Origin of the sequence: Rhodococcus gordoniae (genome assembly GCF_001646655.1) — a bacterium.
In the GTDB taxonomy this organism is placed as follows: domain Bacteria; phylum Actinomycetota; class Actinomycetes; order Mycobacteriales; family Mycobacteriaceae; genus Rhodococcus; species Rhodococcus gordoniae.
The window spans coordinates 1-85509 of record NZ_LPZN01000051.1 but is presented as its reverse complement, the minus strand read 5'-3'; the positions used below and the strand labels follow the sequence as shown (position 1 = coordinate 85509).

At 68.4% G+C, this 85509-nt stretch carries 73 protein-coding genes, 2 tRNA genes and 1 pseudogene; 46 read left to right on the top strand and 30 right to left on the bottom strand.

Annotated features, from left to right (window positions below; genetic code table 11):
- Nucleotides 1-667: 667 nt before the first annotated feature.
- Together A8G18_RS18860 and A8G18_RS23460 are read right to left on the bottom strand one after the other, a co-directional pair.
- On the bottom strand, nucleotides 668-1192 hold the full coding sequence (locus A8G18_RS18860) for an MmpS family transport accessory protein (protein WP_064065068.1): 525 nt from the start codon (nucleotides 1190-1192) through the stop codon (nucleotides 668-670).
- Between the two features lie 397 nt (nucleotides 1193-1589).
- Nucleotides 1590-1898 (bottom strand): annotated as a pseudogene (locus A8G18_RS23460) (DUF2637 domain-containing protein); the annotation flags it as partial.
- Nucleotides 1899-2577: 679 nt separating this feature from the next.
- On the opposite strand from A8G18_RS23460, the gene pgm reads away from it, so the two are divergent.
- From pgm to A8G18_RS18825, 6 genes are all read left to right on the top strand, one after another.
- Nucleotides 2578-4206 (top strand): phosphoglucomutase (alpha-D-glucose-1,6-bisphosphate-dependent), encoded by a 1629-nt coding sequence (gene pgm, locus A8G18_RS18850; RefSeq protein WP_064065066.1) that lies wholly within the window; start codon nucleotides 2578-2580, stop codon nucleotides 4204-4206.
- A 57-nt stretch (nucleotides 4207-4263) separates the two neighbouring features.
- Entirely contained in the window at nucleotides 4264-5481 is a 1218-nt protein-coding gene (locus A8G18_RS18845; protein WP_064065072.1) for an MFS transporter, read from the top strand.
- 26 nt (nucleotides 5482-5507) lie between these two features.
- On the top strand, nucleotides 5508-5999 hold the full coding sequence (locus A8G18_RS18840; protein WP_064065065.1) for a MauE/DoxX family redox-associated membrane protein: 492 nt from the start codon (nucleotides 5508-5510) through the stop codon (nucleotides 5997-5999).
- Nucleotides 6000-6040: 41 nt separating this feature from the next.
- Nucleotides 6041-6790: a DsbA family protein gene (locus tag A8G18_RS18835; RefSeq protein WP_064065064.1), complete on the top strand. Its 750-nt coding sequence runs from the start codon at nucleotides 6041-6043 to the stop codon at nucleotides 6788-6790.
- 144 nt (nucleotides 6791-6934) lie between these two features.
- Nucleotides 6935-7007, top strand: a tRNA-Ala gene (locus A8G18_RS18830).
- Nucleotides 7008-7080: 73 nt separating this feature from the next.
- Nucleotides 7081-7153 (top strand) — tRNA-Ala (locus tag A8G18_RS18825).
- A 99-nt stretch (nucleotides 7154-7252) separates the two neighbouring features.
- Here A8G18_RS18825 and A8G18_RS18820 read toward each other — a convergent pair.
- Together A8G18_RS18820 and A8G18_RS18815 are read right to left on the bottom strand one after the other, a co-directional pair.
- Entirely contained in the window at nucleotides 7253-9097 is a 1845-nt protein-coding gene (locus A8G18_RS18820; RefSeq protein ID WP_064065063.1) for a siderophore-interacting protein, read from the bottom strand.
- Between the two features lie 88 nt (nucleotides 9098-9185).
- Nucleotides 9186-10763 (bottom strand): AMP-dependent synthetase/ligase, encoded by a 1578-nt coding sequence (locus A8G18_RS18815; RefSeq protein ID WP_064065062.1) that lies wholly within the window; start codon nucleotides 10761-10763, stop codon nucleotides 9186-9188.
- 139 nt (nucleotides 10764-10902) lie between these two features.
- On the opposite strand from A8G18_RS18815, the gene A8G18_RS18810 reads away from it, so the two are divergent.
- The gene (locus A8G18_RS18810) at nucleotides 10903-12180 is read left to right on the top strand and encodes a LuxR C-terminal-related transcriptional regulator (protein ID WP_064065061.1); all 1278 of its coding nucleotides are present in this window, start codon (nucleotides 10903-10905) and stop codon (nucleotides 12178-12180) included.
- A gap of 38 nt (nucleotides 12181-12218) precedes the next feature.
- Here A8G18_RS18810 and A8G18_RS18805 read toward each other — a convergent pair whose 3' ends face one another.
- Nucleotides 12219-13994, bottom strand: a complete 1776-nt coding sequence (locus A8G18_RS18805) for a cutinase family protein (RefSeq protein ID WP_064065060.1) — start codon at nucleotides 13992-13994, stop codon at nucleotides 12219-12221.
- 330 nt (nucleotides 13995-14324) lie between these two features.
- Here A8G18_RS18805 and A8G18_RS18800 point away from each other — a divergent pair, with 330 nt between their 5' ends.
- The 3 genes from A8G18_RS18800 to A8G18_RS18790 all read left to right on the top strand — a co-directional run bounded on the left by A8G18_RS18800 (nucleotide 14325) and on the right by A8G18_RS18790 (nucleotide 17137).
- A complete protein-coding gene (locus A8G18_RS18800) occupies nucleotides 14325-15410 on the top strand; it encodes an S-(hydroxymethyl)mycothiol dehydrogenase (RefSeq protein WP_064065059.1) in 1086 nt (361 codons plus the stop codon).
- A complete protein-coding gene (locus A8G18_RS18795) occupies nucleotides 15407-16042 on the top strand; it encodes an MBL fold metallo-hydrolase (protein WP_064065058.1) in 636 nt (211 codons plus the stop codon). The genes A8G18_RS18800 and A8G18_RS18795 overlap by 4 nt, the downstream gene beginning before the upstream one ends.
- A gap of 72 nt (nucleotides 16043-16114) precedes the next feature.
- Nucleotides 16115-17137, top strand: a complete 1023-nt coding sequence (locus A8G18_RS18790; RefSeq protein ID WP_064065057.1) for a CobW family GTP-binding protein — start codon at nucleotides 16115-16117, stop codon at nucleotides 17135-17137.
- 15 nt (nucleotides 17138-17152) lie between these two features.
- Here A8G18_RS18790 and A8G18_RS18785 read toward each other — a convergent pair whose 3' ends face one another.
- From A8G18_RS18785 to A8G18_RS18770, 4 genes are all read right to left on the bottom strand, one after another.
- Nucleotides 17153-18586, bottom strand: coding sequence for a DEAD/DEAH box helicase (locus A8G18_RS18785; protein WP_064065056.1), 1434 nt, complete (start codon nucleotides 18584-18586; stop codon nucleotides 17153-17155).
- Nucleotides 18587-18809: 223 nt separating this feature from the next.
- A complete protein-coding gene (locus A8G18_RS18780; protein ID WP_064065055.1) occupies nucleotides 18810-19223 on the bottom strand; it encodes a molybdenum cofactor biosynthesis protein MoaE in 414 nt (137 codons plus the stop codon).
- The gene (gene moaCB, locus A8G18_RS18775; protein WP_064065054.1) at nucleotides 19216-20214 is read right to left on the bottom strand and encodes a bifunctional molybdenum cofactor biosynthesis protein MoaC/MoaB; all 999 of its coding nucleotides are present in this window, start codon (nucleotides 20212-20214) and stop codon (nucleotides 19216-19218) included. Before moaCB ends, A8G18_RS18780 begins: the two co-directional genes overlap by 8 nt.
- The gene (locus A8G18_RS18770) at nucleotides 20211-21401 is read right to left on the bottom strand and encodes a molybdopterin molybdotransferase MoeA (RefSeq protein WP_064065053.1); all 1191 of its coding nucleotides are present in this window, start codon (nucleotides 21399-21401) and stop codon (nucleotides 20211-20213) included. The genes moaCB and A8G18_RS18770 overlap by 4 nt, the downstream gene beginning before the upstream one ends.
- A 129-nt stretch (nucleotides 21402-21530) precedes the next feature.
- Here A8G18_RS18770 and moaA point away from each other — a divergent pair, with 129 nt between their 5' ends.
- Nucleotides 21531-22589 (top strand): GTP 3',8-cyclase MoaA, encoded by a 1059-nt coding sequence (gene moaA / locus A8G18_RS18765; RefSeq protein WP_064065052.1) that lies wholly within the window; start codon nucleotides 21531-21533, stop codon nucleotides 22587-22589.
- Entirely contained in the window at nucleotides 22582-22860 is a 279-nt protein-coding gene (locus A8G18_RS18760; protein WP_064065051.1) for a MoaD/ThiS family protein, read from the top strand. The genes moaA and A8G18_RS18760 overlap by 8 nt, the downstream gene beginning before the upstream one ends.
- Here the strand turns inward: A8G18_RS18760 and nadE are convergent.
- On the bottom strand, nucleotides 22857-23693 hold the full coding sequence (gene nadE / locus A8G18_RS18755; RefSeq protein WP_064065050.1) for an ammonia-dependent NAD(+) synthetase: 837 nt from the start codon (nucleotides 23691-23693) through the stop codon (nucleotides 22857-22859). The two genes, A8G18_RS18760 and nadE, sit on opposite strands and share 4 nt — an antisense overlap.
- A gap of 65 nt (nucleotides 23694-23758) precedes the next feature.
- Between nadE and A8G18_RS18750 the strand changes: the two genes are divergently transcribed.
- On the top strand, nucleotides 23759-24559 hold the full coding sequence (locus A8G18_RS18750; protein ID WP_064065049.1) for a fructosamine kinase family protein: 801 nt from the start codon (nucleotides 23759-23761) through the stop codon (nucleotides 24557-24559).
- On the top strand, nucleotides 24556-25104 hold the full coding sequence (locus A8G18_RS18745) for a nucleosidase (protein WP_064065048.1): 549 nt from the start codon (nucleotides 24556-24558) through the stop codon (nucleotides 25102-25104). The genes A8G18_RS18750 and A8G18_RS18745 overlap by 4 nt, the downstream gene beginning before the upstream one ends.
- Nucleotides 25105-25125: 21 nt before the next feature.
- Here A8G18_RS18745 and A8G18_RS18740 read toward each other — a convergent pair whose 3' ends face one another.
- From A8G18_RS18740 to A8G18_RS18730, 3 genes are read right to left on the bottom strand one after another with little or no spacing between them, the layout of a single operon-like run.
- A complete protein-coding gene (locus A8G18_RS18740; protein ID WP_245207913.1) occupies nucleotides 25126-25542 on the bottom strand; it encodes an META domain-containing protein in 417 nt (138 codons plus the stop codon).
- 24 nt (nucleotides 25543-25566) lie between these two features.
- Entirely contained in the window at nucleotides 25567-26355 is a 789-nt protein-coding gene (locus A8G18_RS18735; RefSeq protein WP_064065047.1) for an META domain-containing protein, read from the bottom strand.
- Nucleotides 26356-26359: 4 nt separating this feature from the next.
- Entirely contained in the window at nucleotides 26360-27043 is a 684-nt protein-coding gene (locus tag A8G18_RS18730) for a TetR/AcrR family transcriptional regulator (RefSeq protein WP_064065046.1), read from the bottom strand.
- An 89-nt stretch (nucleotides 27044-27132) separates the two neighbouring features.
- Here A8G18_RS18730 and A8G18_RS18725 point away from each other — a divergent pair, with 89 nt between their 5' ends.
- The 4 genes from A8G18_RS18725 (at nucleotide 27133) to A8G18_RS18710 (ending at nucleotide 31582) form a co-directional block, all read left to right on the top strand.
- Nucleotides 27133-27690: an NAD(P)H-dependent oxidoreductase gene (locus A8G18_RS18725; protein ID WP_064065045.1), complete on the top strand. Its 558-nt coding sequence runs from the start codon at nucleotides 27133-27135 to the stop codon at nucleotides 27688-27690.
- Between the two features lie 201 nt (nucleotides 27691-27891).
- Complete coding sequence (locus A8G18_RS18720; RefSeq protein ID WP_064065044.1) at nucleotides 27892-28464, top strand: 2Fe-2S iron-sulfur cluster-binding protein; 573 nt, start codon at nucleotides 27892-27894, stop codon at nucleotides 28462-28464.
- On the top strand, nucleotides 28461-29462 hold the full coding sequence (locus tag A8G18_RS18715; RefSeq protein WP_064065043.1) for an FAD binding domain-containing protein: 1002 nt from the start codon (nucleotides 28461-28463) through the stop codon (nucleotides 29460-29462). The genes A8G18_RS18720 and A8G18_RS18715 overlap by 4 nt, the downstream gene beginning before the upstream one ends.
- Nucleotides 29459-31582 (top strand): xanthine dehydrogenase family protein molybdopterin-binding subunit, encoded by a 2124-nt coding sequence (locus A8G18_RS18710; RefSeq protein WP_064065042.1) that lies wholly within the window; start codon nucleotides 29459-29461, stop codon nucleotides 31580-31582. The genes A8G18_RS18715 and A8G18_RS18710 overlap by 4 nt, the downstream gene beginning before the upstream one ends.
- Here A8G18_RS18710 and A8G18_RS18705 read toward each other — a convergent pair.
- Genes A8G18_RS18705 through A8G18_RS18685 form a run of 5 tightly spaced genes read right to left on the bottom strand, consistent with a single transcriptional unit; the run spans nucleotide 31562 to nucleotide 36497 of the window.
- Nucleotides 31562-32029, bottom strand: coding sequence for an ATP-binding protein (locus A8G18_RS18705; protein ID WP_084421957.1), 468 nt, complete (start codon nucleotides 32027-32029; stop codon nucleotides 31562-31564). The two genes, A8G18_RS18710 and A8G18_RS18705, sit on opposite strands and share 21 nt — an antisense overlap.
- Nucleotides 32019-32354 (bottom strand): STAS domain-containing protein, encoded by a 336-nt coding sequence (locus tag A8G18_RS18700; protein WP_026003014.1) that lies wholly within the window; start codon nucleotides 32352-32354, stop codon nucleotides 32019-32021. Before A8G18_RS18700 ends, A8G18_RS18705 begins: the two co-directional genes overlap by 11 nt.
- Nucleotides 32351-34306 (bottom strand): glycosyltransferase, encoded by a 1956-nt coding sequence (locus A8G18_RS18695; RefSeq protein ID WP_064065041.1) that lies wholly within the window; start codon nucleotides 34304-34306, stop codon nucleotides 32351-32353. The genes A8G18_RS18700 and A8G18_RS18695 overlap by 4 nt, the downstream gene beginning before the upstream one ends.
- Nucleotides 34303-35544 (bottom strand): PP2C family protein-serine/threonine phosphatase, encoded by a 1242-nt coding sequence (locus tag A8G18_RS18690; protein ID WP_064065040.1) that lies wholly within the window; start codon nucleotides 35542-35544, stop codon nucleotides 34303-34305. Before A8G18_RS18690 ends, A8G18_RS18695 begins: the two co-directional genes overlap by 4 nt.
- Nucleotides 35541-36497, bottom strand: coding sequence for a glycoside hydrolase family 26 protein (locus A8G18_RS18685; RefSeq protein ID WP_084421955.1), 957 nt, complete (start codon nucleotides 36495-36497; stop codon nucleotides 35541-35543). The genes A8G18_RS18690 and A8G18_RS18685 overlap by 4 nt, the downstream gene beginning before the upstream one ends.
- Before the next feature lie 393 nt (nucleotides 36498-36890).
- Here A8G18_RS18685 and A8G18_RS18680 point away from each other — a divergent pair, with 393 nt between their 5' ends.
- The 5 genes from A8G18_RS18680 (at nucleotide 36891) to A8G18_RS18660 (ending at nucleotide 44361) form a co-directional block, all read left to right on the top strand.
- Nucleotides 36891-37121 (top strand): redoxin NrdH, encoded by a 231-nt coding sequence (locus tag A8G18_RS18680; protein WP_016933773.1) that lies wholly within the window; start codon nucleotides 36891-36893, stop codon nucleotides 37119-37121.
- Between the two features lie 106 nt (nucleotides 37122-37227).
- Nucleotides 37228-37680 (top strand): class Ib ribonucleoside-diphosphate reductase assembly flavoprotein NrdI, encoded by a 453-nt coding sequence (gene nrdI / locus A8G18_RS18675; RefSeq protein ID WP_064065039.1) that lies wholly within the window; start codon nucleotides 37228-37230, stop codon nucleotides 37678-37680.
- A gap of 167 nt (nucleotides 37681-37847) precedes the next feature.
- Nucleotides 37848-39929 carry a class 1b ribonucleoside-diphosphate reductase subunit alpha gene (gene nrdE / locus A8G18_RS18670; protein WP_242496690.1) on the top strand — a complete coding sequence of 694 codons (2082 nt, stop codon included), beginning with the start codon at nucleotides 37848-37850 and terminating at the stop codon, nucleotides 39927-39929.
- Between the two features lie 52 nt (nucleotides 39930-39981).
- Nucleotides 39982-40983, top strand: a complete 1002-nt coding sequence (nrdF, locus tag A8G18_RS18665; RefSeq protein WP_064065037.1) for a class 1b ribonucleoside-diphosphate reductase subunit beta — start codon at nucleotides 39982-39984, stop codon at nucleotides 40981-40983.
- 144 nt (nucleotides 40984-41127) lie between these two features.
- The gene (locus A8G18_RS18660; RefSeq protein WP_084421953.1) at nucleotides 41128-44361 is read left to right on the top strand and encodes an arabinosyltransferase domain-containing protein; all 3234 of its coding nucleotides are present in this window, start codon (nucleotides 41128-41130) and stop codon (nucleotides 44359-44361) included.
- On the opposite strand, the gene A8G18_RS18655 is transcribed toward A8G18_RS18660, so the two are convergent.
- From A8G18_RS18655 to A8G18_RS18645, 3 genes are read right to left on the bottom strand one after another with little or no spacing between them, the layout of a single operon-like run.
- On the bottom strand, nucleotides 44355-44828 hold the full coding sequence (locus A8G18_RS18655) for an NUDIX hydrolase (protein ID WP_064065035.1): 474 nt from the start codon (nucleotides 44826-44828) through the stop codon (nucleotides 44355-44357). The two genes, A8G18_RS18660 and A8G18_RS18655, sit on opposite strands and share 7 nt — an antisense overlap.
- 49 nt (nucleotides 44829-44877) lie before the next feature.
- On the bottom strand, nucleotides 44878-45936 hold the full coding sequence (locus A8G18_RS18650) for an iron-siderophore ABC transporter substrate-binding protein (protein ID WP_064065034.1): 1059 nt from the start codon (nucleotides 45934-45936) through the stop codon (nucleotides 44878-44880).
- 40 nt (nucleotides 45937-45976) lie between these two features.
- The gene (locus tag A8G18_RS18645; RefSeq protein ID WP_064065033.1) at nucleotides 45977-46984 is read right to left on the bottom strand and encodes an ABC transporter substrate-binding protein; all 1008 of its coding nucleotides are present in this window, start codon (nucleotides 46982-46984) and stop codon (nucleotides 45977-45979) included.
- A gap of 271 nt (nucleotides 46985-47255) precedes the next feature.
- Between A8G18_RS18645 and ctaD the strand changes: the two genes are divergently transcribed.
- From ctaD to A8G18_RS18630, 3 genes are all read left to right on the top strand, one after another.
- Nucleotides 47256-49016, top strand: coding sequence for an aa3-type cytochrome oxidase subunit I (gene ctaD, locus A8G18_RS18640; protein WP_084421951.1), 1761 nt, complete (start codon nucleotides 47256-47258; stop codon nucleotides 49014-49016).
- Between the two features lie 171 nt (nucleotides 49017-49187).
- Nucleotides 49188-50417, top strand: a complete 1230-nt coding sequence (gene serB / locus A8G18_RS18635) for a phosphoserine phosphatase SerB (RefSeq protein ID WP_026003575.1) — start codon at nucleotides 49188-49190, stop codon at nucleotides 50415-50417.
- 31 nt (nucleotides 50418-50448) lie between these two features.
- Nucleotides 50449-51243: a peptidyl-tRNA hydrolase gene (locus A8G18_RS18630; protein WP_425337708.1), complete on the top strand. Its 795-nt coding sequence runs from the start codon at nucleotides 50449-50451 to the stop codon at nucleotides 51241-51243.
- Nucleotides 51244-51270: 27 nt separating this feature from the next.
- Here A8G18_RS18630 and glgX read toward each other — a convergent pair whose 3' ends face one another.
- Entirely contained in the window at nucleotides 51271-53403 is a 2133-nt protein-coding gene (glgX, locus tag A8G18_RS18625; RefSeq protein ID WP_115311582.1) for a glycogen debranching protein GlgX, read from the bottom strand.
- A 73-nt stretch (nucleotides 53404-53476) separates the two neighbouring features.
- Between glgX and A8G18_RS18620 the strand changes: the two genes are divergently transcribed.
- The 5 genes from A8G18_RS18620 to A8G18_RS18600 are packed head-to-tail and all read left to right on the top strand — an operon-like array spanning nucleotide 53477 to nucleotide 58163.
- Entirely contained in the window at nucleotides 53477-54307 is an 831-nt protein-coding gene (locus tag A8G18_RS18620; RefSeq protein WP_016934626.1) for an ABC transporter ATP-binding protein, read from the top strand.
- Nucleotides 54308-54351: 44 nt separating this feature from the next.
- Entirely contained in the window at nucleotides 54352-55185 is an 834-nt protein-coding gene (locus A8G18_RS18615) for an NUDIX hydrolase (protein ID WP_064065030.1), read from the top strand.
- Between the two features lie 10 nt (nucleotides 55186-55195).
- Nucleotides 55196-55975, top strand: coding sequence for an enoyl-CoA hydratase-related protein (locus A8G18_RS18610; protein WP_064065029.1), 780 nt, complete (start codon nucleotides 55196-55198; stop codon nucleotides 55973-55975).
- A gap of 52 nt (nucleotides 55976-56027) precedes the next feature.
- Nucleotides 56028-57005, top strand: coding sequence for a class I SAM-dependent methyltransferase (locus tag A8G18_RS18605; RefSeq protein ID WP_064065028.1), 978 nt, complete (start codon nucleotides 56028-56030; stop codon nucleotides 57003-57005).
- Nucleotides 57006-58163: a THUMP-like domain-containing protein gene (locus A8G18_RS18600; protein WP_064065027.1), complete on the top strand. Its 1158-nt coding sequence runs from the start codon at nucleotides 57006-57008 to the stop codon at nucleotides 58161-58163.
- A gap of 15 nt (nucleotides 58164-58178) precedes the next feature.
- Here A8G18_RS18600 and A8G18_RS18595 read toward each other — a convergent pair whose 3' ends face one another.
- Entirely contained in the window at nucleotides 58179-59492 is a 1314-nt protein-coding gene (locus tag A8G18_RS18595) for an outer membrane protein assembly factor BamB (protein ID WP_064065026.1), read from the bottom strand.
- Nucleotides 59493-59585: 93 nt separating this feature from the next.
- Here A8G18_RS18595 and A8G18_RS18590 point away from each other — a divergent pair, with 93 nt between their 5' ends.
- Together A8G18_RS18590 and A8G18_RS18585 are read left to right on the top strand one after the other, a co-directional pair.
- Nucleotides 59586-60344, top strand: a complete 759-nt coding sequence (locus A8G18_RS18590) for an acyltransferase (protein WP_064065025.1) — start codon at nucleotides 59586-59588, stop codon at nucleotides 60342-60344.
- 33 nt (nucleotides 60345-60377) lie between these two features.
- Entirely contained in the window at nucleotides 60378-61880 is a 1503-nt protein-coding gene (locus A8G18_RS18585; protein ID WP_064065024.1) for an amidase, read from the top strand.
- Between the two features lie 13 nt (nucleotides 61881-61893).
- Here A8G18_RS18585 and A8G18_RS18580 read toward each other — a convergent pair whose 3' ends face one another.
- From A8G18_RS18580 to A8G18_RS18565, 4 genes are read right to left on the bottom strand one after another with little or no spacing between them, the layout of a single operon-like run.
- Nucleotides 61894-62433 carry a GNAT family N-acetyltransferase gene (locus A8G18_RS18580; RefSeq protein WP_064065023.1) on the bottom strand — a complete coding sequence of 180 codons (540 nt, stop codon included), beginning with the start codon at nucleotides 62431-62433 and terminating at the stop codon, nucleotides 61894-61896.
- Entirely contained in the window at nucleotides 62430-63677 is a 1248-nt protein-coding gene (locus A8G18_RS18575; protein WP_064065022.1) for a glycosyltransferase family 4 protein, read from the bottom strand. Before A8G18_RS18575 ends, A8G18_RS18580 begins: the two co-directional genes overlap by 4 nt.
- Complete coding sequence (locus tag A8G18_RS18570) at nucleotides 63674-65194, bottom strand: 1,4-alpha-glucan branching protein domain-containing protein (protein WP_064065021.1); 1521 nt, start codon at nucleotides 65192-65194, stop codon at nucleotides 63674-63676. The genes A8G18_RS18575 and A8G18_RS18570 overlap by 4 nt, the downstream gene beginning before the upstream one ends.
- A gap of 26 nt (nucleotides 65195-65220) precedes the next feature.
- Nucleotides 65221-66021 (bottom strand): class I SAM-dependent methyltransferase, encoded by an 801-nt coding sequence (locus A8G18_RS18565; RefSeq protein WP_064065020.1) that lies wholly within the window; start codon nucleotides 66019-66021, stop codon nucleotides 65221-65223.
- A gap of 223 nt (nucleotides 66022-66244) precedes the next feature.
- Between A8G18_RS18565 and A8G18_RS18560 the strand changes: the two genes are divergently transcribed.
- The 8 genes from A8G18_RS18560 (at nucleotide 66245) to ligA (ending at nucleotide 75418) form a co-directional block, all read left to right on the top strand.
- Nucleotides 66245-67030, top strand: a complete 786-nt coding sequence (locus A8G18_RS18560) for an electron transfer flavoprotein subunit beta/FixA family protein (RefSeq protein WP_016935711.1) — start codon at nucleotides 66245-66247, stop codon at nucleotides 67028-67030.
- 46 nt (nucleotides 67031-67076) lie between these two features.
- Nucleotides 67077-68033, top strand: a complete 957-nt coding sequence (locus tag A8G18_RS18555) for an electron transfer flavoprotein subunit alpha/FixB family protein (RefSeq protein ID WP_064065019.1) — start codon at nucleotides 67077-67079, stop codon at nucleotides 68031-68033.
- Nucleotides 68034-68178: 145 nt separating this feature from the next.
- Nucleotides 68179-69009: a GNAT family N-acetyltransferase gene (locus tag A8G18_RS18550; protein WP_064065018.1), complete on the top strand. Its 831-nt coding sequence runs from the start codon at nucleotides 68179-68181 to the stop codon at nucleotides 69007-69009.
- Nucleotides 69006-69896 (top strand): lysophospholipid acyltransferase family protein, encoded by an 891-nt coding sequence (locus tag A8G18_RS18545; protein ID WP_064065017.1) that lies wholly within the window; start codon nucleotides 69006-69008, stop codon nucleotides 69894-69896. The genes A8G18_RS18550 and A8G18_RS18545 overlap by 4 nt, the downstream gene beginning before the upstream one ends.
- 42 nt (nucleotides 69897-69938) lie before the next feature.
- Nucleotides 69939-71174, top strand: a complete 1236-nt coding sequence (locus A8G18_RS18540; RefSeq protein ID WP_064065016.1) for a cysteine desulfurase family protein — start codon at nucleotides 69939-69941, stop codon at nucleotides 71172-71174.
- Nucleotides 71171-72250, top strand: coding sequence for a tRNA 2-thiouridine(34) synthase MnmA (gene mnmA, locus A8G18_RS18535; protein ID WP_064065015.1), 1080 nt, complete (start codon nucleotides 71171-71173; stop codon nucleotides 72248-72250). The genes A8G18_RS18540 and mnmA overlap by 4 nt, the downstream gene beginning before the upstream one ends.
- Nucleotides 72247-73272 carry a uroporphyrinogen decarboxylase/cobalamine-independent methonine synthase family protein gene (locus A8G18_RS18530; protein ID WP_064065014.1) on the top strand — a complete coding sequence of 342 codons (1026 nt, stop codon included), beginning with the start codon at nucleotides 72247-72249 and terminating at the stop codon, nucleotides 73270-73272. Before mnmA ends, A8G18_RS18530 begins: the two co-directional genes overlap by 4 nt.
- Nucleotides 73273-73309: 37 nt before the next feature.
- Entirely contained in the window at nucleotides 73310-75418 is a 2109-nt protein-coding gene (ligA, locus tag A8G18_RS18525) for an NAD-dependent DNA ligase LigA (RefSeq protein WP_064065013.1), read from the top strand.
- A 37-nt stretch (nucleotides 75419-75455) separates the two neighbouring features.
- On the opposite strand, the gene A8G18_RS18520 is transcribed toward ligA, so the two are convergent.
- Nucleotides 75456-76097 (bottom strand): hypothetical protein, encoded by a 642-nt coding sequence (locus tag A8G18_RS18520; protein WP_064065012.1) that lies wholly within the window; start codon nucleotides 76095-76097, stop codon nucleotides 75456-75458.
- A 174-nt stretch (nucleotides 76098-76271) separates the two neighbouring features.
- Here A8G18_RS18520 and A8G18_RS18515 point away from each other — a divergent pair, with 174 nt between their 5' ends.
- From A8G18_RS18515 to A8G18_RS18495, 5 genes are all read left to right on the top strand, one after another.
- Nucleotides 76272-77552, top strand: coding sequence for a metal-dependent hydrolase family protein (locus tag A8G18_RS18515; RefSeq protein ID WP_064065011.1), 1281 nt, complete (start codon nucleotides 76272-76274; stop codon nucleotides 77550-77552).
- Between the two features lie 58 nt (nucleotides 77553-77610).
- Nucleotides 77611-78486, top strand: a complete 876-nt coding sequence (locus A8G18_RS18510; RefSeq protein ID WP_064065010.1) for a hypothetical protein — start codon at nucleotides 77611-77613, stop codon at nucleotides 78484-78486.
- A 3-nt stretch (nucleotides 78487-78489) separates the two neighbouring features.
- Complete coding sequence (locus A8G18_RS18505) at nucleotides 78490-80475, top strand: YhgE/Pip domain-containing protein (RefSeq protein WP_064065009.1); 1986 nt, start codon at nucleotides 78490-78492, stop codon at nucleotides 80473-80475.
- Nucleotides 80476-80545: 70 nt separating this feature from the next.
- Nucleotides 80546-81925, top strand: a complete 1380-nt coding sequence (gad, locus tag A8G18_RS18500; protein ID WP_026003165.1) for a glutamate decarboxylase — start codon at nucleotides 80546-80548, stop codon at nucleotides 81923-81925.
- 238 nt (nucleotides 81926-82163) lie between these two features.
- Nucleotides 82164-84635: a LuxR C-terminal-related transcriptional regulator gene (locus A8G18_RS18495; protein ID WP_064065008.1), complete on the top strand. Its 2472-nt coding sequence runs from the start codon at nucleotides 82164-82166 to the stop codon at nucleotides 84633-84635.
- 24 nt (nucleotides 84636-84659) lie between these two features.
- On the opposite strand, the gene A8G18_RS18490 is transcribed toward A8G18_RS18495, so the two are convergent.
- Together A8G18_RS18490 and A8G18_RS23235 are read right to left on the bottom strand one after the other, a co-directional pair.
- The gene (locus tag A8G18_RS18490) at nucleotides 84660-85310 is read right to left on the bottom strand and encodes an ACT domain-containing protein (RefSeq protein ID WP_064065007.1); all 651 of its coding nucleotides are present in this window, start codon (nucleotides 85308-85310) and stop codon (nucleotides 84660-84662) included.
- Between the two features lie 12 nt (nucleotides 85311-85322).
- On the bottom strand, nucleotides 85323-85509 hold a 187-nt coding region (locus A8G18_RS23235), incomplete at its 5' end, for a hypothetical protein (protein ID WP_209447049.1).

Genomic DNA, 85509 nt, shown 5'->3' with positions numbered 1-85509 from the left:
GGTTTCATATGTCTTCACCCCCCGTCTTCCGCCTGAGATAGTGACCGCACTGTCAGCTGCCAGTGCGACTGCCGACTTGTTCATAACCACCGCTTCTGCGGTCACCGCCACCCACTTCCCGCCGTCATTTCATGGCAAATTTAAGGCCCTACCTTCTGCACAATCGGGAGAGCGAGACTGAACGTTACGAATGGGACGGCGCAGCGCTGAGTGGTGTGGCAACGCCAGTCGCATGACTGTCGCGACTCGACCGGGGATGCTCCCACGCCAAAGATAATTCCTCATTGCGAGCTGGCGATCTCGTCATTCCTGGGGAAGGAATGCGGGTAGTGCTTCCCGGGCCGAAACCCCACCACCCGCACTCCGAACTTTAACTTGAGTCGAACATACGTGCGAAGCTTTCCGCGTGGCCTCCTACAAGCGCGCCCCGAAAACCTGCCCGAACGGGCACCGCCTCGGACCGAACTGCGTCGTCGTCGGATGGACCCCCTGCACCTGCGCTCCCGGCGTCACCGGCCACCGCACGTACAGGTGCCGCGAATGCGACGAGGTGATCGAAAGCCCCCCGCATGTAGGGGATGTCTGGTTCGGGGTGCAATGGTCGTGACACGAAAACGCCCCACTCCACGCATGGGAGTGGGGCGTTTGGCCGTATCGCAGTAACAGGTCAGAAGACCGGTGCGGTGCAGTTCACGACGGCGTACTGGCCGGTCGCGGTCTCTTCTGCTTCGACCTCGCCGTCGACGATCACTCGGCACGTCACCGAGGTGCCGTCGGTTTGCGCGGTGACGCCGGCGGTGACGAAACTCGACCGGTTGTTCACTGTCAAGGACCACGGGGCCGGGACGCTGGTGTCCTGCTGCATCGCAGAGTTCTCGTCGAACCACGTGACACTGTTCAGGGTGCCACTGTCGCTGATGACCTCGTAGACGATGGTCTTGCCCTCGCCGGTCTGCGGTGCAGCAGTGAGCGGCGGGATCGTTGAGGTGTCGCCATTCTCAGCCGGTGCCGCTGCCGGTGCCCCTGCGGGGGCGCTGGACGGCGTCGTCGCGGTGTTCTCGGTTTCGTCCCCGCCTCCGCCTGCAACCGCAGCGATGATGATGACGAGAATGATCGCACCGAGAATCCAGGGCCACTTCTTGCGCTTCTTCTGCGCAGGGACGGGATTCGGCTGATCGTAAGGGTTGGTCATGAGCGGGTCCGTTCCAAGTGTCTACTGTCGAGGCGCCAGACATGGCGGCGGTCACGCCGCATGTCTCCAGTCGACTATCCGGTCGGTTGGTTTTTTTGTTACATGCCCTTGGTATTGAGGCCTTCAGCCATCGACGGACCGATGTGTCGGTGACTGCGACTTCTTTGGCGACAGCGCGTAGGGACATGTCTGTCGTGGCGAGGAGTTCGAGTGCCCGAGCTCTGCGATCTTGAGCTTCGTCGACCGTGCGCTCGGGTGCGACGGGAGGGGTAACTATCTCTGCGGTCTCGACCTCGACGGGTGCGACCTCCTCGTCTTCGGGTTGCACCTGGACGTTCCGCGACAGTTGCACTGCGAGGTGCGGTGCGACGAGGAGGCACAGGGGTGGCACCACCGAGACTGCTGCGGCCGCGAGCGGGGGGAGTGGGCCCGGCGGAAAGAGTTGGCTTCCGACGGCGGCGATCATCGACACTCCGGTGCCAGCCCCGAGGAGGGTCCAGGCGTAGCGACGTGGCCCGCTCAGTTGGAGAACGCCGCGAGTGGCAACGATCATGAGCCCGTCGACGTCGAGTGGCCACATGTGGGCGGCGTACTCGCCGTAGCCGGCACGCAACGCGAGGTCGACGAGCTTGGTGTACGAGAGAAGGAACGCGAGTGCGGCGATGCCGATGGTGAGGTATGCGTCGGTGCTGTGGACGCGTTTCATTGGTAAGGATTCCTCCGGGGAAGAGCGAATGGAATCGGCGACAGCGGTCGTCAGGTCATTTCGAGTGGAGGCGCTGAGGGGGGTGTGAATCGGTGGCGCTGCCCGTGGCGTGCCCACAAATTGCCCACAATCCGCCTAGATCTAGGCTGTTCTCATCGACTCTGGTCGACTCTGAAAACTGGCGTGAGCTGCGAATATCTGCCTACCGCCTGGTAGGAGAAACACCCGAAACGGGTTCGATTCCCGGCAGCTCCACCAACGGCCCGGGTAGGAGATCGACACTCGATCACCTACCCGGGTTTCGTCGTTTCGGGATCCCGGACTGGAGGTCAACGGATCGGCGCGGAGAACGGCAATGCCCGCCGCCGAGACTCGGGTGTGAGTTTCTCGGCGACGGGCACGGTCGCGCTGTCGGCCCGGAGGACATCGGAGACGATGCCGGGACAGCGGAGCGAAACGAAGGATGTCCTCCCCGGCATGGCCTTCATTCCACTCGGTGAAAGTAGTCGATTATATCGTGAGCTAACAATATGACTCTGGGGTCGGAAACTTTGGTCTCTACGGAGTAGTGACCTTTGCGGCGACCAGCCGTGTCGACGCCCGGATCCGGGTACTCATCCCGCACATACCGCTGGACCGGCGGGCAAGATGAGGGCACCACCATCGACGAGGAGAACACATGGCGCACGAACGAGCGGGACAGCCGGCCACGGCAGCGGATCTCGAGGACCTCGCACATCTGGTCACCGCCTACTACACCGTGCAGCCCGATCCCGAGAACGTCTCCCAGCAGGTGGCATTCGGCACCTCCGGTCACCGCGGCTCGAGCCTCGACGGTGCCTTCAACGAACACCACATCCTCGCGACCACCCAGGCCATCGTCGAGTACCGCGCGCAGCAGGGCACCTCGGGCCCGCTGTTCCTCGGCCGCGACACACACGCGCTGTCCGAACCGGCCTGGGCGAGCGCACTCGAAGTGCTCGTCGCGAACGGTGTCGAGGTGGTGGTCGACTCCCGCGACCGCTACACCCCGACTCCCGCGGTCAGTCACGCGATCCTGCAGCACAACGCCGGATCCGGGGCCCGTGCCGACGGCATCGTGGTCACCCCCTCGCACAATCCGCCGCGCGACGGCGGCTTCAAGTACAACCCGCCGTCCGGTGGACCCGCCGACAGCGATGCGACCTCGACCATCGCCGCCCGCGCCAACGAACTGCTCGCCGCCGGACTCGACGGGGTGAAGCGGGTGCCGCTCGCCTCCGCCCTCGCCTCCGCCGGACGGCACGACTTCCTCGCCGCCTACATCGACGACCTGCCGAACATCGTCGACCTCGACGTCGTCCGTGCCGCAGGGATACGGATCGGTGCGGACCCGATGGGCGGTGCGAGCGTCGACTACTGGGGCGAGATCGCCGAACGGCACGCGCTCGACCTCACCGTCGTCAATCCGCTCGTCGACGCCACCTGGCGGTTCATGACACTCGACACCGACGGCAAGATCCGGATGGACTGCTCGTCCCCGAATGCGATGGCGTCGCTGATCGGCAACCGGGAGGCCTTCGACCTCGCGACCGGCAACGACGCCGACGCCGACCGGCACGGCATCGTGACCCCCGACGCTGGTCTGCTCAACCCGAACCACTACCTCGCCGTCGCGATCGACTACCTGTTCCGCAACCGGCCGGGCTGGGCGGAGTCGAGCAAGGTGGGCAAGACGCTGGTGAGTTCGTCGATGATCGACCGGGTCGCCGCCGGAGTGGGCCGCGACCTGCTCGAGGTGCCCGTGGGCTTCAAATGGTTCGTGCCCGGCCTGAGCGACGGTTCGCTGGGCTTCGGTGGGGAGGAGAGTGCCGGTGCCTCCTTCCTCCGGCGAGACGGCTCGGTGTGGACCACCGACAAGGACGGCATCGTGCTCGCGCTGCTCGCGGCGGAGATCACCGCGGTGACGGAGAAGAGCCCGTCCCGGTACTACGCCGAACTCGTCGACCGGTACGGCGACCCCGCTTACGCGCGCGTGGACGCCCCTGCGACGCGGGAGCAGAAGGCGGTGCTGTCGAAGTTGTCGCCCGAGCAGGTCGGTGCCACCGAACTCGCCGGCGAACCGATCACCGCGACGCTCACCGCGGCACCCGGCAACGGCGCCGCGCTCGGTGGCCTGAAGGTGACCACCGAGAACGCGTGGTTCGCCGCCCGTCCCTCCGGCACCGAGGACGTGTACAAGATCTACGCCGAATCGTTCCGGGGCCCCGACCATCTCGCCGAGGTCCAGCAGGCGGCGCGCGAACTCGTCTCGTCCGTCCTGTCCTGAGCGCGGCCGCCACCGCGCCCCGGCGAGGTCGTGCGCCTCGCTAACATCGTGGGCATCATGCGGACACGTGACGCGGCGTTGCCGCGTGAAATCTGGGTTCTGGTCGTCGCGAGTTTCGTCATCGCGCTCGGCTTCGGTCTCGTGGCTCCCGCGCTGCCGCAATTCGCGCGCAGCTTCGACGTCGGTGTCACGGCGGCGACCGTCGTCGTGTCGTCGTTCGCGGCGATGCGACTGCTGTTCGCACCCGCGAGCGGTTCGCTGGTGCAGAAGCTGGGGGAGCGGCCCGTCTACATCACGGGCCTGCTCATCGTCGCCCTGTCGACGGGGGCGTGCGCGTTCGCCGCGAGTTACTGGCAGCTGCTCGTCTTCCGGGCCCTCGGCGGTATCGGGTCGACGATGTTCACCGTGTCGGCGCTCGGGCTGCTCGTGCGGATCGCGCCCGCCGACGCCCGCGGCCGTGTCTCGGGCCTGTACGCGACGAGCTTCCTCATGGGCAACATTCTCGGCCCGCTCGTCGGTGGTGCGCTGATCGGGCTGGGTCTGCGCGCACCCTTCCTGATCTACGCCGTGGCGCTGCTCGTGGCGGCCTCGGTCGTGGGGATCAGCCTGCGCTCGTCGGATCTCGCCCGTCCCGACAAGGGGGACGGCGTGCCCGTCATGCGCCTGCGCGACGCGCTGCGCTCGCCCGTCTACCGCGCGGCCCTCGGATCGAACTTCGCCAACGGCTGGGTGGTGTTCGGGGTCCGCGTCGCGATGGTGCCGCTGTTCGTCGTCGAGGCCCTCGACGAAGGGGAGGCCTTCGCGGGTGTCGCGCTGACGGCGTTCGCAGTGGGCAACGCACTCGTCCTCATCAAGTCCGGCAAGCTGTCCGACCGGTTCGGGCGGCGCCCCTTCGTCCTGGCCGGTCTGCTGGTGTGCGGGGTCAGCACGATCGCGATGGGATTCACCGAGAGCGTCGTGTGGTTCCTCATCACCTCGTTCGTGGCGGGCATGGGCTCGGGACTGTCGAACCCCTCGCAGCAGGCGGCGGTCGCCGACGTCGTGGGCAGCAAGGCCCGGGGCGGGCCTGTGCTCGCCGCATTCCAGATGGTCGCCGACGTCGGCGCGGTGATCGGTCCGATCGCGGCCGGTTTCCTCGCGGACCGGGTGTCGTACTCGACGGCCTTCGCGGTCACGGGTGTGATCATGCTCGCGGCAACCCTGCCGTGGTTCCTGGCCGGGCGCACCCGCGTCGCCGAGCAGGCGGCACCGGTGACCGGCGACACAGCGCGGTGAGTCGACTGCCGGGTACTGTCGCCGGCATGTGGGTCGGTCTCGTCTCCACGCTCGCCCGATTCGGTCTGGCAGCGGTGTGGCTCGTCTCCGGTTGGGTGAAGTTCTCGGACCCGACACAAACCGTCGTCGCGGTTCGGGCGTACCACATTCTGCCCACCGACTGGGTGCGGCCGTTCGCCGCGGTCTTTCCCGTGCTCGAACTGGTCCTCGGGCTGGTCCTGCTGGTGGGATCGGCGACCCGCCCCGCAGCGCTCCTCAGCGCACTCGGGTTGGTCGCGCTCGTCGCCGCGATCGCCTCGGCGTGGGCGCGTGGTCTGTCGATCGACTGTGGCTGTTTCGGGGGAGGGGGCGTGGTCGAGGGTGTCGACGGCCGCGACTACGCCATCGAGATTGCCCGGGATGTCGGCTTTCTGGCGATGTCGATGTGGCTGATCGTCCGACCGCGCACCTGGTTCGCGCTCGGTCCGGGTTCGCGGATGTCCCTCTCAGCGGCCACTCAGCCGTCGATGGCAGAGTGAGATCGTCCTTCCCCACCGACGAGCAGTAGAGGGCAGAATCCGTGAGCGCGAAGAAGGTCCCATCCGGCAAGTACACACCGGAGCAGACATCGAACAGGTTCACCTACATTCTCGGCGGCATCGCCATCCTGGTGATCGGTGTGCTCGTCGTCGGCGGTGTGCTGTGGTCCTCGGGTGGCAGCGGTCCCCGCAACGACGACTACGGCTCCGTGCAGAACGCCGCGGTGGAGGTGTCGATCGAGGACGACGGTGCGATCCTGCTGGGCCGCCCCGACGCCCCGCGGACCGTCGACCTGTTCGAGGACCCGATGTGCCCGTACTGCGCCGAACTCGAACACAAGCATTCGCAGGAGCTCGCCCAGGCGATCGACGACGGGCAGCTGGCGGTCCGGTACCGGATGCTCGCCTTCCTCGACCGGGCGTCGAGCAGCGGCGACTACTCGACCCGGGTGGTGGCTGCGGCGCAGTGTGTCGCCGAGAGCGGGGATGCCCGCGCGTTCTCCGCATTCCACAACGCCGTGCTGTCGCCCGACAACCAACCGGCCGAGGGTGGCAAGGGCGACATCGACAACGCGGGTCTCGCGCAGATGGCCCGCGACGCCGGTGCCTCCGAGGACGTCGCACAGTGCATCACCGACGGCACCCGGGTCGAGGAGGCCTCGGCCGACGCGGAGGCGGGACGTCAGCTGCTCGCGACGACCGGAGCGGCCGGGACCCCGGCCGTCGTGTACGAGGGAACCGTCGTCGACGCCCTCGGCAACGAGAACTGGGTGACCGAACTCGTCGGATAGATCGCACGGTGACGGGAGCGCGTCGGGCACGTGCTCCCGTCACCATCGCGCCGTCTACCAGGCGATTTGTTGGCGTCGAGCGCGATGGTGTAGTTTTCTGTCAGCGCGAAGGAGTCACCGGAGCGCAACGGTACAACCGAATACGGGGCTATGGCGCAGCTGGTAGCGCACCACACTGGCAGTGTGGGGGTCAGGGGTTCGAGTCCCCTTAGCTCCACAAGATCGCTACAGGCGAGAGTTCACGCTCTCGCCTGTAGTCTTCGGTGGCGGTCCCCGTCAGGGCCGTGCAAGGGGCTATGGCGCAGCTGGTAGCGCACCACACTGGCAGTGTGGGGGTCAGGGGTTCGAGTCCCCTTAGCTCCACCCCTCGGACATTATCCTCCCCGCGGCTCTCCTCGCAGCGGCTCTTCTTGCAGCTCTGCGGCGGCCCCGTCGATCGCGAGGCCACCGCGAAGCACGATCTCAGTGCGTCGAGCCGGCGGACGTGTACAACGTCATTCCCCATCCCACCGTCGTGCGCTCGGGTTCCGCGAGGCCGGCCGCCTCGAACAGCGCCACGTGGTCCTCGTGCGTACGACCCCCACCACCGCTGAGCGCGAAGTCGACGAGGTCGTCCTCGTAGTCGTGTTCACCGGCGTTCTCGTCGAGCACGTTGCCGAAGACGAGGATCCGGCCGCCCGGGTTCAGTCCGGCCGCCGCCTGCTGCAGCACGTGCCCGGCATCGGCGTCGGGCAGTTCGTTCAGCCGCCCGGTCAGCAGCACCGCGTCGACCGGTTCGGGTCGGGCCTCGAGCATGCTGCCCGGCGCGTACGCGACCCGCTCGTGCTCGCCGTGGACGCGGCGCAGCACCTCGATCTCCGACGGCGCGGCCACCACGGTCGCTCGTGCCGACGGGTTCGCCGTGACGAAGGCGTGGGCGTAGGAACCCGCCGCCTCACCGGCGATCACCATGGTCGAGACGTCGGTGGGCACCTTCGCGACGAGGGCGCCGGCGAAGTACGCCGCCATCTCCGCTTCCTGCTCGTACCGGTCCGCCGACAGAGCGATGTCGTCCGCGACGCGCTGCGCGAAGCTCTTCCCGAACCGCTCAGCGTCGTCCCCGTGGCCCGTACGGACGGCGGCGAGCAGCGCGAGCATGCCCGCCAGTTCCCGCTGCGCGTGCACGCCGTCGAGGCGGAGTTCCTCGATGTGGTGGTCGTCCTCGAGTTCGCGGCCGACGCCGGTGAGCCGGAACCGGCCCTCGCCGAGGTCCTCGGCCACCCCGAGGGCGACGAGATAGCGCAGCAGCCTGCCCAGGCCGGTGCGGTCCGCCCCCGTCTTGACGGCGAGTTCGTCGACGGTGCGCGGCGAGGCGTCGAAGGCTGCCGCCAGGCCGAGGGTCGCCGCGACCCGCAGTGCGAAACCCGGTGCGATCTCGGCCAATTCGTCGAAGCGGTCGCGCTCGTCCTCGGTCGCCTCGAAATCGGGCAGGGAGGCGTCGGCCTCCGATACCGCGACCTCCTGGCGCCGCCAGTATCCGGTGACCTCCACCTGTTCCTTGGGAAGGCCCTTCTCGTTGCGCAGCCACCGCCGGATCGGGGTGAGCGTGAGAGCCTCACCGGCCACCCACGCGAAGACCTTCCCGTCCCACCACTCGGCGTTCGTGACGGCATCGAACAACAGCGTCGTCGTGCCCGGTTCGGCGCCGTCGCGGCCGAGCCAGGTCAGCTCCACCCCGTCGGGGACGGGCAGATCCTGACGGTGGGTGTCGTCGGCGATCTCGACGAAGACCTGACCACGTGCTCCGGCCGGCCAGTTCTCGAGCCAGCGCCCGATGGCCGGCAGCGCCGTCTCGTCGCCCGCCACGAGCGTCCAGTCCACGCCCTGCGGGTGTCCTGCCGACGACTTCGGTCCGGCGATCTGGATCGTCTCACCGGGCTCCGCGCGGTACGACCAGCTCGACGCGGGACCCACGCCGTGGCGCACGAAGTCCACGTCGATCTCGCCGGCGACCGGATCCCAGCGCCGGACGGTGTAGGTGCGCATGAGCAGCTTCGGATCGCGCGGCCAGTTCACCACGCCGTCGGCCTGGGTAGGGCCGAGGGCCTCGTCGAGGTCGGGATGCTTGAACATCAACTTGAACTCGTCGTCCACACCGTCCGACCGGAACGCCTCGACCGGATATCCGTTCGGTGCGACGTGGGCCTGCAACTGTTCGCCTCCGAGGGTCACCCGCCGCATCCCGGGGCTCACGTCCGTCACGCGGAGCACCGTCAGGTACCGCGTGGTGATCGGGAAGACCTCGATGGGGCGAAGGCTACGAGCCATGTGTGCGTTCTCCTGGACCGGGGATCGTGGACGGCGGGACGACCGGGCCTTCCGGCATGCGGCGACCAGCTCTTAGGCGAACCTTACTTCAGACGGCCTTCGGTTGCCTCGACCCGTCCTGACCCGCACGGCGACCGTTCGCGTACAGCTCGTCGACGAGACGGGCGTACCGGGCGAGCACGCGATCGCGGATCGGGCGCCCGGCCGGGTCGAGATCGTCCGCGTCCGGAGGTGTGCTCACCGTAGTGAACCGGCGGATGCGTTCCCACGGGTCCGATCGGGCGTTGAGCTGCTCCAGCGCGGCCGCGACGACCGACTCCGGTGCCGTGGTGAACACGAGGCCGACACAGTAGGGGCGCATCTCCCCGGCCACGACGAGTTCGCTGCCGGGGCAGACCCGCCGCCAGCGGACGGCGAGCGCGGTCGGCCCGACGTACTTGCCGGTGCTGGTCTTGAACGTGTCCTTGCGGTGGCCGGTGACGGTGACGAAGCCGTCGGCGTCGATCTCGGCGAGGTCGCCCGTGTGGAACCAGCCGTCGGCGTCGAGTGCGGCAGCGGTCTCCGTCGGATCGTCGTGGTACCCGGTCATCACCCCGGGACTACGGATGAGGAGTTCGCCGGTGTCTGCGACCCGAACCTCGGTGCCACGCAGTGGCCGGCCGACGGTGCCGGGACGGTGCGAGCCCAGCAGGTTCACACACGAGGGCCCGGACGTCTCCGTGATCCCGTACCCCTCGAGCACCGGCACACCGAGCCGTTCGAGCCGCTCGGCGATCGCATCGGACAGCCGCGCGGAACCGGAGATGACGAAGCGCAACCGGCCTCCGAGCTCGTCCCGCTCGAGCCGGGCGATCTTCTCGAGGACGTGCGGGACCGAGCCGAGGAAGGTCGGACGGACCGTTCGCAGATTCGCGGTGACCCGGTCGGCGCGGCCGTCGACGGCGGTGCTCACGCCCGCGTGCATCGCCATGAGCAGGAGCGACCGGCCGAACACGTGCGCGAGCGGAAGCCACAGCAGTTGGCGGTCGGAGGACGAGATCATCCCGGTCTGCGCGACGGCTCGGGCACCGTAGGTCGTGCTCCGATGGGTCAGGCACGCGCCTTTGGTGCGGCCGTCCTCGCACGCGGTGTAGATCAGCGCGGCCGGATCGTCCGGTGACAGCGCCGCGATCCGTCGCCCGACGGCGTCGGGCGTGGTGTGCAACAGACTGCGCCCTTCGGCGGCGAGCTCGTCGAGACGGTCGAGTCGCTGCAGGGAGGTCTCGAGCACCGGTCGATCGGCGATCGCCAGCACGGCATGTGCGCGGCGGATCTGGTCCCGCGCCTCGTCGTCGCGTGTCGCCGGATAGATCGGCACGGAGACACCGGCCGCGCACGCCACGGCGAGGTCGGCGACGACGGACCGGTAACAGGTGGTCGCGCAGATCGCGACGCGCATCCCGGGTTCGACACCGCGAGCGATCAAGCCCGCCGCGAGCTCGACGACCTCCCGTCGTACCTCCGACCATGTGGACGGGCGCCACCGTTCCCCGTCGGGACGCAGGTAGGCGACGGAATCGGGGGAGCGGGACACCCGGTCGAGCAGCAGACCCGGCACGGTCGCCGGGAACCCGTCGCGGCCGCCGACCGCGGTCGCGCTTCCCGTTGCCGCTCGGCGGTCCGCCACTGTTCGCAGCACCTCCCGCGGACGAGGATCGACGCCGCCCGGTGCCGACGGGCGCGTTGCCGGGTGTCGCACATCTTACCGCCGCTCGAACCCCGAGGGGCGCAAGTGCGCAGTACACGGGCGCCGATATCGTGGGCACGTGAGTCCCACCGCCCGTCGTCCCGAGGTCCTGATCGCCGAGTTGCGCGACGTCCTCACCGGTCCGCTCGCGGAGATCGCACAGCGCTTCTCCACCTACGTCGCCGACCTCGCTCCGCACAGCGCCATGGTGATCTTCACGAGGGAATGCACGGGCAGACCACGGAAGGTGGCCGGTGACCCGTCGATCGTCGACCGGGTGACCATCGCCGAACTCGACCGGGTGCGGAGCGAACTCACCGTGGGGGAGATCCGTCGCGGCAGCTTCCGCGTCGCGGGGCGCGATCGCGAGGTGTGCGCGATCCTCGACAGTACGGACACGCTGTTGCTGTTCGTGCCGCGTGGCGCGCGGGCGACCGCCTCGGCGCTCGAACTCGTGCGAGCGGCGTTCGGCGTGGTCGCCACCGGGATCCGGCTCCAGGTGCACACCGCGAGCCCGGCATATCTTGCGGAATCGAGGGCCGCTTCGGCCGAGCGGGCCCGCACCGTCGCCGAACTCACCGAGTCGCACGCCGTGACCCTCGAGACGATCCTCGCGACCCTGCGGTCGAAGGATCTCGACGACACCCGCGCCCGGACCACGGCGCGGGAGACGGCGACCGAGGCGCTGATCGGTCTGCGGTCGGCGGTGGACCTGCACCGCGAACTCGCGGAGGAGGCGCTGACCACCGCGTTCGCCCGACTGCACGGCGAACTGCGCGAGCTGGTGCGCCACCGTCGGCTCGACCTGCAGATGGTCGCCCCGCAGGTGGGTGGACGGGGACTGCCGGGCGAGGTGGCGCATGCGGCCCGCGCGATCGCCCGGGGTGCGGTGCTGGCGATGTCGGGGCAGACCGACGTGACACGGGTCCGGGTCGCGTGGAGTTGCGACAACTCGACTCTGCTGGTGGACGTGCGCGACGACGGCACCGGCGAGATCGAGGTCGCCGAACTCGAACGTCAGCTCCGTGATCGCGTCGAAACCCTGGGCGGAAGTATCGAATCCGAATCGACTCCCGGCTGGGGGACGCGGCTCGCGGTGAGCTTCCCGCTCGACCTGCCGGTCGCTGCGACGGACGGGCAGACGCTCGATGCGCTCGCCGCCCTCGCGCCGCGCGAGATCGAGGTGCTCGAGCATCTGGTGGCGGGACGCCGCAACCGCGTCATCGCCGAACGTCTCGGCGTGAGCGAGTCGACGGTGAAATTCCACGTGGCGGGGGTACTACGAAAGCTCGGCGTCAGCACTCGCGGTGAGGCCGCGGCTCTCGGTGCAGAGGCCGGGGTCCGCGCCGCGGGCTGACGCCGAGTGCTCGGTCGTCGTCGACTACCCGAGGTGGGTCAGGCAGCCGGCCGGATCGACGTCGTCGTCGGAGCGACGGTCGTCGTCGGCGTTCCGGAGGAGGTGGTCTCCCCGGCTCCCGTGGTGGTCTCACCCGTCGCCGGGGTCGTGCTCTCCGACGGTGCCGGTGCCGGGGCCGGGGCCGTGGTGGTCACCGGGGTGGGCGTGGCTGCCGGCGCACCGGCTTCGGGTGCGAGCGGGGCCACCGGCGCGGCGGGATCGCCTGCGGGTGCCGGTACGCCGTCGACGGAGGCGGGCACGCTGCTGTCGACGACCGCCGCACCGTCGGTCTCGGTCGCGGACGGCGAGATTTCCGGTGTCGTGGACGCCTCGGCCGTCTCGGCCTTCGCCGTCTCCTCGGCGATCAGGAGGACTGCGGCCTGGTCGACCTTCTTCGGGTCGACCTTCTTGCCGTCCTTGGCCTCCTTGGCCAGGTGCTCGAGCCATGCGGCGGCGTACTCGACGGTGGACGTGCCCTTACCGTCGATGTCGTCGTCCCAGTAGTCGAAGTGGTGACCGTAGTGGTCCCGGGTCTCCTCGTTGTAGCCGAAGGTCTGGTCGTAGGGGTCGGCGAGCACCACCGCGAGGGTGTTCTGGTTGCTCCTGATGAACCCGACGACCTCCTTGACGATCTTCTCCGGCAGGTACGCGAGGTTCGACAGACGCTCCGCGGGGATCGGGGCCTCGGCACCGCTCTCGCCGGTGGCGTCGGAGGCCACAGGCGTGGTGGGGCGTGCGGTGGCGGGGTCGTAGCTGGGGTCGGAGACCTTGATCAGCACCTCGAGGAAGGTCTCGTCCGAACGCATCCAGTCCGGGTTCGCCGAGATGTCGGCGAGGGCGAGCAGCGCGACCCTGCCCATGACCTGGGCCAGGTCGGCGCCCGTCGCGGGGGTGAGACCCTCGCGCTCGAGCGCATCACCGTTGACCTGACGGCCCACGTTCGCGAGCAGTTCGATCAGCGCGATGTTCTCGGGTGCCGAACAGGTGAAGTCGCCCTCGGAGCAGAACGACGCAACCTTGCCGGCGAGCTTGCCGAAGTCGCCGCTGGTACCGGGAAGCACTCCGCGGCCGGGGACGGGATCTGCACCCGGCTGGTACGGACGGTCGAAGCCGTCGGGGTTCGTGCCGTTCTGCGAACCCGGGAAGAATCCTTCGCCTTCCTTGCGGCCGGCGTCGGAGAGGATGACGACGCCGCTGACGGCGTCGGGATCGATGATGTCCCAGGAACCGTCCTCGCCCTTCTCCTGCGCACCGATCTGCATCGCGGCGCGGCGCGCGACGTCGGCGCCCTCACTGAAGCCGACGATGGCGAACTGGGTGTCGGGGCAGGACCGCCGGATGGCCTTCATGACCTCGATGGTGTTCTCGGCGCCCTTGTCCACCGCGTTCTCGTAGCTGGCGAGGTCGGCCGGGTACTCGATGTAGATGGCCGCGTAGCCCTCGCCGTTCGCGTGCTCTCCCATCGGGGCGTTGATCACCGGATCCACCCACATACTGTTGTAGGCGCCCTGCTGGCCGGCAGGAAGCCTTTTGCCGTTCTCGTCGACGAGCATCTTCGACTCGTCGCGAGGGATGTCGCCGCGACCGCCGATGCCCAGGCTGACCATGTCGTGACATTCGGTGGTCTTCGCGAGGCCGGCGAGATACGGGTCGGCCACGGTGGGGGTGTCCTGCTGGGGTAGCACGATCGCGGCCGCTGCCACGACTCCGAGTGCGGTGGGAGCGAAGACGCCGGCGAGAATTCTCCGACGCGACAGCGACTTTCGAAGTGCCATGGGCCTCTACCAATCCGTTTCTCACCGAGGAATTGCCGGTCCGCCGAAGTGCGACGGGTCGTAACGGATTTCGTGAAGGCCGGTCGGAGCGTTACATGGAGACGGCTTTTCCGAGGTGGCGGCGGTGAACACTTCTGTGAGCACCGGACGCGGAATCCGAGGGAAATACGCCAATCGGGCAATGGGGAAGTCGGATGGCCTCCTGGCCGTTCGGCGGGGTCGGACCCGTCGAACGATCAGGAGCAGAGCGTCGCGGGAGTGGCTAGGGTCGGAATCACCGGAAGTCGGAATCACCGGACACAGCCGGTCGCATCACGAAACGGAGACACCATGTCGCAAACAGTCCGCGGAGTCGTCGCTCGCTCGAAGGGAGCGCCTGTGGAGGTCGTGCCCATCGTGATCCCCGATCCCGGACCCGGTGAGGTCGTCGTCGCGATCGCCGCGTGCGGGGTGTGCCACACGGATCTGCACTACCGCGAGGGTGGCATCAACGACGAGTTCCCGTTCCTGCTCGGCCACGAGGCCGCCGGTGTCGTCGAGTCCATCGGTGAGGGTGTCGACTCCGTCGCCGTGGGCGACTTCGTCGTCCTGAACTGGCGCGCGGTGTGCGGACAGTGTCGCGCGTGCAAGCGCGGTCAGCCGCAGTACTGCTTCGACACCTTCAACGCCACGCAGAAGATGACGCTCGAGGACGGCACCGAGCTCACCCCGGCGCTGGGCATCGGCGCGTTCGCCGACAAGACCCTCGTGCACGCCGGCCAGTGCACCAAGGTCGACCCGAGTGCCGATCCGGCCGTCGTGGGCCTGCTCGGTTGCGGTGTCATGGCCGGTCTCGGCGCCGCCGTCAACACCGGCGGAGTGTCGCGTGGCCAGTCCGTCGCGGTCATCGGCTGTGGCGGTGTCGGCGACGCCGCGATCATGGGGGCGCGTCTGGCGGGCGCAGGCACGATCATCGCCGTCGACCGCGACGACAAGAAGCTCGAGTGGGCCACCGATCTCGGCGCCACCCACACCGTCAACTCCACCTCGGTCGACGCGGTCGAGGCGATCAAGGAACTGACGGGCGGTTTCGGTGCCGACGTCGTCATCGAGGCCGTGGGCCGTCCGGAGACCTACAAGCAGGCCTTCTATGCCCGCGATCTCGCCGGCACCGTCGTCCTCGTGGGTGTGCCCACCCCGGACATGACCCTCGAGATGCCGCTGATCGACTTCTTCTCGCACGGCGGCTCGCTCAAGAGCTCGTGGTACGGCGACTGCCTGCCCGAGCGCGACTTCCCGACCTACGTCGACCTCTACCAGCAGGGGCGTCTGCCGCTCGAGAAGTTCGTCACCGAGCGCATCGGCATCGACGACGTCGAGAAGGCCTTCGAGACGATGCACCGCGGTGAGGTGCTGCGTTCGGTGGTGGTCCTGTGAGCACCTCTCCGATCCGCGTCGACCGCGTCGTCACCTCGGGCACCTTCGAGCTCGACGGCGGCGAATGGGAGGTCGACAACAACATCTGGCTCGTCGGCGACGACTCCGAGGTGGTCGTCATCGATGCCGCGCACACCGCGCAGCCGATCATCGACGCCGTCGGTGGGCGGAAGGTCGTGGCGATCGTATGCACGCACGCCCACAACGACCACATCACGGTGGCGCCCGAACTGTCGGAGAAGCTCGACGCGCCGATCCTGCTCAGCCCGGCCGACGACATGCTGTGGGAGATGACCCATCCGGGTGTCGCACACGGCACGCTCGAGGACGGGGAGCGGATCCGGGTTGCCGGCACCGACATCCAGGCGATCGCCACACCGGGTCACTCACCGGGCTCGACCTGCCTGTACCTGCCGGAGGCGGGTGAGCTGTTCAGCGGCGACACCCTGTTCTCCGGCGGGCCGGGCGCGACGGGCCGCTCGTTCTCGGACTTCCCGACCATCATCGGGTCGATCCGCGACAAGCTCTTCGTCCTGCCCGCGGAGACCACGGTCCACACCGGTCACGGCGACGGCACCACCATCGGTACCGAGTCGCCGCATCTCGAGGAGTGGATCAAGCGCGGCAGCTGATGCCGCCGGTGCGCGGTTCCGGTAGCGGCGGCTACCGGAACCGCGCACGCGCACACCGCTAGTCTCACCTTCATGGCGAAGAAGCAGATCCCGGTGATCGTGGTGGCCGGATTTCTCGGCGCGGGGAAGACGACGCTGCTCAACCACCTTCTGCGTAATACCCGCGGTGCGCGGATCGGCGTGATCGTCAACGACTTCGGCTCGGTCAACATCGATTCCATGATGGTCGCCGGGCAGGTCGACTCGATGGTTTCGCTCAGCAACGGATGCCTGTGCTGCGCAGTCGATGTCAGCGACATGGACGCGATGCTCGACAAGCTCGCCCACCGCTCGTCCGATCTCGACGTCATCGTCGTCGAGGCCAGCGGACTCGCCGAGCCCCGCAACATGATCCGGCTCGTCGCCGGCTCGGAGAACGAATACGTCACCTACGGCGGCCTCGTGCTCGTCGTCGACGCGGTGGAGTTCGCCGCGACCGCAGCGCAGCATCCCGAACTCGAACAACACGTCGCTCTCGCAGATCTGGTGCTGGTCAACAAGACCGACCGCATCGACGGTGACGCTCACGACGATCTGCTGACCCGCCTGTGCCGGCTCAATTCCCGCGCGGCGGTCGTCTCCACCGACCACGGCCGCATCGACCCGGCGCTGTTGTTCGACATCCCGGAGCGTCCGGATCCCCGGCCCGGGGAACAGCTCACCCTCGACGAACTGCTCTACGAGCAGGACGAGCACGACCACACCCATCTGCACGAGGGCTACGACGCGATCACCTTCGAGGCCGCAGATGCACTGCACCCCCGCGTGCTGGTCGATTTCCTCGAGAACCAGCCCGCAGGGGTGTTCCGTATCAAGGGATATGTGCGTGTCACCGCCGGATTGCACACCGCCGACTATCTGGTGCACACCGTGGGCGACCACATCCGGTTCGACACGGTGGGCCGACGGGACGATGTGCCCGACGGGACGCAACTCGTCGTCATCGGCGCCGATCTCGACGCCGACGACGTACGGGAGCGATTACGGCGCTGTGTGCCGACCGAACCGGTGTCCGCGGACGCGATGTACGCGATACACCGGTTCACACCCCGCTGACGCGGGCGGTCGGACTCAGCGTGCAGCGGAGGTGCGGCGCTGGGGGCGGCGGCGGCCACCGGTTGCGGCTGCGGCGCCCTGACCGGCCGAACGCTGACCGCCGGTCGCACGCTGTCCTCCCGAGGAGCGCTGTCCATCCGCGGAACGCTGTCCGCTCGAGGAGGAGCGCTGCCCCGAACCGGAGCGCTGGGTGGAACCCTGACGGGGAGCCGACGTCCGCCGACCGCCGCCGTTGCGCTGCGGACGCGACGGCGCGGCAGCCTGCTTCGGAGCCGGCGGAACATGCGGCGCGATCTCGCCGACGAGCTCGAGCACGTGCTCGGAGTCCGCTGTCACCTTCACCGGGGTGACGTCGATCGCGGCCTTGCGCATGATGGCCGCGAGATCCTTGCGCTGGTCGGGCAGCACGACGGTCACGACGTCGCCCGTGCTGCCGGCGCGGGCGGTACGGCCCGAGCGGTGCAGGTATGCCTTGTGCTCGGCCGGAGGATCGACGTGCACGACGAGTTCGACGTCGTCGACGTGGACACCGCGCGCCGCGACATCCGTCGCGACGAGCACTCGGGCCTCACCCGACGAGAACGCGGCGAGATTGCGGTCGCGGGCGTTCTGCGAGAGGTTGCCGTGCAGGTCCACCGCCGGGATACCGGAGTCGGTGAGCTGCTTGGCGAGCTTGCGGGCCTGATGCTTGGTGCGCATGAACAGGATTCGGCGACCGGTACCCGACGCGAGGGTGCGGACGAGGTCCTTCTTCGCCTCCATGCCCGCGACATCGAAGACGTGGTGGGTCATCGCGGCGACGGGGGAGGTGGCCTCGTCGACCGAGTGCATGACCGGGTTCTTCAGGAACCGCTTGACGAGCTTGTCGACGCCGTTGTCCAGGGTGGCCGAGAACAGCAGCCGCTGACCGTCTTTCGGTGTCGCCGTCAGGATGCGGGTGACGCCCGGCAAGAATCCGAGGTCGGCCATGTGGTCGGCCTCGTCGAGCACCGTGACCTCGACGTCGTCGAGCGCGACGAACTTCTGGCGCATGAGATCTTCGAGGCGGCCCGGGCAGGCGATGACGATGTCGACACCGCGACGCAGGGCTTCGACCTGGCGCTTCTGCGACACGCCACCGAAGATCGTGGTGACCTTCAGTCCGGACGAATGCGCGAGCGGTTCGATCGCCGCGGCGATCTGGGTCGCCAATTCGCGGGTGGGTGCCAGGATCAGGCCGCGCGGCCGGCCGGCCGCCCGGGTGCTCCTGCCGGCGAGACGAGCGGCGAGCGGGATCGAGAAGGCCAGGGTCTTACCGCTGCCCGTGCGTCCGCGGCCGAGCACGTCGCGACCGGCGAGGGTGTCGGGGAGAGTGTCCACCTGGATGGGGAAGGGGCTGGTGATCCCGGCGTCGTTCAGCGTGGCGACGAGCGGGCGGGGTACCCCGAGATCGGAGAAGGATGTGGTCATGGAACAGCGCTGCCTTTCGATGCGGCGTGTGTGCACTCGACGGGCCGTGCCCGTGGTGCTGTGCGATCGCCGCAAGGAAAGCCGGTGCATCTGTGCGTACTGCATCTGTGCGTGCGGGCCGGGCACGATCCCGGGCCGCCGGTATCCCACGACGGTGGGTGTCGTCGTGACACCCGAACCATGTCACCCTACCGCATGTGCCGAGTGCCGCCCGCCGTCGTGGCTACAGGCCCACCCACTCCGACAGTCCCGCGGTGAAGTGCTGACGTTTCCAGATGGGCACCTCGGATTTGATGCGTTCCACCAGTTCGGCGCAGGTGGCGAAGGCTTCCGCGCGGTGTGGGGCGGCCACGGCCGCGACCAGCGCGAGATCGCCGATGGTGAGATCGCCCACTCGGTGCACCGCCGCGACCGGCAGTCCCGATGTCGCTGCGACGTCCTCGCAGCACCGCCGCAGGAAGGCTTCGGCATCGGGATGTGCCTGGTACTGCAGCGCGGTCACCGACTGCCCGCCGTCGTGGTTGCGGACGACGCCGGTGAAGACCACCACGGCACCGTGTTCGGCACCGGCCACCGCGGCGTCCACCGCCGCGGGATCCAGTGGCTCCGACGAGATCCGGGCCAGTAGTTCACTCATGAGCGCCGCCTCCTGCGACTTGGGCCAACAGATGGTCGAGGATCGGGTCGAGAGCGGCGAGACCGTCCTTCACCCCGCCGGGCGAGCCGGGCAGGTTCACGACGACCGTGCGGCCCACGAGACCGGCGACCCCCCGTGAGAGGACCGCGTGCGGGGTGGCCGCGAGTCCGCGCTGCCGGATCGACTCCGCGATACCGGGCAGTTCGCGATCGAGCAGCGCGAGAGTCGCTTCGGGGGTGGCGTCGGTGGGCGAAGCTCCGGTACCGCCGGTCGTGACGACGAGGGCCGGGCCCGGACGGACCGCGTCGGCGAGACCGGCGGCGATGTCGGCGTCCGCGTGGACGAGGGGGCCGCGGACAGCGAATCCCTTGTCCACGAGCCACGATCGGATGAGTGGTCCGGTGCGATCCTCGCGGGTGCCCGCGGCGACACCGGTCGATGCGACGACCACCGTGGCGGAGCGCCCCGACTGTTCCGGCAGTTGCTCTTCCGGCACCGGCTGCCCGTCCCGGTCGGCAGCGTCGTCGCGGGTCCAGTGGCCGCGCTTGCCGCCCTCCTTGGAGATCAATCGCACGCCGTCGAGAACGGCGGCCGGATCGACGGCTTTGACCATGTCGTGCAGGGTCAGGCCCGCGACGGCGACCGCGGTGAGTGCCTCCATCTCGACTCCGGTCGGACCCTTGGTCTTCGCGGTGCCCTCGATCGTGATCGAGGTGTCGGTGAAACCGAACATCACCTTCACCGACGACAGCGCCAGCTGATGACACAGGGGGATGAGTTCCCAGGTGCGTTTCGCCGCGGCGATACCCGCGATGCGCGCCGTCGCCAGGACGTCGGCCTTGGGCATGTCGTCGGCCCGGACGAGCGCGATCACCTCCGGGGTGGTGACGAGTTCGCCTGCCGCCACGGCGATCCGGGTGGTATCGGTCTTCGAGGAGACGTCCACCATGCGGGCACGTCCCTGGTTGTCCAGGTGGCTGAGATCGGTCACAGGATCCGTACTTTCACGAGGTCTCCGGCTTCGAGGGAGGTGGTGTCGGCGGGGATGTCGAGAAGCACGTCGGCGGCGGCGAGTCCGGCGACGAGATGCGACCCGTGCCCGCGGAAGGGGGTCACCCCGTTCTCGTCGAGCCGTCCCCGCAGGAACTGCCGGCGACCCGGGATCGACGTGAGATCGGTGGTGAGCGGTAGTTTCTCGCACACGACGGGCGGATAACCGGCGGCGGCCCGCAGTGCCGGTCGCGCGAACACCTCGAACGAGACGAGGGCGCTGACGGGATTGCCGGGGAAGGTCAGGATCGGGACACCGTCGACCACCGCGGTGCCCTGGGGTCCGCCCGGCTGCATCGCCACCGACACGAACTGCCCGCCCCGAGGCCCGAGCGTGTCCTTCACGACCTCGAAGTCGCCCTTCGACACCCCACCCGAGGTGAACACGACGTCGGCGACACCCACGGCGTGTCGGAGCATCGTCACGAACTCCTCGGGATCGTCGTGGCAATGGTCGATGGTCACGACGTCTGCGCCGTTGGCCGTCGCGCTCGCGGCCAGCGCAGGCCCGTTGGAATTGAAGATCTGGCCGGGGCCGAGTTCGCTCCCGGCCGTGACGAGTTCGCTGCCGGTCGAGATGATCGCGACCCGCGGCCGTGCACGGACAGGGATCGAGGTGAGACCGACGGCGGCGAGCGCGGCGATGTGACGGGCGGCGAGGACCGTGCCCGCGGGGAGCAGCAGATCGCCCTTGCGGACGTCGGTGCCCGCCTCACGCACGTAGGTTCCGGGCGTCACGCTGCGCTCGACGGTGACGGTGTCCGGGTCGGGGGAGAGGGTGTCCTCGACCGGGACGACGGCGTCGGCGCCGTCCGGGACGGGTGCGCCCGTCATGATCTTCAGCGCGTGACCCGGTTCGAGCACCGCGACGGTGTCGCCCGCGGCTACTACTCCCTGCACGGGCAGATCCGTGGGGATGGACGCGAGGTCGTGCGCGCGTACGGCGTAACCGTCCATCTGGGAGTTGCGGAAGGGCGGCAGGTCCAGCGGGGACTCGATGTCCTCCGCGAGTGTGCGGTGCAGTGCGTGGGCGAGCGGCACCCGCAGCGGGCTCTTCTCCCGCAACGGGCCGAGCAACTCCGCCACGTGCTGTTCGTGTTCCTCCACGGACCGCCTGCCGCTCGTCATGCCGCCATCCTAGGCACACGAGTGGCGTGCCCCACCGTCGACGATGCGCCGCGTGTGCCCCGTCTGTCCCGATGCGGTGTCACGACCATAGGTTGTAGGCATACTGGGCTGTATGAAAGCGATGGTCGTATGACAGCGGTGGACATGGGCATCCCGGTCGTGCGCGATCGCGCAGACGACGTGTCCGATCGGCCCGACGTGCCCGAGCTTCTCGACCGTTTCGGTCGCATCGCCCGCGACCTGCGGGTATCCCTCACCGAGAAGTGCTCGCTGCGCTGCACCTACTGCATGCCCGCCGAGGGACTTCCAGAGATCCCCCGCGACAAACTGCTCACGAGCGCCGAGATCGTGCGTCTGGTAGGCATCGCCACCGGTCGGCTCGGTGTCCACGAGGTGCGCTTCACCGGCGGGGAACCGCTCATGCGCCGCGATCTCGAGGACATCGTCGCCGGATGCGCGGAGCAGACGCCGGGCCTGCCGATCGCACTGACCACCAACGCGGTCGGTCTCCGGCATCGTGCACGGGCGCTGGCGGACGCCGGACTGACCCGGGTGAACATCTCCCTCGACACCATCGACCGCGAGCACTTCGCGCGGCTCACGCGCCGCGACCGGCTCGATTCGGTGCTCGACGGTATCCGGGCTGCGGTGGCCGCCGGGTTCGGACGGGTGAAGGTCAACGCCGTCCTGATGCCGGAGACGCTCGAAGGCGCGGCAGACCTCTTGGCGTGGTGCCTGGACGAGGGCGTCGAGCTGCGGTTCATCGAGCAGATGCCCCTCGACGCCGATCACACCTGGGCGCGTTCGCGGATGGTGCCGGCCCAGCAGTTGCTCGACGTGCTCGGCCGACGGTTCACGCTCACCGAGACCGAACGGGAGGATCCGTCCGCGCCGGCCGAACGCTGGCTCGTCGACGGCGGCCCGGCGACCGTCGGGATCATCGCGTCGGTCACCCGTTCGTTCTGCGGCGACTGCGACCGTACGCGCCTCACGGCCGAGGGAACGGTCCGGTCCTGCCTGTTCAGCGACCGGGAGACCGACCTGCGCGCGGCCCTGCGGGGCGGCGCCACCGACGACGAACTCGCCGCGGTGTGGCGTGGGGCGATGTGGAACAAGTGGGCCGGACACGGCATGGACGCGGCGGACTTCGCGCCGCCGCAGCGGAGCATGGGAGCTATCGGTGGCTGAGGCGACGACCGGGATCGAGGTGCGGTACTTCGCCGCGGCGGCGGACGCGGCCGGACGGGAGAAGGACACGATCGACCTGCCGGTGGACGCCGATCTCGGCGCGCTGCGCGCCGTCCTCGTCGACCGCTACGGACCCGGCATGGAGCGCGTCCTGTCGGTGGCCGCCTTCCTGCTCGAGCCCGGCGACGGCGGTACGGGCGAACTCACCCGGGACCTCGGCCGCCCGGCCGGGTCCCGAGTGGACGTCCTGCCGCCCTTCGCGGGTGGTTAACCGTTGCGCCACCAGGTATCGGAGGGCGCCACGGGCATCGTGCGCTTGTGCCGCGTGTCGAGGAACTTCGCCTCGAGCCGCTCGGCGAGGTCGTCGGTGACGTCCTTGCCTTCGAGGTAGTCGTCGATCTCGCTGTAGGTCATGCCGAGCGCTTCCTCGTCGGGCAGCGCGGGGCGGTCGTCCTCGAGGTCGGCGGTGGGGATCTTGACCCAGGTGCTCTCGGGCGCCCGGAGCTCGCGCAGCAGCGCCGCCCCCTGCCGCTTCGTCAGACCGGACAGGGGAGTGATGTCGACGCCGCCGTCGCCGTACTTGGTGTAGAAGCCGGTCACCGCCTCGGCGGCGTGATCGGTGCCGACGACGATGTGGCCGAGTTCGCCGGCGATCGCGTACTGGATCATCATGCGCTCGCGCGCCTTGATGTTGCCGCGCACGAAGTCGCGCAGACGCGTCTCGGTGCCGTACAGCGCGCGGGCCGCCTCCGAGGCCGTCGCGTCGGCGCCGGGCTTGACATCGACGCCCAGCGTGCGGTCGGCGCCGATGAATTCCAGTGCGACGAGGGCGTCGTGCTCGTCGGCCTGCTTGCCGTAGGGCAGACGGACCGCGACGAACTCCGCCGTGTGGCCCTCGGCGCGGAGTTTCTCCGCCGCGAGCTGGGAGAGCTTGCCGGCGAGCGTGCTGTCCTGCCCGCCGCTGATGCCGAGCACGAATCCCTTCGCGGGAGTGCTTCGGAGGTAGTCGGCGAGAAACTGCACCCGCGCGTCGATCTCGGCGCGTGGGTCGATGGAGGGCTTCACCCCGAGTTCTTCGATGATCCGATCGCGAAGGTTCGTCATCTGCACGACACTAGCGTTCCCGCGTTACTGCTGCGATACAACAGCGAAGAGGGCGGAGGCGAAGAATGCGGTCGGGCAGACTCTTCGGCGTGAGCACCGGAGAGCTCTTCCGCAAACACGATCCGCACGCGCACCCGGATTTCTTCCGTGCCGAGGCGGCCGGTCTGGCGTGGCTCGCCGAGACCGGTATTCCGGTGGCGGCCGTGCGGTCGGTGGGCGAGCACCACATCGAACTGGACCGGGTCGCCGAGGCGGCTCCCTCCGCCGAGGCCGCCCGGAACTTCGGTGCGGCACTCGCCCGGATGCACGACGCCGGTGCAGCCGGCTTCGGCGCGGCACCCGACGGTTACGACGGGCAGCTGTTCATCGGGCGCCGTCCCATGAGCCGCATCGTGCACGACACCTGGGGCTCGTTCTACGTCACCGAACGGGTGCTGCCCTTCCTGCGCATCGCGGTCGACGCCGGGAGCGTCACCGGCCGGCAGTGCCGCGACATCGACGCCGCCTGCGATCTCGTCGCGGCGGGAGCCTTCGACGACGACGATCCACCCGCGCGGCTGCACGGAGACCTGTGGAACGGCAACGTGCTGTGGTCCCCACAGGGAGTGGTCCTGATCGATCCCGCCGCGCACGGCGGCCACCGCGAAACGGATCCGGCGATGCTCGCGCTCTTCGGCTGCCCGCATCTGGGCCGGGTCGTCGAAGGCTACGACTCGGCGCATCCGCTGCGCGTCGGGTGGGAGCGGCGGGTGCCCGTGCACCAGCTGCATCCACTGGCGGTCCATGCCGCGGGATACGGTGCCGGGTACGGGCGGGAGCTGCACCGGGCGGCACTCGCGACCCTCGAACTCGGAGGCAGTACGTGAACGGAATCCTCGTCGTGTCCGCAACCCGCGCCGAGGCGGCGCACGTGCCCGAGCGCTACGAGACGGTGATCACCGGGATCGGCAAGGTGGACGCGGCGGTCGCCGTCACGGCGGCGCTCGCGGCGTATCCGGCGGACGCACGTCCGCTCGTCGTGAACATCGGGACTGCCGGCGCGTTGCGCACCCACCACTCGGGACTGTTCCTCCCGTCCGCCGTGCTCAACCACGACATCAGCAGCGAGATCCTGAAGAGCCTCGGTCATCCCGTGCAGGACGTCGTGCAGATCGACGACGGTGACGGCAGCGTGCTCGCCACCGGTGATTCGTTCGTCTCGGACGCCCAGATCCGCGACGCGCTGTCCGCGCGCGCCGATCTCGTCGACATGGAGGGCTTCGCGGTTGCCTATGCCGCCCGCCGCATGGGCGCGCGGTGCCGGCTCGTCAAGCACGTGAGCGACCGGGCCGACGATTCGGCGCTCGACTGGCCGAAGCAGGTCGACCGCAGCGCGCAGGAACTCGCCCGCTGGCTCGTCGAGCGTTACTGAACGATTCGCTGACGAACGATCTCAGCGCCCGTCCGTACGTTCGGTGAGGGTGACGGTCACCGCGCCGGTGGTCAGGGTGAGCACCTCCCCGTCGAGAGCCCACCGGGGTGTGCCCGCGAACAGCGTCCGTACCCAGTCGTCGGCGCCGTCGCGTGGGGATGGGCACGCCATCCTCGTGGACGCCAGGGTTCCGGCTCGGATCCGTCCTCCGGACAGGTCGGCGGTGCCCGTGAACCGGTTGCATCCGGCGGATGCGGCGAGCCGCTCCCGGGCGGGGAACGACAATTCCAGCGGGCCGCCCCCGGGGATCGGCCGACCCGTGACCTCGGTGGAGACGTAGCGGCGGCCGATCGGATCGGACGGCGATCCTCCGATTCCGCATCCGGACAGTACCGCCCCCAGAGCGAGGACGGCGACGATGCGGACTGCTCCCGGCATGCGTCTCACGGTACCGAGAACGGATCAGCGGGCCGTGAACTCCAGTCCGTCGGTGCCGTTCGGCGCGGTGAGCGTCATCGACGAACCCTCGATGCTGTAGGTGGTCTCACCTGCGAGCACCTCGAGGATATGTGTCTCGATGGTGGTGACCTCGGGGTCGGCACAGGCGGCGCGGGTCATGGTGAGCGGTTCGAACAGGACGACGTCGTCACCGACTTCCGCGGTGCCGCCGAACTCGTTGCAGCCCGTGTTGCCGGTGACGGTGCCGTCCTCGGAGAACACGAGCGTCGGCGCAGCGTTCTCCAGTGCCGTCGAGGTGGTCACGGCGTCGGCGGTGCGCAGCGACGTCACGACCCATTCGGTGCCGGCGATCGGACGGTCGGGGTCGACGACCTTCTCGTCCTCGAGGGAGACGGTGATGTCGTCGCCGGTCAGGGTGACGGAGTTCCCGTCGAGCGACCAGCGGGGTTCCGCTCCGAACAGGGCGGTGAGCCAGGCGTCGGCGCTCTCTCGCTCGGGTGGGCAGGCCATCATCGTGCTCGCGAGGTCCGATGTCTTCACCGTGCCGTCGGACAGGTCCACGCCGCCGACGAAGCGATTGCATCCGGCGGTCGCCGAGATGCGTCCGTCCTCCGGGAACGCGACCACCAGCGGTCCGTCGCCGGGGATCTGGGTGCCCGTCACGTTCGTCGACACGAAGGTGCGACCGGTGAGGTCGTCTGCGGAGTTGCCGGCCGGATCCGGCTCGGTGCTGCACGCGGCGGCCACGGCAGCCAGGCAGACCAGCGCGCATACCCGGAATGTACGAGACATGCCGTTACGGTACGGCGCTCGACCCGGATTTGCGGCTACCTCGGCCCGTGACGACGCGGTGTGCCAGTTCGGCCCAGTTGTCGGCGAGTCGGCGCAGCGGGTAGCCGAGTTCGCGCCACTGGTGGAGTACGAGCGTCGCCTCGAGCGACGCCACCAGCGAGGTCGCCAGCAATCGGGTGTCGCCGCCGACGTCGGCGGCGCGCAGCAGGGCGTCGACGTGGGCGAGCGAGACCAGGTGGGCGGGGGCGGAGTAGTGGGAATCCCCGGCGGCCTCGGCTGCGCGGAGAAGTTCGCCCTGTACCTCGACGAGTTCGATGCGGGCACGGCCGAAGGCGATCAGCCGGTCGAGGGGTTCGGCGTCCGGGCCGAGCGGCGGCGGGCCGAACAGGAAACCGTGCTGGAACTCGCGCTCGCTGTGGTCGAGCAGTGCGCGGACGAGGCCGGCGCGGGAACCGAACCTGCGGAAGACGGTGCCCTTACCGACCCCGGCACGCGCTGCGACGGCATCCATCGTCACGGCGTCGACGCCGCGTTCGGCGACGAGCAGGGTGGCGGCGTCGAGGAGGCGGGACCGGTTACGCGCAGCGTCACCCCGTTCGGAGAGTTGCTCCTCCGCCAGGGGCAGCACCCGATCGTTCGCCAGGGGCAGTGCTCGACCGTCCGCGTGCGGGAGGGGGCGGGTGTTCACAAGGTCACACACTAGCGGGGCGGGGAATAAAGCGGACCGCGGTCCGTTTAACATTGCGTAGTCAACCACTTCGACCCGAGGATGTTCCCATGACCCGAGTTCTCGCCCTCGTCGGCAGCCTGCGCGACGGCTCCGTCTCCCGACAGCTCGCCGAGACCGCCGCCGAGACCGCCGCCGAGAACGTCGAGGTGACCCTCTACGAGGGCCTCGCCGACGTTCCCTTCTACAACGAGGACCTCGACGGCGATGCGGCTCCCGCTGCTGCCGTGGCCCTGCGTGACGCTGCCGCCGACGCCGATGCGCTGCTGATCGTCACGCCCGAGTACAACGGCACCGTCTCCGCGGTGCTCAAGAACGCCGTCGACTGGCTGTCCCGTCCCTACGGGGCCGGCGCGCTGAGCGGCAAGCCCGTCGCCGTCGTCAGTCAGTCGCCCAGCCGGAACGCCGCGAAGTGGGCCCTCGAGGACACGGTCAAGACCGTCGGAATCGCCGGCGGCACGATCGTCGACGGCGGTTCGCTGTCCGTCGGTGAGACCTTCGGTAAGTTCTCCGGCGTCCACGCCAAGGAGCACGCCGAGACCGCGCAGCAGGTCGCTGCGGTCGTCGCTGCACTCGCCGACGCCACCAAGGTGCTCGCGAACGCCTGATCGGAACGTCCGCCCTCCGGCGGGCCGACCGACCCCGACACCCGCGGTGCCGGAGACTCCCGAGGTCTCCGGCACCGCGGGTGTCCGCGTCTCTGCGGGTCCGTCGCACCGCCGGAAGTTCGGCGCGTCGTGTTCTCGACGGTTCGATGCGGCCTGCAGCGGGAATGCCCCGAACACAGCCCACCGTTCGGAGGTTTGCCCATGACAACCGGGGACACGAGAACCGATACCGGCCACCGACCCGATCTCGACATCGTTCTTCACGTCGACGGGGTGGAGCGTCGCGTCCCGATCGACGTCCGCACCACCGTGCTCGACGCGCTGCGCGACCGACTCGGGATCACCTCCCCGAAGAAGGGCTGCGATCTCGGTCAGTGCGGAGCATGCACCGTGCTGATCGACGGCCGTCGTGCCCTCTCGTGCCTTGCCCTCGCCGTCTCGCACGACGGCGCCGAGATCGTCACCGCCGCCGGACTCGCCGACGGGGAACTGCACCCCCTCCAGGCACAGTTCATCGAGGACGACGCCTTCCAGTGCGGCTACTGCACTCCCGGCCAGATCTGCTCCGCTGTGGGGATGCTCGACGAATTCGCCGACGGGGCACCGAGCCACGTCACGGCGGACCTCGAGCACGCGCCGGACCTCGACGACGACGAGATCCGCGAACGCATGAGCGGCAATCTGTGCCGCTGCGCCGCCTATCCCAACATCGTCGCGGCGATCCGCACCGTCGCGAGCGGAGACAGTCGAGTCGGTAGGGAGGACACACGGTGAGCTCCCTCCGGTACGAGCGACCGGCCGATCCCGCCGCTGCGGTCGCCGTCGTGCACGAGAACCCGGGCGCGGTCTTCCTCGCGGGCGGAACGAATCTGGTCGACCATCTCAAACTCGGCGTCGCGACCCCCGAGCTCCTCGTCGACGTCTCGCATCTGCCTCTCGACACCGTCGCGGAGTCGGCGGACGGAGGAATCCGGGTGGGTGCCAACGTCCGCAACAGCGACCTCGCCGCCCATCCGTTCGTGCGGCGCAACTATCCGATGCTGTCGCGCGCACTGCTGTCCGGTGCCTCGCCCCAACTCCGGAACACCGCGACCACCGGCGGCAACCTGCTCCAGCGCACGCGCTGCTCGTACTTCCGGGATGTGACCACCCCCTGCAACAAGCGCGAACCCGGCACCGGTTGCTCCGCCATCGGCGGATATACCCGCTACCACGCGATACTCGGTGCGTCGGAGCACTGTGTGGCCACCCACCCGTCCGACATGGCGGTCGCCTTGCTCGCGCTCGACGCCGAAGTCCTCGTTCTCGGCCCGGACGGTGAACGTGCGATCGCGGTGGAGGACTTCTACCGGCTTCCCGGCGGCACTCCCGAGCGCGACACCGTGCTCGAACGCGACGACCTCGTCGTCGGCGTGCGGATCCCGGCATCGCAGAGTTCGCTGTCCACCTACCGCAAGGTGCGCGACCGTGCGTCCTACGCCTTCGCGCTGGTCTCGGTGGCGGCCGAGATGACCGTGGCGGACGGGACGATCACCGGTTGCCGCCTCGCGTTCGGAGGGGTGGCGCACCGTCCGTGGCGGGCGCATCGAGCGGAAGCCGCACTTCTCGGGCAGCAGCCCTCCGGCGAGGTCTTCGCCGCCGCGGCCGAGGCCGAACTCGCCGGCGCGAGCCCCCTCGACGGCAACGCCTACAAGATCCCGTTGCTGCGCCGAACCGTGGTGGCGACCCTGCGCGAACTCGACGAACGACGGGAACGAGGTGAATCCGCATGAGCCCCGAGCCGATCCGAGCGGGCGGACGCTCCACCGCGCGAATCGACGGACCGGCGAAGGTCGCCGGGACGGCGCCGTACGCCTACGAGCACCCGGTCGACGATCCGGTCTTCCTCGTGCCGCTCACCTCCACCGTCGCCCGGGGTCGGGTCGACCGGATCGACACGGCCGCCGCCGAAGCGGTACCCGGGGTGCTGAAGGTGCTCACGCCCTGGAACGCTCCGAGGCTCACCGACGAGGCCGAAGGCGAGTATTCCGTCCTGCAGACACCCGACGTGCTGTACCGAGGGCAGATCATCGGAGCGGTCGTCGCGGAGAGTCTCGAGATCGCCCGCGAGGCATGCTCTCTGCTGGAGGTCGAATACAGCGAGGAACCACACGACGCCCTCTTCCGCGCCGACCATCCCGATGCCTACACGCCCGAGACGGTCAACGGTGGCTACGAGCCCGATTCCGAGCGGGGCGATGTCGACGCTGCGTTCGCCCGTGCCGACACTGTGGTCGACCAGTGGTATTCCACACCCGAGGAGCACAACAACCCGCTCGAACCGCACACCGTCGTTGCAGTGTGGCGGAGCGACGTGGTTCCGTCGAACGGTACGGCCGATGCGTACACCCTGACCCTGTACACCTCGACGCAGCACCCGCACGGTGTTGTCGAGACCCTCGCCCCGGTGTTCGGCCTGGACGCCGACCGGATGCGGGTGGTCTGTCCGTACATCGGTGGGGGATTCGGCTCGAAGGGTGGCCCCCACGCGCACGACGTGCTCGGCGGATTGGCAGCACGGGCCCTCCCCGGGAGGGCGGTCAAGTTCGCGGTTTCCCGGCCGGACATGTTCGCCTATGTCGGCTACCGGTCGCCGACGGCGTCGCGGGTCCGGCTCGCGGCCGACCGCGACGGCAGGGTCACCGGCCTGGTGCACGAGGTGTTCGCACAGTCGTCCCGGGTCACCGAGTTCGTCGAACAGGCGGCGGTGCCGTTGCGCAATCTCTATGCCGTGGACAACGTCCGTACATCCCACCGCGCGATCACACTCGACGTCCCGGCGCCCTTCTGGATGCGCGCTCCCGGTGAGGCCCCCGGCATGTTCGCCGGTGAGGTCGCGATGGACGAACTCGCCGCCGAACTCGGCATCGACCCGATCGAACTGCGCATCCGCAACGAACCCGAGGCCGATCCCGAGACGGGGAAGCCGTGGTCGTCGCGGCGTCTCGTCGAATGTCTCCGCGAGGGGGCACAGCGATTCGGATGGAATCCGTCGGATCGCGAACCCGGCACCCGTCGGCGAGGCACCACGCTCATCGGTACCGGCGTGGCGGTCGCGACCTATCCGCACATGGTCAATCCCGGTTCGGAGGCACACATCCGGCATCTGGGGGAGGGCCGCTACTCCGTCCGCATCGGAGCGACCGACCTCGGCACCGGTGCGTGGACGGCGCTGACGCTCATCGCCGCCGACGCCCTCGGATGCCGGCCCGAGGACGTGGACCTCGAGATCGGCGACAGCGCGCTGCCCCACGGCACCGTGGCCGGTGGCTCCTCGGGTACCTCGTCCTGGGGCACCGCGATCGTCACGGCCGCAGAGCGATTCGGCAAGCGCTTCGGTGGCGACCCGCCGGTGGGCGCGGAGCTGTCCGCGTCGGCAGCCGAGAACCGCGAACTCGAGCACTACACCGCGCAGTCCTTCGGCGCGCACTTCGCCGAAGTACACGTCGACGCCGACACCGGGGAGATCCGGGTGCCCCGGATGTTCGGCCTGTTCTCCGTGGGACGGGTGATCAATCCGCGGACGGCACGTTCGCAGTTCATCGGGGGGATGTCGTTCGGGATCTCGATGGCCTTGTTCGAGGAGAGCATCCGCGACGCGCGCTTCGGGCACGTCGTCAACCACGACCTGTCCGAATACCACGTGCCGACCCACGCGGACATCCGTGGGATCGAAGCGGAGTGGCTCGACGACGAAGATCTGCACGCCACGCCGATGGGTTCGCGGGGGATCGGTGAGATCGGGATCGTCGGCAGCGCCGCCGCGGTCGTCAACGCCCTGTGGCACGCGACCGGGGTGCGGGTGCGGCACCTGCCCGCCCGGCTCGACGACCTACTGGTCGGCTTGCCCTGACCCCTCGGATCGATAACAGACGAGTGTCCAGCGATTGATGCCCGCCTGACGGCGGTACCGGAGTTCGTCGAGCGCGGCGAGGGCGATGGCGAGCCCTCGGCCGCGTTCGGCGAGTGCGTCGGGGAGCTCGACCGAACGCAGATCCACCCGGGCCGGGGCGCCGTCGTCGACGAACACGGCCTCGAGACGATCCGGATGGAGTTCCAGGGTCAGCGCCACCGAGACCGCGTCTCCCCGGCCGGCATGCTCGATGATGTTCGCGCCGATCTCGGCGACCGCGATCTCGAACTGCATGCGATCCGAATCGTCGAGCTCCTCGGCGGCGAACATCTCGGCGACCAGATCCATGATCCGGTCGAGGGTGCCTTCACTCGTCGTGGCGGACAGCTCCCACCGCCCCGAAGGGCCCTCGGCCGGTTGCGCTTCGGGTGACCGGTCAGTCGCCATCGAAGGCCACATCCGCGGAATCGTGTGTCGTCAGCACCCGGTCGAGCCGGGTGAGCGCGAGCACGCTCTGTACCTGGGCGGTCGGTGCGGCGATCCGCAGGTCGCCGCCGGCCTGACGGGCCGCCTTCAACCCGGAGACGAGTGCGCCGAGCCCGGAGGAGTCGATGAAATCGGTTGTGCTCAGGTCGACCACGAGCCGGTGGGATCCGTTCTCGACGAGATCGCGCAACTGCTCGCGCAGGCGCGGTGCCGCAACCATGTTCAGGCGACCGGTGGGTTGCACGACCGTGCTCGTTCCCACCTGGCGGGTTTCGTAGTGGCTCATCGATCTCCTTCGCTTTCGGGTCCACGGTAGCGAGCTGCCTGGATCACCACCGAGAGAATGAACAGGTCGAACACGACCCAGACGAGGTTCGCGGTGACTCCCAGCACCGAGATGTCGCCGAGGAACAGCCGCACGGTGCCGATGACCGCCGCCACCACCAGCAGCGCCATGACGAGCAGCTGCTGCCGGAACAGATACCACGGGACACCTTCGCCCCCTTGGCGTGTCTTCGGCGTGACCGCGAAGTCCAGCGGCTTGTCGAAGTACACGTTGAGGAAGGCCGTCCAGCACGCCCTGATCCACACCGGGAAGAGCGCGAGGCTGTACTGCTGGCCCCGCCAGGTCGGAGTCCCGCGGCCCACGATGAAGAACAGCAACTGACTCAGGATGAGGAACGGGACCAGTCGCGAGAAGAAGTCGAGACTGAACGCCTCGACCGGCAGGATCCCGAAGACGAGATAGATCACCGGCGCCGCGAAATAGGCGAGCGCTGCGAAGCCGGAAAGATAACTCCACATCGTCGACCAGTACATCAGGCGCTGGGGTACGGTCATGCCCTTCTGAACGAGCGGGTTCTCCCGCAGCATCACCTGGATCGTGCCCTGTGCCCACCGGAGTCGCTGGGTGACCATCGTCTTCGGATCCTCCGGGGCGAGCCCGTAGGCGAGGATCTCGTGGTGGTAGACGGACTTCCAGCCGGCGCCGTGCAGGCGCATCGAGGTGGCCATGTCCTCGGTCACGGAGATCGTGGCCAACGCGAGCATCGGCTCGGCCTCCTCTGCACGGTCGACATCGACGGCGCGGATCATCGCGCGGATCGATTCGAGCGCGCCGAGCGGTGACCACTCGCGGTCGGCGAGGCGTTCGAGGACGGTGTCGTCGATCGTGAGCGCATCGGTGCCGTGCGCGTCGAGCGCTGCGATCTCCTCGAGATCGGCCCGGATGCTGCCGAAGTCGGCGTCGACGATGCTGCGCGCGGCGGCGTCGACCGTCTGCTGGAAACGGAAGGTGACGTCGGCGAGTGCCGCGCCGGTCCGGAGTTCGCCGCGTGCCGTGCGCACGGCACGGCGCACCGAGTCGAGTGCCGCGGCCACGTCCGGCTGGTCGGCGGGCACTTTCCGGCGTGCCCGGTCGACCACCCTTCCCGCGGTGCGCAGGGTGCGTTCCACACCGTCCTCGACGGCTTGGACATAGCCGGCGATGCCGAGCTGCATGAGTGCTTCACGTCGCAGGATCGCATTGGACCCGCAGAAGAAGGCCGCGTTCCAGCCGTCCTTGCCCTGCTGGATCGGCCCGTAGAACAACGGCGCCTGACTGCCGAGCGGATCGGAGTCGGGCACATTGGTGAAGTACTGCGGCGTCTGGACCAGTGCCATGCTGTCGTCGGTGAAGTATCCGAGTGTGCGGTCGAGGATCTCGGGTTCGGGAATCTGGTCGGCGTCGAGGATGAGAAGGAACTCGCCGTCGGAGTGCAGCAGGGCGTTGATGAGATTGCCGGCCTTGGCGTGACGGGGCTTGTTCGTCCAGCTCGCCGACCGCGTCATGTAGTCGACGCCGAGTTCGGCTGCGGCCGCGGCGAGTTCGGGCCGGGCTCCGTCGTCGAGGATCCACGTGCGGTGCGGATAGCGGATGCGCTGCGCGGCTGCTGCCGTGCGCAACACCAGATCGACCGGTTCGTTGTAGGTGGTGATGAAGACGTCGACCGTCATGCCGGCGGGTGCGATGGGCGGCTCGGGACGTCTCCTCAACCGCCACATCGTCAACGCGAACAGCAGCGAATCGATCAGGCTGTACGTCTCGGCGAGAACGAGCGGGACCGCGATCCACCACGCATCCCAGTTCACGGAGAACAGCCAGCGCCAGACGATGTAGTTCAACCCGACGATGACCGTGAGGACGATGAGGACGCGCAGGAAGGGGGACGGGTAGCCCTCCTTCGTGACGGCCTTCACGACGCCGTCTCCCGGCGTAGCGCGACCACCGTGACGTCGTCGAGCGGCGGATTGCTCTCGGCCAGCGCACGCGCGGCGGCCACCAGTTCTTCCGGGTCGGCCCGGTCTGCGACGAAACGGCACAGAGCCGCCGGGTCGCTCTGTTCGTCGAGCAGGTCGAGCAGGCCGTCGGAGCAGATCACGAGCATGTCGCCCGCATCGAGCCGCGCGGCCTCGGACCTCCAGGTGGTCGCGGAAAAGATCCCCAGCGGAGGACCACCACCGCTCGTCAGTGGCTCGACCGTACCGTCGGCGCGGCGGATCGCGGCCAGCCCGTGCCCGGCATCGGCATAATCGATGTCTCCCGTGGAGAACTCGAGCGCGGCGAGGAAGGAGGTGACGAACGTCCCGGTGTGCTCGAAGTCGTCGGCGAGGTGTTCGGCGCCGACGGTCAGAGTCATCCCGGTGTCGAGGACGCCGACCGGACGAGTCCCGAAACGCTCGAGCACCCGCGCGACCCCCCGCATCGAGGAGCGCACGGCCGACGACAGGATGGCGGCGCCCAGGCCCTTGCCCATGACGTCGGCGACGGTGATCACGATCCCGTCGCGGAGCCGGTAGTGGTCGTAGAAGTCACCGCCCACCATGAAGGCGGGCAGGCAGATCGTGGCCATCTCGTAACCGGGAAGGTCCGGGAGCGGCCGGGGGAGGAGCTGGTTCTGGATCTCGGCGGCGCGGTCGAGTTCGTCGGCGCGATCGAGTTCACGTTGGGCCCACTCGGCCAGCTCGGCGAAGGTGTCGAGTTGATCCGCGTCGAGGTTCCGCTCCTCGGTGTCGTAGATGCAGAAGGTGCCCACGGGGTGACCGTTGGGTCCGTACAGGGGATAGCCCGCATAGAACCGGATGCCCCCCTTTCCGCCGATACCGGGGATGTCCGCGAAAGCGGGATCGGAGGCGGCATCCGGGAGGACGAGTACGGGATCCTCGGGTTGCGCGTAGGCCCGGGCGATCGTGGTGCGGCACACCGTCCTCTCGCGCGGTACGTCGGAGAGCTCCAGTCCGAGGATCGATTTGAACCACTGCCGATCGCGATCCATCAGCGAGAGCGAAGCCATCGGGACACCGAACACGCGGCACGCGATGCGGGTGATCTTGTCGAACCGTTCTTCGTGGGGGGTGTCGAGCAGTTCGAGCAGCTCCACGTCACGCATGCGTTCGTTCTCGAGATGTTCGGGGAGGAGCGACGCCTCGGCTGTCATCGTGCGATGTGTCTCCTGTGCAGAGCGTCGCTCAGCGCCCCCGCGGACTCGGGCGTGCTGGTCAAGCGCCAATCGGTTTCTTTGTTGTGATGGAACCACACGAATGTTGTGACCGCCGGGTGACTGTCCAAGTAACCCACCAGATCCCGGATCCAGTCCGGCTTCGATCCACCGGCCTCCGCGCTCGCGACCTCCGTGACAGCGACGGGACGCCCCGGAGCGAGCCGGCCGAGTTCGTCCAACGTCGGTCCGAACAATTCCTCGGGGGACTGCCACCGACTCCACGGCCGGGTGGTGCCCCAGTTGTAGCCGTCCACTCCGACGACATCGACGTACTCGTCACCCGGATACAGGGGGGCGATGGGACTGCTGCCCTCGTGCGGGACGTTGACCGTCCAGATCCAGCGCACGTTCTCGACGTTCTTCGATGCGAACAGATCGTGCACATGCCGCCACGCGGCGACATACGTCTCCGGCGGGGTCCCTGCCGCAGGGCTCCAGGGGTACCAGTCCCCGTTCGGTTCGTGGGCGAATCGCAGATAGACCTTCCCACCCCAGGCGGCGAGCTCGTCGGCCCAGCGGTAGAGGTGGTCGTCGTGGACGCCGGCGGCGATGTCGCTCATCGTCACGGACGTCCGGTCGTAGTCGTGGTCGCGGCGTATCCAGGGTTCCCACGTGACGATCGGGTCCGCGCCCGAGGCCCGCACGATGTCGAGGGCGCCGATGGGGGGAGGGGAAGGGAAGTCGACGAACCACAACACCGCGCCCGGCGCCGTGCCGACGGCCTCGGCGACCGCGCGGTACTCGTCGACGGCCACCGGGCCACCCGGGGTGCTGATGCCGAAGCGGGGGCACGCGGTGCTCGTCTCGTCGAGCGGGGCGGCGATCGGTTCGCATGTGCGGCGCGGGTCGCAGGCGGTGCACAGGGACAGTGCCAGGAGGGTGGCGGCCATCGCGCGAACCGGGAACACGAGGAGTCATTCTTCCTGCCCGCAGCCCTCCGCGCAGGCGGTCCGGAGAGGTTCCCGCGGTGACGGCCCGAAGTTGTCGGTGGCACCCGCCACACTTGTGCTCGAGGTCTCTCCCGGGCGCCTCGCGACGACACGCCGAGACGCGCCCGAAACGCCGTGGAGGGAGGGTTGCGACCTGGGAATATCACCTTTGTAAGTCACAACATCCTGGGTTCTGTGTATCCGGTGGGCACAAGGTGTAGTGTCTAGACCGCTGGAAGGCCACAAGTGCCGACGATCTCTCGGGGAAGCGGGATCGGACGGATTCGTGGGTTTCCGGGTAACGCACAGCAGTCAGTCGTCAGGCCGCCCACGGCCGTCGGAAAAGGGGCATTCATGAACATCACCGTCTACACCAAGCCTGCCTGCGTCCAGTGCACCGCCACCTACCGTGCCCTCGACAAGGCCGGCATCGAGTACGACGTCGTCGACATCAGCGAGAGCCCCGAGGCCCGCGACTACGTCATGGCCCTGGGTTACCTCCAGGCGCCCGTCGTCGTCGCCGGCGACGACCACTGGTCGGGCTTCCGCCCCGACCGCATCAAGGCGCTCACCGTCGCTGCCTGAGCCCGGGCCGCGTTCGCAGCGGCCCGATCGTCGTCGTCTCCGGGCGGAAATGCGCCGTGTCCGCCCGGGCCGGTCTTCGCAATCGAATGAAGAGTGGTGACTACCGATGGCTTCGCTGGTGTCGATCCAGGGAACGTCGCTGGTGTACTTCTCGAGTACATCCGAGAACACCCACCGATTCGTGCAGAAGCTCGGGATTCCGGCCAGCCGGATCCCCCTGCACGATCGGGAGGGCACTTTCGAGGTCCACGAACCGTACGTGTTGATCGTGCCGACCTACGGTGGCGGGACGACCGCCACCGGTCGCGATACCCGCTACGTTCCCCGGCAGGTCATCCGGTTCCTCAACAACGAGCACAATCGGAGCCTGATCCGCGGTGTCATCGCGGCGGGTAACACCAACTTCGGCGACTCGTACTGTTTCGCGGGCGACATCGTCGCGCGCAAGTGCAAGGTGCCGTATCTGTACCGATTCGAGTTGATGGGCACGACCGACGACGTGGAACGTGTCCGCGACGGTCTCGCCCGATTCTGGGAGTCCGTTCTCCAGAACGCCTGAGCCACATCCGTATCCGTATTCGACGCGCGTCGCGGACGTGACTGCGCGGCCGTTTCCTAACTCCGACAAGTGGGGACAGCACTGTGACCATTACCGATCCCGCTCCCGCCACGAGCGCACCCCTCGACGATTCGATCAAGGATCTCGACTACCACGCGCTCAACGCGATGTTGAATCTGTACGGCCCCAACGGCGAGATCCAGTTCGACAAGGATGTGGCCGCCGCCCGCCAGTACTTCCTGCAGCACGTCAACCAGAACACGGTCTTCTTCCACAACCTCGACGAGAAGCTCGACTACCTCGTCGAGGAGAACTACTACGAGCCCGAGGTGCTCGACAAGTACTCGCGTTCGTTCGTCAAATCGCTGTTCGACCATGCGTATTCGAAGAAGTTCCGGTTCCCGACCTTCCTCGGTGCGTTCAAGTACTACACCTCGTACACGCTCAAGACGTTCGACGGCAAGCGTTACCTCGAGCGGTTCGAGGACCGGGTGTGCATGGTCGCCCTGACTCTCGCCGACGGCGACGAGATCCTGGCCCGGCACCTCGTCGACGAGATCATCTCCGGCCGCTTCCAGCCGGCCACCCCGACCTTCCTCAACTCGGGCAAGAAGCAGCGCGGCGAGCCCGTCTCGTGCTTCCTGCTCCGTATCGAGGACAACATGGAGTCGATCGGCCGCTCCATCAACTCCGCGCTGCAGCTGTCCAAGCGTGGTGGCGGTGTCGCCTTGCTGCTCAGCAACATTCGTGAGCACGGCGCACCCATCAAGAAGATCGAGAACCAGTCCTCCGGCGTCATCCCGATCATGAAGCTGCTCGAGGACTCCTTCTCCTACGCCAACCAGCTCGGTGCCCGTCAGGGTGCCGGCGCGGTCTACCTGCACGCGCACCACCCCGACATCTACCGCTTCCTCGACACCAAGCGCGAGAACGCCGACGAGAAGATCCGTATCAAGACCCTCTCGCTGGGCGTCGTCATCCCCGACATCACGTTCGAGCTGGCGAAGAAGAACGAGGACATGTACCTGTTCTCGCCGTACGACGTCGAGCGCGTCTACGGAAAGCCCTTCGCCGACATCGATGTCACCGAGAAGTACTACGAGATGGTCGACGACAAGCGCATCCGCAAGTCGAAGATCAAGGCGCGCGAGTTCTTCCAGACCGTCGCCGAGCTGCAGTTCGAGTCGGGCTATCCCTACGTCATGTTCGAGGACACGGTGAACCGGGCCAACCCGATCGCCGGCAAGATCACGCACTCGAACCTGTGCTCGGAGATCCTGCAGGTCTCGACGCCCTCGGAGTTCAACGACGACCTGTCCTACAGCCATGTGGGCAAGGACATCTCGTGCAACCTCGGCTCGCTGAACATCGCGAAGACGATGGACTCTCCCGACTTCGCGCAGACCATCGAGGTCGCCATCCGCGGCCTGACGGCGGTCTCCGACCAGACGACGATCTCGTCCGTTCCGTCGATCGAGCGGGGCAACAACGAATCCCACGCCATCGGCCTCGGCCAGATGAACCTGCACGGCTTCCTCGCCCGTGAGCACATCTTCTACGGGTCCGAAGAAGGCGTCGACTTCACGAACATCTACTTCTACACGGTTCTGTTCCACGCCCTGCGCGCGTCGAACAAGATCGCGATCGAGCGTGGCTCGTACTTCAAGGGCTTTCCGGAGTCGAAGTACGCCTCGGGTGAGTTCTTCGACAAGTACACCGATCAGGTCTGGGAGCCGGCCACCGAGCGGGTTCGTCAGTTGTTCGCCGAGTCGGACATCGCGATCCCCACGCAGCAGGACTGGCGCGAGCTGAAGGAGTCCGTGCAGAAGCACGGCATCTACAACCAGAACCTGCAGGCGGTTCCGCCCACCGGTTCGATCTCGTACATCAACCACTCGACGAGCTCGATCCACCCGGTCGCGTCGAAGATCGAGATCCGCAAGGAGGGCAAGATCGGGCGTGTCTACTACCCGGCGCCCTACATGACGAACGAGAACCTCGAGTACTTCCAGGACGCGTACGAGATCGGCTACGAGAAGATCATCGACACCTACGCCGCCGCGACGCAGCACGTCGACCAGGGCCTGTCGCTGACGCTGTTCTTCAAGGACACCGTCACCACCCGCGACGTGAACAGGGCCCAGATCTACGCGTGGCGCAAGGGAATCAAGACCCTGTACTACATCCGTCTGCGGCAGATGGCGCTCGAGGGGACCGAGGTGGAGGGTTGCGTCTCCTGCATGCTGTGACCCGCACTTCGTGACAGTCCTTGCATCAGCACACAATTCAGGTAGGTAACCGATGACTGCAGCAGCACACTCGCCGGCCGACGGCATGCGCGTCAAACTCATCGATCGCGTCTCCGCGATCAACTGGAACCGCGTCCCCGACGACAAGGACGCCGAGGTCTGGGATCGCCTCACCGGCAACTTCTGGCTTCCGGAGAAGGTGCCCGTCTCCAACGACATCCAGTCGTGGGGCACCCTCACCGAATACGAGCAGGAACTGACGATGCGGGTCTTCACGGGCCTGACGCTCCTCGACACCATCCAGGGCACGGTCGGTGCGGTCTCGCTCATCCCCGATGCGGTCACCCCGCACGAGGAGGCGGTGTTGACGAACATCGCCTTCATGGAGTCGGTGCACGCGAAGAGCTACTCGCAGATCTTCTCGACGCTGTGCTCGAGCCGGCAGATCGACGACGCCTTTCGCTGGTCGGAGGAGAACGAGCACCTGCAGCGCAAGGCCCAGATCATCCTCGACTACTACAAGGGCGACGACCCGCTCAAGCGCAAGGCTGCCTCGACGCTGCTCGAGTCGTTCCTGTTCTACTCGGGCTTCTACCTGCCGATGTACTGGTCGTCGCGGGCCAAGCTCACCAACACCGCCGACATGATCCGCCTGATCATCCGCGACGAGGCCGTCCACGGCTACTACATCGGCTACAAGTACCAGCGCGGCCTGGAGACGATCACGCAGGCCGAGCGCGACGAGCTCAAGGACTGGGTGTTCGAGCTGCTCTACGAGCTGTACGACAACGAGACCCACTACACGGCCGACCTCTACGACCAGGTCGGGCTCACCGAGGATGTCAAGAAGTTCCTGCGCTACAACGCGAACAAGGCGCTGATGAACCTCGGGTACGAGGCGCTGTTCCCCAAGGACGAAACGGACGTCAACCCGGCCATCCTGTCGGCGCTGTCGCCCAACGCCGACGAGAACCACGACTTCTTCTCGGGTTCCGGCAGTTCCTACGTGATCGGCAAGGCCGTCGTCACGGAAGACGACGACTGGGACTTCTGACCGGGCACGCTGCACGCATCGATCCCGTACACCGGCGCCGGAGCGCCCGTGTACGGGATCGCGTGTTTTTCGCGGCCCGGCCGCTCACCTATAGCATCGCTCCTCGTGACCGAGACAAGAGAAGCGTCGGGCTCGCCTCGGCCGGTGACATCGGAACGCTCGCAGTCCGGCAGACGGGTGGTCGAGCAGCGGACCCGGCTGTGGGCGGTACTCGCCGCCGTGGTGGGGATCGTCGCATCGATCGCGATACCGCTCTTGCCCGTGACGCAGACCACCGCAACCCTCGAATGGCCGCAGAGTGAGAGCAAGACCGGTATCTCGGCTCCGCTGGTGTCCTACGCGCCGGTCGATCTCGACGCCACGATCGAGTGCCGGTCCGTGCGCGAAGCGCTGCCGGACGGCGGCACCGTGTTCTCCACCCTCCCGGAAGGAGCTCCCGATCGTGAGCGCTACGGGCTGATCGTCCGGGTCCGGTCTGCCGGTGACGTCGGACCGGCGATGTTCGAGGTGATCTCCCGCAACACGATGCTTGCGGCGGCACCGGTGGACGAGCTGTCCGGGGACTGTGCGGTCACCCTGTCCTCGAACTCGGAACGTACCGTCGCCACGATCACCGGGTCGGCCGCGGCGGGGGAGCGGACCGTCGACCGCGACCTGCGACCTCAGCTGGTCGGCGTCTTCACCGACCTGCCCGGTCCCGCGCTCGACGGCGTCTCGGTCACCGCGACCGTCGACACCCGGTTCACGACGTCTCCGACGATGCTGAAGATCGTCGCGATGATCGTCGCGGTGGTGGCCACAGCACTGGCCTTGTGGACGCTGGCCCGGCTCGACCGCACCGACGGCCGCCGCCACCGCCGCCTGTTGCCGGCGTCGTGGTGGTCGTTCACCCGCATCGACGCGCTGGTCGTCGGAACCCTGCTTCTCTGGCACGTCATCGGGGCGAACACCGCCGACGACGGTTACCAGCTCGGAATGGCCCGCGCTGCGGGGGAGGCCGGGTACATGGCGAACTACTTCCGGTGGTTCGGTGTGCCCGAAGCACCGTTCGGCACACCCTTCTACGACGTCCTCGCCGCGATGACCCAGATCTCGACGGCGAGCCTCTGGATGCGGCTACCGGCCCTGACCGCCGGGATCCTGTGCTGGTGGGTGCTCAGCCGCGAGGTCGCTCCGCGTCTCGGCGTGGCGCTACGCCGCAACCGGCTCCCGTTGTGGACCGGGGCCCTGGTGTTCCTGGCGTTCTGGCTGCCGCTGAACAACGGATTGCGTCCGGAGCCGATCGTCGCGACCGGTGTCGTGCTGACCTGGTGCTTGCTCGAACGCGCGATCGCCACCCGGCGTCTGCTGCCGGCGGCGGCGGCGATCCTCGTCGCTGCGCTCACCGTGACCGCCGGACCGTCGGGCATCATCTGCTTCGCCGCGCTGATCGCCGGTGCCCGCCCGATCGCCCGCATCCTCCATCGACGCGCGCGCAGCCTGGGATGGCTGCCGGTTCTCGCTCCGCTGGTCGCGGCCGGACTGGTGATCCTGGTACCGGTCTTCGCCGACCAGACCCTCGCGGCAGTGCTGGAAATGCAGCACGCGCACGAGGTCGGTCCGAACGTGCCGTGGTTCCAGGAGTACCTGCGCTACCAGTACCTACTGCAGATCACCGTGGACGGCTCTCTGGCCCGCAGGTTCGCGGTCTTCACTCTGGTGCTGTGCCTGGCGGTGGCGGTCGTCGCCATGCTGCGCCGCGGTGGGCACATCCCGGGCACCGCGCAGGGTCCCTCCCGGCGCATCGTCGGCATCACCCTCGGTGCGCTGGTGCTGATGATGTTCGCGCCGACGAAGTGGACCCACCACTTCGGTATCTACGCCGGTCTCGCGGCTGCGGTGGCGATGCTCGCCGCCGTGGCCACCGGTCCCGCTGTGCTGCGCTCGCGACGCAACCGGGCGTTGTTCGCCGCGGCGGTGTCGTTCGTGGTGACCATGTCGTTCATCGGCCCCAACGGCTGGTGGTACGTCTCGAGCTACGGGGTGCCGTGGTGGGACAAGCCGCCGTCGGTCGCCGGATTCGGTTTCTCCACCGTCTTCTTCGCGGTGACGGTCGCGGCCTTGCTGCTCGCCGCGTGGTGGCACATCCATCCCGTCGCCTCGACGCGCACCGACTCTCCGGCGCGCTGGTGGGCGGTGCCGCCGTTGACCGTCGCCGCCGCCGCGATGGTGGTGTTCGAGGTGCTGTCACTGGCCAAGGGTGCGATCGCGCAGTATCCGGGTTATTCGGTGGCACGATCCAATCTCGACACGCTCACCGGCAACTCGTGTGCCCTGGCGAACGACGTGCTGCTCGAAACGGATCCGAACGCCTCGGTACTCACTCCCATCGGCGCCGACGCGGCGACCTCCCTCGACGCCGGAGGAGGGGACGGGTTCACTCCGGGCGGGGTCGCGCTCGATCTCACCCCGGACGACGACTCGGCGTCTGCCGGTACCGCCAACACCGTCGACACGAACAACGATCAGAGCTCGACGGGGGGCACCGGGGGCACCGGCGGCGGCACCGGCAGCGTCGGGATCAACGGCAGCACCGTCGCAATGCCGTTCGGTCTCGACCCGGCGACCACCCCCGTGCTGGGTAGCCACGGGTCGACCCTCGGCGACGTCACGAGCGCCTGGTTCCGGCTGCCCGAGCCGGACGCGAACGGCTCCCGCGGGGATCTCGTCACCATCGCTGCGGCCGGACGGATCTTCTCGGTCGACGCCGACGGCACCGAGACCTACGGCCAGCGACTCGAACTCGAATACGGAACCACCGGCGCCGACGGCGGTGTCATCGCGCTGGGACGGGCGTTGCCGATCGACATCGGTCCGGCGCCGTCGTGGAGGAATCTGCGGGTCCCGATGGAGACGCTGCCCGGCGAGGCCGACGCGGTGCGGATCGTCGCCTCGGACAACGATCTGGCGCCGGAGCAGTGGCTCGCGTTCACCCCGCCGCGCGTGCCGCAGACCCGGACGCTGCAGCAGGTCGTCGGGAGCGACACACCGGTCCTGCTGGACTGGGCGGTCGGTCTCAACTTCCCGTGCCAGCGTCAGATGGTGCACCGCAACGGCATCGCCGAGATTCCCGAGTACCGCATCCTGCCGGACCGGGTCGGTGCCATCTCCACCGATCTGTGGCAGGACCACCACGGTGGTGGTCCGCTCGGCTGGACCGACCAGTTGCTGCGGGCGCGCACGATCCCGTCGTATCTCGATCACGACTGGGACCGCGACTGGGGAGCGATCGAACAGTACACACCGATCGACTCGGCCACGGAGACCGCGGAACTCGACACCACCACCGTCACGCGCAGCGGGCTGTGGAGCCCGGGTCCGATCAACACCGCCTACTGACGGAACCAGGCCTCCGCACGACCGGCGAGCGCCTTCCCGAGCCGCAGGCGTGATGTCTCGGTGAGCGGTTCGGGGAGCGCGTCCGGCGCGAACCACGCCACCTCGAGGTTCTCGTCGTCGGCGACACGTGCGTCCCCGCCGGTCGCGCGGAGCAGGAAGCACACGTCGAGGTACTGCGCGACGTCGCCGTTGGGATAGGTGATGGGCGCCGTGACGTCGACGCTCGTCAACCGGACGATCTCGGCGGTGACACCCGTCTCCTCGAGTACCTCGCGGACCGCGGCGACCGCCGGTTCCTCGCCGGGTTCGAGGATGCCGGAGACCACCGCCCACATCCCGTTGTCGGCGCGGCGGGTGAGCAGGACGCGACCGTGCTCGTCCGTGACGATCGCGCTCACCCCCGGCAGCCACAGGGGAGCGGTTCCTACGTGTGAGCGGAGCTGGACGACGAAATCGGGTATCGGCACGCCATCGTTTGTATACCGGCGGGCGGGCTGCCGCCGGGCGAGCCGGCGGTCAGTTCGAGTAGCCGTTGAGGGTGTAGGTCAGATCGGTGAGGATCGCCCGCGCGGCGACCGGTCCGGGGGTCGACCACACGTCGTCGCTCACGGAGAACAGACGGCCGTCGCGAACGGCCCCGAGATCGAGCCACTCGTCGGTCTGCATGTAGTCGGTGCCGGCCCCGAGTCCGTCCTCACCGGCGAAGCGGACGAAGATCACGTCGCCGTCGGCGGCAGCCGGGTCCTCCGTGTCGACGGCCTGCCAGGGCTGTCCGTCGACCACCGCGAACCGCTGGGCCGGCGGACGGGCCGCTCCCACGTCGCCGAGCACCTGCCCCGCGAACGATGCGGTGCCCTCCACCCCGGGACCGTCGGCGGTGAACCGCACGATGGACGCCTGGGTCTGGGAGGAGACCAGCTCGCGGCCCAGATCGCGTGCCGCCGTCGCGTAGTCGTCGAGGACGCGACGGGCTGCCTCCGTGCGCCCGAGCGCCTCACCGACGCGCACGAACTGTTCTCTCCAGAACACCGGATCGGACCCGACCAGCACGGTGGGTGCGACAGCGCTCAGCGAGGTGTAGACGTCGGGAGCGGCGGAGGACCCGAGGATCACATCCGGCTGCGCACGCTCGATCGCCGCGACGTCCGGAGCGCCGGCAGCTCCCACGGCCGGCAACTCGCCGATCCCGGTGCCGAGATATTCCGGCCGTCCGGAGATCTCGGCGCTCGCTCCCACGACGCGCTCCCACAGACCCAGGGCGCACACCGCGTCGAGCGCCGCGGAGTCGAGAACGACGATGCGCTGCGGGTCGGCGGGCACATCCGACCGGCCTGCGGTGTGCAGGACCGGCCGGGTGCCGTTGCTGGGCTGCCCCGGATCGGGCGGGGAGGGGAGCGGGCATGCGGTCGACGTGTCCCGGTCGATACCCACGACCGACGCTCCGGCGATACGCGTGGTGGTGCGCACGATCTCGGAGGCGTCGTCGTCGGGCGGGGTGGAGCACCCGGCCAGGGCTGTCGTCACCGCAGCGACGGCTGCGACGAGCACTGCTCGTGACCGGTGCACGGAAATCACGTCGGACCACTCCTGTAGGACGCTGCTCGGATCGGACGGCTCAGGCTATCCGGTCGTGGCGGTCGACTCCGAAGGTGTCCGCAAGGTCGTCGAGGATGCGGTGGGCTCCTTGGATGCTCACCGGCATCATCCACACGCTGTCGTCCACCTCGACCTTCCGCCCCTGCAGGTTCTGCCACAGGGGATTGGTGACGAACGGCTGGGCGGCCACCTGTGCCTTGCCGTCGCCGAGGTCGTAGGTGGTGACGAAGATGACGTCCGCCTCGGCCTCGGTGATCAGTTCGGGGCTGACAGCGTTCATGATGCTCGACGGATCCGACGGATCGGGGCCCTGGCTCGCCGGGCGGGCGAGACCGGCGTCCTCGAGTACGACGCCGCTGAACGAACTGGTGCGGTACAGCCGGGCCGTCGGCTCACCGGCGAAGCGGACGATCGAGATCGTCGGGTTGCCTGCCGTGGCGTTGATGTCCGCACCGATGGCTGCGGCGCGTTCCTCGTACTCGGAGATCTTCTGCTCGGCGAGGTCCTCCTTGCCGATGGCCTGCGCGACGAGCCGGATGTTGTCCTTCCACGTCGGCCCGGTCGACTGGGAGAAGACGGTCGGGGCGATAGCGGACAGTTCCTCGTAGTTCTCCCCGTCACGCACCTCTGCCGAGAGGATGAGATCCGGCTCGAGCGCGGCCACCTGTTCGAGGCTCACGTCCGCGGTCTTCCCGACCGACACGGCGTCGGCCGCGTACTCACGCGAGTCGCCGAGATAGTCGGGGAAACCTTCGGTCCGGTAGTCGACGTGTCCGACGAGCGGTGCTTCGAGGAGCAGCACGGCATCCGCGTAACTCGTGTCGAGCGCGACGATACGGGTCGGTTCGCTCTCGATCGTGGTGGAACCGCGGAAATGCTCGACGGTCCGGGGAAAGCCGGTCGCGTCGGCGCCGGCCGCAGCGGAAGACTCGTCGGCTGCGTCGGCCGCACCGCAACCGGTGACGAGGAGTCCGGTGGTCAGCAGGGCCGCAGCGAGCCGGACGGGACGGGAGGGGAGAACAAGCACGGGTCGTCCTTCTGTATTGCGAGGGGGGTAAGTGCACCCTAACTCGCGCTATTCGCCCGTGGTGGAGTCACGTCCCCCGGTCCGGGATGTGAGGTGTGGCACAGCAGTCGAGTGTGGTTGTCGGCTCCGCTCCAGGTAGCCTCGCGAGTCGAGTACGACAGCGAGTAGGACCCGGAGGGCGACCGTTTCGGGGAGGGTCTACGATTCGATGAGCGCAAGCCAGAGACCGTTCGCCTCCAGCCCGAGGTCGAGCGCGCATTCAGGAGGATTAGTGACTGCCGTAGCGCCCCAGCCAGTCCCAGAGATAGCTGCAGCAAGGCCGTACCCGCCGCGGCAGGGACCCAAGGGTTCGTTCATCCACAAGATGATCACGACCACAGATCCCAAGATGTTGGGGATCATGTACATGGTCACCTCGTTCGCCTTCTTCCTCATCGGCGGCCTGATGGCACTGCTGATGCGCACCGAGCTCGCGGTCCCCGGCCTGCAGTTCCTGTCGAACGAGCAGTTCAACCAGCTGTTCACGATGCACGGCACGGTCATGCTGCTGATGTACGCGACGCCGGTCGTGTTCGCCTTCGCGAACTACATCCTGCCGCTGCAGATCGGCGCTCCCGACGTCGCCTTCCCGCGCCTGAACGCCTTCAGCTACTGGCTGTACCTGTTCGGCGCGACGATCGTGATGCTCGGCTTCGTCACCCCCGGCGGCGCCGCGGACTTCGGCTGGACGGCCTACACGCCGCTCACCAGTGAAATCCACTCCCCGGGTGTCGGTGCCGACTTCTGGATCCTCGGCCTCGGCGTGATGGGTCTGGGCACCATCCTCGGTGCCGTCAACTTCATCACCACCGTGGTGTGCATGCGTGCACCGGGCATGACCATGTTCCGGATGCCGATCTTCACCTGGAACATCCTGATCACCAGCCTGCTGATCCTGCTCGTGTTCCCGCTGCTGACCGCCGCCTTCATGGGCCTGTTCGTCGACCGTCACCTCGGTGGCCACATCTACGACCCCGCCACCGGCGGCGTGCTCCTGTGGCAGCACCTGTTCTGGTTCTTCGGTCACCCCGAGGTGTACGTCATCGCACTGCCGTTCTTCGGCATCGTCTCGGAGATCTTCCCGGTCTTCTCCCGCAAGCCGATCTTCGGGTACACCGGCCTGGTCTACGCCACGATGGCGATCGCGGCGCTGTCCATCGCCGTGTGGGCGCACCACATGTACGCCACCGGCGCGGTGCTGCTGCCGTACTTCTCGTTCATGACCTTCCTGATCGCCGTCCCCACCGGTGTGAAGTTCTTCAACTGGATCGGCACGATGTGGAAGGGCCAGATCACCTTCGAATCGCCGATGCTGTTCTCGGTCGGCTTCATCGTGACCTTCCTCTTCGGGGGTCTGACCGGTGTCATCCTCGCGAGCCCGCCGCTGGACTTCCACCTGCACGACTCGTACTTCGTGGTGGCGCACTTCCACTACGTGCTCTTCGGCACCATCGTGTTCGCGACCTACGCCGGCATCTACTTCTGGTTCCCGAAGATGACCGGACGCATGCTCGACGAGCAGCTCGGCCGCTGGCACTTCTGGCTGACCTTCATCGGCTTCCACACCACCTTCCTGGTGCAGCACTGGCTCGGTAACGAGGGCATGCCGCGCCGCTACGCCGACTACCTGCCGTCCGACGGGTTCACCACCCTGAACACGATCTCCACCATCGGTGCGTTCGTGCTCGGTGCGTCGACGCTGCCGTTCCTGTGGAACGTCTTCAAGAGCTACCGCTACGGCCAGGTCGTCACGGTCGACGACCCGTGGGGCTACGGCAACTCGCTCGAGTGGGCCACCAGCTGCCCGCCGCCGCGGCACAACTTCACCGAGCTGCCGCGGATCCGCTCGGAACGCCCTGCTTTCGAGCTGCACTACCCGCACATGGTCGAGAAGATGCGCGCCGAGGCGCACGTCGGCCCGGGTAGCGACAAGCACAACGTCAATGTCCTCGAGGGTGCCGACCGTACCCCCGGCGACCATCCGCGCGCCTGAGCGCAGAGCGACGATCGACCGAAGCCCCATCCGTGCACCGGGTGGGGCTTCGGCCTTTCGGTGGGCCGGACCCGCGAACGGGAGGGACGGTTCGACCTGCAACAATGGACGGGCGAGCCGGTACGCGCGTGCGTCCGCGTGTACCTCGACAGACAAGCGATCGGAGACGTAGTGGCGTCTGACAGCACGGTGCTGGTGACCGTGACCGGACCTGACCATCCCGGCGTGACCTCGGTGCTCTTCGCAGCGCTGACGCGGCACGACGTCGACCTGCTCGATGTGGAACAGGTCGTGATCCGCGGGCGGCTCACCCTCGGGGTCCTCCTCGTCTGCCCGAACGATGTCGAAGCACTGCAGGACGAGGTCGAGTCCGCGATGGCCACGATCGGCATGCACGCCGACGTCCAGATCGGCGCCGAGCGCGGTGCACGCACCGTCTCGACCCACGCCGTCGTCGTCCTGGGCAGCCCGGTCAGTGCCCGGGCACTGCGATCGGTGGGCCGCACGCTCGCGTCCCAGGGCGCGAACATCGATTCGATCCGCGGTATCGCCGACTATCCGCTCACCGGCCTCGAGTTGATGATCACCGCCGCCGATACCGGCGCCGAGGCCGACGCCGCTCTGCGGCACGCTCTCGTCGAACTCGCCGCGGGTCTCGACGTCGACATCGCGGTGGAGCGTGGCGGCCTCGCCCGTCGTTCCAAGCGCCTGATCGTCTTCGACGTCGACTCCACACTCATCCAGGGCGAGGTCATCGAGATGCTCGCCGCACACGCGGGTGTCGAGGACAAGGTCCGCGAGGTCACCGAAGCCGCCATGCGTGGCGAGATCGACTTCGCGCAGTCCCTCGAGCAACGCGTCGCGACCCTCGCCGGTCTGCCCGCGACCGTCATCGACGAGGTCGCGGAGCAACTCGAGCTCACTCCCGGTGCCCGCACCACGATCCGGACGCTGCGGCGCCTCGGATTCCGCTGCGGTGTCGTCTCGGGCGGCTTCCGTCAGGTCATCGACCCGCTCGCACACGAACTCGAACTGGACTTCGTCCGCGCCAACACGCTCGAGATCGTCGACGGCACACTCACCGGGCGAGTGGTCGGCGACATCGTCGACCGCGCCGCCAAGGCACGTGCCCTGCGGGAGTTCGCCGACGAGGCCGGCGTGGCTGTCGAACAGACCGTCGCGGTCGGGGACGGCGCCAACGACATCGACATGCTCGCGGCGGCGGGGCTGGGCGTGGCGTTCAACGCCAAGCCGGCTCTGCGTGAGGTCGCCGACACGGCGCTGTCGTATCCCTACCTCGATGCGGTGCTGTTCGTCCTCGGTGTCACGCGCGACGAGATCGAGGCGGCCGACCGCGTGGACGGAACCCTGCGGCGCGTCCCGATCGACGGCAGTGTCTGAGCGGAGCCCCGAGCGGCTGCACGCCGACGTGGTGGACACGGCACCCGAGCCGGTCTTCGACCCGGCGTCGGATCCGGGTTTCGCCGACCGGCACGGCGTCCTCACCCGCGGTTACGGGGACCGGCCCGATCCGGACGACCCGGGGAAGGTGCAGGCGATGCCGATCGTGCTGCACCTCCCGAAGGTCGATCCTCCCGCCCGTAGCGCGGTGCTCGAGGCGGCCGCGATGGCCACCGTGGCACTGTGTTTCGACCCGCGGGTGGGCGCCGGTCCGGAGGGTGAACCCGGTCCGTGGCAGGAGCCCTTCCTCGCGTGGAACGAGGCGCGGATCCGGAAGGTCGCCCGCCGCGCCCGTGGAGCGCACTGGCATGCCGCGCAGGACGTCGACGGGGTCACCGTCGACCACGCCGGTGCCCAGGCCCGGGCATTCGTGCCCGGTCCGGTGGGGGAGCTCGACCCGCGCATCTCCCGCCTGCAGATCGGCGGCACCGACCTGCCCCACGACGATCCGCCCCCACCGGCGGACGGCGTGCCCGTCTTCTGGGTGCAGAAGGACCTCGAGATGACCGTCGGTAAGGCGGCCGCGCAGGTCGGTCACGCCGCGATGCTGTTCGCGGGAGCACTGGACGTCGACACCGCACGTGCCTGGGCATCCGACGGATTCCCGTGCGCCGTCCGCGACGCCGACGAGACCACCTGGCGCGGACTGCTCGCCCGGGTGGACGCGGGCACCGCCGTCGCGGTCCGCGATGCGGGCTTCACCGAGGTGGCGCCGGGTTCGATCACGGTCGTCGCGGTGCCGGGCACGGCCAGCGCACGAGTCTGACCTCCACCGGCGTCGTGCCGCCGTGGATCATCCTTGCTCGACCTCTTCGCCGTCCGCGATCCGGAAGATCAGCACCGTCGGTCCGTCGACCGGGTACGAACTTCCCACCCGCATCGGTGAGGTGTCCGCGGGCCGGCCGTCGGGGGCGCTCGAATCGAACACGCACGCGATGTCGCCGCGATACCACTCGGGCCCGGCCAGTGTCACCGTGGCGGCATTCCCCGAATGCAGAACGAACAGGCCGCTGCTGTCCTCGAGAGTGACGCCGGTGCGGGTGACCGTGCCGAGTTGCGAGCCGTCGACCCAGCCCTGCAGCGTGCGGCGGCTGTCGTCGTGCCAGGCCTCGTCGTCGAGTTCGACCCCCTCGATGCCGAACCACACCAGGTCGGGATACCCCACGGACCGGGCGCGCCCCTCGAAGAAGCGTCGCTGCCGCAGCACAGGGACGCGTGTGCGCAGGCGGAGCAGTTCGCGCACGTAATCCGTTCGCGCACGGTCGGCGTGCTCCCAGTCCAACGGCCACGCGTCGCGGACCGCGACGTCCTCGGGAACGCAGTAGGCGTTGTTGTTGCCGTGCTGTGTGTGGCCGAACTCGTCACCGGCGAGCAGCATCGGGGTGCCCGTCGACAGCAGGAGCGTCGCCAGCACGGCCCGGACGTGACGGTCGCGGGCGGCAAGGACATCGGGATTGTCGGTCGGACCCTCGACACCGTGGTTCACCGACTCGTTGTTGTTCGACCCGTCGCGACCCTCTTCACCGTTCTCGTCGTTGTGCTTGCGCTCGTACGACACGGCATCGGCGAGGGTGAAACCGTCGTGGGCGGTGACGAAGTTGATCGACATCCACGGTTGCCGGATGTTCCTGTCGTAGAGGTCCTCCGAACCGGTGAGCCGCGACGCGACCTCGCGGATGCCGGAACGTCCGGCCCAGTAGCGGCGCACCGTGTCGCGGTACCGGTCGTTCCATTCCGCCCACTGAGCCCCGAAGTTCCCGAGCTGATAACCGTGCGCGGTGGCGTCCCACGGCTCGGCGACGAGCTTGACGTCGCTGAGGACGGGATCGGTGACGATCGCGGTGAGCAGTGCCGCTCGCGGATCGAACGCCCCGCCGCGCGGGCGCGCGAGCGCACTCGCGAGATCGAAGCGGAAGCCGTCCACACCCATCACGTCCGCCCAGTACCGGAGGCTGTCGCACACCATGCGCACCACGATCGGGGAGGACGCGTCGACGGTGTTGCCGCATCCGGTCAGATCCACGTCCCGCCCGTGCGTGTCGAGCAGGTAGTAGCCGGGAGCGTCGAGACCGCGCCAGGACAGGCTCGGGCCGTCCACCGACGCTTCGCAGGTGTGGTTGTAGACGACGTCGAGGATCACCTCCAGCCCGGCACTGTGGAAGGCGTCGACCATCGTGCGGAACTCGGCGATCTCGTTGCCCGGCGTCACGGCGTAGGCGGGGTGCGGCGCGAAGTACGAGGCGGTCGAGTAGCCCCAGTGGTTGCGCATCCCCCGCGCACGGACCGACGGCTCGGTCACGAAGGCCTGCACGGGAAGCAGCTCGACGGTGGTCGCTCCCAGGCCCACCAGATGGTCGATCACCGACGGATGTGCGAGTCCGAGATAGGTGCCGCGCAGTTCCGGCGGCACGAGCGGATGGCGGGCCGTGTACGAGCCGACGTGCAGTTCGTAGACGACGGTGTTCTCCCACGGCACCCGGGGTTTGTCGTGCATCGGTGTCAGGACGGGGGTCACCACCGACAGAGGCGTGTGACCGAGGGAGTCGACGGTCGACATCGTCCCGAAGGGGTCGCCCTGATGGGGGAGCAGGCGGCCGGGGTCGCCGACGTCCCCGACGATCCGCCGTGCCCACGGATCGAGCAGGATCTTGTGCGGATTCGTGCGCAGCCCCCATCGGGGTTGCCACGGCCCGTGGGCGCGGTAGCCGTACCGCTGCCCGGCGCCGACGCCGGGAACGACCCCGTGCCAGACCCCGTAGGTGCGGTCCGGCAGGTCCACGCGATGCTCGTCCCCGTCGTCGTCGACGAGGCAGACCTGGACGCGGTCGCTGTGCGGGGCGTGGACGGCGAAGCGTGTCCCGCCGTCCACCGGTGTGGGCCCGAGCGGGAAGGCGGCCCGGTCGGGGAGCGCGACCGAGTCGGACACGACGGCAGGTTCGGATGCGGAGGACGACACGGGAACCGATCCTGCCGCGTTTCGGGCTCGGGCGTAAGAGAAGATGGTCGTCGTGGCACAACCTGATCCCGATTTGCTCATCGAATTCGACGACGTAGTGGTCCGACGCGGCGGGAACGTCCTCGTCGGTCCCGTGACCTGGAAGGTGGAACTCGACGAACGCTGGGTGGTTCTCGGACCCAACGGGGCGGGAAAGACCTCGCTGCTGCGGGTCGCGGCGGCCGAGACGTTCCCCACCTCCGGTACCGCGCACGTCCTCGCAGAGACGTTCGGCCGGACCGATCTGTCCGAGTTGCGACCCCGGATCGGATTGTCCTCCGCGGCGCTGGCCAACCGCGTGCCCAACGACGAGAAGGTCACCGATCTGGTGCTCTCCGCGGGTTACGGCGTGCTGGGCCGGTGGCGTGAGCGGTACGACGACATCGACACGAGCCGGGCGGTGGAGATGCTCGAGAGCCTCGGAGCGGAGCATCTCGCCGATCGTCTGTACGGGACGTTGTCGGAGGGCGAACGCAAGCGCGCGCTCATCGCCCGGGCGTTGATGACCGACCCGGAGCTGCTGCTGCTCGACGAGCCGGCAGCGGGTCTGGATCTGGGTGGTCGTGAGGAACTCGTGGCCCGGCTCGGAGCCCTCGCGGCCGATCCGGACGCGCCTGCGATCGTGCTCGTCACCCATCACGTCGAGGAGATCCCGCCCGGCTTCACACACGCGATGCTCCTGAAGGAGGGCGGTGTCGTCGCTCAGGGTCTGCTGGACGACGTGATCACCGCCGAGAACCTCAGTGCGGCGTTCAGCCAGTCGATCTCGCTCGACAAGGTCGACGACCGCTTCTTCGCCCGCCGCACCCGCCGGCCGGGCCGGCACCGCAGGTAACTCCGGGTCGGGTGGTGCCGGGGCCGATCGGTTAGGTTGAGGCCATGGCTATCGATCGCTCGGCATCCACCTTCGATCCCACCGCGGTGCCCATCCGCGACGCGTCCACCGTGATGCTCGTGCGCGACTCCGCGCGCGGTGTCGAGGTGTTCCTGCAGCGCCGCGTCGTCGGTATGGACTTCGCCGGCGGCATGACCGTCTTCCCCGGCGGTGGTGTCGACCCCTCGGACACCGACGCCGAGGTGTGCTGGACCGGCCCGGACGTGGCGTGGTGGGCCGAGAAGTTCGGTATCGACGAAGCGCAGGCCCGCGCGCTGGTGCTCGCGGCCGTGCGCGAGACCTTCGAGGAATGCGGCGTGCTGCTCGCCGGCCCGACCCCGGATTCCGTGGTGGCCGACACGACCGACTACGCCGAGGCGCGGCGCCTGCTCGAGGCGCGCGAGTTGTCGTTCGGCGACTTCCTGGAGAAGGAGCGACTCGTGCTGCGCGCCGACCTGCTGCGTCCGCAGGCGAACTGGATCACCCCGCTGGGGGAGCGGCGCCGCTACGACACGCGTTTCTTCGTCGCCGCGGTGCCGGAAGGACAGCGGGCGGACGGGAACACCACCGAGACCGATCTGGTGCAGTGGCAAACGGTGGAGGAAGCCCTCGCCGACTGGCGTTCGGGCCGGTGCCTCCTGCTTCCGCCCACGTGGAGCCAGTTGTCGATCCTGTCGGGCTTCACCACGGTCGCCGACCTCATGGCAGCCGATCCGGTCATCGAGCCGATCCTGCCCGTCATGAGCCGCCGCGACGGCGCGGTCCACATCACGTTCGACGGGGAGGAGGCCTACTACGAGGCCGGTACTCATCCGTGGGCCCGGCGCTCCGACATCTAGGCTGAACGGCATGGCTGAATTCGTGACCCTCGACGTCTCCGACGGGATCGGCACCATCCGTCTCGATCGACCCCCGATGAACGCCCTGAATCGTCAGCTCCAGGAGGAGATCCGGGAGGCTGCGCGGCAGGCGACCGTGCGTTCCGACGTGAAGTCGGTGATCGTGTACGGCGGCGAGAAGGTGTTCGCGGCCGGCGCCGACATCAAGGAACTGGCCGACCTGAACTTCGTGCAGATGAGCGAGATCGTCGGCGACCTGCAGTCGGCCCTCGGCTCGATCGCCGACATCCCCAAGCCCACCGTCGCCGCGATCACCGGTTACGCCCTCGGCGGCGGCCTCGAACTCGCGCTCGGTGCCGACCGTCGCATCGTCGGCGACAACGTCAAGCTCGGTACGCCCGAGATCCTGCTGGGGATCATCCCCGGTGGCGGCGGCACCCAGCGACTGGCCCGGCTCGTCGGTCCGGCGAAGGCCAAGGACATCGTCTTCACGGGTCGCTTCGTCGGTGCCGACGAAGCCCTGTCGATCGGTCTCGTCGACGAGGTCGTCGCACCCGACGACGTCTACGAGGCGGCGCGTCGCTGGGCCGGGCAGTTCACCGGCGCGGCCTCGCGCGCGCTCGCCGCTGCGAAGGCCGCGATCGACCAGGGGCTCGACACCGATCTGGACACGGGTCTGAAGATCGAGCAGCACGTCTTCGCTGCCCTGTTCGCCACGAAGGATCGCACGATCGGCCTCGAATCGTTCGTCGAGAACGGGCCGGGCAAGGCGCAGTTCGTCGGCGAATGACGCGACCGGCACGCACACTTGTCCACAGCTTACCGACGAGTAGGATCACCGCATGACTGCCAGCAGGACCGACGGGGCCGACCCCGCGCCGAATCCGTACGCCACGGCCGAAGAGGTCGCAGCGGCCCTCGAGGACACCAAGCTCGCCCAGGTGCTCTACCACGACTGGGAAGCCGAGACGTACGACGAGAAGTGGTCCATCTCGTACGACGAGCGCTGCATCGACTACGCCAAGGGCCGGTTCGTCGCCGCTGCGGGCGACCAGCCCCTGCCCTACGAGCGTGCTCTCGAACTCGGTTGCGGCACCGGCTTCTTCCTCCTCAACCTCATGCAGGGCGGGGTCGCGAAGAGCGGGTCGGTCACCGATCTGTCGCCCGGCATGGTGAAGGTCGCGCTGCGCAACGCCGAGAATCTCGGTCTCGACGTCGACGGCCGCGTCGCCGACGCCGAGACCATTCCCTACGAGGACGACACTTTCGACCTCGTGGTCGGACATGCTGTGCTGCACCACATCCCGGACGTCGAGCAGTCTCTCCGCGAGGTGCTGCGCGTGCTGAAGCCCGGTGGCCGGTTCGTCTTCGCCGGTGAACCCAGCACGATCGGCAACGCCTATGCGCGCCTGCTCGGCCGGGTCACCTGGGAGGCCACCACCAGTATCACCCGGCTGCCCTTCCTGCGCGACTGGCGTCGTCCGCAGACCGAACTCGACGAGTCCTCCCGGGCGGCCGCTCTCGAGGCCGTCGTCGACCTGCACACCTTCGACCCCTCGGATCTCGAGAAGCTGGCCTCGTCGGCCGGTGCCGTCGAGGTGAAAGCGTCGAGTGAGGAATTCGCCGCGGCACTGCTCGGCTGGCCGGTGCGTACCTTCGAGGCCGCGGTGCCGCAGGAGAAGCTCGGCTGGAACTGGGCGAAGTTCGCCTTCGGCGGATGGAAGGCGTTGAGCTGGGTCGACGAGAACGTGCTCAAGCACGTCGTTCCCCGCAGCTTCTTCTACAACGTCATGATCACCGGTGTGAAGCCCGGCAAGTAGTTGGGCTACGACTTCACCCTCGCCGACGTCGCGTATCTGACGTCGGGCGACGGCCGCGACGCTCTCGCACGTGTCGCCGGCCGCGAACTGTCGACGCGTACGCGCCTCGCCGACATCGGCTGGGCGCGTACGCATTTCGGTGATCGCGTCGGCATGCTCGTCGAAACCGTCATGTTGCGACGCAAGGCGGAGACGAAGATCGCCGGTGGCACCGAGTGGGTTCTCACCGACGACGCCCTGCAGCAGTCCACGCCGACCCGCGTCGCGGCACACCGTGCCCGGCGGTTGCGCGGCCGCACCGTGCACGACGTGACGTGTTCGATCGGCGCCGAACTCACCGAACTCGTCGGGGTCGCCGAGACCGTGATCGGCAGCGACCTCGACGACGTGCGCCTGGCGATGGCCGCGCACAACGTCCCCGGGGCGTATCTGGTACGCGCCGACGCCCTGCGTCCGGTCACCAAAGGCACCACCGTCGTCGCCGATCCCGCACGCCGGTCGGGCGGCCGGCGCACCCACGATCCGGCGGCGCTGCAACCACCGCTACCCGATCTCCTCGACGCCTACGCGGGCCGCGATCTCGCCGTGAAGTGCGCGCCGGGACTGGATTTCGACTCACTCGGCTGGGCCGGCGAGGTCGAGGTCGTCTCGCTCGACGGCGGAGTCCGCGAGGCATGCCTGTACTCGCCGGGCCTGAGCGCACCGGGCGTGCGGCGCCGTGCTGCTGTACTGCGTTCCGACGGAACCGGTTTCGAGATCACCGACGACGCGGACGACGACATCCCCGAGCGCGAGCCGGGGGAGTGGATCGTCGACCCGGACGGTGCCGTCGTGCGTGCCGGTCTCGTGCGCCACTACGCCGCCGCGCACGGGCTGTGGCAACTCGACCCGCGGATCGCCTATCTCACCGGCGACCGTCTGCCCGACGGCGTGCGGGGCTTCCGGATCGTCGAACGTCTCAAGTACAGCGAGAAGACGCTCCGTCAGGCACTCGCCCGCCACGACTGCGGTGCGGTCGAGATCCTCGTGCGCGGTGTCGACGTCGACCCGGCGGTCCTGCGTCCGCGGCTGAAGCTACGCGGGTCGGCCTCGCTCAGCGTGGTCCTCACCCGCATCGGCCGGACGCCCGAAGCGTTCGTCTGCACCCCCTCACGCTGAACGGCCGGCACACCCTCACACCGACTGCGGGGCGCGCAGCACCACCACGTCGCCGTCGACGGTCGTGATCACGAACTCCCCGTCCGGGCCGATGCCGGTGCCGACCGGCAGTCCGGTGGTGGGCTCGAGGGGTTCCTTCTCGGTGGTCGCGCCGTCCGCGAGATCGAGCACCGCGGCAGCGAGACCCCGGTCGCCGTCGACCACCACGTAGGCCCGGCCGTCGGCGGTCACCGCCGGCGCACCGTAGGGCTTCACATCCGTCCGCTCCCACTCGACGTCGGCACCGTCGCCGTTGTCGCGCAACGCCGTCAGCGGCGCGCTGCCGTCGGCCGACGCGAGGAGCAACAGCCCGTCCTCGGTGACGGCGGGACCGAGTGCCGTGGGACGACCGGTCTCGTGGCTCCACCGCGCCTCGCCGGTCTCGGTGTCGAGCGCCCACAGGGTGCCGTCCCCGTCATGGACGTAGACCGTGGAACCGTCCGCGGACAGCACCGGACTCGTCACCGCACCCCCGGGAAGATCGGGCGCCGACCACTCCTCGGTCACCGCGGCGTCGTCGCCGCCCGTGTAGCGCAGCGCCACGAGCGCGGACCGGTCGGCGCCCGGCCGCCACACGGTGACGAAGACGCGATCGGTGGCGGTGTCGACGGCCGGAGTGGTGGCCACCGGGCAGTCCTCCGAGCCGCCGAAGCATGCCGGCAGACCGTGATCGCTCGCGAGTCGCGGCAGATTCTGCCCGTCCGCGACGGTCGGCACCGGCACGAGATCGAACAAGGGCGCCTCGAGGTGGCCCGTCTGGGGATCGACGACATTCACCTGACCGAAGTGGGTGACCACCAGCAGACTTCCGTCGGACGTGAACTGCGCACTGCGCGGGCTGCCGCTCACAGGAAGGCGCCAGCGACGCTGACCGTGCTCGTTGAACGACAGCACCCCGCCGTCCTCCCCGACGTAGATGTTGGCGACCGCGTCGGAGACCGGTGTGATCGTCGTGACGGCCGGTGCGAGACGCGTGCACCAGCGCTTGCGACCGGAATCCATCTGGAAGGAGAACAGATTGCATCCGGCCGCCGTCGCGGCGGTCACCGAGACCTGACCGTTGGCGGCGATGCCGGCGGGGGAGCCGACCGCTCCACCCAGCGGGCGGGTCCAGCCGGCCGTGAGATCGTCGACACCGTCGGCGGTCGCGGTGTTGCTGTTGCGGGCATCGGAGTGACGGCCCGGCCAGCCACCCGTGGACAACACGTCGTCGGTGCCGCCACCACCGCACGCGCTCAGCGCGAAGACCACAGTCAGCGCCGGGACCGCGGTCCGCAGGACACCCCGCATCACTCAACTCCTCCACAGGCGAACGATTCGACGTGTCAGCGTATCGGGCCGGGGGTCGTGTGCCGCGAACGAGGCGGACCGTAGGCTGCCCCTATGACGAGCATGTGGGGTGCACCTCTGACGGCGAGGTGGCGCGGGTCCCGTCGCAGGGATCCCGAACAGGCACGATTCCTGACGCTGTCTTCTCTGAAGTGGGTGCTGGACAACAAGGCGTACACGCCCTGGTACCTGGTCCGGTACTACCGCCTGGCGAAGTTCCGACTGGCCAATCCACACGTGGTGCTGCGCGGCATGGTGTTCCTGGGCAAGAACGTCGAGATCCACGCGACGCCGGAACTCTCGCGTCTCGAGATCGGCAGATGGGTCCACATCGGGGACGGCAACGCGATCCGTTGCCACGAGGGCTCGCTCCGGATCGGCGACAAGGTCGTCTTCGGCAAGGACAACGTGGTCAACACCTATCTCGACATCGAGATCGGCGCGTCGACGCTGGTCGCGGACTGGTGCTACATCTGCGACTTCGACCATCGCACCGAGGACATCACCTATCCGATCAAGGACCAGGGCATCGTGAAGAGCCCCGTCCGGATCGGCCCGGACACCTGGATCGCCGCGAAGGTCACCGTGCTCCGGGGTACCCGCGTCGGCCGTGGTTCGGTGCTCGGAGCGCACGCGGTCGTCAAGGGCGACATCCCCGATTTCGCTATCGCGGTGGGTTCGCCCGCCAAGGTGGTCAAGAACCGTAAGGTGGCATGGGAGAGCGCCGCAGCCGAACGTGCTGCCAGGGAAGCGGCGCTCGCCGACATCGCACGGAAGAAGTCGGGAGACACGCCCGCGGACGTGCACCGGTAGCGACGCGGGCCGGACCACAGGTGGGGGACAGCCATGGAGTACTCGGAGTATCGCAGTCGCGACGCGATCGGCCTCGCCGAACTCGTCGCAACGGGCCAGGTGTCGGCGAGTGAGCTGCTCGAGACCGCGATCGCGCGGCTCGACACGGTCGAACCGACACTGAACACCGTCGTCCGCAGGCTCGACGACCGGGCCCGCGCCCGCGCCCGCGAACCACTCGCCGGCCCGTTCGCGGGGGTGCCGTTCCTGCTCAAGGATCTGGGGCAGGATCTGGCCGGTGAGCCGACCTCGAGTGGTTCCCGCGTTCTCGCAAACCTGCCGGTGGACGAGAACTCGGTGATCGTGGACCGGTGGCTCGGTGCGGGGCTGGTCCCGTTCGGGAAGACGAACACTCCCGAGTTCGGGGCGAAGGGCATCACCGAGCCCGAGGCCTTCGGTGCCAGCCGCAATCCGTGGAATCCGGCGGTGACGCCGGGCGGGTCGTCGGGCGGATCCGCCGCCGCGGTCGCGGCGGGCGTCGTTCCGGTCGCCGGAGCGAGCGACGGAGGCGGCTCGATCCGGATTCCGGCCGCGTGTTGCGGTCTCCTCGGACTCAAACCCGGACGCGGGCTCGTGCCCACCGGTCCGCGCGGCGGGGAGCCTCTGCACGGGGCCGCCGTCAACGGGGTGATCTGCCGGACGGTCCGCGATGCCGCGGCCGTCCTCGACGTCATGGCCGGGTCGTATGCGGGTGGCCCCTATCTCGCCGAGCGGGCGCAGTCGTACGCGGAGGCCGCGCGCTCGGCCCCGAAGCGGCTGCGGATCGGGTACGAGACCGCGTCACCGATCGGGACGCCGGTCGACCCGGAGGCGATGGCCGCGGTGGACGGTGCTGTCGCGGTGCTCGAGGAACTCGGTCATCACGTCGAACCCGCCTCGACGGGTATCGACGAACGGCGTCTGGCCGAGGACTTCCTCACGATGTGGTTCGCCACGGCCGCCGCGGAGGTCGCCGACGCTCGTCGCCGGACCGGGGCACGGGCGGAGGACTTCGAATTCGACACTCGCATCATGGCCGCCATGGGAGCCGCGACGTCGGCATCGGACTACATTGCGGCCCATACCCGTTGGGCCGAGTATGCGAGCGGTCTCGCGCAGTTCCACGAGCGCTACGATCTGCTGCTCACGCCGACTCTGGCTTTCCCGCCGTCGCGCATCGGCGAACTCGACACGCCGCGCTGGATGCGGCGCGCCGGCGAGGCTCTCCTGCGGACCCGAACGGCGTGGCTCGCGGGGCGTGCCGGTTTCGTCGACCGGATGGTGGACGACAACCTGGGCCGTACCCCGTACACGCAGCTGGCCAATATCACCGGGCGACCGGCGATCTCGGTCCCGCTGCACTGGACGGCCTCCGGTCTGCCGCTGGGGGTGCAATTCGTCGCGCCGCTCGGCGGGGAAGGTGTGCTCCTCGCGCTCGCCGGCGAACTCGAACAGGCCCGGCCGTGGTTCGAGCGGCAGCCGCCGCTCGTTCCGGCCGAGTTGTCCGCCGCCTCCTGAGCCGGAAGTCGACTCAGAACGCCAAGGACTTCCGGTACACGACCGTCTCGCACGGAACTGCAAGTGCAGGAACGAGTTCCGGATGTCGAGTATCGAGCGGCGCCGGTTCGTCCGGCACGTACCCGAGCCGGGTGTAGAGACGGTCGAGGAACACCTTCGACTCGTGCGAGGTTCCGCGCGGCCGGATCACCTCGAGTTGCACCGTCTCGAAACCCCGCTCCGCGCACTCTGCCTCGACGGCATCGATCAGGAGACGGCCGACGCCCGTTCCGCGGACCTCCGGGTCGGACGCGAACATCCCGAACTCGGCCGTCGTCCCGTCCACCGGGGTCACGCGGATACATCCGACCACCCGGCCGTGCGACCGGACGATCCGGATACTGCCTTCCCGTGCGTACCGGGTGATCTCGTCCGTGTCGGTCCGCGTGGTGCCCGGCACCCACATGCCGTCCTCGGCCACCGCGTAGACGGCATTGAGCAGGCCGGTGACGGCGACGACGTCGGATCGGTGCGGTTCGAGGCGTTCGATCCCGGCGGTGTGCTGCCCGTTCATCCGCGATCCGGGAGTGGGCGTTGCGGGATCGTGGGACGTGCCAGCGGGTGACGTACCCGCCGTTTCGCCGACGAGTAGACCTGTACGGTCTCCTCGGCGACGCGCCGCCAGTCGAAGTCGTCGGTCAGCCGCGCCCGGGCGGCCCGCGCACGCACCTGTGCGTCCTCGGGGTCGTCGAGGGTCTCCCGCACGGCCGAGACGAGGCCCGCCACGTCGCCGGGCCGGAACGACAGTCCGGTCACGCCGTCGACCACCGCTTCGCCCAGGCCACCGGCGGTGGACGCGATCAGCGGGGTGCCCGCGGCCGCCGCCTCGAGGGCGATGATGCCGAATGGTTCGTAGCGGCTCGGCAGCACGATCGCGTCGGCGCCGTGCAGCCAGCCGAGCAGTTCGGTGTGATCGAGGTTGCCGAGGAAACTCACCGAGCGTGCGACGCGGTGCACCCGTGCCTGTTCACGGAGCCATTCGAACTGGGTGCCTTCGCCGGCGATCACGAGGGTCGTGCCGGGATGCGATCGGCGGATGCGGGGGAGGGCGGCGATCGCGTCCTGCACACCCTTCTCGTATTCGAGGCGGCCGACGTACAGCAGCCGGGCCGGCCCGGGACGCGGTTCGCGGTCCCGGTACGACCAGGTGGTGATGTCGATGCCGTTGCGGATCACCGAGATCTCCGGCAGGTCCGGGCCGTACAGCTCCGTCACCTCGTCGTGCATCGACACCGAACACGTGATGAGCCGGTCGGATTCGTTGGCGAGCCACCATTCGACGGAATGCACCTGCCGATTGATCCGGCCGGACAGCCAGCCGCTGTGGCGACCCGCCTCCGTCGCATGCAGGGTCGACACGAGCGGCACATCGAAGAACTCGGCCAGCGCGATCGCGGGGTGGGCGACGAGCCAGTCATGGGCGTGGACGACATCGGGATACCAGCCTTCGCCGATACCGCCGCGGCTCAGTCCGATCCCGGCGCGGACCATCGCGTGGCCCATCGCGAGGGTCCAGGCGATCATGTCCTCGCCGAAGTCGAAGTGGGGTGCGTCCTCCGCGACGGCCACCACGAGCACGCCGTCGGCGATATGACCGACCGTGGGATGGGTCGACGCATCGGTGCCGGTCGGACGACGCGACAGCACCACCACTTCGTGGCCGGCCGCGGCGAGTTCGGTGGCGAGATGGTGGACGTGTCTGCCCAGGCCGCCGACGACGACGGGTGGGTACTCCCATGACACGAGCAGGATCTTCATCGCGGGCCTCCGTGGCGTCCGGGCAGTCGCCGGGCGTCGAGTCCCGGGAAGAGATTGTCGGCGCGGCTCCATCCGTCGGCCAGACGTCGCGCCGTCTCGGTGCGTCCGGAGCCGACGGCCTCGGCGATCTCACGCAGTGCGTGGGCGTGCTTGTGCGCGCGGTCGCGGGCGTAGGCGGCAGCGGTGTCCTTGCTGACCATGAACGCCCAGTCGCTGGACACCGTGAGCAGCGCTTCGCGCAGCATCTGGTCGTGCACGCGGTTGCGGAGCGCGACCGGCGAGACGTTCTGTTCGCGGGCCTTGTCGATGCTGTCGAGGGTCGTGCGCACCACCTCGTCGTTCAGTCGCACGAGGTCGGCGACCTGATCGCCGGCCCAGACCCGCCAGTCCTTGCCCGAGCCCCACGACGAATCCTCGAGATCGACGCAGGCGCCGACGTAGCCGCGGTCGCGGGCATCGGCGAGGGTTCCCACCTCGATACCGGCCTCGGGAAGAGCGCGCAACAGTCGCTCGAGGAAGATCGGGCCCTCGAACCACCAGTGCCCGAACAGTTCGGTGTCGAATGCCGCGACGACGAGCGCGTCCCGGCCGATGCGGTCGGACTCGCTGCGCAGCCGCTTCCGGACGGTCTCGACGAAGTCGGCGACGTCCCGGTCGACGGCCTGCGAGGCGAGTTCGGGGTCGTAGGGAGCCTTCTCGTGCGAGGGCACCGTGCGGCCCGTGACCCGGGAGGGCTTGAGTCCGGTGTCGTGGCAGTAGGTGTGGAAGTCGCGGTAGGCGGAGTGGCCCGGGTAGCCGGATTTCGGCGACCACACCCGGTACGAGACCTGCAGGTCGCGGCCGAAGCACACCACGTCCGAGTCGCGGACCGTGCGACCGAGCGAGGTGTCGCCGCGCAGTGCGGGGCCGTCGACCATGAAGTGCTCGACACCCGCTGCGGCGTAACCCTTCTCCATGCCCGGCGTGTAACCGCATTCCGGACCCCAGATGCCGCGCGGCCGATGGTTCCAGCGGGCGTGGGCGTCGGCGAGGCCCTCCGACAGGGAGAAGGCGCGCAGTCGCGGGTCGAGGAGGGGCTGGAAGGGATGGGCCAGAGGTCCGCCGAGGAGTTCGATCGCGTCGGCGTCGACCAGCTGCCGGACGACGGGGGAACCTCCGTGGCGCCAATGGGTTTCGAAATCCTCGAGTGCGGTCGAGGCGGCACGGTGCTCGCGGGCGCCGAGCGCGCGGTAGGACTCCTCCCGCATCCCGGCGGCCTCGTGCGCGCGGAGTTGCCAGTTGCCGAGCCAGTGGTGCATCCCGGCGAGGCAGTGCGGATCGTCGAGTTGCGCGGCGAGCACCGGGGTGACCCCGAGCGTGAGCATCCGGGTCCGGCCTTCGGCGGCGAGACGTCTGAGGACGTCGGTGACGGGCAGATAGGTCGCGGCCCACGACTGGTAGAGCCATTCCTCGCCGACGGGCCACCGGCCGTGATGGGCGAGCCACGGGAGGTGGGAATGGAGGACGAGCGCGAACATACCCGGCTCGCGAGGTGATGCGGCACTCACGGCGCAGTGTCCTTCGCTGCAGGGTCCTTCACGGCGATGGCGACGAGATCGAGGCTCGCGTCGATGTTCTCGGGAACGATGGCGAAGTCGTCGACGGAGACCATGGCGACATCGGCGGTGAGGTCGTCCGGCCACGGCTCGCCGGCGAGCGCCCGCTCGATCTGAGCGTCGATGAACGATCCGCCGTGCTTGGCGTCGAGAGCGCGCAGGGCGGGTCCGTGGTGCACGCCCGTCATGAGTTCGACGCGGAAGCCGGCGTCCTCGAGCAGTTGCGTCAGTTCGGCGGCGTTCAGCTCACGGGTGTGGAAGGGATTGAGCGGGGTGTCGCGGCCGGGGGAGAAGGTGACGCGGTTGGGCGTGCTGATCAGCAGCTCACCGCCGGGAGTGAGAATGCGGTGACATTCGCGTAGGAACTGTGTCTGATCCCACAGATGCTCGATCACCTGGAAGTTCACGACCGTATCGACCGATTCGTCCTCGAGAGGAAGTTCGGCGAGATTGCCGTGCCGCATGTCCACGCGGGGGTAGCGCGCGCGGATGTGGGCGACGGCGCTCTCGTCGTAGTCGAGACCGATCACCCGGGCGGCGACGTCGGCGATCATGGCGGCCCCGTAGCCTTCGCCGGCGCCGGCCTCGAGCACGGTCCGGTTCGCGCACCGGGGAAGAAAATGCTGGTAGACGACCTCGTGACGTCGGAACCAGTAGTTCTCCTGGGCGATGCCCGGGACCGTCCGTTCGCCGGTGAGGGGAAGGGTGTGCGCATCGTCGGCGCGGGCGGGGGTGTCGCTCACCGCCACGACATTAGCCCCCTTCCCGGAGGGGAGGTCTCCGGTGTTCCGGATCACAGCTTCGGTCGTCCTTCCGTGCGGTTATGGTGAATCGGGAATTCCGTCAAGTTACCGGCTGGTAACTTAGCGGCTGATAATCTATCGCACACGCCGTGCGAAAGACACGAGTGCTCGGTTCAGGCAGCGCCTTGCCGACCAAAGGCAGCTACACACAGGAGGTCGACGCAGACCCATGACGAACATCGTCGTTTTGATCAAGCAGGTCCCCGACACGTGGTCCGAGCGCAAGCTCAGCGACGGCGACTACACGCTCGACCGTGAGGCCGCCGACGCCGTGCTCGACGAGATCAACGAGCGCGCCGTCGAGGAAGCTCTGCTCATCAAGGAGCGCGACGGCGGCGAGGTCACCGTTCTGACCGCCGGTCCCGACCGCGCGACCGACGCCATCCGTAAGGCGCTGTCCATGGGCGCCGACAAGGCGATCCACCTCAACGACCCGGCCCTGCACGGCTCGGACTCCATCCAGACCGCGTACGCGCTCGCCGCGGCGCTCGGTCAGATCGAAGGTGTCGAGCTCGTCATCGCCGGCAACGAGGCCACCGACGGCCGTGTGGGTGCCGTTCCCGCGATCATCGCCGAGTACCTCGGCCTGCCGCACCTGACGCACCTGCGCAAGCTCACCATCGCGGACGGCAAGGCCTCCGGCGAGCGTGAGACCGACGAGGGTGTCTTCGGCATCGAAGCTCCGCTCCCCGCCATCATCTCGGTCACCGAGAAGATCAACGAGCCTCGCTTCCCCTCCTTCAAGGGCATCATGGCCGCCAAGAAGAAGGAAGTTCAGACCCTCACCCTCGCCGACATCGGCCTCGATCCCGAGATCTTCGGCGTCGCCAATGCGGCCTCGACCGTCACCGGTGTGACCCCGAAGCCGCCGCGCACCGCAGGTGAGCGCGTCGCCGACGAGGGCGACGGCGGCACCAAGATCGCCCAGTACCTGGTCGGCCAGAAGATCATCTGATCGCGCCCCCGCGACAACATCTGACATATCTAGGAGAGAAGTAGTAATGGCAGAAGTACTCGTGCTCGTCGAGCATGCCGAGGGCGCGCTCAAGAAGGTCAGCACCGAATTGATCACCGCCGCGCGTGCGCTAGGCGAACCCGCCGCCGTCGTCGCCGGTGCTCCCGGCACCGCCGACGCGCTGCAGGACGCCCTCGCCGCCGCCGGTGCGGTCAAGGTCTACGCCGCCGAGTCCGACGACGTCGACAAGTACCTGGTCACCCCCAAGGTCGACATCCTGGCGTCGCTCGTCGAGTCCACCAGCCCCGCCGCCGTCATCACCGCCGCGTCCGTCGAGGGCAAGGAGGTGTCGGGCCGTCTCGCCGCCCGCATCGGTTCCGGTCTGCTCGTCGACGTCGTCGACGTCAAGGCCGACGGCTCGGCCGTGCACTCGATCTTCGGTGGTGCGTACACCGTCGATGCCAAGACCAACGGTGAGGTCCCCGTGATCTCTGTCCGTCCGGGTGCCGTCGAGGCCAAGCCCGAAGCCGCTGCCGCCGAGCGCGTGGCCGTCGAGGTTCCGGCCCAGGAAGAGAACGCCGTGAAGATCGTCTCGCGCGATCCGATCGTCGGCGGCGACCGTCCGGAGCTCACCGAGGCGTCGATCGTCGTCTCCGGCGGCCGCGGTGTCGGTTCGGCCGACAAGTTCTCCGTCGTCGAAGAACTCGCCGACTCGCTCGGTGCCGCCGTCGGTGCGTCCCGCGCCGCTGTCGACTCCGGCTACTACCCGGGCCAGTTCCAGGTCGGTCAGACCGGCAAGACGGTCTCGCCGCAGCTGTACGTCGCACTCGGCATCTCCGGTGCGATCCAGCACCGCGCCGGCATGCAGACCTCGAAGACCATCGTCGCCGTCAACAAGGACGAAGAGGCCCCGATCTTCGAGATCGCGGACTACGGCGTCGTCGGCGACCTGTTCAACGTCGCTCCGCAGCTGACCGACGAGGTCAAGAAGCACAAGGGCTGATCTGCTCGGGCAGACCGATCCCTGGGTGGCCCCGTTCCTTTCGAGGAGCGGGGCCACATCTGTTCGGCGGAGTGTTCATCGGCGATGCATCACCGCGACATCCCGGCGCCGTCGGCACGCCTCCCGCACTCGTTACACCTTCGGCATGACCACATCGTCGGTGCTGTACCGCCCGAGTCATTTCACCGCCCCGATCCTGTCCGGCCCCCGTTATTCTCTCGTCGTCTCGACCGAACCGTCCGTTCGCACGGTTGCGCAACGTCTGCGCCATCGGGTCTTCGCGAACGAACCGGGCTTCCGGCTCCCTCATTCCGGGACCGGTCTCGACACGGACCGTTTCGACGAGTTCTGCGACCACATACTCGTGCACGACCGGGTCACCGACGATGTCGTCGGCTGCTACCGGATGCTGCTGCCCGAGGCCGCGCGCGAGGCGGGTGGGTACTACACCGCCACCGAATTCGATCTCACCGCCCTCGACCCCCACGGACGCGGCCTCGTCGAAATGGGTCGGGCCTGCGTCGATCCGGCCCACCGCTCCGGGTCCGTGCTCACCCTCATGTGGGCCGGGATCCTGCTCTATCTCGAGATGACCGGACACCACGAGGTCGTCGGATGCGTGTCGGTGCCCCTGCGCACGACGCCCGACGAACCCGAGGCGTCGAACGTGCGGGGTGTGCGCGACCTTCTGCTCGACCGACACGCGATCGAGCCCGCATCACGGGTACGCCCGTTGAACCCCGTCGTGGTCGACGGCCATCCTCTCGACGAGATCGCGCCGCCACCGCGCCCCGTGGTGCCGCCGCTGCTGCGCGGATATCTCCGGCTCGGTGCCCGGATCTGTGGTGAACCGGCCCACGACCCGGACTTCGGCGTCGCCGACTTCGTCGCGATACTCGCCGTGGACCGGGCGAACGCACGGTATCTCGCCCGCTTGCGGGCCGTCGCGGAGCGCAACGAGGGTGGTACGCGATGACGCGGTTGCACGGGTGGATGCCGTCGAGCCCGTGCGGCGTGCGGTGTCTGCCGGACGACGCGGACCGTGTGGGTCTGCCGACGGTGGGGCTGCGCATCGCGCTCGTGGCGCTCGTGCTGACGGTGGTACCACTCCTGTCGGCCGGACGGATGATTCCTGCGACGCGCCGGGAACACACGTTGCGTCGCAGCGCGCGCGTGTTGCTGTGGTGCGTGGGCATTCACCCGACGGTCGACGACAGACGTGACCGGCGGGCGCACGCAGGGGGCGTGCTCGTCGTTGCACCGCACGTCTCGTGGACCGACGTGCTGGTCCTCACCGCGGTCGCTCCCGCTGTCTTCGTGGCACGGGCGGACCTGCTCGACTGGGGTGTGCTGGGCACACTCGCACGCCGGATGCGTGTCATCGCCATCGACCGGGAACGGCTGCGTCTGCTGCCCGACGTGATCGATCGGATACGTACCCGCCTGCTCGCAGGCGAACGTGTCGCGGTCTTCCCCGAGGGCACGACATGGTGCGGTCGGGCCTACGGCGGTTTCCGTCCCGCACTGCTCCAGGCGGCGGTGGACGTACAGTGCCTTGTCCAGCCGGTCGGACTGCGTTACCGCCAGCGCACGGGCGAGTCCACCGCGGTGCCCGCCTTCGTCGGTGACGAGACGATCGGGTCGTCGCTCCGGCGGATGATCCGGAACCGTGGTGTCGTCGCCGAAGTCGTCCTGGCGCCGCTCGAACGGCCGGGACAGGACCGGCGTGATCTCGCGGCCCGATGCGACCGCGCGGTCCGCGCCGATCGTGTGGCCGATGCCATATCCTCCGTGCCGGTCGACCGCTCACCGGTTGCCCGTGCGGCGCACCGGGCGGACGCCGCCCGCCCGCGGACCCCCTGAGCGCGGCGGGCACCCGTGCCCACCCGCTATCCTGGATCGGTCATGACCTCGCCCGCCTCCGGTCCCTCCGGTACCTCCACGACCGTCTACCTCGATCACGCCGCGACGACGCCGATGCTTCCTGCGGCCGTCGAGGCGATGACGTCGGTCCTCACCACCGTCGGAAACGCGTCGTCCCTGCACGGTTCGGGGCGCGCAGCGCGCCGCCGCATCGAAGAGTCGCGAGAGTCGATCGCAGCCGCCCTCGGCGCCCGGCCCTCCGAGGTGATCTTCGTCTCCGGTGGTACCGAGGGCGACAACCTGGCGATCAAGGGCATCTACTGGGGCCGCCGCGCCCAGGATTCCCGTCGTCGCAGGATCCTGGCGAGCGCGGTCGAGCACCATGCTGTGCTCGACGCCGTCGAATGGCTCGTCGAGCACGAGGACGCAGTGGTGACGTGGCTTCCGGTCGACCGGTCCGGACGCGTCGATCCCGGCACGCTCCGCGACGAACTCTCGCGCTACGCCGACGAGGTCGCCCTCGTGTCCGTGATGTGGGCGAACAACGAGGTCGGCACCGTCATGCCGATCGTCGAACTCGCCGCCGTCGCCGCCGAGTTCGACGTTCCGATGCACAGCGACGCCGTGCAGGCGGTCGCTCATCTCCCCGTCGACTTCACCGCGAGCGGCCTGTCGGCGCTGACCCTGGCCGCCCACAAGTTCGGGGGGCCGCAAGGGGTGGGCGCGTTGCTGCTCGGCAGGCAGGTGCCGTGCGTGCCGCTCGCCCACGGCGGCGGTCACGAACGCGACGTGCGTTCGGGTACACAGGACACCGCGTCCGTTGTGGCGATGGCTACGGCGCTGCGCGAGGTCACCTCGGATCTGCCCGGACGTAACGCCGAACTGGCACGCCTGCGCGATCTTCTCGTCGCGGGTGTCGAGTCGGTGATTCCCGACGCGATCCTCAACGGCCCCCGCGGGGCGGGACGACTGCCCAACAACGCACACTTCACATTCCCCGGGTGCGAAGGGGATTCGCTGCTGATGCTGCTCGACGCAGCCGGTATCGAATGCTCGACCGGCTCGGCGTGCACGGCCGGGGTCGCGCGTGCGAGCCACGTGCTCGTCGCGATGGGATCGGACCCCGTCACGGCGCGTGGATCGCTCCGATTCTCGTTGGGACACACGACGACCCGTGGCGACATCGAGAAGCTGATCGAAACTCTCCCTTCCGTGGTGGACAGGGCTCGCGCCGCCGGACTGGCGAGCGCCGGTGGACGAGGAGGTGACCGGAGATGAGGATTCTTGCGGCAATGAGCGGCGGTGTGGACTCGGCGGTCGCCGCCGCCCGCATGGTCGAGGCCGGACACGACGTCGTCGGAGTACACCTCGCGTTGTCGAGCGCGCCGGGCACGCTGCGCACCGGCTCGCGGGGATGCTGTTCGAAGGAGGACGCCGGCGACGCCCGTCGCGCCGCCGACGTGCTCGGAATCCCGTTCTACGTGTGGGATTTCGCAGACCGCTTCAAGGAGGACGTGATCGACGACTTCGTCGCGTCCTACGCGGCCGGTGAGACCCCGAATCCGTGTCTGCGCTGCAACGAGAAGATCAAGTTCTCGGCGCTGGCCGACCGCGCCGTGGCCCTCGGCTTCGACGCCGTCGCCACCGGTCACTACGCGCAGTTGGACGGCGGGGTGCTGCGCCGCGCCGTCGACGCCGACAAGGACCAGTCGTACGTGCTGGCCGTGCTCACCGCGCAGCAGTTGTCGCGCGCGGTGTTTCCTGTCGGCGACACCCCCAAGAGCCGGATCCGCGAGGAGGCGGCCGAACGCGGACTCGCGGTGGCGAACAAGCCCGACAGCCACGACATCTGTTTCATCCCCTCGGGCGACACGCGAGCCTTCCTCGGTGCCCGGATCGGCGTGCGCCCGGGCGCCGTCGTGGACGACCGTTCCGGTGAGGTGCTCGCGCAGCACGACGGCGTACACGGCTTCACCGTGGGCCAGCGCAAGGGGCTCGGCATCGCCGGACCCGGACCCGACGGACGTCCCCGCTACGTCACGGCGATCGAGCCGGGGAGCGGCACCGTGCGGGTCGGCAGCGCCGAACAGCTGAAGGTCGGGTCGATCCGGGCCGAGCGCGCCGTGTGGACCTCGGGCACGGCTCCCGTCGGCCCGATCGAGTGCGTCGTTCAGGTCCGCGCACATGGTGGACTGGCCCCGGCCGTCGCCGAAGCGGTGGGCACGGGTATCGAGATCACGCTGCGCGAACCGCTCACCGGTGTCGCCGCCGGTCAGGCCGCCGTGCTGTACCGCCCCGATGCAGCGGGCGACATCGTTCTCGGCAGCGGCACCATTACGGCAGGGGAGCGGTGACGGCACCTGCCCCCGGCCGCGAGGTGTGGTCCGGTGCCGCGACAGGCATCGGTTCGTGGCCCGGAACGGACCCGCGCGAGGCCGCTGCGGTCGTCGTCGGCGAACTCACCGATCTGCCGCATCTCGTCGAGTTACCGGCGCGTGGGCTCGGTGCCGATATCATCGGGCGCGTCAGTGCGCTGCTCGTCGACATGTATCTCGACACCTCGACCACCGGATATCGCCTGGTGTCGCGGCGCGGCACCGTGGCCGCCCGGGCGCGCGATCTGCTCGCGCAGGATCTCGACGCGCTCGAGGAGGCCTGGGAACGCGCCGGCTCGGACGTCACCCGCCCGGTGAAGGTGCAGTCCGCCGGACCGCTCACCCTCGCCGCCCACGTCGAACTTGCCACCGGGCGACGGGTGCTCACCGACCGCGGTGCCGTCCGCGAGCTGGCCGAATCGCTCGCGGAAGGGCTGGCCCGGCACGCGGCCGAGATCACCCGCCGGATCGGTGTGCCGGTCGTCGCGCAACTCGACGAACCGTCGCTTCCCGACGTGCTCGCCGGAACGCTGAAGGGCCGGACCATTCTCGAGACCGTGCCCGCGGTCCCGGATCCGGAAGCGCTGGACGTGCTCGACACGACGATCCGGGGCACCGGACTGTCCGTCGCGGTGCACTGCTGCGCGGACACCTTCCCGGCCGATTTCCTGCGGCGCAGCGCTGCCGAGGCGGTCGCTTTCGACGTCGGTCGTGTGCGACGCTCCGACCTCGACGGACTCGGGGAACTCTTCGACTCCGGCACGGTCCCGATCCTGGGGCTCGTGCCTGCCACCGCTCCGGCGTCGACGGGCTGGCGCGAGTACGCGGCACCGGCCGTCGACCTGATCGACCGGCTCGGTTTCCCCCGGAAGGTGCTGCACTCGATGGCGGTGAGTCCGGTCTGTGGGCTGGCCTCGGCGTCCACGGACGGGGCGCGGGCTGCCCTGCGTTCCGTGCGCGACGTCGCCTCGGCGTTCGCCGAGGAAGCCGACACACTCTGAGCGTTCCTGTCGGCTCCCTCGACTAGGCTTGCAGGCTGTGAGTGAACCGACGGACGCACCCATCACCGCTCCTCCGGAGGCGCGTGAGCGCTGGCAGGATCTCGCCGAACAGGTGCGCGAGCATCAGTTCCGCTACTACGTGCGCGACGCCCCCGTCATCTCCGACGGAGAGTTCGATGCGCTCCTCGGCGAACTGCAGGCGCTCGAGGAGCAGTACACCGAACTCCGCACGCCGGATTCGCCCACTCAGCTGGTCGGTGGCGGATTCGCCACCGAGTTCGGCGCCGTCGAACATCTCGAACGCATGCTCAGCCTCGACAACGTCTTCACAGAGGACGAATTGCGTGCGTGGCTTTCGCGCGCCGAGGCCGAGACCGGCACACACCCCGACTATCTGTGCGAGGTGAAGATCGATGGTGTCGCGCTGAGTCTGATCTACGAGAACGGCAAACTCGTCCGCGCCGCCACCCGCGGCGACGGCCGCACCGGCGAGGACGTCACCCTCAACGCCCGCACCATCGACGACGTTCCCGAAAAACTCACCGGCAGTGACGAATACCCGATTCCCTCGTTGCTCGAGGTTCGCGGCGAGGTGTTCTTCCGGCTCGAGGACTTCCAGACCCTCAACGCGGGCCTGGTTGCCGAGGGCAAACCGCCCTTCGCCAATCCGCGCAACTCGGCCGCCGGGTCCCTGCGGCAGAAGAATCCTGCCGTCACCGCGCGGCGGCACCTGCGTATGTACTGCCACGGCTACGGCCGAATGGAAGGCTTCGAACCCCGTTCGCAGTCCGACGCCTACGCGGCCTTCGCCGCCTGGGGGCTGCCGGTCTCCCCGCACACCGCGCGCGTGCAGGGTGCCGAGGCGGTCGTCGAGCGGATGCGTTACTGGGGTGAGCACCGGCACGACGTCGAGCACGAGATCGACGGTCTCGTGGTCAAGATCGACGACATGGGACTGCACCGCCGCCTCGGCGCCACGTCCCGGGCTCCTCGCTGGGCGATCGCCTACAAGTATCCGCCGGAGGAGGTCACCACCAAGCTCCTCGACATCCGTGTCAGCGTCGGGCGCACCGGGCGCGTGACCCCGTTCGCCTACATGGAACCGGTCACCGTCGCCGGGTCCACGGTCTCGCTCGCGACGCTGCACAACGCGTCCGAGGTGGAGCGCAAGGGCGTGCTGATCGGCGACACCGTGGTCATCCGCAAGGCCGGTGACGTGATCCCCGAAGTGCTCGGCCCCGTCGTCGACCTGCGCGACGGCACCGAGTACCACTTCGAGATGCCCTCGCAGTGCCCCGAGTGCGGCACACCTCTGGCTCCCGCGAAGGAGGGCGACGTCGATCTGCGCTGCCCCAATTCACGGTCGTGCCCGGCGCAGTTGCGCGAACGAGTCTTCCACGTCGCGGGTCGGGGAGCGTTCGACATCGAAGCGCTCGGTTACGAGGCGGGCACGGCGCTTCTCGAGGGAAACGTCATCGCCGACGAGGGCGATCTGTTCTCACTCACGGCAGAAGACCTCGAACGCCTCCCGTTCTTCCGTACCACCAAGGGTGTGCTGTCGAAGAACGGCGAACGCCTACTGCAGAATCTCGACAAGGCGAAGGAGCAACCGCTCTGGCGCGTGCTGGTCGCCCTGTCGATCCGGCATGTCGGACCCACTGCGGCGCGCGCCCTGGCCACCGAGTTCGGCAGCCTCGACCGGATCCGGTCCGCGTCCGTCGAGGAGCTCGCGGCCGTCGAGGGCGTCGGACCGACGATCGCCGCCGCGGTGACCGACTGGTTCACCGTCGACTGGCACGTCGCGATCGTCGACAAATGGGCGGCAGCGGGCGTGCGGATGGCCGACGAGCGCGACGAATCCATTGTGAGGACGCTCGAAGGACTGTCGATCGTGGTCACGGGCACGCTCGCGGGATTCTCCCGCGACCAGGCCAAGGAGGCCGTCGTCGCGCGTGGCGGCAAGGCAGCCGGATCGGTCTCGAAGAAGACCGCCTTCGTCGTGATCGGCGACAATCCGGGGTCGAAGGCCGACAAGGCGGCCGATCTCGGGGTGCCTGTGCTCGACGAGGACGGTTTCCGGATTTTGCTCGACGAGGGGCCCGATGCTGCTCGCGCCTACCTGGAAGGGCGCGAAGGAGAGAACTGAGACGCCTCCCGCCGGCAGGTGTCCTGTCGACGGATTATCAAGGAGCCGTAGCGGACTCGTGTTCCTCGGCGCTTCGCCTACCGAGGAACACCGCCGCGGCCAGGAGGAAACAGATCGCGCCGACGAACGTGCCGGCGTTGGCCAGGCTCGGGTCGAGAGTGTTTCCGTCGTCGAGGATGAACGAACCGACCGCGGAGACCCCGAAAGCGATCGACCCGAGCATGTTCAGCCATCCGCTGATCCAGTCCTTCGAGCGCGGCGTCCAATGCGAGCCGGACCGCCAGAGGATCGCGCACGCGATGGCGCTCGACGCCAGGAAGCACAGGGAACCTTCGAGATTGGGGTTCCATACCAGGTGCATCTCACCCTTGACGGTGTGGGCGTGCAGTGCTGCTCCGGTGCTGACGTTGAACAGCAACGTACCGATGAACTGGGTGAGCGAGGCCAGCCAGTCGGCGCGGATCGCCGGGCTGCCCTTGTCGGAGACGGTCGCCGGTCCACTCCGCATCAATTGGACGAATGCCGCACCCGTGAAGAACCAGGAACCCACGAAGAACGAAGTATTTGCACCTGCGGTGCCGAGAATCGTCGCAATTACGGGTGCCGAACCCAATGCGAACAGGACGGCCCCGATGACGAATCCCCAGGACTGCATGCGCAATGTCGGGTGAATCAGCATTGGCGCAGTATAAGTCCGAGATTGGAAATTTGTGCGTTTTCGGAAGAAACTGTCCGATCGGATAGGTGCAGGTCAGAGTATATTTCATAAAAAGGGTGAATGGCCGGGGTGAATTGGACCGGAAACTTGTCGGTTGGTAAGAAACCGTGTTCGATGCGCGTTAGCGTCCCAGCCATGACGGAGACCGGTAAGTCCACACATCGCCTCCTTTTTCGTAATGTGCGAGTTTTCGACGGAATTTCCGGAGAACTCGTCACCGGCGACGTTCTGATCGACGGAGACCGCATCCTGGCCGTGTCCGCATCGCCGATCGGCGACGAACCCGGCCGCGAAACCGACGTGATCGACGGTGGCGGGCGGGTTCTCATGCCCGGCATGTCGGACGCGCACGTCCACCTCGTCGGCAACGCGAACTCCTATATCGACATGGTGATGGGCAGCGAAGCGCACATTGCGCTCAACGGCCTCGCGGAGGCCCGCAACATGCTGCTGCGCGGTTTCACCGCCGTCCGCGACATGGCCGGCGACACCGGCGGCATCAAGTCGGTGATCGACCGAGGACTGTTCGACGGACCTCGGATCTACCCGTCCCAGGCCGCGATCTCGCAGACGGCCGGGCACGGCGACTTCGGCTTCGTCTACGAATGCCCCACGGCCCTCGGCGGCGACCAGGCGCGCGCCGAACAGATCGGCTTCATGCGGGTCGCCGACGGTGAGGACCGGGTCCTCGCAGCCGTGCGCGAGCAGCTCAAGAAGGGCGCATCGCAGATCAAGCTGATGGTCGGCGGCGGGGCGGCGTCCATGTACGACCCGCTGTACACCGTCCAGTTCATCGACAAGGAACTGCGGGCCGCGGTCCAGGCGGCGTCCGACTACGGCACCTACGTGGCCACCCACGTCTACAACGTCACCGGGATCCGCCGCGCGGTCGCGGCCGGAGTGAAGTCGATCGAGCACGGCCACCTCGCGGACGAGGAGACCGTCGCGTTGCTGGCGGAGAAGGAGGTGTGGTTGTCGATGCAGCCCTTCGCGCTCGGTGATCACCACTATCCCGATCCGGATCGTGCGGAGAAGGACAAGCAGATCTGCACCGGCACCGACCACGTCTACGAGTGGGCGCAGAAGCACGGCGTGAACACCGCATGGGGAACCGATCTGCTGCTCGAGCCGCAGATCGCGCCGCGCCAGAGCGAGATGGCCGCGCGGCTCGGCGACCACTACAGCAACCTCGATGCGCTGCGGATGCTCACCTCCGGCAACGCCGAACTGTTCCGGCTCGCCGGCGAGCGCGATCCGTACCGGCAGGCCCGATGGGGCGTGATCGACCAGGGTGCCTGGGCGGACGTGCTCCTCGTCGACGGAAACCCGCTCGAGGACCTGAGTCTGCTCGCCGATCCGGCCAAGAACCTGTCGGTCATCGTGAAGAACGGCCACGTCGTCAAGAACAGCCTGTGATCGTGGACGCGTATCGGACACGACACCACGCCCCACTCGTTCGGCGCAAGGACGGTCGGTGACCCACTACGGACAGCACAGCGACGCAGGGGCATGGGACGAGTTGTCGGACGAACAACTCGAGGATCCCTTCGTCGCGGATGGAAACTACGGCGGAACATCGGCGGGCACAGCCGGACCGGACGATCTCGAGACCTCTCCGTACGGAGCTCCGGCCGTGCAGCAGGCGGTTGCCCGCCAGACCCCGGGCACGCTCGTGTCTGCGCGCGGGATCGAACTCCACGGACCGTGGGGTCACGTCTTCGGCCCCCTCGACCTGGACCTCGACGCCGGGGGCGTGACGGTTCTGGCCGCACAGGCCGGTGCCGCACGGACCGCGCTGCTCATGGCCCTGTGCGGTCGCATGCGATTGACCCGGGGATCGTTGACGGTTCTCGGTGAGGACCGGCCGCAGAAGATCATCGCGCGGTCGGCGATCGCGTGCATGAACGAACTCGACGAGGTGCGCCCGTCGGTCACCGTGCGCGATCTCGTCACCGAGCAGAAGCGGTGGGATTCCCCGTGGTACAAGTTCGTTCCGCGGGTGCGCGAGGACGGCGTCGCCGAGATGTGCGAGGAGATCTTCGGCGACGTACCGCTGCCACCGCTCGAGGCGTTCGTCGACGATCTCCCCGAACTCCAGCAACTGCTGCTGCGGATCTCGGTGGCCGACACCCGACGCCCGCCACTGCTGGTGGTGGGTCGGATCGACCGGATCGCCGACAACGTCGAACGCGCCACCCTGCTCGACCGGCTCGTCGCTCTCGGGGAGAACCGGTCGGTGATCGTCGGCGACGTGAACCCCGTCGATCCCACCGTCGGGGTGCGGGCTGTGGTGGACATGCACGATCTGCTCGGACCCGGTGACATCGGCGTCCTGACGAAGAGGAAGTGACGAGTGCTCGCAGGCGTCTCTCTCGGTAGCGACTCGAAGCGATACTTCCGCGGCACGATGCCGCGCATCGCGATCGCGACGATCATTCTCATGCCGTTGCTGTACGGCGCCATGTACCTGTGGGCCTTCTGGAACCCGTTCGGTGCAGTGAACAAGATCCCGGCGGCGATCGTCAACAACGACACCGGTCGTTCGTCGACGGGGGAGCAGGTCGATGCCGGTGATCAGGTCGTCAAGTCCCTCATCGCGTCGGGTCAGCTCGATCTCGCGGAGGTGTCGGAGGATGACGCCGTCGCCGGTCTGGCCGACGGAAAGTACTACTACACCATCACGATTCCGGAGAATTTCACCGAAGCGGTCGAATCCCCCAACGGCGACAACCCCGAGAAGGCGAATCTGGTCTTCACCTTCAACGACGCGAACAACTATCTCGCGACGATCATCGGGCAGGACGCGTCCGAACAGGTGATCGGACAGGTGAACTCCGCGATCGGCGCCCAAGGTGTCGGGACCGTGCTCACCGGTCTCGAGACCGCCGGCTCGGGTCTGAAGCAGGCCGCCGACGGTGCCGGACAGCTCGCCGACGGTATCGACACGGCCAAGAGTGGTGCGGACCAGCTCGCCTCGGGATCGCAGGAGCTCGCGACGAACATGGTCACGGCGCGGGACGGGTCGGCGCAGCTCGCCGTCGGCGCGAACGAACTCGCCACCGCGATCGACGGTGTGACAGGTCCTTTGCTCAGCGCGCTCGACAGCGGTGCCCTCTCGGGTGTCGCGGGGCAGGCAGCCGAGCTGCGGGCTTCGCTCGACGCTCTCGAATCGCGCGTTCCGCAGACGGCACAGTCGACGGTGAACCAGGCCGTGCAGCAGGTGGTCGACATCCTGAACCGGAGCTCCGATCCGGTCGTGCAGCAGGCGATCACGGCGTTGACGCCGCTGACGGCGCAACAGGCGGCCTCCGATGCCGACGCCCTGCGCGCAGAGATCGTGCGCCTGCAGGCCGACGCCGAACAACTCGAATATCAACTCGGCAATCCGAACAGTCCGCTTCAGGGCGCCCTGGCGACGTTGTCGAGCGGGGGTCTGGCGGCGGAGGTGAACCAACTCCGCAGCGGTGTCGACGAGCTGAGCTCCGGCGCCGCCACGCTGAACTCCGGTCTCGTCCAACTCACCGACGGCAGTGTCCGGCTCGCCGACGGAGCGGGAGAACTGTCTTCGGGAATGGTCGAGCTGCAGTCGGGTTCGCAGGAACTGGCGCAGGCACTGAGCCAGGGCGCCACCCAGGTGCCGAGCTGGACGGACGAACAGCGCACCTCCACTGCCGAGACGTTGTCGACTCCGGTTGCACTGCAACAGAACTACACGAACGAGGCACCCACCTTCGGTACCGGTTTCGCGCCGTTCTTCCTGTCGCTCGCCCTGTTCGTCGGAGGCATCATCACCTGGATGCTGCTCACTCCGCTGCAGTCGCGGCCCACCGTCGCGGGACTCGGCGCCTACCGCACGGTTCTCGCGTCGTACTGGCCGGCGCTGCTGGTGGGCATCCTGCAGGTGGTCGTGATGTACACGGTCGTCCATTTCGGTGTCGGACTGGACGTGAAGCACGTGATGGGCACGATCCTGTTCCTGATGTTGATCTCCGCGACGTATCTGGCCATGATCCAGGCGTTCAACGCGATTTTCGGGGTCGCCGTCGGCCGTGTGGTGACATTGGCCTTCCTGATGCTGCAACTCGTCTCGGCCGGCGGTATCTACCCTGTGCCGACCACCGCGAAGCCGTTCCAGTACATCCACCCGTTCGACCCGATGACCTACACCGTCAACGGTCTGCGGCAGCTCACCGTCGCCGAGAACATCGATTCGCGATTGTGGATCGCAATCGCCGTTCTCGTCGGAATTCTGCTCGTATCGTTGACCCTGAGTGCCCTGTCGGTCCGGCGCAACCGCCGCTACACGATGGAGAGGCTGTACCCGCCGATCGAGGTGTGAGAACTGTCCCGTATGCCCCGACGCCCACCGGATCGGACGAGTGTTCGATGCGCGAATAATGGAGGAAGCCATGTCAGATCCCACCGCTCCGAGCGAGACACTCGCACCCGCCTACACGGGCCGGCTCGGTACCGACCCGATTCCTGCTCTGCGGCTTCCCAAGTCGGAGACCGATCCGGAGGCGACGTACCAGTTCATCCACGACGAGCTGATGCTCGACGGCAGCTCGCGGCTCAACCTGGCGACCTTCGTCACCACGTGGATGGATCCGCAGGCGGGCCGAATCATGGCCGAGACGTTCGACAAGAACATGATCGACAAGGACGAGTATCCGGCCACGGCGGAGATCGAGACCCGTTGCGTGAACATGGTCGCGGCCCTGTTCCACGCCGAGGAGCTCGATCCGGCCGATCCGTCGTCGGCCACCGGCGTCTCGACGATCGGTTCGTCCGAGGCCGTCATGCTCGGTGGGCTCGCGCTCAAGTGGCGCTGGCGTGAGGCCCGCAAGGCCGCCGGCAAGGACGCGTCGAAGCCGAACCTGGTGCTCGGCAGCAACGTGCAGGTGGTGTGGGAGAAGTTCTGCCGCTACTTCGACGTCGAGCCGAAGTACCTGCCGATGGAGCCCGGCCGCTACGTCATCACTCCCGAGCAGGTCCGTGACGCGGTCGACGAGAACACCATCGGCGTCGTCGCGATCCTCGGCACCACCTTCACCGGCGAGCTCGAGCCGGTGGCGGAGATCGCCGCCGCGCTCGACGAGCTCGCGGCCTCCGGCGGTCCCGACGTCCCGCTCCACGTCGACGCCGCCTCCGGTGGCTTCGTCGTACCCTTCCTCCATCCGGATCTCGAATGGGACTTCCGGGTGCCGCGGGTCGTGTCCATCAACGTCAGTGGCCACAAGTACGGCATGACCTATCCGGGTATCGGTTTCGTCGTCTGGCGCTCGAAGGAACATCTGCCCGAGGACCTCGTCTTCCGGGTCAACTACCTCGGTGGCGACATGCCGACGTTCACGCTGAACTTCTCGCGCCCGGGTAACCAGGTCATCGGCCAGTACTACAACTTCATCCGGCTCGGTGTCGCCGGCTACACCCAGATCATGGAGACGCTGCGCGACACGGCGCTCATGCTGTCGGAGCAGATCTCCGAGATCGAGAACATGAAGATCATCACGGAGGGCTCCGCCATTCCGGTGATCTCCTTCGAGGTGACGGGCGATCCCGGCTTCACGGTGTTCGACATCTCCCACGAGCTGCGGGCCCGCGGGTTCCAGGTTCCGGCCTACACGATGCCGGCGGACGCGGAGGACGTCGCGGTGCTGCGCATCGTGCTCCGTGAGGGCTTCAGCCGGGACATGGCCCACAAGCTCGGCGAGGACATCGCCGATGTGGTCGGATATCTCCGCAAGGGTGTCGGCCGCGGCCACACCGCCCAGGCATTCGCGCACTGACGATGTCACGGACGGGGGAGAAGCTCAGGGAGCTTCTCCCCCGTCGCCGTGAGAACCGTTCGTGGACCGCGGGAATCGAAGTGGAGAATTACTTCGATGTGATTCCCGGCGCTCGATCGGAATTCCGGTGAAATCCGTCAATTCCCCCGCGCACTGCTAGAATTCGCACAAATCTGTGAGTCCGTTTCGGGGACGATGCTGTCCGGATGCGAAAGGGATAGTGGACGTGCCGAGAACGATGCCTTTGTCTCGTCGCCGATTGTTCTCCGTTCTGTCTGCACATTCCGAACTCGCCGTGCTCGTCGGTGGTCCCTTCTCGGGTAAGACGACACTCGTCGACACATGGCTGGCGACCGACCCGTGTCCCGACATGGTGCCCGTGGTGGTTCCCGAGCCCGCGCACGATGTCACACCCGAGACGTACTGGGCGACGGTGGCATCGTCGCTGTGCAATTCCCTCGGAGTCGACGAATCCGTTGCAACGGAAGGCTCCTTCGACACGGTGTGTTCGGTACTGGTCCGGCACGCCCGACCGGTGATGTTCGTGCTCGACGGTGTCCGGTCGGTCGAGGCGATCGAGGACCGGGTGGCGCGGTTGCTGCAGCTCGGTCCGCGGGTGCGCGTCGTGGCGACCAGCAGGGCTGCGGGCTCGTGGGCCGAACATGTCGACGGGCACCGGCGCAGGACGGTCGTCGGAACCGACGACCTGGCGTTCACCGTGGACGAGACCGCTGCACTGTGTCGTCTCTTCGGACTCGCACGGGACGAACGCACCGTCGAGTGGATCACCCGCCGCACCGGCGGATTCGCCGCGTTCGTCGCAGCGGTGTGCGCGACGCTGCGCGCGGAGAGACCGCACCGGGCCTACGGCGCCGGCGCCCTCGACGTACTCGTCGACTCGGCCGTCGATCTCGTCGTCATGCATGCGCTGGCGGCGGATTCCTCACCGGCACTGTCCTCCCGCTCGGTCCTGGTCTCCGCCGCACCGAACACGGTGACACGGTCGTCGATCTCGGCCCTGCCGCACATCGACGACGGCGACGTCTTCCTCGCCGCACTGACCGATTCGGGACTGATCGAGACCTGTTCGACGGACGTGGACCCTGCGAGCGGCCGGACCACCCGGTGCTATCCCGAAGTCGTCAGAAGATCACTCCTGCGGGTGGGCGACGCGGAATACCCGGAGGAATTGTGGGATGCGCGGTCGGCTCTCATCGACTACTGGTTGCAGCGCTCACGTCCGGACATCGCCCTCCAACACGCCGTGGAGCGGCGCGACCGGCGATGCGCGATCGACATCGTCGAGAAGAACTGGGTGGCGTTGTACGGTAGCGGATCGCTCCGCTCCCTGGGGATCGTGCTGCTCGAGTTGCTTCCCGACGGCATGGCGACCGACGATCGCACCGTCGCGTTGCTGCGGACGATCACCCATGCGCGGAACGACTCGGAAGAGCCGAGGGAGTGGACATTCCCGCAACCCTTCGAAGCGGTCCTCCGCCTCGGAACTCTCCGGATGCAGGGTTCCTACGACGAGGCGATGGAGGTGTGCGATGGCCTGGCCACCGAACCCGTGCCGGATTTCGAGACGCTCGACACCACGACCCGGCACGCTCACGGACTGAAATACCTCAACTTCGGCACCGTCTACCTCCTCGGCGGACGCACCACCGAGGCCGGCACGATGCTGCGCCACGCCCACACGGCGGGGCGAGGGGTGTTCGTCGAGCGGGAGGCCGCAGGCAAACTCGCGCTCCTCGAAGCGCTCCGGGGCCGGACTCACGAGGCCACCCGGTGGATCGAGGAGGAGCGCCGGCATCCGCCGATCCTGGGAGAAGCCGAGGCCCTCGTCCGTACGGCGGGTCTGGCCGCCACCGCGCTCGTGGCACTCGACCGGCTCGACACCGGTGCGGCCTTCCGCGCACTCTCCGAGCTCGGCACACCCCGCCACACGGAGGAGTTGTGGGCGGCCGTCATGTACGCGCGCGGTCGACTGGCGTTGCTCAGTGGTGTGCCCGCCGACGGCCTGCTGTACATCGATTCGGAGTTGCAGCACTTCTCCCATCGCCTCACCGGTATCTCCGCGGTGTTGGTCGATGCCGCGCGCGCCGATCTGCACCTCGCTCTCGGTGAGCCCGGTGCGGCACGCGAGCTGCTCGACGGGTCGACGCACCCCCTCACCGCTCCGGTCCGGGCGCGATCGAGTCTGCTCGCCGGCGATCCCGGAGGCGCCGAGGTGATCGTGCATCGCGGGGATGCCGCCCGTGAGCGCTGTCCGGCCGTCGGTGCGGAACTCGCTCTGATCGGATCGGTGGCGGCGCTGCGACTCGGTCGCCGCACCGATGCGCGACGACGGCTCCAGCGGGCCGTGGTGCTGGCGGAACATGCCGGGGTGACGCGGCCGTTCGTCGGTGTCCCACCGTCGGCCGTGCGCGACATCCTGTCCCTGGGTGTCGACCTGCCGATCGATCTCGACTCGGCGATGGCCGAGTACGGCATCTTCCGTGAGATCCGTGTCGTCGTACGGCTGACCCCACGCGAGCGCGCGGTCCTCGACGCGTTGCTCGCCGGCGGCACGGCGAGCACGATCGCCAAAGAACAGTTCGTCACCCTCAACACCGTCAAGACCCAGTTGCGTTCCCTCTACAGGAAACTGGGTGTGCATTCGCGTGAGGAAGCGATCGCGCAGGCACACAGGCTCGTCGTCGGCTGAGGTCTGTCCCCGAACCTCGGGCGACTACCGGAGGACGGTGCCGACGATGCCCGCGAAGTAACCGATGCGCGCGATCTCGGACGGCCGGAACTCGGGTCCGCCGGGACGCCCGAGGACGAGGACGCGCTCGGATGAGCCGAGAGGAGCGGCCGCGAGCATCGTGTCCATGTCGCGCCAGAGTTGCGGCACCCAGTCGCCCTCGTGGTCGAGCAGGGTGGCTTCGGCGAGCGGCATCCAGGGGACGCCGCTGAGACGGGTCTCCGGCGAACCCGGGCTCCCCGCGATGCGGAAGATGCCGTTCGGCCCGACTCCGAGGACGGTCGCCCAGCCGACGCGCAGCACCCGCGGCGCGCCGTCGACGAGGATCTGGATCCGATCGTCGCGCGCGGCGGCGACGTGATCGATCAGCTCGAGTTCGCGGTGTGTGTCGAGGATCCCGGCGTAGGGGCGGATCGAGTCGACCGTCACGCCGGGCAGGGCCTCGGCCGCGGTGAGGAGCGTGTCGGGGAGCTTGCCCGGTTCGACGTCGACGACGAGATCGTCGATCGCGAAGTCACTGCCGCGTTCGACCACGTCGAGCGACAGGATGTCGGCGCCGACCGAACCGAGCGCCAGGGCGAGCGAGCCGAGACTACCGGGACGATCGGGGAGCCTGACACGCAGGAGGTACGACACGTGAGTCCTTCCTCAGTCGTTTCGTGCCGTCGGCGAACGCCACAGCGACGGCATGTGATGCGCCGGCATCCGCATGCCGGCGCCAAGGGCCGTATCGGCCTCTGGCAGACCACATCCTTGCACCTCGTCGACGGCGTCAGGGACGGTGCGGAATCGAAAATAGGCCGAGCCCACCGAAAATCCCCGGTCGCGACCGGGG

Coding starts and splice junctions, on each gene's coding strand:
- A8G18_RS18555 (WP_064065019.1), top strand. CDS start 67,077: ATGGCAGAAGTACTCGTGCTCGTCGAGCATGCCGAGGGCGCGCTCAAG.
- A8G18_RS18720 (WP_064065044.1), top strand. CDS start 27,892: ATGACAACCGGGGACACGAGAACCGATACCGGCCACCGACCCGATCTC.
- A8G18_RS18685 (WP_084421955.1), bottom strand. CDS start 36,497: ATGGCCGCCACCCTCCTGGCACTGTCCCTGTGCACCGCCTGCGACCCG.
- A8G18_RS18725 (WP_064065045.1), top strand. CDS start 27,133: ATGACCCGAGTTCTCGCCCTCGTCGGCAGCCTGCGCGACGGCTCCGTC.
- A8G18_RS18515 (WP_064065011.1), top strand. CDS start 76,272: ATGACGGAGACCGGTAAGTCCACACATCGCCTCCTTTTTCGTAATGTG.
- A8G18_RS18860 (WP_064065068.1), bottom strand. CDS start 1,192: ATGACCAACCCTTACGATCAGCCGAATCCCGTCCCTGCGCAGAAGAAG.
- A8G18_RS18740 (WP_245207913.1), bottom strand. CDS start 25,542: ATGCCGGGAGCAGTCCGCATCGTCGCCGTCCTCGCTCTGGGGGCGGTA.
- A8G18_RS18705 (WP_084421957.1), bottom strand. CDS start 32,029: ATGGCGACTGACCGGTCACCCGAAGCGCAACCGGCCGAGGGCCCTTCG.
- A8G18_RS18540 (WP_064065016.1), top strand. CDS start 69,939: ATGACCTCGCCCGCCTCCGGTCCCTCCGGTACCTCCACGACCGTCTAC.
- A8G18_RS18550 (WP_064065018.1), top strand. CDS start 68,179: ATGACCACATCGTCGGTGCTGTACCGCCCGAGTCATTTCACCGCCCCG.
- A8G18_RS18570 (WP_064065021.1), bottom strand. CDS start 65,194: ATGTTCGCGCTCGTCCTCCATTCCCACCTCCCGTGGCTCGCCCATCAC.
- A8G18_RS18575 (WP_064065022.1), bottom strand. CDS start 63,677: ATGAAGATCCTGCTCGTGTCATGGGAGTACCCACCCGTCGTCGTCGGC.
- A8G18_RS18585 (WP_064065024.1), top strand. CDS start 60,378: ATGGAGTACTCGGAGTATCGCAGTCGCGACGCGATCGGCCTCGCCGAA.
- A8G18_RS18595 (WP_064065026.1), bottom strand. CDS start 59,492: ATGCGGGGTGTCCTGCGGACCGCGGTCCCGGCGCTGACTGTGGTCTTC.
- nrdF (WP_064065037.1), top strand. CDS start 39,982: ATGACTGCAGCAGCACACTCGCCGGCCGACGGCATGCGCGTCAAACTC.
- A8G18_RS18785 (WP_064065056.1), bottom strand. CDS start 18,586: ATGACCACATCCTTCTCCGATCTCGGGGTACCCCGCCCGCTCGTCGCC.
- nadE (WP_064065050.1), bottom strand. CDS start 23,693: ATGACGAACCTTCGCGATCGGATCATCGAAGAACTCGGGGTGAAGCCC.
- A8G18_RS18545 (WP_064065017.1), top strand. CDS start 69,006: ATGACGCGGTTGCACGGGTGGATGCCGTCGAGCCCGTGCGGCGTGCGG.
- A8G18_RS18605 (WP_064065028.1), top strand. CDS start 56,028: ATGACTGCCAGCAGGACCGACGGGGCCGACCCCGCGCCGAATCCGTAC.
- nrdI (WP_064065039.1), top strand. CDS start 37,228: ATGGCTTCGCTGGTGTCGATCCAGGGAACGTCGCTGGTGTACTTCTCG.
- A8G18_RS18620 (WP_016934626.1), top strand. CDS start 53,477: ATGGTCGTCGTGGCACAACCTGATCCCGATTTGCTCATCGAATTCGAC.
- A8G18_RS18780 (WP_064065055.1), bottom strand. CDS start 19,223: ATGAGTGAACTACTGGCCCGGATCTCGTCGGAGCCACTGGATCCCGCG.
- A8G18_RS18590 (WP_064065025.1), top strand. CDS start 59,586: ATGACGAGCATGTGGGGTGCACCTCTGACGGCGAGGTGGCGCGGGTCC.
- moaA (WP_064065052.1), top strand. CDS start 21,531: ATGACAGCGGTGGACATGGGCATCCCGGTCGTGCGCGATCGCGCAGAC.
- A8G18_RS18820 (WP_064065063.1), bottom strand. CDS start 9,097: ATGGCTCGTAGCCTTCGCCCCATCGAGGTCTTCCCGATCACCACGCGG.
- A8G18_RS18700 (WP_026003014.1), bottom strand. CDS start 32,354: ATGAGCCACTACGAAACCCGCCAGGTGGGAACGAGCACGGTCGTGCAA.
- A8G18_RS18520 (WP_064065012.1), bottom strand. CDS start 76,097: ATGCTGATTCACCCGACATTGCGCATGCAGTCCTGGGGATTCGTCATC.
- A8G18_RS18615 (WP_064065030.1), top strand. CDS start 54,352: ATGGCTATCGATCGCTCGGCATCCACCTTCGATCCCACCGCGGTGCCC.
- A8G18_RS18840 (WP_064065065.1), top strand. CDS start 5,508: ATGTGGGTCGGTCTCGTCTCCACGCTCGCCCGATTCGGTCTGGCAGCG.
- A8G18_RS18710 (WP_064065042.1), top strand. CDS start 29,459: ATGAGCCCCGAGCCGATCCGAGCGGGCGGACGCTCCACCGCGCGAATC.
- pgm (WP_064065066.1), top strand. CDS start 2,578: ATGGCGCACGAACGAGCGGGACAGCCGGCCACGGCAGCGGATCTCGAG.
- A8G18_RS18610 (WP_064065029.1), top strand. CDS start 55,196: ATGGCTGAATTCGTGACCCTCGACGTCTCCGACGGGATCGGCACCATC.
- A8G18_RS18735 (WP_064065047.1), bottom strand. CDS start 26,355: ATGTCTCGTACATTCCGGGTATGCGCGCTGGTCTGCCTGGCTGCCGTG.
- A8G18_RS18680 (WP_016933773.1), top strand. CDS start 36,891: ATGAACATCACCGTCTACACCAAGCCTGCCTGCGTCCAGTGCACCGCC.
- mnmA (WP_064065015.1), top strand. CDS start 71,171: ATGAGGATTCTTGCGGCAATGAGCGGCGGTGTGGACTCGGCGGTCGCC.
- A8G18_RS18845 (WP_064065072.1), top strand. CDS start 4,264: ATGCGGACACGTGACGCGGCGTTGCCGCGTGAAATCTGGGTTCTGGTC.
- A8G18_RS18580 (WP_064065023.1), bottom strand. CDS start 62,433: ATGAACGGGCAGCACACCGCCGGGATCGAACGCCTCGAACCGCACCGA.
- A8G18_RS18690 (WP_064065040.1), bottom strand. CDS start 35,544: ATGACAGCCGAGGCGTCGCTCCTCCCCGAACATCTCGAGAACGAACGC.
- A8G18_RS18495 (WP_064065008.1), top strand. CDS start 82,164: ATGCCTTTGTCTCGTCGCCGATTGTTCTCCGTTCTGTCTGCACATTCC.
- A8G18_RS18560 (WP_016935711.1), top strand. CDS start 66,245: ATGACGAACATCGTCGTTTTGATCAAGCAGGTCCCCGACACGTGGTCC.
- A8G18_RS18750 (WP_064065049.1), top strand. CDS start 23,759: ATGCGGTCGGGCAGACTCTTCGGCGTGAGCACCGGAGAGCTCTTCCGC.
- A8G18_RS18770 (WP_064065053.1), bottom strand. CDS start 21,401: ATGACGAGCGGCAGGCGGTCCGTGGAGGAACACGAACAGCACGTGGCG.
- A8G18_RS18805 (WP_064065060.1), bottom strand. CDS start 13,994: ATGGCACTTCGAAAGTCGCTGTCGCGTCGGAGAATTCTCGCCGGCGTC.
- A8G18_RS18790 (WP_064065057.1), top strand. CDS start 16,115: ATGGCGAAGAAGCAGATCCCGGTGATCGTGGTGGCCGGATTTCTCGGC.
- A8G18_RS18800 (WP_064065059.1), top strand. CDS start 14,325: ATGTCGCAAACAGTCCGCGGAGTCGTCGCTCGCTCGAAGGGAGCGCCT.
- gad (WP_026003165.1), top strand. CDS start 80,546: ATGTCAGATCCCACCGCTCCGAGCGAGACACTCGCACCCGCCTACACG.
- nrdE (WP_242496690.1), top strand. CDS start 37,848: ATGTTGAATCTGTACGGCCCCAACGGCGAGATCCAGTTCGACAAGGAT.